This window comes from Streptomyces sp. SID8352, from assembly GCF_009862265.1.
Taxonomy (GTDB): Bacteria; Actinomycetota; Actinomycetes; order Streptomycetales; family Streptomycetaceae; genus Streptomyces.
Map to the genome: position 1 here is coordinate 1 of NZ_WWGX01000023.1, position 89322 is coordinate 89322.

The 89322-nt window shown below is 73.3% G+C and carries 60 protein-coding genes and 3 pseudogenes; 38 read left to right on the forward strand and 25 right to left on the reverse strand.

Features of this window, described 5'->3' with window-relative positions; all coding sequences use genetic code 11:
* Together GTY84_RS07860 and GTY84_RS07865 are read left to right on the forward strand one after the other, a co-directional pair.
* The coding region (locus tag GTY84_RS07860) for an amidohydrolase family protein (RefSeq protein WP_161225419.1) at window positions 1–587 on the forward strand (587 nt) is incomplete at its 5' end.
* 176 nt (window positions 588–763) lie between these two features.
* Window positions 764–880, forward strand: a pseudogene (locus tag GTY84_RS07865) (integrase); the annotation flags it as partial.
* Between the two features lie 403 nt (window positions 881–1283).
* Here GTY84_RS07865 and GTY84_RS07875 read toward each other — a convergent pair.
* Both GTY84_RS07875 and GTY84_RS07885 read right to left on the reverse strand, forming a co-directional pair.
* A complete protein-coding gene (locus GTY84_RS07875; protein WP_161225421.1) occupies window positions 1284–2435 on the reverse strand; it encodes a transposase in 1152 nt (383 codons plus the stop codon).
* A 611-nt stretch (window positions 2436–3046) separates the two neighbouring features.
* Entirely contained in the window at window positions 3047–4330 is a 1284-nt protein-coding gene (locus GTY84_RS07885; RefSeq protein ID WP_161225422.1) for an Atu1372/SO_1960 family protein, read from the reverse strand.
* Between the two features lie 122 nt (window positions 4331–4452).
* Between GTY84_RS07885 and GTY84_RS07890 the strand changes: the two genes are divergently transcribed.
* The 7 genes from GTY84_RS07890 to hisC (GTY84_RS07920) all read left to right on the forward strand — a co-directional run bounded on the left by GTY84_RS07890 (window position 4453) and on the right by hisC (GTY84_RS07920) (window position 11850).
* Window positions 4453–5403: a DUF6282 family protein gene (locus tag GTY84_RS07890; RefSeq protein ID WP_161225423.1), complete on the forward strand. Its 951-nt coding sequence runs from the start codon at window positions 4453–4455 to the stop codon at window positions 5401–5403.
* Between the two features lie 402 nt (window positions 5404–5805).
* Window positions 5806–6642: an ABC transporter ATP-binding protein gene (locus tag GTY84_RS07895; protein ID WP_161225424.1), complete on the forward strand. Its 837-nt coding sequence runs from the start codon at window positions 5806–5808 to the stop codon at window positions 6640–6642.
* Complete coding sequence (locus GTY84_RS07900) at window positions 6639–7427, forward strand: ABC transporter permease (RefSeq protein ID WP_161225425.1); 789 nt, start codon at window positions 6639–6641, stop codon at window positions 7425–7427. The genes GTY84_RS07895 and GTY84_RS07900 overlap by 4 nt, the downstream gene beginning before the upstream one ends.
* A gap of 23 nt (window positions 7428–7450) precedes the next feature.
* Window positions 7451–8452, forward strand: a complete 1002-nt coding sequence (locus tag GTY84_RS07905) for an ABC transporter substrate-binding protein (RefSeq protein ID WP_161225426.1) — start codon at window positions 7451–7453, stop codon at window positions 8450–8452.
* Window positions 8453–8552: 100 nt separating this feature from the next.
* The gene (locus GTY84_RS07910; protein ID WP_161225427.1) at window positions 8553–9542 is read left to right on the forward strand and encodes an ABC transporter substrate-binding protein; all 990 of its coding nucleotides are present in this window, start codon (window positions 8553–8555) and stop codon (window positions 9540–9542) included.
* Window positions 9539–10795, forward strand: coding sequence for an amidase (locus GTY84_RS07915; protein WP_161225428.1), 1257 nt, complete (start codon window positions 9539–9541; stop codon window positions 10793–10795). The genes GTY84_RS07910 and GTY84_RS07915 overlap by 4 nt, the downstream gene beginning before the upstream one ends.
* Window positions 10792–11850, forward strand: coding sequence for a histidinol-phosphate transaminase (gene hisC / locus GTY84_RS07920; protein ID WP_161225429.1), 1059 nt, complete (start codon window positions 10792–10794; stop codon window positions 11848–11850). The genes GTY84_RS07915 and hisC (GTY84_RS07920) overlap by 4 nt, the downstream gene beginning before the upstream one ends.
* A 1129-nt stretch (window positions 11851–12979) precedes the next feature.
* Here the strand turns inward: hisC (GTY84_RS07920) and GTY84_RS07925 are convergent.
* From GTY84_RS07925 to GTY84_RS07955, 7 genes are all read right to left on the reverse strand, one after another.
* Window positions 12980–14080, reverse strand: coding sequence for an LLM class flavin-dependent oxidoreductase (locus GTY84_RS07925; RefSeq protein ID WP_265292399.1), 1101 nt, complete (start codon window positions 14078–14080; stop codon window positions 12980–12982).
* A gap of 4 nt (window positions 14081–14084) precedes the next feature.
* Entirely contained in the window at window positions 14085–14960 is an 876-nt protein-coding gene (locus GTY84_RS07930) for a PhzF family phenazine biosynthesis protein (protein WP_161225431.1), read from the reverse strand.
* A gap of 7 nt (window positions 14961–14967) precedes the next feature.
* Window positions 14968–15843 carry a phytanoyl-CoA dioxygenase family protein gene (locus GTY84_RS07935; RefSeq protein WP_161225432.1) on the reverse strand — a complete coding sequence of 292 codons (876 nt, stop codon included), beginning with the start codon at window positions 15841–15843 and terminating at the stop codon, window positions 14968–14970.
* Between the two features lie 205 nt (window positions 15844–16048).
* Window positions 16049–16804, reverse strand: coding sequence for an iron-containing redox enzyme family protein (locus tag GTY84_RS07940; protein ID WP_161225433.1), 756 nt, complete (start codon window positions 16802–16804; stop codon window positions 16049–16051).
* Window positions 16805–16942: 138 nt separating this feature from the next.
* Window positions 16943–18259, reverse strand: coding sequence for an ATP-grasp domain-containing protein (locus GTY84_RS07945; RefSeq protein ID WP_161225434.1), 1317 nt, complete (start codon window positions 18257–18259; stop codon window positions 16943–16945).
* A 32-nt stretch (window positions 18260–18291) separates the two neighbouring features.
* The gene (locus GTY84_RS07950) at window positions 18292–19404 is read right to left on the reverse strand and encodes a DUF1611 domain-containing protein (protein ID WP_202550162.1); all 1113 of its coding nucleotides are present in this window, start codon (window positions 19402–19404) and stop codon (window positions 18292–18294) included.
* A gap of 45 nt (window positions 19405–19449) precedes the next feature.
* Window positions 19450–20691, reverse strand: coding sequence for an ATP-grasp domain-containing protein (locus GTY84_RS07955; protein WP_161225435.1), 1242 nt, complete (start codon window positions 20689–20691; stop codon window positions 19450–19452).
* A gap of 699 nt (window positions 20692–21390) precedes the next feature.
* Here GTY84_RS07955 and GTY84_RS07960 point away from each other — a divergent pair.
* The 4 genes from GTY84_RS07960 to GTY84_RS34525 all read left to right on the forward strand — a co-directional run bounded on the left by GTY84_RS07960 (window position 21391) and on the right by GTY84_RS34525 (window position 26046).
* Window positions 21391–21888 carry a flavin reductase family protein gene (locus GTY84_RS07960; protein WP_321162646.1) on the forward strand — a complete coding sequence of 166 codons (498 nt, stop codon included), beginning with the start codon at window positions 21391–21393 and terminating at the stop codon, window positions 21886–21888.
* Between the two features lie 269 nt (window positions 21889–22157).
* Entirely contained in the window at window positions 22158–23522 is a 1365-nt protein-coding gene (aroA, locus tag GTY84_RS07965) for a 3-phosphoshikimate 1-carboxyvinyltransferase (protein ID WP_202550163.1), read from the forward strand.
* Window positions 23523–23648: 126 nt separating this feature from the next.
* Window positions 23649–24716: a histidinol-phosphate transaminase gene (hisC, locus tag GTY84_RS07970; RefSeq protein WP_161225436.1), complete on the forward strand. Its 1068-nt coding sequence runs from the start codon at window positions 23649–23651 to the stop codon at window positions 24714–24716.
* Window positions 24717–25512: 796 nt separating this feature from the next.
* Complete coding sequence (locus tag GTY84_RS34525) at window positions 25513–26046, forward strand: LuxR family transcriptional regulator (RefSeq protein WP_202550164.1); 534 nt, start codon at window positions 25513–25515, stop codon at window positions 26044–26046.
* On the opposite strand, the gene GTY84_RS07985 is transcribed toward GTY84_RS34525, so the two are convergent.
* The gene (locus GTY84_RS07985; RefSeq protein ID WP_161225437.1) at window positions 26030–26836 is read right to left on the reverse strand and encodes an alpha/beta fold hydrolase; all 807 of its coding nucleotides are present in this window, start codon (window positions 26834–26836) and stop codon (window positions 26030–26032) included. The two genes, GTY84_RS34525 and GTY84_RS07985, sit on opposite strands and share 17 nt — an antisense overlap.
* A 402-nt stretch (window positions 26837–27238) precedes the next feature.
* Here GTY84_RS07985 and GTY84_RS07990 point away from each other — a divergent pair.
* The 4 genes and pseudogenes from GTY84_RS07990 to GTY84_RS08005 all read left to right on the forward strand — a co-directional run bounded on the left by GTY84_RS07990 (window position 27239) and on the right by GTY84_RS08005 (window position 33092).
* A pseudogene (locus GTY84_RS07990) lies at window positions 27239–30158 on the forward strand (Tn3 family transposase).
* 137 nt (window positions 30159–30295) lie between these two features.
* Window positions 30296–31030 (forward strand): MerR family transcriptional regulator, encoded by a 735-nt coding sequence (locus GTY84_RS07995; RefSeq protein ID WP_161225438.1) that lies wholly within the window; start codon window positions 30296–30298, stop codon window positions 31028–31030.
* Window positions 31027–31866: a hypothetical protein gene (locus tag GTY84_RS08000; RefSeq protein ID WP_161225439.1), complete on the forward strand. Its 840-nt coding sequence runs from the start codon at window positions 31027–31029 to the stop codon at window positions 31864–31866. Before GTY84_RS07995 ends, GTY84_RS08000 begins: the two co-directional genes overlap by 4 nt.
* 470 nt (window positions 31867–32336) lie before the next feature.
* Window positions 32337–33092 carry a recombinase family protein gene (locus GTY84_RS08005; protein ID WP_345943360.1) on the forward strand — a complete coding sequence of 252 codons (756 nt, stop codon included), beginning with the start codon at window positions 32337–32339 and terminating at the stop codon, window positions 33090–33092.
* A gap of 245 nt (window positions 33093–33337) precedes the next feature.
* Here GTY84_RS08005 and GTY84_RS08010 read toward each other — a convergent pair whose 3' ends face one another.
* The gene (locus GTY84_RS08010) at window positions 33338–33697 is read right to left on the reverse strand and encodes a helix-turn-helix domain-containing protein (protein WP_161225440.1); all 360 of its coding nucleotides are present in this window, start codon (window positions 33695–33697) and stop codon (window positions 33338–33340) included.
* A 77-nt stretch (window positions 33698–33774) separates the two neighbouring features.
* Between GTY84_RS08010 and GTY84_RS08015 the strand changes: the two genes are divergently transcribed.
* The 5 genes from GTY84_RS08015 to GTY84_RS08035 all read left to right on the forward strand — a co-directional run bounded on the left by GTY84_RS08015 (window position 33775) and on the right by GTY84_RS08035 (window position 40576).
* Window positions 33775–34479 (forward strand): SDR family oxidoreductase, encoded by a 705-nt coding sequence (locus GTY84_RS08015; RefSeq protein WP_161225441.1) that lies wholly within the window; start codon window positions 33775–33777, stop codon window positions 34477–34479.
* A 285-nt stretch (window positions 34480–34764) separates the two neighbouring features.
* Complete coding sequence (locus tag GTY84_RS08020) at window positions 34765–36027, forward strand: ATP-grasp domain-containing protein (protein WP_161225442.1); 1263 nt, start codon at window positions 34765–34767, stop codon at window positions 36025–36027.
* Window positions 36028–36581: 554 nt separating this feature from the next.
* Window positions 36582–37832 (forward strand): MFS transporter, encoded by a 1251-nt coding sequence (locus GTY84_RS08025; protein ID WP_161225443.1) that lies wholly within the window; start codon window positions 36582–36584, stop codon window positions 37830–37832.
* A 171-nt stretch (window positions 37833–38003) separates the two neighbouring features.
* Window positions 38004–39224, forward strand: coding sequence for a metallophosphoesterase (locus GTY84_RS08030; protein ID WP_161225444.1), 1221 nt, complete (start codon window positions 38004–38006; stop codon window positions 39222–39224).
* A gap of 497 nt (window positions 39225–39721) precedes the next feature.
* Complete coding sequence (locus GTY84_RS08035; RefSeq protein WP_161225445.1) at window positions 39722–40576, forward strand: hypothetical protein; 855 nt, start codon at window positions 39722–39724, stop codon at window positions 40574–40576.
* 249 nt (window positions 40577–40825) lie between these two features.
* Here the strand turns inward: GTY84_RS08035 and GTY84_RS08040 are convergent, their stop codons facing one another.
* Window positions 40826–41833, reverse strand: a complete 1008-nt coding sequence (locus GTY84_RS08040) for a LysR family transcriptional regulator (RefSeq protein WP_161225446.1) — start codon at window positions 41831–41833, stop codon at window positions 40826–40828.
* Window positions 41834–42086: 253 nt separating this feature from the next.
* Here GTY84_RS08040 and GTY84_RS08045 point away from each other — a divergent pair, with 253 nt between their 5' ends.
* The 6 genes from GTY84_RS08045 to GTY84_RS08070 all read left to right on the forward strand — a co-directional run bounded on the left by GTY84_RS08045 (window position 42087) and on the right by GTY84_RS08070 (window position 48925).
* Window positions 42087–42614: an ATP-binding protein gene (locus tag GTY84_RS08045; protein WP_161225447.1), complete on the forward strand. Its 528-nt coding sequence runs from the start codon at window positions 42087–42089 to the stop codon at window positions 42612–42614.
* Between the two features lie 558 nt (window positions 42615–43172).
* Window positions 43173–44504, forward strand: a complete 1332-nt coding sequence (locus GTY84_RS08050; RefSeq protein ID WP_237532129.1) for an aminopeptidase P family protein — start codon at window positions 43173–43175, stop codon at window positions 44502–44504.
* Window positions 44505–44679: 175 nt separating this feature from the next.
* Window positions 44680–44940: a M9 family metallopeptidase N-terminal domain-containing protein gene (locus GTY84_RS33545; protein ID WP_237532130.1), complete on the forward strand. Its 261-nt coding sequence runs from the start codon at window positions 44680–44682 to the stop codon at window positions 44938–44940.
* A gap of 689 nt (window positions 44941–45629) precedes the next feature.
* The gene (locus GTY84_RS08060; RefSeq protein WP_161225449.1) at window positions 45630–46058 is read left to right on the forward strand and encodes a hypothetical protein; all 429 of its coding nucleotides are present in this window, start codon (window positions 45630–45632) and stop codon (window positions 46056–46058) included.
* Between the two features lie 565 nt (window positions 46059–46623).
* Complete coding sequence (locus tag GTY84_RS08065; protein ID WP_161225450.1) at window positions 46624–48213, forward strand: amidase; 1590 nt, start codon at window positions 46624–46626, stop codon at window positions 48211–48213.
* A gap of 286 nt (window positions 48214–48499) precedes the next feature.
* The gene (locus GTY84_RS08070) at window positions 48500–48925 is read left to right on the forward strand and encodes a pyridoxamine 5'-phosphate oxidase family protein (protein WP_161225451.1); all 426 of its coding nucleotides are present in this window, start codon (window positions 48500–48502) and stop codon (window positions 48923–48925) included.
* Here the strand turns inward: GTY84_RS08070 and GTY84_RS08075 are convergent.
* The 4 genes from GTY84_RS08075 to GTY84_RS08090 form a co-directional block, all read right to left on the reverse strand.
* The gene (locus tag GTY84_RS08075) at window positions 48906–49955 is read right to left on the reverse strand and encodes a nitroreductase family protein (protein WP_161225452.1); all 1050 of its coding nucleotides are present in this window, start codon (window positions 49953–49955) and stop codon (window positions 48906–48908) included. The genes GTY84_RS08070 and GTY84_RS08075 overlap by 20 nt on opposite strands.
* A gap of 274 nt (window positions 49956–50229) precedes the next feature.
* Window positions 50230–50943, reverse strand: a complete 714-nt coding sequence (locus tag GTY84_RS33550) for a hypothetical protein (RefSeq protein WP_237532133.1) — start codon at window positions 50941–50943, stop codon at window positions 50230–50232.
* A 1823-nt stretch (window positions 50944–52766) separates the two neighbouring features.
* On the reverse strand, window positions 52767–53972 hold the full coding sequence (locus GTY84_RS08085; RefSeq protein WP_161225453.1) for a globin domain-containing protein: 1206 nt from the start codon (window positions 53970–53972) through the stop codon (window positions 52767–52769).
* A gap of 589 nt (window positions 53973–54561) precedes the next feature.
* A complete protein-coding gene (locus GTY84_RS08090; RefSeq protein ID WP_161225474.1) occupies window positions 54562–56253 on the reverse strand; it encodes a GAF domain-containing protein in 1692 nt (563 codons plus the stop codon).
* A 312-nt stretch (window positions 56254–56565) separates the two neighbouring features.
* On the opposite strand from GTY84_RS08090, the gene GTY84_RS08095 reads away from it, so the two are divergent.
* Window positions 56566–57021, forward strand: coding sequence for a cyclic nucleotide-binding domain-containing protein (locus tag GTY84_RS08095; protein ID WP_161225454.1), 456 nt, complete (start codon window positions 56566–56568; stop codon window positions 57019–57021).
* Window positions 57022–57198: 177 nt separating this feature from the next.
* On the opposite strand, the gene GTY84_RS08100 is transcribed toward GTY84_RS08095, so the two are convergent.
* Entirely contained in the window at window positions 57199–57882 is a 684-nt protein-coding gene (locus GTY84_RS08100; protein WP_161225455.1) for a response regulator transcription factor, read from the reverse strand.
* Between the two features lie 211 nt (window positions 57883–58093).
* Here GTY84_RS08100 and GTY84_RS08105 point away from each other — a divergent pair, with 211 nt between their 5' ends.
* Window positions 58094–59872, forward strand: a complete 1779-nt coding sequence (locus GTY84_RS08105) for a SpoIIE family protein phosphatase (RefSeq protein ID WP_161225456.1) — start codon at window positions 58094–58096, stop codon at window positions 59870–59872.
* 339 nt (window positions 59873–60211) lie between these two features.
* On the opposite strand, the gene GTY84_RS08110 is transcribed toward GTY84_RS08105, so the two are convergent.
* Window positions 60212–62092, reverse strand: a complete 1881-nt coding sequence (locus tag GTY84_RS08110; RefSeq protein WP_161225457.1) for an ABC transporter ATP-binding protein — start codon at window positions 62090–62092, stop codon at window positions 60212–60214.
* A 273-nt stretch (window positions 62093–62365) separates the two neighbouring features.
* On the opposite strand from GTY84_RS08110, the gene GTY84_RS08115 reads away from it, so the two are divergent.
* Both GTY84_RS08115 and GTY84_RS08120 read left to right on the forward strand, forming a co-directional pair.
* Window positions 62366–64585 carry an NADP-dependent isocitrate dehydrogenase gene (locus GTY84_RS08115; RefSeq protein WP_161225458.1) on the forward strand — a complete coding sequence of 740 codons (2220 nt, stop codon included), beginning with the start codon at window positions 62366–62368 and terminating at the stop codon, window positions 64583–64585.
* Between the two features lie 135 nt (window positions 64586–64720).
* Window positions 64721–65560 (forward strand): N-formylglutamate amidohydrolase, encoded by an 840-nt coding sequence (locus tag GTY84_RS08120; RefSeq protein WP_345943361.1) that lies wholly within the window; start codon window positions 64721–64723, stop codon window positions 65558–65560.
* A 212-nt stretch (window positions 65561–65772) separates the two neighbouring features.
* Here GTY84_RS08120 and GTY84_RS08125 read toward each other — a convergent pair.
* The 3 genes and pseudogenes from GTY84_RS08125 to GTY84_RS08135 form a co-directional block, all read right to left on the reverse strand.
* Window positions 65773–66192: pseudogene (locus GTY84_RS08125) on the reverse strand (hypothetical protein); the annotation flags it as partial.
* A 221-nt stretch (window positions 66193–66413) separates the two neighbouring features.
* Entirely contained in the window at window positions 66414–66989 is a 576-nt protein-coding gene (locus GTY84_RS08130; protein ID WP_161225459.1) for a sigma-70 family RNA polymerase sigma factor, read from the reverse strand.
* Window positions 66990–67060: 71 nt separating this feature from the next.
* Window positions 67061–68491, reverse strand: a complete 1431-nt coding sequence (locus tag GTY84_RS08135; protein ID WP_161225460.1) for a S8/S53 family peptidase — start codon at window positions 68489–68491, stop codon at window positions 67061–67063.
* A gap of 187 nt (window positions 68492–68678) precedes the next feature.
* Here GTY84_RS08135 and GTY84_RS08140 point away from each other — a divergent pair, with 187 nt between their 5' ends.
* The 5 genes from GTY84_RS08140 (at window position 68679) to GTY84_RS08160 (ending at window position 81503) form a co-directional block, all read left to right on the forward strand.
* Entirely contained in the window at window positions 68679–71285 is a 2607-nt protein-coding gene (locus GTY84_RS08140; RefSeq protein ID WP_161225476.1) for a CHAT domain-containing tetratricopeptide repeat protein, read from the forward strand.
* 150 nt (window positions 71286–71435) lie between these two features.
* Complete coding sequence (locus GTY84_RS08145) at window positions 71436–72251, forward strand: hypothetical protein (RefSeq protein WP_161225461.1); 816 nt, start codon at window positions 71436–71438, stop codon at window positions 72249–72251.
* Window positions 72248–74290 (forward strand): CHAT domain-containing protein, encoded by a 2043-nt coding sequence (locus tag GTY84_RS08150; protein ID WP_161225462.1) that lies wholly within the window; start codon window positions 72248–72250, stop codon window positions 74288–74290. Before GTY84_RS08145 ends, GTY84_RS08150 begins: the two co-directional genes overlap by 4 nt.
* Before the next feature lie 26 nt (window positions 74291–74316).
* Window positions 74317–80211: a tetratricopeptide repeat protein gene (locus GTY84_RS08155; protein WP_161225463.1), complete on the forward strand. Its 5895-nt coding sequence runs from the start codon at window positions 74317–74319 to the stop codon at window positions 80209–80211.
* A complete protein-coding gene (locus tag GTY84_RS08160) occupies window positions 80208–81503 on the forward strand; it encodes a hypothetical protein (RefSeq protein WP_161225464.1) in 1296 nt (431 codons plus the stop codon). Before GTY84_RS08155 ends, GTY84_RS08160 begins: the two co-directional genes overlap by 4 nt.
* A 433-nt stretch (window positions 81504–81936) precedes the next feature.
* Here GTY84_RS08160 and GTY84_RS08165 read toward each other — a convergent pair whose 3' ends face one another.
* The 4 genes from GTY84_RS08165 to GTY84_RS08180 form a co-directional block, all read right to left on the reverse strand.
* Window positions 81937–84276, reverse strand: a complete 2340-nt coding sequence (locus GTY84_RS08165; RefSeq protein WP_161225465.1) for a glycosyl hydrolase family 18 protein — start codon at window positions 84274–84276, stop codon at window positions 81937–81939.
* Between the two features lie 570 nt (window positions 84277–84846).
* The gene (locus GTY84_RS08170; protein ID WP_202550167.1) at window positions 84847–86133 is read right to left on the reverse strand and encodes a polyprenyl synthetase family protein; all 1287 of its coding nucleotides are present in this window, start codon (window positions 86131–86133) and stop codon (window positions 84847–84849) included.
* A gap of 301 nt (window positions 86134–86434) precedes the next feature.
* Window positions 86435–87292 (reverse strand): hypothetical protein, encoded by an 858-nt coding sequence (locus GTY84_RS08175; protein WP_161225466.1) that lies wholly within the window; start codon window positions 87290–87292, stop codon window positions 86435–86437.
* Complete coding sequence (locus tag GTY84_RS08180) at window positions 87289–87876, reverse strand: ABC transporter ATP-binding protein (RefSeq protein WP_345943362.1); 588 nt, start codon at window positions 87874–87876, stop codon at window positions 87289–87291. The genes GTY84_RS08175 and GTY84_RS08180 overlap by 4 nt, the downstream gene beginning before the upstream one ends.
* Window positions 87877–88493: 617 nt before the next feature.
* Between GTY84_RS08180 and GTY84_RS08185 the strand changes: the two genes are divergently transcribed.
* Entirely contained in the window at window positions 88494–89246 is a 753-nt protein-coding gene (locus GTY84_RS08185) for a lytic polysaccharide monooxygenase (RefSeq protein ID WP_161225467.1), read from the forward strand.
* Window positions 89247–89322 lie beyond the last annotated feature (76 nt).

Sequence of the window (89322 nt, forward strand, 5' to 3'; positions counted from 1 at the left end):
TCGACGTCTTCTGCGAGCGCGGCGCCTTCGACGGCGACCAGGCCCGCGCCGTCCTCACCGCGGGCCGGGCCCGGGGACTGCACCCCCGCGTCCACGCCAACCAGCTCTCGTACGGCCCCGGCGTCCAGCTCGCGGTCGAGCTGGACGCGGCCAGCGCGGACCACTGCACCCACCTCACCGACGCCGACGTCGACGCCCTCGCGCAGGGCCGCACCGTCGCCACCCTGCTGCCCGGCGCCGAGTTCTCCACCCGCGCCCCCTGGCCGGACGCCCGGCGGCTGCTGGACGCGGGGGCCACCGTCGCGCTGTCCACCGACTGCAACCCCGGCTCCTCCTACACCTCCTCCGTCCCCTTCTGCATCGCGCTGGCGGTGCGGGACATGGGGATGACGCCGGACGAGGCGGTCTGGTCGGCCACCGCGGGCGGGGCGGCGGCGCTGCGCCGGGACGACATCGGCCGCCTGGTCCCCGGCGCCCGCGCCGACCTGACGCTGCTCGACGCCCCGAGCCACGTCCACCTGGCCTACCGGCCCGGCGTCCCGCTGATCGCGGGCGTGTGGCGGCGCGGCGTGCGCGTCGTCGGCTGATGGCCATCCCCCAGGTATTGAGTTTCTTCGAGTAGGCCACTGATCGGGTGATGGGCCGTGAAGCGCAACGAGCGAGGCCCCGGGCTGTTGATCGAGGTGTCTGACGTCTCAACCACGTTGCTCGGGAGCCTCGTTGGTCATCCATCCTGCCGCGTGCACTTGTGGGGTGGATCACCAGCCGGGCCTTCGCCGACGCCTGCCGCCAGGCCGGGATCCGCCAGTCCATGAACGCGATCGGCAGCTCGGCGGACAACGCGCTCGCCGAGTCCTTCAATTCGACGTTCAAACGCGAGACGCCTCAGGGCCGAAAGCGCTGGTCCAGCGAACGCAAGGCATGACTCGACGCGTTCCACTGGCTCAACCGCTACAACACCCAACGCCGTCAATGCCGCCTCGGACAACGCAGTCCCATCACCTACGAGACAGCACTCGACACAACATCAACTACCCTGCCCCAAGCCGCATAGCCCGTGCCCAAGACTCCGGGTCAAGGCCCAAGGCCGGGTGGTTGGCGTTTTCGCTGGTCACGCAAGGGGAGTTGAGGTCCATTTTGTGGCGGCACAGAGGCCGGGGCCGAGTCTGTGGATGAGACCGGTCTCGGCCCATCTGGAGAGCTGTCGATACATGGTCTCCATGGTGATGTCGCCGAAGTGAGAAGCGATGTCACGGGGACTCCAGAGATGGGTGGGGTCCTCCTCAAGCAGGCCAAGGATCCGGTGACGGCGGCGGTCGGCGGGGGGCTGTGTTCCGGTCGTCGCGAGACATGGCGGGGAGCTGAGGATGCGGCTCGCGAGGTTCGAGGACGCTGATGTCGACAGTGGTGATGGTGCGGCTGGTGCCGGGCCTGCCAGCTTCATGGCGGTTGCTGCAACGGGACATCGGTGACTTGACCTTGCGGGTGCTGACGCGCTGCCGTCGGGGCGGCAGGAGACAGGCCAGGATCCGGTGCCCGGTCAGCCCGACTCGACCGACATCGGCCGGGTCGGTGATGACGGCGGCGGCCTGGACGACCTGGTCACGGGCGGTCTGGAAGGCGACGGTGAAACAGCAGCGGCCGGGATCGGTGCCAGGCAGCGACTCGGCAGCATCGACCATCATGGTGCGTAGGGCCTGGTAGGGGGTGAGCAGGACCCACATCTCCTGTTCGACGCCGGCCGGGTCGCCCGAGCACAGGACACGCCCGTTCATGATCGTGTGGTGGAGCGCGTAGTACGCAGATTCGTGTTCCCACCGCTGGTGGCAAAGGCCCACCAGCACGGCCGCCGGGTAGCGGCCGACGTCGGTCAAGGAGGTGACCAGCCGGTAGGAGCCGGTGAAGACGGTGCCGTCCGCGCAGGTCACCGTGATGTCCGCGTCGATCACACGTACCTTCTCGGCGGCGATCACCGACGGGTATGAGCCGTCGGCGAGACGTGTGAGAACGGGGGTACGCCGGTTGCTGCGGAGCCGACCCAGGAACCGGGCCCGGGCCGCGGTGACGGAGGCGAGGGAGTCGTTGCCGTCGAAGCCCTTGTCCCACAGGACGAGCATGTCCGGCCGCAGCAGATGCAGCAGACGCGAGGCATAGCTGGTCCCACCCTCGGCGGTGGGCCCGAACACCGCGCCGAGCAAGGCCCGTGTGCCGGTCTCGACCAGCGTCATCAACTCCGGTGTGGGACAGCCGTGATGGGAGGTTCGCCCCCAGCCACGCCCTGTTTCGCCCGGCGTCGGAGACCTTCTGGGAACTGCAGCTGTCGAATGACACAGTCTGATACGGCCCGAACCGCACACCGGGTGTCGTCGGCTGCCCCGCGAGAACCTCGAATAGCGCCCGCACCGGCGTACTGCCCAGTCGTCGGCGCGGATCACGCAGGGCCTTCGGCGTCGGGGAGGCCACTGGTACTTCGGCCAGCCCGGCTGTCAGCCTGTCCCGGACCAGCCGGTAGCCAACTTCGGGGAACAGACACATCGCGAGCAGGAAGCAGATCCCGACCCGCGACGGGAGATCACGCAGTCGTCTCTGCGTCGAGCGGCTCTCCGCCAGGACCGCGTCGACCAGCTCGAACGGCACGACGGCGGTCAGCTCGCCCAGATGCCCGGGCGCGAACCGGCCCGTGGCCACTGTGACCCTACGGGTGATGGCCGTCACCGGGGCCGGCAGGACATGATGAAACGGCAACGGAGCTCCTCAAGTACAAGCTGTCCTGGACGACTGCTTGTACCAACGAGCTCCGTCGCTCTGCGTCGGAAGTCCTTCAACTGGCTTGCGTGACCTGCGAAACGTTAACTACCCGGCCTTGGGGCAAGGCCCGCCCGGGCCAGCGGCCGACTCGTCAAACCCGCCGCCACCCTGTGCTGCCACAAGCGACTGCCCGCCTCACCACGTAGGACACGGACCTATTAGGTGAGGCAGAGCAATCCCGAGCTTGCATGAGTGCGGTCATTGAAACTACCGGCGGACCCGCGAGCGGGGTCCGCGCCTATTGGCCCGCCTCACGCGTAGTCGCAGTCAGATGGATCTCCACGGGAATGCCGAATGGCAGCGACGCGACGCCGATCGCGGTCCGGCTGTGCGCCCCCCGGTCAGGCCCCAGGACACCGACCAAGGCGGCCGAAGCTCCATCGGCGACCGCAGGATGCTCAGTGAAGTCCGGCGTCGAGCGCACGAAGACCTGTACGTGCAATACCTGTTCCACGAGTTCGAGAGAGCCGAGTTCCTCATGCAGGCTGGCCAGCACCAGGAGCATCGTTGACTCGGCAGCGGCACGCCCCTGCTCCACGCTTAGGTCAAGGCCCAGGGTACCTACGGTCGCGACTCCTGGCCCATCCACCGGCCCGTGACCAGAGGTGGCCAGCAGTTTCCCCGAGCGAGTGATCTCCTGGTACCGGCCCGCAGGACGGGCAGGAGGCGGCAGGGTCCAGCTCCTGGTCGAGTCGGCGAAGGTGATTGACTCGGGGTGTACGGGCCCCTCTTCGATGGGCCGCCAACCGAGCTCGTGGGAGAGCTTCCCGGCGAACTCGCGGACGGTCCGGGCCTGCTTGGCCACCTGCGCCGGACTCATCTGGTCGGTCACGAACGTGATGCCTAGGGCGGCGACGGGCTGAGTCTCATCATCGTAAACGGCTGCCGCGATGCAAGTGATTCCGGCGGTGGTCAGACCCGACTCGAGCGCGTAGCCCAGCTCCCGGACCCGTCCCAGATCCTCGATGAGCTCACTGGCCGTCTGGGGTCCCAATGCCGTGCGGCGCGGGAAGGGGTAGTGATGGTAGAGGTCGTGTAGCTCCTCATCACTCAGTGTTGCCAGCAGGGCTCTGCCCACAGCAGTCAGGTGAGCCGGCAGGCGGATGCCGGTCTCAGTGACGAGCTGGGTCATCGCGCTCCCGTTACGTTGCTGCTGTTTGTCGATGTACAACACCTCGGTCCCGTCACGAACTGCCAGGTGAGAGGTAGCAGAGGTCGCCTGGCACACTTCGATCAGGATTCCGCGGCCGATCTCTTCCAGCGGGCTACCCCGGTGATACGCGGCACCGAGCTCGAACAACGCCACTCCTAGCGCCCATGTGCGCCTGACCGGGTCGTAGCGCACGAAGTTGCGGGTCGCCAGATAGTTGAGTAGCTGATGAGTGCTGCTCTTCGGAGCGTTGCAAGCTGCGGCGATCTCCAAGGCTGTCAGCGGTGTATCCGCGTTGCCCAGGAGAGTCAACAGGTCGACAATCCGCTCGGCTGTACGCGACGTCACCGGCGCTGCGCTCTTCTGGGACACACCACTCCTTAGGTTTGCGGGGACCATTGACCCACTTAGCCCGCCGTGTCTAGGATGACGGAATCCAGTCTAGCATCCGAGACAGGCGCCTGAGACTGGCGTCTGAGACAGGGGTAATCCATATGGCACGCAAGCTGACAGGTTTCGGAGGCCCGCTCATCGACGTGCACGGTGCGATCGACATGCACGTCCATTCGCACCCCGACATCTTCCCCCGGCTCGGCGACGACATCGATCTGGTGACCGCGGCACGCGACGCTGGACTTCGGGCGATGGTGCTCAAGTCCCATCATGAGAACACCGTCAGTCGCTCCTACTTCGCCAACGGGGCCGTCTCCGGGATCGAGGTCTTCGGGGGCATCGTGCTGAACTCGTATGTCGGGTTCGCGAATCCCGCCGCTGTCGAGGTGGCACTCAAGCTGGGCGGGAAATTTGTCTGGATGCCGACTGTGGACGCCGCCTACCACGCTGAGGTCCACGGCGGTACCGGCACGCTGGTCGGACTCAGCGGCGGCCGAGTCGGCGGGCCCACCTATACCGTGCTCGACGAACGCGGCGCCCTCAAGCCGGAGGTCATCGAGATCATCGGCCTGATCGCCGAACACAACGGCGTTCTGGCCACCGCACACCTCTCCCCCGCTGAGATCAAGCCATTGCTGATCCGCGCCAAGGCCGACGGCGTGGCCAACGTGGTCATTACCCACCCCTTCTACAAGGCGCCCGGCCTCTCCATGGACGAGCTCAAGGAACTGGTGCAGCTCGGTGGCATCGCCGAACTCGGCTACTGCGACTACTCGGCGATGTGGCATGTCGGCCTCGTTGAGGAGGTCGTCGAAGCGGTCAAGGTGCTGGGTGCTGAGAACTGCGTGCTGGTCTCCGACTGCGGCCAGCGGCACAACCCCCTGCCGAGTGAGGCTCTGCGCGTCTACGCCCAGACGGTCTTCGAGAAGGGCGTGTCCGAGAAGGATGTCTACACGATGATCCGAGATGTGCCGGCCCGGATCCTCGGACTTGACAACGGCGCTCGGGCACCGCGCCCAGAGGTCCCCTACTGGGGCCACGACGAGGACTGACCCCCCTCCCATCCGGCCAGTTGGCTGTCCGGCCGGGTCCGACGAGTGGACAGCCACGCTCAGCCATCGGCATTCAGATGCGCCCGTGCGATCAGCTCAGTGGTGATCGGCCACACCTCGGTGTCGGCCATCACCACTGACCGCACCTCTTCGTCCGCAACTGCAACGGTGCTCCTCGTGGCCGACGGCCCAATCGTGCAGCAGTTCGCCTTAGGCGACATGGCTGTGGCTACCCCGGGTCCGTGCTGTGCATCGAGCCGGCCTAGCTCCGTACGTCCGCAGCGCGCTGGTGTAGCGAATTCCAGAAGTCAACTTGTGTAGACATGAGTCTGATATTTCACACACCCTTCGGGAGGGGAAGTCATGGATTCGGTATCCGGAGTTGGTGGCACCAACGACGGCATGAACAGTCAGCATGTCAAGGCCACAGATGACATCGTTGCTCTGTCGGAGGTGTCGAAGACCTACAGGACGGCGACCGGCACCACTCACGCCCTGTCGCCGACGACGCTGAACATCCGCCGCGGCGAGTTCTTGTCCGTCGTGGGCCCCTCGGGATGCGGAAAGTCCACCTTGCTGACGATGATCTCCGGTCTGGCGCTACCGAGCTCCGGCGAGGTCCGTATCGACGGCCAGCTCATCGACAAGCCCTACGATCGGTGCGGGATCGCATTCCAGACCTCCGTGCTTCTGGAGTGGCGCTCGGTCCTGGACAATGTGCTGCTCCAGTTCGAGATGCGTGGCATCGACCCAGCACCGCACCGGGCCAAGGCGATGGCCTTGCTGGACTCTCTCGGCCTGGAAGGCTCGGCACGGCTCTACCCGCGCGAGCTCTCGGGTGGGATGAAGCAGAGGGTCAGCATCGCCCGCGCCCTGATCCATGATCCTCAGCTTCTGCTGATGGACGAGCCGTTCTCAGCGGTGGATGCTCTTACCCGCGACCAGCTCTCGATGGATCTGCAACAGGTGTGCATGGAGCGGGGCCGCGACTTGACGGTGTTGTTCATCACCCACCACATCCAAGAGGCGGTCTTTCTGGGCGACAGGGTGCTTGTGATGACCCCCCGACCAGGCAGGATCGCCGAGATCATCGACATCGACATCCCCCGGCCGCGTCGCCTCGAAGACATCGGACGCGAGAAGCAGGCTCAATACGCCGCGCACATCCGCGAGACCTTCACCCGGGTCGGGGTTTTCCGTCAGTCCAAGACCGAGCAGTGTGAAGGGGAAGCGGCATGACCCAGGAAGCCCGCCTGCGCAGACGCGCCAAGATTGTCAACGTCCTCTCGACTGCGGGCTATCCCACCGCGCTCTGTCTCGTTCTCCTGGTGCTGTGGCAGATCCTGGTGCCCGCCTTCAATGTCAAACAGGCGATTCTGCCGGTTCCCAGCGATATAGTCTCGGCGGGTTGGGAGAACTGGTCCCTGATCCTCGAGCACACCTGGCCGACTCTGATCGAGACCGTCGTCGGCTTCGTGATCGCAGCCGTGCTTGGCATCGTTGTCGCGGTCGCCATCACATCGGTGCCAGCCATTCATAAGACCATCTACCCGCTGCTGGTCGGCTCCCTGGTGGTACCGAAGATCGCCGTGGCTCCGTTGTTCGTGATCTGGTTCGGCTTCGGCTACACCTCGAAGATCATCATGGTGGTGCTGATCGCGTTCTTCCCGGTTGTGGTGGACATGGCTCTCGGCTTGACCTCCATTCCGTTGGAACTGCGGATGCTGAACCGCTCGATGGGAGCCAGCCGCTGGCGGGCGTTTTGGAAGATCTCGTTCCCGTTCGCTCTCCCGAATCTCTTTGTCGGCCTGAAGCTCGCGATGGCGCTGGCCATCATCGGCGCGATAGTCGCCGAATTCGTCCAGTCCTCCCAGGGCCTCGGATACCTGCTCCTGCAGGCCAACAGCACCCTGCAGACCTCGTTGTTCTTCGCCACCATCGTTGCGCTCACTGTACTGGGCGTCGTGCTCTACATGGCGATCGAGGTCCTTGAGGCGATCACCCTGCGTACCCACAAGCGCTGAGTCGCACCAGAAAGGCACATAAAATGGACCTCATCGGGGCCACCCGGAGACCGGTACGACGCGGTACGACGCTGCTCAGCGCCCTCCTCGCCGCAACGTTGGTGCTCGCCCTCACCGCGTGTGGCAGCGGCAACGACTCAGGCACCACTAAGATCAACTTCCAGACCAGCTTCCTGTACAACGCCTGGGACGCCCCGTTCTTCCTGGCGCAGGACAAGGGCTACTACCGCGACGAAGGCCTGGACGTGACGATCCGCGAGGGCCAGGGCTCCGGCGCGGCCATCCAGTCCCTTCTCGGCGGCGCCAACCAGATCGTCGAGGCTGAGCGCGCGGCCATGTCGATTCAGGCAACCGAGGCGGGCGAACTGGTCTCCGTGGCCGGCCTCAAGGCCTCCAACGGATTGGCGATCATCTCCAACAAGGACCGGGGCATCACGACTCCGGCGGACTTGCGCGGCAAGACGATCGGCATCACCTTGGGCAGCAGCGAATCGGGCATCCTGCCCGCCTTCCTGAAGAAGAACGGTATCTCTCCCGACGACGTCAAGATAGAGAACCTCGCCGTCAGCCAGAAGGCTCAGTTCCTTGCCTCGGGCAAGGTCGACGCGATCAGCTTCGTGAACTACTCCGCAGTGAGCATTGCGCCGCTCGACCAGCTGAACATGATCACCTTCACCGACCACGGCCTGAACCTGCTGGGCACCGGCCTGATCACTACGACCGAGTTCACCAAGAAGAACCCCGACGCCATCAAGGCATTCAACCGAGCCACGATGAAGGCGTTCAACGAGATGGTCGCCGACCCGGCACCGGCCATCGACGCCCTGCTCAAGCGCAGCAAGGTGCTTAAGCGCGACGCAGCCATGACTCAGTGGAAGTTGTACATCGAAGGCGAGTCGACGCCCTATACCGGCTCCCAGGACATGGATCAGTGGACCACGATGCTGACCAGCCTCAAGGACGCTGGAGTGATCAAGGCGCCGAAGCCGGCTGAGCAGTACTTCACCAACGACTTCGTCTCCTAGTCCACGGCCCGCTGGTGTATCCGCCCGGTCGCACCGGCGGGCCGGGCTTCTGAATTCCGCCAGGCCTATCACAATTCAGTCCGTTCCCCAGGAGGAACCCGTGTCTGCCCTGCCCTTGTCGTTCGCCTGCGGCTCCTATGACCGCACTCGCGCCTTGCGCGACGGCCGAGTGCCGGTGCGTGGAATCGACCTGAACTCGATGGAGCTCGGCCCGGTCGAATTGTTCTGGCGGCAATTGCGCCATCTGGAATTCGAAGTGGCCGAGATGTCGCTTTCGGCGCACATCATGGCCACCGCGAACGGCACCTCGCCGTTCGTCGGGCTGCCCGTCTTCCCCTCACGCGTCTTCCGCCGCGCCTACGTCTTCCTGCATGCCGGCGCCGGGATCACCCGACCGGAGGACCTCGTCGGCAAGACCATCGGCGTGCCGGAATATCACATGACCGCGGCTCTGTTCATCCGCGGCTTCCTCAGTGACGACCACGGTGTACGTGCGGATCAGGTCCAGTGGGTGCAGGGTGGCCAAGAGGTTCCCGGACGGCTCGAACGCATCGAGTTGGACCTGCCGGAATCGATCTCACTGCGGCACGAGCCTGACCGCAGTCTCGACGAGATGCTCGTCGACGGCTCCATTGACGCCTTGATCACCGCATCTCCCCCGCCGAGTTGGCTGGCAGGGAGCCCCGCCGTGACCAGGCTCTTCGCGAACCCGCGGGCCGCCGAGGTCGAGGCGTACCATCGCACCGGAATCTTCCCGATCATGCATATGGTCACCGTCCGCAGAGACGTGGTTGAGCGAGCCCCCTGGGTACCGGGCAACCTGGTCACCGCCTTCGCGCAGGCCCGCGACCTCGCCTACCAGGAAAGCCGCGATCACGGCGCATCCTCGAACATCCTGCCCTTCTACCAGATTGAACATGAGCAGACGGTTCGCGAGTTCAGCGAGGACTACTGGCCGTACGGCATCGAGGCAAACCGGGCGACCCTGGAGGCGGCCGTACGCTACTCGTACGAGCAAGGCCTCTCCAAGCGGATCTGCGACATCGAAGAACTGTTCAGCCCGGCGCTGGTCGAGGAGCACCGGGTATGACCGCGAGCAACAGCTGGGTCCACAGCGACCCCCAGGCGAACGCACTACGCACGTTGGGGGCCGTGGAGCAGTGCGAAGACCGGGTCAGTGCGTGGACGCACCTGGACCGTTCCGGGTTCCGTACACAGGCCGATCGCCTTGCACCGGCCGGGCAAGGGCTGCTGCACGGCCTTCCTCTGGGCGTCAAGGACACCATCGACGTCGCCGGTATGCCCGCTGAGCGAGGGTCCGCCGCCTTCGCCGGTCGGTGCCCGGAACACGACGCGGAGGTTGTACGCCGGGCGCGGGCCGCAGGCGCCCTGATCACCGGAAAGACCGTCACCACCGAGCTCGCTGTCACGTTCCCCGGCCCGACCACCAATCCGCACGACCCCGCCCGGACGCCCGGCGGATCTTCCAGTGGTTCTGCTGCGGCCATCGCGGCCGGCATGATTCCACTCGCGTTCGGCACCCAGACAATCGCCTCGACTCTTCGTCCGGCGTCGTTCTGCGGCGTCGTCGGATTCAAGCCGACTCACGGCCGAGTCCCGCTCGACGGAATCCTGGCGATGAGCCCAGAAGTGGACACCATCGGGCTGCTGGGTGCGGATGTTGCCTTGGTGTCCGCACTCTTCAACGCAGTAGCCGACTCGGTGCAGGGTGTATCACCGACGCCACGACACCCGATATCGGTCGCCGTGCTGCGGACCCCCTGGTGGCACCATGCGGAGCCCGGCTCCAGGACCGCCGTCGACGACACCCGGGACGCGCTGGCCGAGTCCGGCGCCCGTGTGCGGCACATCGACCTGGACGCCGAGTTGCTCGCCGCCATTCCCGCCCATTGGGACGTGGTGCGCAGCGGCATCGCCCGGCGTATGGGCGTGGTCGCACGAACACAGCCAGAGCTGCTGAGTCCGGAGTTGCGCCAGATCATCGGCCTCGGTGCCAAGGTCGACCAGCAAGCGCTCGAAGGCGCACGACGGATACTGAGAGATCTCGCCGCCACGGTCGCCGACCGGCTCAAGGAGTACGACGTGGTGGTCACGCCCTGCGTCGTCGGTGAGGCCCCCCGTGGGCTGTCCTCGACAGGCGATCCGCTCTTCTGCCAGCCCTGGTCCGCCTTCGGGTTCCCGGCGATTTCCCTCCCCCTGGCTGTCGGAAGCGCGGGACTACCAATCGGCGTACAGTTCGTGGCCGCTCCTGGCCGGGACGAACAGCTACTCGCCTTCGCACAAGCATGGATGGAACGTGATCCGAGGAAGGCACACCGATGACGCTAGCTCCGCGCCCCTGGATCTTCGACGTGCCAGCGTACGTACCCGGCCGCCCCGCGAGGGACGAGGAAGGCTCGCTGGCCTCCAACGAATCGCCCCTCGGTGCCTCGCCCGACGTGGGGACGTCGATCGCCCGGGCGATCCCTCGGATCCACCGCTATCCCGATCCGCTGGCAAGTGAACTCAGGTCGGCACTGGCCGACTACCACGGTGTCAACCCCGAGCAGATCCTGGTCGGCAACGGCTCGGACGAACTGATCGTACTCGTCGCTACGGCGTACCTTGCTCAGGGCGGGCACGTGGTAACCGCAGATCCTGCTTACCGGATCGACGAGATCAGCACCAGACTGGTTGCCGGCCGGGTGACCGGGGTGCCGCTGGCCGACGGGGTGCACGACCTCAACGCGATGGCCGAGGTGGAGGCCGACATCGCCTATGTGGTCAACCCGCATAACCCAACCGGAACCGCACACCAACGACAGGAGATCGAGAGGTTTCTGCGAACGGCACGCGCTGCGTTCACCATCGTTGACGAGGCCTACATCGACTTCTGCGACGATCCCGAGAACGCCTCGGCGGTAGGTCTGCTGGATCTCGGCAGCTTCGCCGTGCTGCGTACCTTCTCCAAGGTGTACGGCCTGGCCAGTCTGCGGATCGGATATCTGATCGCGCCGACCGAGGTGATCTCGATCCTGCGTCGAGTACGCACACCGTTCTCGGTCAACAGCCTGGCGCAGGCGGGTGCTCTGGCCGCGTTGCGGGACAGGGAGCACTTCGCCCGGGTACGGGAGCACACGATCAAGGCGCGTCTGGAGGTCATCGACGAACTCCGAGTCATCGGTCTGAGGCCCTACCCCTCGCAGGCGAACTTCGTCTTGGTACCGGTTCCGGACGAGAGCGGCGCAGCAGCCCACCTAGGCAACTACGGGGTCCAGGTCAGACCCGGCACCGCATTGGGCATTCCCGGCCACCTCCGGATATCGGTCCCGCCACCACAGGGAATGGACCGCCTCCGTGCGGCTATTAGGACTTTGTCGGTTGGGGAGCTTGGGTGAGACCCGCGACATCTGGTCCCCGATCGACGGCAAGGCCATCGCTGTGAATCAGACGGGCCGGACGACGCCCCTGCCGTGACTGCGGCGGCCGCCGCGCACGCGGAAGACCACCACCGCGGTCAGGCGTCAGAATCACCGCACGGCGTCAGGGGACGCTCCGGGCCGGGACGCCGCCCTGACCCCGGCGCAGCGGGCCGCCGCCGTCCAGGCCCACCAGCAGGCCCCGATGCCCGAGGAGTACCTGGGGCCGGACGACCGATCCAGCGACGTGGCTACGCACACCGGAGAACCCGGAACGGCTCGCCGCGTTCGCCGGCAACGCCAACGCCCACCGCCACGCTATCGAGAAGGGAGAGATCCCCCTGCCCAGCCGCCGATCCGGCCGGGCAGGACGCGTGGCGCTACTAGTGTCCTGAGTCAGGGATATTCGAGTAGTTCTCGCGAGCTGCCCGGCGTGCCGGAGGCCGGATGTCAGCAGGCCGGGCCGGACCTGCCGGCCGCACGGCATCCGGCTGATGGCCGCGATCTGACGAAGAATCTCTGACTCGGGTCACTAGCGGAGTGCCCGGTCAGCGGGACCCTGCGGTCGGCGCACGGGGACACGGTGGACGAGGTCCCGGTGCAGGCAGCGGGACGGACCGCCCACGGCGCGGGAAGCGCCCCGGGCCGCGGCGACCCGCGCTGGGGATCCAGCGGTTCCGACGCGAAGTCCGGGAAGATCGAGGGCGGGTGTCCGGCGCGGAGCACCGGCACGGCCGCCCGGCGGCGAACGGCTCGCCCGTCCGGGCCACTTGCGCGGGGGCGGCCGGGGCGGTCCTCCCTCGCGGCGGGCCGGTGACCGGCGCCACCGCACGCGCTCGGCACGACGGGAGCCCGGGCGGCACGACGGGAACCCGGACGCAACGGCGGGAGCCCGGGACGGAAGGCCGGTCCTCGTCCGCCCGCCCGGGAAGGCCGTCCGCCTCCCCGGGCGGCGGGGACCGACGGCCTGCCGGAGGGCGGGACGGCGGAGGGCGGGACGGCGGGACGGCGGGACGGGTGCGGAGGCAGACGAGAGGCGGTCCGGGCGCCCCGGACCGCCCCTCGTCGGCGGCGTCCCACTGCGGTCAGGCGTCACCGGCCGGAGCCGTCACGCCGACCGCCCGGCGCGCTCGTGCCGGCGCAGCAGCGGCAGCACCCGGGTGTAGAAGGTCCGCATCTCCTCCCGCGTCGGCCAGCCGGAGAAGATGAACTCGCTGATCCCGGCCGCCTTGTACTCGTGGAGATAGGCCGCGACCTCCTCGTAGCTCCCGACCACGCAGAGGGCCGGTCCCCCGCGGTACGCCACGGCCCCGGAGTACAGCATGGGCGAGAGCCAGTCGGATTCCGCGGACTCGGCCAGCCGGAAGGAGGTGTTCACCGCCACGGAATCGGAGGAGGCGACGGCAGCCGCGATCATCTTCCGGTGCTCTTCGTCGGGGTCGCCCATCAGGTCGGCGAGGGCCTCCAGCGCCTCCGCGCGGCTCTCCCTCGCCAGCACGTGCATCCGGGTTCCCACCCGGCGGCCCTGCGTCAGGACGGACTTCGCCGCCGCGGCCATTCCCTCGGGGGTGTCGCCGTACCGCAGCCAGCAGTCGCCGTGCAGCACGGCGGTCTGCTGCGCCACCTCGGACGCCCCGCTGATGTAGATCTCGGGACGGCCCCCGCCCTGGTACCCCAGGCCGATCCGCGCGTCCTCGATGCGGTAGTGCTCGCCCTTGTACGACAGCGGGCTCTCGCCGCGCCAGAAAGCGTGGAGGATGTCCAGGAACTCGTTGGAGCGCGCGTAGCGCTCGTCGTGCGCGAGGAAGTCGCCGTAGTACGCCTGCTCGGCCGGGGAGGTGCCGGCGACCAGGTTCAGCGAGATCCGCCCGTCCGACATCCACGAGACCGTGTTGATCACCTGGGCGAAGAGCGTCGGTGAGATCAGTCCGGGACGGTAGGCGAGGAGGAACTTGACGCGTTTGGTCTCGCGGACGAGGGCACCGAGCACCGGGAGCGGATCGGGCATGTGGGAGCCGATCCCCATGAGGAGCGAGTCGACCCCCAACTCGTCGGCCTCCTGGGCGAACTCGACGATGGCGTCGAAGTCGAGCCGCCCCGTCCCGTACTTCCCCGTCGCCTTCTGCTGTCCGCTGAGCGGCGAGTTCCAGTGCACTCTCAGTTCGTCCGCGTCCGACCGCGGGTGGCTCGACAAGCTGCTGGCGACCACGTTCTCACCTTCCGTTGCTCGACATCTGATGGTGCTGCTCCGCATGGACCCGTGCGGTGCCGCCGACTTCGACTCGCAGGTCCGGGCCCGCCGTGGCGGTGACGGTGGCGGGGCTGCCGAGGGCGTCGCCCATGTCGACGGCGATCCGGTGGATGCCCCGGCCCGCGAGGGACGCGGCCAGACAGGCGGTGCCGTTGGCGTTGGCGATGTCCTCCGGAACGCCGATCGACGGGGCGAACATCCGTGCCGCGAGCCTGCCCTCGGGCGTGGGCTCCGAGTGGACGTAGGCGCCGAGCAGGCCGAACCGGTCGCAGACCGCCCGGAGCCGGTCGAGGTCCGGGCGCAGCGCGGTGAGCGCGGCCCGTGTGCGGACCGGCACCAGCACGCGTTCGCGGCCCAGGCCGGCGATCCGGACGTCCGGCCCGGTCTCGTGCGGTGCGAGACCGAGGGCCGGAAGGACGAGGGCGCGTTCCGCCGCGGTGGGCTCGCGCAGGCCGACCGGTCCGGGGTCGAAGGCGGCGGTGATCAGATCGCCGTCCCGTTCGGCCCGTCCGGCGAAGACGCGTCCCCCGGCCCGCAGGGTCGCCCGGCGGGGCCCGGTACCGTCGTACCGGGCCATGAGCAGGGCGAGGGCGGCGACCGTGCCGTGCCCGCACGCGGACAGCTCCCCCTCCGCGGTGAAGAACCGCAGTTCGGTCGTGTCGCCGGTGCGGCGTACGAGGACGGCGTGCGAGGTGCCCCGTGCGGCGGCGGTCCGGCGCCCCGCGTCCGCGTCCGGCGGCGGTCCGGCCGTGCCGTCCTCCAGCACGACGGCCGTGGGACTGCCGCCCGCGCCGTCCCGCAGGCAGGCGCGGACGACCGTCGCGTCCGGCAGGCTCACGGAGCCGTCACTTCGCGTCCTCCAGCGTGGCGTACCCGGTGGCCGCCGGGCCGTCCCCGGCGCCTTCCTGGAGCTGGAAGAGGGAGCCGAAGGGGCGCTCCGCGAGCGGGAGTCGCCAGGTCCCGCCCTCCACGCGTGCCGTGTCCGACACGGAGCCGCGCAGCAGCCTCACCCCGGCCTCGTTGTGGCCGGCGTGCGCGCCGAAGTGGATCGGGTAGGCGTCGGCCGCCCGGTAGGCCGGCAGGAAGGCGCGGCGGAACCGGTCGGAACGGTTCGGGGAGGAGTAGTGCAGGAGCAGCGGGTGGATGAAGACCACGCTGCCCGCGGGCGCCTCGATGGCCACGGCGTGCGAGGGGTCGGGGGCGTCCGCGCCCACCACCTTGCCGCGGAAGAAGCCGTCGACGTAGTGGTCGGCGAGGCCGCGCAGATGGGAGCCGGGGATGGCCTGGAGGGCGGAGTTCTCGGTGGTGGTGTCGTCCAGGTAGAGCAGGGCGGTCACCAGGTCGGTGTTGGTGTGGGGGTAGTAGGCGAAGTCCTGGTGCCATTCCACGACGCTTCCCACCTGCGGGGCCTTGAGATGGAGCTTGCTGTAGTGGAACAGGATGTCGGGGCCGATGAGTGCCTCGACGTGGTCGAGCAGCCCGGGGTGGGCGGCGGCCCGCTCGAAGGCGGCGTGCTGCTTGGTGGGCGCCCAGATCCGGCGGGCCATGCTGTTGTCGCCCGGCTCCACCTCGGCGACGGAGCCGATGTCCGGGACCGCCAGGACCTCGGTGATGGCGGTGTTCAGCTCGGCGACCTCGTCCTGGTCGAAGAGCCGCTCGGCGACCGCGAAGCCGTTCTCGCGGTACTCCTTGACGAGCGCGGCTGTGTCGGGGGCGGACATTCGCGGTTTCCTCTCTGCTGGGCGTCGGGGATGCGCCGGGGGTGCGGTCGGTGCGGGTCCGGCGGGCGGGGAACACCCGCCCGCCGGACCCGCCGCGGCCTCGGGGCGGGGACACTGGCCGTCCCCGTGAAGCTCCCGACCGGTCCCCCGGGCCGCGGGGTCCCCGGGTGCTGGTCCGGTCGTCGGTACGTCCGGGGCGTGCGGGTCACACCGCGGCGACGGCCTCCGCGTGCTTGGCGACGGTGTCCTGGTAGATCTCGCGGAAGAACATCGCGAGGATCTCCTGGACGTCGTCGATGTACTTGAACACCTGCTGGAAGTCCTCCTCGGTGAAGATCAGCTGGCGGAGGATGTCCCACATCTCCTGGGAGTGGTCCTCGGTGGTGTCGACATGGAGGTGGGCGGCCTGGCCCTTGACGTTCTCCTTGCCGAGCCGCTTCTGGAGGTTGTCGACGATGGCCGGCTGGAGCTTCACCTGGGTGTACTCGACGAGGTAGTTGGAGACGACCGGGGCGAGCGCCGACTCGTGCTCCAGGGCGAAGTAGAAGAAGCCCTCGAAGAGGCGGGTGGAGAGGTAGGGCTCGGTGGCGAGGATCTCCTCCTCGGTGACGCCGGCGGCCTCGGCGTCGCTGATGTACAGCTTGTCGTGCAGCATCTCCTCGGCCTGGTACTGCGCGTAGTCGCGGGCGGCCCGGGGCGAGACCTGGGCGATCTTGTAGATGGCCTTGGACTGGCTGACCCGCGAGAGGCGGATCCGCCACACGTGCTCGATGAGGGTGCGGCGGTAGTACGCCTGGTGCAGCTCGGGCTCGCTCAGGTGGGAGGCGAAGGGGACAGTGGCCTTCCACTCCGCCATCTTCTTGTCCATGTAGCGGTCGAGTTCGGCCTTCTTCAGGCGGCTCTGCTCCTCGTTGAAGAGCGGCTTCGGGTGGTTGATCCCGCTGTTCTGCACGCGGTTCATCGCGTTCTCCTTCACAAGAGGGTTCGCCGGGACGTTCACGGAAGGGTCAGGTCGTGGTGGCGCCCGGCACGGTGGCGGCGGCACCCGGGGCGGTCGTCGGCCCGGGCCGGCCCGGGATGGGGGCCGGGGCCGCCGGGGTCAGCGGTAGCGGACGTGGAAGTGCTCCGCGGCGTGCCGGTCGAGGAAGGCGGTCTCGGCCCCGAGGTCGTCGGCCGCCACGTCCCAGAGGGCGTCCATGAGGCAGATCCCCCGGTCGGACGCGTCGAGTTCGGTTCCCTCCGCCACGTGCAGGCGCAGGATCCTGGGCGGCCGGGTGGGCGGATCGAAGCGGATCTCGTCGATGGTCCGCCCCTTCTCGCCGTACTTGCTGAGGAACACGGTCGCCCGGGTGGGCGCGCCGGTGCGCAGGGCCTCCACCTGGGAGGCGCGGGTGAGCCGGTCGCAGAAGGCGTCCCGTTCGCCGTCGGGCAGCACCAGGGACTCGGTCCACAGGTCGAGCAGGGAGTACCCGGTGACGGTCCGGGTGCTGGGGTTGATGAGGCTGCCGCCCATCCGGGGGTTGATCTCGATGATCTCCCAGCGCTTCCTCGACTCCCAGTACTTGACCTCGATGTGGAAGGTGCCGGCGGTCAGCCCGCGTTCCTCCAGCGCGGTCAGGCAGCGGGTGACGTGGTCGGCCGCCTCCAGGACGAGTTCACGGCCGATGCTCGCGGGCGGGCTGACCGACATCCCCTCCAGGGTGGTCCGCTCCAGGCGTTCCACCCGCGCCTTCTCGTGGACGCACAGATGGTGGACCCGGCCGTCGAGGACGACGGTCTCGAAGCTGAACTCCGGCCCCTCGACGTACTCCTCGACGAGGAAGTCGTACCGGTCCATGAAGATCGCCTTCATGCGCCGGTCGGCGCGCATCTGCTCCTGGATCGCGGGCAGGTCGGCCAGGTCGGCGACGTCCTCCAGGACGAAGGTCGCGAAGGACGAGGCACCGCGCACCGGCTTGACGAACCAGCGTGCGGACGGGTCGAGTTCGGGTGTCTCACCGGGGACGACCGGGCTGACCCGCACCTCGCTCAGGCCCTCGGCGAAGAGGTGGCGGCGCAGCTCGTACTTGTCGAGGCACAGGCGCAGCGCGGCCTCGCTGGAGTCGCGTGCGCCGAGCCGCTCGTTGAACTCTGCCATCAGGAGCCGGTAGCCCTCGAAGGAGGCGAGGACGGCCTCGACCCGGTAGCCCCGGTCGGTGAACTCGCGGACGGCCTTCTCGACGTCCCCGGAGCGCAGTTCGGTCTCCTCGGTGACCACGCAGTCCGCCAGGTGGCGGCGGGTCCCGTCGAGGACCTCCGGCGCGCCCGGCCGGGAGCTGAGGCCGACGAGGGCCAGGCCGAGGCCGGTGGCGGCCGCGGCGATCTCCTCGGTGTACGACTTGCCTAGGTGCAGGAGGAGCAGGATCGCTCTCTTCATCTGTGCATCTCCTCGAAGGTCCGGGACCGCCCTCAGCGCAGGCGGGCCGCGGCCGCCCGCCGGTCCGCGGTCTCCAGCTGGTGGGCACGCAGGGCGTCCACGAGCCGGGCGGCGCCGTCGTCGCGGAGCGGGTCGACGACGGGCAGTCCGGTGTCGGCCTCCAGCTTCTCGGCCTCGCGGCGGTAGTCCTCGTCGCTGAAGCCGAAGCTGTTGACGCTGACGGCGGCGACCTTGGCGGGCCGCTCGAAGACGGTGAGCTCCTCGTTCATGCGGATCAGCTCGGGGATCGGGATGATGGGCGTGTCCCAGACCTTGGTGCGCTCGGCGCCGAGGCGGTGGCAGAAGACCAGGGCGTGCGGCAGGGAGCCGTGGAGGATGGCGAGGGCGACGCTGCTGAACCCGATGTGGTTGAGCGACCCCTGGCCCTCGACGACGACCCACTCGTTGCCCGCCGCGGCCCCCAGGACGGCCTGCTCCACGGCGCCGGCCATGAAGTCGCCGGGGACGCCGTCGACGGCGACGCCGTGGCCCGAGATCAGCATGCCGCTCTGGCCGGTGGCGGCGAAGCCGGTGGGGATGCCGCGGCGTCCGGCCTCCTTCCAGATCTCCAGAGCGGCGGTCTTCTTGCCGATGTTGGAGTCGCTGCCGCAGGTGTGGACGACCCAGGTGTCCAGGTCCAGGACGCGGGCCCGGTTGAGCGGCACGGGCGGGGAGTCCTTGGTCTCCCAGACGGTGACGCCCTGCTCGCGGACGGCGCGGGCGATGTCCGGGTCGTCGGCGAGGCGGAAGTGGATCGAGTTGATCACGTGGAGGCCGTTTCGGACGGCCGCGAGGAGATGCGGCTTCCAGCCGGAGGGCAGGTCGGCCGAGTGCAGGCCCTTGCCGACGATCAGGACCTCGGGGTGCAGGTCGAGGGCCTGCTCGACGCGGCCGACGATCGGGATCGCGCCGCCGTAGCCGAGGACGTCCTGGACGGTCTGGCCGGCCTTGCGGCTGTCGATCACGGCGACGCAGCGGTCCCCGTTGTAGCGGATCAGGGAGGCCGCGATCTTGCTCGTGAAGAGCCCCAGGCAGCCCTCGGCGAACAACACGAATCTCTTCTCGACCAGCTCCGCATGGCTCAACTGACCCACGTCTTCCTCCACGGACTCGATGGTTCGACTGCTGGTGGTTCGAAGTGTCCGGCCGCTCTACGGGACGGGCTCAGTGGTGAGGCGGTACTGCGCGCGCGCCTGGCGCACGGCCGCCTCGATCTGCTCCTGGGTGCCGCCCCGGAAGAGGAACCGGCCGCCCTGGAGCGTGGCGTACGATCCGGGACGCGAGACCAGGACCTCGCCCGGCCCGGGAACCAGTTCCCGGTACACATGGGGCACCCGTCCGAGCAGCGGGGTGGCGGCGGTGACCTTCTGGGGCAGTGGCCGGGGGCCCGGGACGATCAGCCATCCGCCGCTCAGCGTCGGGTCGGGGACCGGTAGGTCCACCGGGCGGCCGAGCAGTACGTCGGTCCACAGCCGGAACAGGTTCACCCCGTGCACGTCGTGGATGACGTACGAGACGTCGGCGCCCGGCACCCGGGCTCCGACCTCCAGGAACACCACCTCGTCGCCGGTGTCGAAGAGTTCGAGGTGGAAGGCGGAGCTCCGCAGGCCGAGCGCGGTCAGACAGCGCACGGCGAAGTCCTCGCAACGGTCGCGCACCGCGGGGTCGGTCTGGAAGACGGAGCCGAGGGGTTCGCCCAGGCGCTCGAAGTCCAGGCAGGTGGAGAGGTAGCGCGAGGTGCACAGGAACAGCGGTTTGCCCTCGGCGTCCAGCACGCCGTCGACGTGCAGGATGTCACCCCGGACGAACTCCTCGATCTCCAGGTCGCCGAGCGGCCGTTCGGCGCACAGGGCCCGCAGCTCCGCCGCCGAGGCGACCTCGCGCACGCCCTGGCTGGACGCCCCCCGCACCGGCTTGACGATCACGGGGTAGCCGAACTCCTCGGCGGCCGCGAGGACCTGCTCCTCGGTGCGGCAGGACGCCCAGCGCGGCACCCGCAGGCCGGCCCGGGCGAGCGTCTCCTTCATGACCGTCTTGTCGCGGAACCGGGAGGTCTCCTCGGGACCGGGGCCGGGGATGCCGTAGCGCTCGCGCAGGGTCGCCGCGAGGTCGAGGAGCATTTCGGAGAAGCCGATGACATGGTCGAACGGGCCCTCGTCGCGGACGATGGCGTCCACGCGCTCCAGCACGCCGTCCTGATCACCGAAGTCCGGTACGACATGGACCCGTTCGGCGTCGGCGGGCACCCCGCTGCGGCCGCCCTCGTCGCACACGTACGTGACGCGGTCGGTGCCCGGGCAGAAGACGACCTCGGGAGCGGCGAGACGGTTCTCCCAGCGTCGCTCGTCCTCGTACAGGGGCCAGCGGGTCAGGAACAGGATTGCGCCGGACATGAATGTCGTCCTCACGGTTCACGGGCTTTGTGGTCGTGCCCGGCCGGGCCGGCCGGTTGACGGCATCGTCTGCCCTTTCCAAACCGGATGGCGAACCGGGACATGAATTCCGGGAAAGGCTCCGACGTGCTTTTACCGCTGCCACAGCCTCGCACGGGACCGGTCTGGCCAGAATAGGACCTAGGTCCCGGCGCAACGGAGGGCGGGCGCACCGCCCGGAACGGACGGGAAGTCCGGGTGGCGCCGAATGGTCGCGGTTCATCGCGGATGGTGCGGCCGCCGTCCCTCACCGGCAGCGCCCTTTGATTACCCCGTCCCGTCCGGCCGTGAAGCCCGTGGGCACCGCGTCCGGCGCGGGACCGGTTCATGCCGGCCCGCCGTGAATGGCCGTCCGAGTGCGCCGTCCGGACCGCCGGCACGGGCGCGAAGGGGGGCGGGACGGAAACGCCATGGGCAGATGGGCCTATTGCGACCCGGCCACCCGCCGCACAGAATTCCTGTCGCCCCCTGCCGCCGGAGGGGGCTTACGCCGCGCGGCAGGAAGCACTTCCCCTGCCGCGCCGACAGATGAGCGCCAAGCGGTTGGACGACGCGTTCCCGCTCCGCGGAGGTCGCCCGCGCCGCACACGGCGGGGACACGGCCCCGCGACAGGCTTCGGGCCCCGGACCGGGTCCCGCGGGACAGGATGGGGTGCTGCCGTGACGGCGGAAACGGTACGGCGGGCGAGCTCCGGCGACTTCCGGGCGGCGATGGCCCGGTTCGCGGCCGGGGTCGTGGTGGTGACGACGCTGGGCGACGGCGGGCTGCCGCGCGGCTTCACGGCGAGTTCGTTCTGCTCGGTGTCGCTGCACCCGCCGCTGGTCCTGGTCTGCCTGGCCAACTCGGCCGAGTCCTTCGAGGCGTTCGACTCCTGCGGGCACTTCGCGGTCAGCGTGCTGGGCCCCGAGCACCGGCGACTGGCTCAGCGGTTCGCGACCCGGGGCACCGACAAGTTCGCCCCGGAGGGCCTGTCCCGTACGCCCGGCGGCCTGCCGTCCGTGGCGGGCGCGCTGGCCGAACTGGACTGCGAGGTGCACGCCCGGTATCCGGCCGGGGACCACATGATCCTGATCGGCCGGGTGTCGGGCGCCCGCCTGGGCGTGGACACGGCGACCCCCATGGTCTATTACGAGAGGGACTTCCGCATTCTGGCGTGAGCGGCACGGGGATCGTCCGGGCCACCGTATGACGAAAACGCCATGGGATCATCGGCCTATTGCCCCCGCGCCACACGGGACACAGAATGATTACCGCGCCCCCACTGCCGGAGGCGGGTTGTCGTTGCGCGGCAGGAGAAGCTTTCCGAACTGCCCCCGACACTTCAGTGCCAAGCGGCGGGACGACATGTTCCCGCGCCGCTGATATCGCCGGCCCGGACGTCAAAGCCACATCGCCTGCGAAGGTTTCGGATGGCGAAGGATGGGAAATGGGAGATACGAGGATGCTGCTGAAGGTTGATCCGGTCGATTCCTTTTCCGGAACATTCCGAGTCCCCTCTTCGAAACCGGAGACGCAACGGGCGATTCTGGTCGGCACCCTGGCCGACGGCACATCACGGGTGTTCAACGACCTCCGTTGCGACGAGACGGAGACCATGAAGAACGCGTGCCGTGCCATCGGCGCCACGATAACCGAGCACGACGACTTCCTGGAGATCCAGGGCATCGGCCAGTCGTCCCCGCGCATCGGGCGCGTCATCCAGTCCCGCGGCTCGGGCCTGGTGTTCCGCGTGGTGACGGCACTGGCCTCCGTGCAGCCGTCGGCGGTCGTCGTCACGGGTGACGCGACCCTGCGCAACCGGGTGATGGAGCCCCTGCTGCGGGCGCTGCGCGAACTCGGCGCGGACATCGAGTCGATCGTCGGCGAGGACCGGGCCCCGGTCGTCAACTGGGGGGGCGGCCTGAGGGGCGGCACCTGCCGGCTCCCGGGCGACATCAGCTCGCAGTTCATCACCGCCATCCTGTTCGCCGCGCCGCTGGCCGACGGACCGGTGGAGATCGAGGTGACGGGCGAGGTCTACTCCCAGTCGTACATCCGGCAGACGCTGGCGAGCCTCACCGAGGCCGGCATCAAGGTCACCGCCTCGGAGGACATGCGCCGTTACCAGGTGGAGCCCTCCGCCTACCAGGCCCAGGACTTCACCACCCACGAGGACTACACCTCGGCCTCGTACCTGCTGGCCGCCGCCGCGCTCTTCCCGGGCCGGACCGTCCTGACCAACGTGTACGGCGACAGCATGCAGGGCGAGTTCGCGATCGTCCCGATCCTGGAGCAGCTCGGGGTGAGCGTCACCTTCGACCGGGCCACCTCGTCGCTGACCGTCGACAACCCGCCGGGAAGCATGTGCGGCGACTTCGAGGTGGACACCCGGGACTGCCCCAACATCGTGCCCACGCTGGCCGCCCTCGGGGCGTACGTGCAGGGCAGCCTGCGGGTGACCGGCGGACGCCTCACCCGTTTCCACAAGGCCTCGCGGATCGAGGCCATGGCCGCCGAACTGACCCGTGCGGGCGTGGACATCGAGGTTCTGTACGACGACGGGATCTGCGACGGCTTCCTGGTCCGCGGCGCGCGGACCTACCCCGGCGGGGTGACGCTCTCCAGCTGGGGCGACCACCGCATCTTCATGTCGCTGTTCGTGGCGGGTCTGCGCATGCAGTCGGCCAACCGGTTCTCCGGTTTCGAGGACGTCCGGCTGTCCTTCCCCACGTTCCTGGAGGAGTTCGCCAGGGCGGGGGTGCGGGCCACGGCCGTCGAGGAGGAGGGCGTGCCCGCGGCGCCCGTCGGCTGACCCGGCCCCCGGCGGTGCGCGGTGCCGCGGCGCCGCGCACCGCCGGGCCCGGCAGGGGGCGTTCGCGGCCCCGACGCACGACGCCCCCGCACGACCGTCCGCTCCCCCGTTCAGGAAGTCCCCTTGATGCCCGCCACACCTGCCCCCCGGCTGCGCGCCGATGTCTCCGGGCTGCCCCGCTACGTCCCCGGCCGAGCCGCTCCCAGCGACCGGGTGGACAAGCTGTCGTCGAACGAGAACCCCTATCCCCCGCTGCCGTCGGTCGTCGCCGTGCTGCGCGAGGAGTTGGAGCGGGTCAACCGCTATCCCGATCCCGCCGGGCGGCAACTGGTCACCCGGCTGTCCGAGGCGCTCGCGGTGCCCCCGGAGCACATCGTGCCCGGCACCGGATCCCTCGGCGTCACCAGGGACCTGCTGCGCGCCGCGGCGGGCGAGGGCGACGAAGTCGTGTTCGCCTGGCGCTCGTTCGAGGCGTATCCCCAGCTCACCTGGGCCAACGGGTCGACGTCCGTGCAGGTTCCGCTGCGCGACGAGCGGCACGATCTGGAGGCCATGGCCGACGCGGTGACGGACCGCACCCGCATGATCATCGTGTGCAATCCCAACAACCCGACCGGCACGGCGGTGCGCCGCGACGAGCTGGAGCGCTTCCTCGACCGGGTGCCCGGTCATGTGCTGGTGGTGCTCGACGAGGCGTACCGCGAGTTCGTCGACGATCCCGGCGTGCCCGACGGCATCGACCTGTACCGCGGACGTCCCAACGTCGCCGTTCTGCGCACCTTCTCCAAGGCGTACGGGCTGGCGCGACTGCGCGTCGGCTACGCGGTCGCGCATCCGCCGGTCGCGACGGCGCTGCGGGCCTGCGCCGTGCCGTTCGGCGTCAGCGGACTCGCCCAGGCCGCCGCGCGGGCCTCGCTGGACGCGGAGCCCGAGTTGATGGAGCGGGTGGGGACCCTGGTGACCGAGCGCGCCCGGATCACCGGCGCGCTCCGCACCGCGGGCTGGACGGTTCCCGACAGCCGGGCCAACTTCGTGTGGCTGCGCCTCGGTCCGCGTTCGCGCGCGTTCGCCGACGCGTGCGAGGCGGAGGGGGTCATGGTGCGTCCCTTCGGCGACGAGGGGGTGCGGATCACCGTCGGCACTCCGGAGGCGAACGACCGCCTGCTGAAGATCGTGGGCGACCGGCGCGGGTGAGGTCCGCCGCGGTGGCCCGTACGGCCTGCCGCCGGCACGTGCCGCCCGCGCGGACTCCCGCAATCCCCGGGGCGGTCGCGGCCCCTCGGGGATTGCGGGAGTCCGTGCTCGCGGCACGGTTCCCGGATTGCCGGAAGAAAGGGGGCCGGGTTCGCCGGTCGCGGAGGCCTCCGGGCAACTCCGTTGTCCTGCCGGGCACACCGCGGACGGCACCCATGAGGCCCATGACGGATCGGCCATCCGATCACCGTTGCGATTTGACGGCGGTCATGGAATGCTCCCCCATAGACTGCGCCTACCAATGATTTCGTCCTGCGAACGAAATGGCGTATGCACACGGGGGGAGATTTCATTGCAGTTACGCCCGCTTACGCTTTCCGTCGATCCGCCGCGATCCGAGAATCCCGGCGAGGCTTCCGGAACGGGAAGCCCCCGTCCGGCGGAAGACCGTCGTGGCCACCGGCCGACGGGCCGTCGGCTCCTCGCCCGGCGCCGGAGCGCTTCCGCCCTCGCGCCGCCCGGTGACACCGACCCACCGGTCTCCATCTCGGCCCGGACCCCGGCGTCATGCCCGGTCCGGCCCCCTCTTCCCCCTCCTCCCCGGACCGCCCCACCGGCGCGCCGCCCTTCCCGGGCCGCAGCGATCCGGCCGGGCCGGACGCCGGACTGACTGCCGCGGCCGTCGCCCGTCGGGTGACTCGCCGGCGCTCACCATCCAGCGGCAGCATGCCGGGTGAACGAAGTCCTTGGACTTCTTTCCCATGCCCCTTTCGGGAGACACGAGGAGAGGCAGGACGTGGAAGAAGCACCGGTCGTGGAACTGACGTGCCGGGAGTTAGAGGTGCTCCGCCTACTGGCACAGGGGTTGAGCAACCGGCTCATCGCCCGGAACCTCGACATATCCGAAAAGACCGTGAAGAACCACCTCAGCAGCATCTACCCGAAGATCGGCGCCACCGACCGCATACAGGCGGCCCTCTACGCCCGGGACGCCGGTCTGACCGATCCCGGGGAACCGGCTCCGTGCGCTCCGGTGTCCATGACCGTCAGTGAAAAAGGGGGCCTGCCCGCCGATCCCGCTCTCACCGCACGTGAACAGAGCGTACTCGCGCTATTGGCTTTGGGGTTGAGCAATCGACTCATCGCCCGGAATCTCAACATATCCGAGAAGACCGTGAAGAATCACCTTAGCAGTATCTACTCGAAGATCGGCGCCACCCACCGTACCCAGGCCGCCCTCTACGCCCTGTATTCCGGTCCTCTGAGCTATCCCGCAGCGGTGCCTTTCCGACCGGAGAGACCCGCGCTCACGGTCAGTCCTCCTCGCTGAGGAACCTCCGCACCAGTTCCCCGGCCTCGGCCCGGCACTCCTCGAAATAGGCGTGCCGGGCGCCCGGGAAGAGGTGGGTACGGGCACCGGGAATGCGGGCGGCGAGCAGTCGGAGATTGTCCGCCGGGGTCAGCCGGTCCTGATCGCCGTGGAGGATCAGGGTGGGTGCGGCGATGCGCGGCAGATCGTCCCAGGCGTCGTGCGCGTTGCTGGCGGCCAGGTGTCCGCGGCGTGCGTGGGCGGGCATCCGCGGGTCACCGAGGGTCCGGTAGGGGCCCGGGTTCGCGGCCCGCCAGCCGGGTGAGTACATCAGATCGGCCAGCACCTCGCGTACGGCCTCCGCGTCCGGCTGGGCGAGGGAGCTCCGTACCGACGCGTCGCGTTCCACCGCGTGCGGGCCGCCCGGGGAGGTACAGCCCAGGACCAGCCGGCGGACCCGCTCCGGGTGGCGGATCGCGAGCGACTGCGCGACCCGGCCGCCCATCGAGGTGCCGTACACATCGGCGCGCGCGATGCCGAGCGCGTCCAGGACGGCGACGACGTCGTCCGCGAACCGTCCTATGGAATACGGCCCTTCGGGCTTGCCGCTGTCCCCCGTTCCGCGCGTGTCCAGGGTGACCGTGGAACGCAGGGGGTGGAAGTCCTCACGCACGCCGTCCCACCAGTGGTGGTCGTTCGCCTGCCCGGCGAGGAGCACCAGCGGCGGCCCCTCCCCCCGGTGCTGGTGGGCCAGCGCGGTGCCGTCCTGGGCGCGGGCGAGGGCCGGGGCCGGCCGGTCGTGTTCGGTCATCGACGTCCTTCGGAAGGGCACGCGGGGCGGCGCGCCGGTGCCATGGTTCACCCCGACAGTAGCCGCAGGGAGGACGCGGCACAGGCACTCCCGGCGTTCCGGCGAGGACCGGCGGGCCGTCGGCGAGCCGCGGCGGCCCCGGCTCCAAGGCGCATGTTTCGCACAGGAGTTGCGGTGCGGCGACGTCCGCCCGGGGCTCGGCCGGTGCCGAGGAGAGCCCTCGGCGGCTCCGCGGCGGCGCCGTCGGGCCGCGGCAACCTCCCCCGGTCCGGCCTTGGGGAACATCGGTACAGCCGTTGGCACTGAGAACAATCATGGTCGGCTAGCACAGCGATCATCCCCAGAACTGAGGTTCGCCGAAAGATCGTCGATCACGGGTGGGGCCTGGCTACGGTCCGCGTCATGCCGGTGGAGTTCTCAACTGATGATCAGGCCGAGGCGTACGGGAAGTTCGCCGAGGAGCCGACGAGACCCGAGTTGGAGCGGTTCTTCTTCCTGGACGATGTCGACCGGGATGTGATCGCGCTGCGGCGTACGAAGCATCATCAGCTGGGCTTCGCCCTCCAGATGTGCACGGTCCGCTACGTGGGGCTGTTTCTGGAGGACCCTCTCGTGGTGCCGTGGCCGGTGGTCGAGCACCTGGCCGTACAGCTCGGCATTCAGGACCCGTCGTGCGTGAAGCGGTACACCGAGCGGCTGAAGACGGCGTACGAGCACGCGTGGGAGATCCGGGACGCCTACGGCTACCACCCGTGCGAAGATGCGGAGTGGGGGCGGAAGTTTCGGACGTTCCTGCACGGCCGGGCGTGGACCCATGCGGAGGGGCCGGTCGCGCTGTTCAACCAGGCGGTGGGTTGGCTGCGGCGGAACCGGGTGCTGCTGCCGGGTGTCTCGGTGCTGGCCCGGCAGGTGTCGGAGGTTCGCACGATCGCGGAGAAGCGGCTGCACGCCACCGTGGCCAGGGCGGCTCACGCGCGGACCCTGCGCTGCCGGCGGACCTGGTGGCCACGCTGGTGACGCCGGAGGGCGGCCGGTACTCGGAGTTGGAGCGGCTGCGCCGGCCGCCGACGGGCACGGCGTTCGCGCGGTCGCTGGAGCGGGTCGACGAGATCGGTGCGTTCCAGCTGGGGCGGTTGAGCTGTCGCAGATCCCGCCGAACCGGCTCGCGGCGCTGGCCCGTTACGGGCTGGGGTCCAAGGCTGCGAGTCTGGAGCGGGCCGCAGAGCCCAAGCGCACGGCGATGCTCACCGCGGTGATGCGCCGCCTTGAGGCCAAAGCGATCGATGAGGCCCTGGACCTGTTCTCGGTGCTGATGGCGACGAGGCTGATCAGCACGGCGAAGCGGGCGACGGGCAAGGAGCGGCTCTCGACGCTGCCGCAGCTGGAGAAGGCGTCGCGGACCCTGGCGCGGGCGGCGCTGGCCACCCGGTACAACACGGTGCGGCCGTTCCTGTCGCTGCTGGGCGAGTCGAAGGCGCTGGACGCGGCGACCCGCGGGAAGCGGGTGCTGGCCGGGGTGAAGCGGCTGCCCGCTCTGGCGCGGCGTCGGGTGAAGGACACGCCGCTGCTGCCGCGCGAGGTTGATGACAAGTTGGTGCCGGCCGCGTGGCGCAAGGCGGTGTATGCCAACGCCGGGGGCCGTGGACCGGGACGCATACGTGGTGTGCGTGCTGTAGCAGTTGCACCGCGCGCTTCAGCGCCGGGACGTGTTCGCCTCTCCCTCGCACCGCTGGTCCGACCCGCGCGCCCGGCTGCTGGACGGCACGGAGTGGGAGGCCGTGCGGGAGGACGTTCTGACGGGTCTGAGCCTGGATATGCCGGTCGAGGAGCACCTGGCCGCGCTGGTGACGGCGCTGGATGCGGCGTGGAAGCAGATGGCGGAGCGGCTGGAGACGGCTGGGCAGGACACGAAGGTCACCATCGAGGTCCCGCCGGGCGGCCGGGCGAAGCTGAACGTGTCCAAGCTCGGCGCGCTGGGCGAGCCGAAGTCCCTGACGTGGCTGCGGGGGCGGGTGGAGAAGATGATCCCGAAGATCGACCTGCCGGAGCTGTTGTTCGAGGTGCACGGCTGGACCGGGTTCCTGGACGCCTTCGTACACCTGGGCGACGGCACAACCCGCATGAAGGACCTGACCACCTCACTGATGGCCCTCCTGGTCTCGGAAGCGTGCAACATCGGCATGACCCCGATCATCAACCCCGCGCATGAGGCGCTTCACCGTTCCCGGCTGGTGCACGTCGACCGTTCTACCTGCGGGCCGACACCATCGCCGCGGCGAACGCCGCACTGATCGAGGCGCAGGGCCAAGTGCCGATCGTGCGGTACTGGGGAGACGGGCTGCTGGCCTCGGTCGACGGATTGCGGTTCGTCGTTCCCGTCCGCACCATCAACGCTGCCCCGTCGCCGAAGTACTTCGGCTTCAAACGCGGCATCACCTGGCTCAACGCCGTCAATGACCAGGTCGCGGGCATCGGGCAGATGGTGGTGCCGGGCACGCCGCGCGACTCCCTGCACATTCTGGACGCCCTGCTGAACCTCGACGGCGGGGTGAAGCCGGAGATGGTCGCCACCGACAACGCCTCGTACAGCGACATCGTGTTCGGCATCTTCCGCATCCTGGGCTACAACTTCAGCCCCCGGTTCAAAGACCTGGACGACCAACGGTTCTGGCGCGCGTCCCATCCCGGCGTAGAGACCGGCACGTACGGGCCGCTGGAGCCGCTGGCCCGCAACCGGGTCAACCTGAACAAGGTGATCACTCACTGGCCGGACATGCTCCGGGTCGCCGGTTCCCTGGTCACCAACCAGGTTCGCGCCTACGACCTGCTGCGGATGTTCGGACGCGAAGGCCACCCGACCCCGCTGGGGCAGGCATTCGCCGAGTACGGCCGGATCGCCAAGACCGAGCACCTGCTCCGCGTCGTCGACCCGGTCGACGACACCTACCGCCGCCAGATGAACCGCCAGCTCACTGTGCAGGAGTCCCGGCACAAGCTGGCCCGCGACGTGTGCCACGGCAAGCGCGGCACCATCCACCAGGCGTACCGGGACGGGATGGAGGACCAGCTCGGCTCACTGGGCCTGGTCCTCAACGCCGTGGTGCTCTGGACCACCCGGTACATCGACGCCGCTGTCGCCCGGCTCCGTGCCGAGGCACACGAGATCCGGGACGAGGACATCGCCCGCCTGTCCCCGCTCAAGCACCGCAACCTCAACGTCCTGGGCCGTTACAGCTTCACCGCCTCCACCCCGGCTGGCGGCGCCCTACGCCCGCTTCGCGACCCGGACGCAGTAGAACTCGACGAGGACGACGAGGGGTAGCGGGAGCGGACTCTGGCCAGATACGTGCGCTGGCGAAGACGTACCGCTCCGGTATGTAGACACGCTTGAATCGTTTTGCGCCCGACGATACTCTCAGCGCTTGACCTTGACGCAACGGCAGAGTTTCTACTGGCGGCATGCGAATCGGAGAGATCGCCGCGCTCGTGGGGCTCACCACCCGGGCGATCCGGCACTACCACCATGTCGGGCTGCTTCCGGAACCGGAGCGGCGCCCCAACGGCTACCGGGCCTACAGCGTCCGCGACGCCGTCCTGCTCGCCAGGGTGCGCAGGCTCACCGAACTCGGCCTCAGCCTCGATGAAGTGCGCGACGCCCTCGCCGACGATGCCGGGCGCGAACTGACCGAGATATTGGAAGAACTCGACGCCGACCTGGCCCGCCAGGAAGCCGACATCAGAGAGCGCCGCTGCCGGCTCAGCGCCCTGCTCGCCGAGCCGCCCGGCGCGACCGGGCCCGTCTCACCCGCCCTCGCCGCACTGCTGGCACAGGCCCCCCGAACAGACTCGCCGAGCGCGGCCAAGGACCGCGAGTACCTCACGCTGCTGGACGCCACCAGCACCGGTATCCAAGAGATTTTCGCGCTGCTCGGAACACTGGTCGCCGATCCCGCGGTCGTCGAACTGTATGAGCGCCTCGATGCGCTTGCCGAAGCCCCCACCGACGATCCGCGGATCGCACCCCTGGCAGCTGACCTGATGGCAGCCGTCCCCGAGGAACTGTTCGCCGCAATCCCCGAGGACGGGGCGGTCGTGACCGGGTTCAAGGAGGCGCTGCTCGCCGAGTACACCCCCGCGCAAGCGGAAGTCGTGGGCCGACTTATGGACGCGTTCATGGAGAGGGGCCGGGGATGAACGGCCGACCAAGGGGCGTACGGGCGGCGCGGGTCGCGGTCGCCGCCGTACTGCCGGGGGAACTGGCCCTGGCGGCCTGCCTGGTGGCTGGGGTCCGGCCGCCCGGTTGGGCGCTGGCGGGCGCCGAGGTGCTGGTGCTCGTGGTGCTGCTGTTCGAGGCATGGGTGCTGCGCTCGCTGTATGTCGCCGCGCGCGCCCGTGGCGCAGACCGCCGGGCGGCGCGGCGAGCTGCCGTACAGGAGGCGGTGCCGGTGACGGTCCGTCGCCTGGTCCTCCACGAACTGCGCGCCCTCGCCTCCCTGGGGCGGTGGGTCCGGCGCGGCACGCACGGGGTGCGCCCCGGGGACCACGCTGCCGCGTACACCGGGCCCCAGACCGCGATGATGTACGGGCTGCTCTTCGTGATGGTCATCGAGACGGTGGTCCTGGCCTTCCTCATCCCTTGGCCGGTGGTCCACCGGGTGATCCTGGTACTCGACCTGTACGGCGTCGTCCTCGTGCTGGCCCTGCACGCCGCCTGCGTCACCCGGCCGCACGTCGTGCACCCCGACGGCTCTCTGCGGATCCGCTACGGAGCACTCTTCGATCTCGCCGTACCGCCGGACGCGGTCGCCTCGGTCCGGGTCGACCGGCGCTATCCCGAAGGCGGCCTGATCACCCTTTCCGAGGACGGGGTCCTCGACCTCATAGTGGGCAGCCAGACCTCGGTGACCCTGGAGCTGAACCGGCCACTCCCCTTCACCCGCCCGCTCGGCGCAACGGAAGAGGCCCACACCATCCGCTTCCACGCCGACGACCCACGCGCACTGGTCAGCGCGCTCCGTCAGCCCGCCTGAGCACACAGGTTGGTCCTCGCCGCGACGTGACGCCCGGCAAGGGGCTCCGAACGGGCGCCGCCCGGTTGCATGTTCGACTTCTCGGCATTCTCACAAATGAACATCTGCGAGAGATCTGCGAGAGGCCCGGGAGTGATCACGTCTCCGCAGGTCACCGTTCGCAAAGTCCTCTCGAAACCGGCGTGTTGTGCGAGGCACTTCTGAAAGGCTGCCGCCATGGATCTCACGCCCGATCAGGCAGCATTGGCGGTAGAGCGTCACGACTGCCCGAACTGTGACGCGCCCGCTGGAAGCGCCTGCCGCACCCGGGGCGGGAAGACCGCCGCGAAGTACCACACCCCGCGCTTCGTCCTCGTCCCCGCGCTCCGCGAGGAACTGGAGATCCCCGTCCCCGCCGACCGCCTCCCGGCCGCGTGTGGAAGCAGGGCCCCGCGCTCGCCGTCGTGCCCGCGCCCCGCACCGAGCGGCCCGTGAGGATCGGGTACGCCCGCACCTCGACTGCCCGCCAGGAGCTGGCGAGCCAGCTCGAAGCCCTCCACGGCGCAGAGTGCCACAAGGTCTTCCAGGAGCAGATCAGCACCCGCGTCAAGGTGCGGCCCGAGCTGGAGAAGGCGCTTGCGCTGGCCCGCCAGTTCAAGGAAGCCGCACCCGAGACGCCGGTCATCTTCACCGTCCACGAGCTCAAGCGGCTCGCGCGCAACGCGGCCGAGCTGATGACGCTGTCCGCCGAGCTCCAGGCCGGCGGCATCCAGCTCGAACTCCTCACCGGCCCGCTCACCGGCATCTACGACCCCAACGGCATGGGCGCCATGTTCTTCGCCGTGCTCGCCGTCGCCGGGCAGATCGAACGCAACTACATCCGGGAGAAGACCCTCGAAGACCAGGTCACCGCAGCGGCCAAGGGCAACCACGGCGGACGGCCGAAGGTCATCGACGACGACATGCTCACCTTCGCCGTCTCGCTCAAGGACAAGGGCGTCCCCGTCCCCGAGATCGCGAAGAAGCTGGTCATCAAGACCGGGAAGAACGCAGGCAAAAACCCCTCGGTCGCCTGGCTCTACCGGGCACTGGCCGAAGCCGAAGAGGTCGCGGCGGACGACGGCCCGCCACTGCGACCCAAGCCCGTCCGCATCCGCCGGCCAGAAGACCCGCTCACTCCCGAGGAGATCGACCTCCGCGACCGCCTCCGGGCCCAGCCCCGCCCGAACGCGGAGATCCGCAGCTAGTTGCCGTGACCGGCAATGTTTGCCCGGAAGGAGCGTCGTCCAGTGCGTGCGATCGCAAGGCGGCCGGAAGCCCTTGTAGCGGAGCTACCGGGGCTTTTGGCCAACGTCGCGAGCGTGCGTGCTGGGCGGCGCGACGGGGCAAAGCTTTCCGGGAGGGGCACTAGACCTCATGATCAATCTCAGCGCCAACGGCTGTACCGATGTTCCCCAAGGCCGCGGTACGCCTCCTGTTGCCGGGTCCCGGCTCAGCGGACCGTCTGGCGGGCGCGGGCCATCTCCATGTCCGGGACGTGCTCCTCGGCCCAGAGGCGTATGGCGCGCAGCGGTCCGAGCAGCGAACGGCCCAGCGGCGTCAGGGCGTACTCGACCCGGGGCGGGTTCTCGTCGTACTCCTGACGGCTGATCAGCCCGTCCGCCTCCAGGGAACGCAGGGTCTCGGTCAGGGCCTTCGAGGTGATGCCCCGGATGTGCCCCTTCAGTTCGCCGAAGCGACGGGGCCCGTCGTCGAGGGCGTTGACGACGAACACGGTCCAGCGGGCGCCGATGCGGTGCAGCACCGTTCGGCTCGGGCAGGTCGCCGCCATCACGTTGTACGCCTTACCCATCGCTGCCCCCAGTTTCGTTGAAGATACCGGTATCAAATCCATACCGTTCTCTCCGATCCTACGAGAGGGCGTGACGCATGGAGCGGATCCTCGTCATCGGTGGTGCGCGGGCGCTCGGCGCGGCCGTCGCGAGGCGTGCGGTGAAGGACGGGTACGACGTCGTGGTCGGTGCCCGCGACCTGGCCGCGGCCGAGGCGCTGGCGCGCGAGATCGGCGCCCGGGCGGTGCGGGTCGACCTGCAGGACGAGTCGACGCTCGCGGCCGCGGCGGAGCGGCTGAAGGAGGGGGTCGACCACATCGTGACGACCGGATCGGCGCCGCACGACGTGCGCGCTGCCGGGCTGGACCGCGACAGGCTGGTGGCCGCGTTCACGGCGAAGGTGATCGGCCCGATGCTGGTGGCCAAGCACTTCGCGCCGGTACTGCGGCCGACCGGGTCGATGGTGCTGTTCTCCGGTGTGGTCGGCCGGCGCCCCGGGCCGGGGTCCCTCGTCAAGGGGGTCACCAACGGCGCGGTCGAGTTCGCCGCGCGCCACCTGGCGGCGGACCTGGCACCGGTGCGGGTCAACGCCGTCTCGCCCGGTGTCGTGGACTCGGGCGCCTGGGACCGTCTCGGTGAGGGCAAGGCCGCCCTGCTGAGCAGGAGCGCGGACAAGACCCTCGTCGGACGGCACGGTGTGAGCGACGACATCGTCGACACGGTGATGTGGCTCCTGCGCGCGGGATTCGTCTCCGGCGAGACGATCCACGTCGAGGGCGGCGCCCGCCACACCTCCGCCTGACGTCCGGCCGCCCGACACCCGGCCGCCCGACACCCGGCCGCCCGACACCCGGCCGCCCGGCGCCCGGCGCCCGGCGCCCGGCGCCGGGCCACCGAGTGCCCGGATCCCGGGAGCGCTGCCCGCTCCCGGGATCCGCGCTCCCGCGTGCGGCCGAGAGCCGGCGGGACCGGGAAGGTGTCACCGGCCGACGCTCCCGCAGCATCCTCCAACGCCCCGTTCCCGGCCGCCGCACCGCCGTCACGCGGACCCGGCCCCAGCCCGCCCCAGTCCTCCAGGAGGCAGAGCATGTCCGAGCACATCCTGATCGTCGGCCCGGGCCGCGACTTCCCCCCTCGCCTCCGCCGCGCCGAGCCAGGGGCCCGGACCACGGTGATCTGCGACATCACCTACATGGGCCGGGTCCGCGAACCGGGTGGCAACGCCCGGGTCATCTGCGTCCGCAGGGACGCCCCCGAGCAGGAGTGGATCGACCTGGCCATGGCGGTGCACAAGTTCGATCCGTTCACCCGCGTCAGCTCGTTCGGTGAGTCGGACCAGTACCCCTACGCGGCGATCGCCGAGGCCCTGGGACTGCCCGCGCACAGCAGGGAGACCGTGAACCTGGCCCACGACAAGGCAGCGATGCGCGCCTGGCTGCGCGAGCAGGGGATCGACGGCGCCGCCTCGGCGCGCGTCCGGGACCTGGAGGAGCTGCGCGCCTTCGTGGGGCGGCACGGCCTGCCGTGCATCGTGAAGCCGGTGACCAACGCGGGCAGCGCCGGGGTCAGCAAGGTCACGTCCGAGAGCGACCTGGAGCGCGCCCTGGAGCGGGCCGGCGGGAGCGGTACCGGTCCGGCCGAAGGGGGCGTGCTGGTCGAGGAGTTCTTCGACGGCCCGCAGTTCAGCGTCGAGGCGTTCTCCGAGTCCGGCGAGCACGAGGTGGTGGGTGTCACCCGCAAGTACTCCGACCCGGTGAGCTTCGTCGAGTTGGGCCATGTCTCGCCCGCCGGCCTCTCCGGCGAGCGGAGCCGGGAGATCGGGACGTACGTCGAGCGGATCCTCGACGCCATCGGAGTGCGCGACGGACCCACGCACACCGAGATCGTGCTCACCGACCGGGGCCCGCGGCTGATCGAGACGCACATCCGCATGGGCGGCGACAGGATCCCGGACCTGACCCTGGACGCCACCGGTGTCGACATCGACGACTGCGCGGTCCGCCAGGCGCTCGGCGAGCGGGTGCTGCCGGGCATCCGCGCCGCCCTCGACGCCGCGGACCGGCCGAGGCGGGCCTCATCGGTCTGGTTCGCCTCGGTCGACACGGCCGGCGTCCTCGACGCGGTCACCGGGACGGACGATGCGGCGGCCGTGCCGGGGGTGACCGAGGTGTCGGTGCTCGCCGAGCCGGGCACCAGGATCGGCGCGCTCGTGGACTCCGAGTCACGGCTGGCGTGCGTCCGGGCGCTGGCGGACACCCCGGATGCCGCGGTGACGGCCGCGCAGGAGGCCGTCTCCCGGCTGGAGTTCCGGATCAGGGCACGCCCGCAGGGCAGCGGCGCGGCGGTCTGAGACGGGTCGTGTGCCTGCCGCCGGGGAAGCGCAGCCCGGTGGCGGCAGGCACACGACCGGTGCGGAGCCGCGCTCGTGGTGGCGCGCGGCCCTCCCCGACCGGCGCCGGTGCCCGCCCGGCCGGGCCGGTGGAAACGGAGGCCCGGTGGGAACGCCGACGCGGTGCGGGGCGGTCGGCGTCCACGGGGATCCGGGGACGGCCCGCCCTCGGTCGGCGTCGTGGCAACGCGCGTCGATTCCCGGCGCGTTGACCGACCCGCACCGCCGCGCCGGGCCCCGCTCCGCCCCGGTCCGTGGCGGAGCGGGTGAGCAGGGCATCAGGCCCTCGGCGAACCCATCCGCCGGACACCGCTGCGCGGCCGGAAGCGGGAGGCCGCCCGTCCCGCACGGGGCGCCCGTCCCGCACGGGGCGCCCGTCCCGCACGGGGCGCCCGTCCCGCACGGGGCGCCCGTCCCGCACGGGGCGCCCGTCCGGCGCTCGGCGACAGGCGGCCGGAGTCGGTCCTGTCGCGCCGCGTCCCTTCAGGTCCCACGAGAGAGAAGAGAACCCTGACATGACGGCTGGCCCCCGGACCGCCGCGCCGCGCGGCGGCTCCTCGTCACGCTCGGGATTCTGGCACTTCTGGGCCGCCTCGGGCATCAGCAGTCTGGGATCCGGCATCACCGCCGTGGCCCTGCCGCTGACCGCCCTCGCCGTGCTGGACGCGTCGGCCTTCGAGGTCGGTCTCATCACCGCCGCCAGCTACACCGGCGCGGTCCTCATCGGGCTGCCGGCCGGGGTGATCGTGCAGCGGTTCCCGTTGCAGCGGCTGCAGGTCATCATGGACCTGATCCGGGCCGCCCTGATCGCCTCGGTCCCCGTCGCCGCGTGGCTGCACATGCTGACGCTCGCTCAGCTCGTCCTGGTCGGGCTCGCCATCAGCCTGGCCAACATCCTCTTCGACGTCGCCAACACGGCCTTCCTCCCCTCCCTCGTCGCCAAGGAGGAGCTGACAGCCCGCAACAGCCTCCTCTCCGGAACCCTGGCGACGACCCAGCTCGCCGGCCCCTCGCTGGGCGGCCTGCTGGTGCAGACGCTGGGGGCGGCCACCAGCCTCATCACCGACGCGGTCAGCTACCTGCTGTCCGCGGTCTTCCTCTGGCGCGTCCCCAACAAGGACTCACGCTCCGCCGCGCGCGACCACGAGCCGTTCGCGCAGCAGGTGAGGGCCGGGCTGAGGTTCGTGCTGCGGCACCCGGTCATACGCCCCTGCGTGGTCGCCTCCACCGCCCTCAATCTCTCCTCCGGCGTGGTCCTGGCCACGGCACCGGTCTTCCTCGTCCGGACGGCCGGGCTGCCCGCGGGGACGGTCGGGCTCGTCCTCGCCAGCGACGGGGTGGGCGCACTGGCGGGTGCCGCGATCACCACCCGTCTCTCGGCCACGATCGGAACGGCCCGCGTCGCGTTGGTCTCGACCGCCGCGGGAGCCGTCCTCGCGCTGGGCATGCCGCTGGCCCACGCGAGCTGGACGGCGCTCTGCTTCGCCCTGGGCCAGGCCGGCTTCGCGGCCGGCATCACCGCGTTCAGCATCGTCACCCGCACCCACCGCCAGACCGTCACCCCGCCGGAGCTGCTGCCCCGCGTCGTCGCCTCCGTCCGCTTCTTCACCTGGGGAGCGATTCCGGTGGGCGCGCTGCTGGGCGGACTCGCCGCCGACACCCTCGGAGCGCGCAACGGCCTCCTGGTCGGCTGCACCGCCGCCTTCCTGGCACCGGTGGCCCTCCACTTCAGCAAGGTGCGCCACTGCAAGGACCTCGCCGACTGAACCGCGCCCGGCGTCCCGCCCGGGCTCGCTCCGTCCTCCCGGCCGGTGCGGCGCGCGGCGCGGCGGCCGGGCGCCGTACCGCTCGGAGGGGGCCATGTGGAACGCCGGTCCGGTCGCCCCGGGTCACCGGATACAGTGCGCGGGACGCCGGCCAGGGCAGGAAGAGGAAGCGTGACCGACACCAGCGACACCAGGCCCGCCGACGGCGGGGAGCGAGCGCCGCAGCCCGGCTGGCTGCACCGGCTGATGCGATGGATCCCCCTGATCGCGCCCCTCCTGCTGTGGGCGGTGCCCTGCTGGGTGCTCCTGTACACCGGCCAGCACTGGCCGCTGCCCGTCACCCTGATCGGTACGTTCCTCTTCGTCCTGGGCCCGGTCTGCATGCCGCTCGCGATGGTGCGCGGCCACGGTCGGCGCCAGGAGGACCGGGCGGCGATCATCGGCGACACCCTGCTGGGGACGAGCTGGGTCCTGTTCACCTGGTCCGTCCTGACCGGCGTACCGCTGCGGTTCGCCCTGGCCGTGGCCGATGCCGGCGGGCCCGAGGACCGGGCCCGCGCCGTCACCTGGGCCGCCCTCGGCATCACCGCGGCACTGCTCACCTGGGGGCACGCCGAGGCGCGCCGTGTGCCACGGGTGCGCCGGCTCGACGTACCGCTCCCCCGGCTGGGCCCCGGACTGGACGGCACCCGTGTCGTCCTCGTCACCGACACCCACTACGGCCCCCTCGACCGCGCCCGCTGGTCGGCGCGGGTGTGCGCGAGGGTGAACGCCCTGGAGGCCGACCTCGTCTGCCACACAGGCGACATCGCCGACGGCACGGCCGAACGCCGCCGCGCCCAGGCCGCCCCGCTCGCCACCGTGCGGGCCACCCGGGCCCGTGTGTACGTCACCGGCAACCACGAGTACTACAGCGAGGCCCAGGGCTGGGTCGACCTGATGGACGAACTGGGCTGGGAGCCGCTGCGCAACCGCCATCTGCTGCTCGAACGCGGAGGCGACACCCTGGTGGTCGCCGGGGTGGACGACGTCACCGCGGACTCCTCCGGCCTGCCGGACCACCGCGCCCACCTCGCCGGAGCGCTGAGCGGCGCCGACCCCGGCCTGCCCGTCCTGCTCCTGGCGCACCAGCCCAAGTTCGTCGACCGGGCCGCGGCCGCCGGTGTCGACCTCCAGCTCTCCGGCCACACCCACGGCGGCCAGATCTGGCCCTTCCACCATCTGGTGCGCCTGGACCAGCCCGCCCTCGCGGGACTCAGCCGGCACGGCGCCCGCACCCTCCTCTACACCAGCCGCGGCACCGGCTTCTGGGGCCCGCCGTTCCGCGTCTTCGCCCCCAGCGAGATCACCCTGCTCGTCCTCCGCTCCCCGCACGCGCCTCCCGCGCCATAGCGCCGGACGGCGCGGACCTCCTCGCGGCGCGGATGCGCGCGGGGCACTCGGCGGGGGCCGGCACGTTCGTGGAACGGTGCGCCGGGGCGCTCCGGCGGGAGGTCCCCCTCCGGTGGGGGCGGCAGGTCGAGGGCAGCCACCCCGTGCACGGCGCCCGACGGGGGCGGAGACCGGTCGCGGGGCGTCACGGGCCCGTACCGGTCGTGCACGGGGCGGGTCGCCACCGGTCGCCCTGCGGGGGCTCACCCACCGTGCGAGCGCGGGGAACGGGCGGCCGGGGCGTGGTTGCGACGGGAGCTCCCCCCCGGTGGAGACCTCCGGTCCACCGGGGGATACTGGACGTGGGTTCAGCGCTTCCGCATCCGGCGACAACCCGACGACCTCCCTGAACCGACTCCCGTCATACCGCGCCGGAACTCCCGGCGGCACGGAACCGGGACGAGGCCCTGGCACCCGAATTCCCCCGTCGGTTCATGGTGAGTGGCAGGGTGAGAATCATGACCGAGTCCCATGAGAGCCGCACCGGACCCGACGTGCGGATCGAGTTCAGGACGGATCCGGACGACGACACCCGGCAGGGGGTGGAGAAGTCCGTCCGGGCCATGGCGGCGCACTCGGCCGAACTGACCGCGCGGGCCCGTGCCGTGAGTTCCGGGGGCGACGAATTGACGGCACTGGTCGACGACGCGCTCCGGCGGCAGATCAACTCGGATCCCGGGGCGGCCGCGGCGCTGGCGGAGATCCTCGACCGCCCGCTGGGACCCGAGTTCGAGCCGGGCTCGGCTTCCCCCCGGGTCGTGGGCGCGTCCCCTCCGTACGACTACCACTGGTCCTGGCACGACCTCAACGGCGCCGCCCAGGACCAGATGATCCTCGACGACGCGGCCGCGCACGCGGCCCTGTACGCCAAGTCCGGTCTGGGCGGGGCGGGAACGTTTGTCAACGCGCACGCGGGGTTCGGCATCGGGTTCCGCGCCAACGGCTCCCGGGTGATGCGGGCGGACTCCGGCCGCCGGGTGACGTTCGGGTACGTGGCGGGGGCCAAGGGGTTCGGCTCCAACGCGACCGTCGAGGGCGGCCTGGACTGCACCGTGTTCGAGAACGGCCGGTTCATGAAGGGAGACAGCCGGAGGATCTTCCGGCGGCGGGCGAGCGTCAATGAGACGTTCGTGGTCAATCCCGGTGCCTGGGTGCTGGATTCCTCGATGCCGCTGGAATTCCCCGCGGTGGCCGGGCGGGACTACAACTTCAACGTCGGTGTGTGGGTGTACACGGACAACACGTCCGGTGTGGGCGTGTCGGCCGCGAAGTCCCTGTGCCAGGTCCTCGTCGAGTCCATGTGGGTGGCTTGACGGCGCTCCCCGGCGGGCGGCCTTCCACGTACGGGGGCAACCCCGCCGGGGAGCCCGGCCCTCCGCGCCGCGAGCGGGCCGGATCAGGGGCGGCGGCAGGAGTCCGGCGAGGGGAGTCGGGGCAGCCGTACCGCGGGCCGCGTGCTGCTCCCGCCCCCGTCACCGCTCTGTCGCCGATTCCGGCTCCCCGGTTCCGGCTCGCCGCATCCACCGTCGTCGCGGTAGTGAACGTTCCCGCCCCGTGGGCCGTTACGGCCGGACGCCCGCGTTCCAGGGGTCGCGGATGGCGCGGCGGGTGCCCGGGGCGCAGCCGCTGTAGGCGCGGGCCACCCAGCTCTGCAGGTGCGGGGCCTGGGCCAGCAGATGCCGGTAGACGCGGACCGCGTGGTGGTGCAGCGCCTCCGCGACCGCCGGGTCCACCTCCTCCCGGCGCCAGACCAGCAGGTGCCGCTGCCAGAGCGGGTCGCCGGTCAGCGGTTTGACCAGGACGCCGTCGATGGGGCGGATGGTGGGCTGGACGACGGCCACGCCGAGCCCCATGGCGATCATGGTCTGGAGCTGCTCCAGGATGTGGAACTCATGGCTGCTCGCGGGGGTGAAGCCCGCCGACTCGCAGGCGTCGTAGAAGGCGGCGGGCCATCCGACCCCGTCGTCGGAGGAGACGAACCAGGTGTCGTCGGCCAGCTCCTCCAGCGGCACGTCCAGCCGGTGGGCCAGGGGGTGGCCGGAGTGCATGGCCACGAAGATCGGGACGGTGTTGATGGCGCGGTGCGCGAGGGCCGGGGAGTGGCGCAGGGGCAGGCCGGGGTAGTCCATGCCGAGCACCGCGTCGACCTCCCCCGCCTCCAGGAGCCTGAGCAGCTCCCCGGTGGCGTACACGCTGCACACGGAGACGGTGAGGTCGGGACACGCCTCGCGCAGATTGCCGAGCAGCTCCGGGAGGACCGGGGTGTTGGTGACGCCCAGCCGCAGGGTCCGGGCGCCCGCGCCGGGCGAGCCGGGGCCGTGGCGTCGTCCCAGCGCGTCGGCGCGGGAGAGGACGTCGCGGGCCTGACTGACCACCTCCACGCCGTACGCGGTGAGTTCCACGCCGCTGTTGCTGCGCACGAACAGGCCCTCCCCCAGCAGCCTTTCGATGCGGCGCAGTTGGGTGCTGAGCGCGGGCTGGGTGTAGCCCAGGGCCGCGGCGGCCCGTCCCACGCTGCCGGAGTCCGCGATGGCGCACAGGACGCGCAGATGACGCAGTTCAAGTTCCACAGCACACACCTCGCCGGCTCGGGATGCCGGTCCATTATGCGCCGGATCGGGGGAAGCGCCCACGGGGTGTCCACCACCGCGGTGCGCAGGGCCCGCGCGGACGCGGTACGGCGGCGTTATGGCCCGGCCGACCGTTCTCTTATGGCCCGGCCCGTTGTCCCGGCGGAGCCGCCCGTGCGAGTCTCCAGATCTCGTCACGGTGAGTGCGCCGACCGACGCGACAAGGGGACTTCATCTTCCGAGGAGACGCACCATGCCCTCCCTCCAGATCCGCTTCGTCCTTGAGCCGACCCCGGGCGCGGTCCGCCGTGCCCGCCACCGCGTGGCCGCGGCCGCCGAGGCGTGGGGCGTGCCCTTGGACGAGGACCTGCGCTTCCGGATCGAGGTGGTGACCTCGGAACTCCTCACCAACGCGCTGCGGCACGCCCCCGGCCCGACGGAGGTCGAGGTCTCGCTGGAGCGGGATCTCCTGCTCGTCTCGGTCCACGACGGCAGTCCGGTGATGCCGACGGCGTGCGCGACGGACGGCGAGCGGGAGGGGGGCCGGGGGCTGGCCCTCGTCGAGGGGCTGTGCCTGCTGCACGGCGCCGACCGCACCGCCGACGGGAAGCGCTGCTGGGCCGTCGTCCCCGTACCGGCGCCGGTGGACCGGACGCCCCGGGCTCCGGCGGGCGCCGGGCGGGCCGGTGCGGGGGAACCCACCGGACGCTGGTCGATCACGCCCGACGGCCTGGAGCTGCTGAAGCGCCTGCTCCCGGCGGTGTACGCCCTGGAACCCTGATCGGCGGGGCGCCTCCCGGCCCGCCGGGTCCCGCCCGGCCGCCGGAGCCCGGCCGCCGACGCCCCCTGCCGGAGCCCCCCGGGGCCGCTGGCGCCCCTGCCGAAGACCCTCGGCCCACCGGGACCCGGGTCCGCGGTCCCGGTCCACCGGGCCCGGCTCCCTCCCCAGCCCCCCGGCCCGCCGCAGCCGTGCCCGCCGCCCCCCTCCGGCGCCGCGGGCCGGGGTCCTTCGGGAACCTGCCGGGAGCCCCCGGCAGCCGGGTCCGAGGACCCGGGCCATGAGGCCCGAAACCCCCTGCCACCTGGCCTCCCGTACCACCAGGGACGGCGCCGCCCGGCACCGCCCCGCCCCGCACCCCCGTCGGCCGGGGCGGATAGCCTGTCCGTCCCTCGGCCACGCCGGGCCTCCCCCGCACACCCCCTCGCACATGAGGTGACCCATTTGACACAGCAGCTCCACGGCGTGCCCGGCACTGACGGCCACGACGGCACCACTCCCGACCCGGCACCCGGCCCCTTCGCGGGCGGATGGGCGGACACGGCGGCGGCCCCACCCCCGCTGTCCGGCGCCTCCTGGGCCGCCAAGCGGCGCGCGGCCCTGTCCGAGCGCTTCCCCGGTGAGCGGATCGTCGTGCCGTCCGGCGGCCTGAAGGTCCGCAGCAACGACTTCGACTACGCCTTCCGCCCCCACTCCGCGTTCATCCACCTCACCGGCGAACAGGGCAGCCACGCGGTCCCCGACAGCGTGCTCGTCCTGGAACCCACGGGCGGCGGGCACACCTCCGTCCTCTTCACCCGGCCCCGCTCACCGCGCGACGGCGGGCCCCACGGCACGGACTTCCACGCCGACCACCGGTACGGCGAGTTCTGGGTGGGCCGACGGCGGACCCTGGCCGAGACCTCGGCCGCCCTCGGGATCGAGGCCGCCGACCGTGAAGGGCTCCGGAGCGCCCTGAGCCGCCCCGTCCCGACCCGCGTGCTGCGCGGCGAGGACGCCCTGGTCGACGGGCTGGTCCCGGCCCAGCGCGCGGCGGACTCCGAACTCGTCCAGTTCCTCTCGGAGTCCCGCCTGGTCAAGGACGACTGGGAGATCGCGCAACTGCGCGCGGCCGTCGACAGCACCGTCGCCGGGTTCCACGACGTGGCGGGCGAACTGGAGCGGGCCACCCGGCTGGAGCGCGGCGAGCGGTGGATCGAGGGCACCTTCAACCGGCGGGCCCGGCTGGACGGCAACGGGCTCGGCTTCGAGACCATCGCGGCGGCCGGGGCGCACGCCTGCGTCCTGCACTGGATGCGCAACGACGGCCCGGTCCGCGCGGGAGACCTGCTGCTGCTCGACGCCGGTGTGGAGACGGACTCCTTCCACACGGGCGACGTCACCCGCGTCCTGCCGGTCGGCGGACGGTTCAGCGACGCCCAACGCCGCGTCTACGACCTGGTGTTCGCCGCGCAGTCGGCCGGAATAGCCGCCCTGCGGCCCGGTGCCCCGTACGGCGACTTCCACCGGGCCGCGATGGCGGTCATCGCCGAGGGGCTGGACTCCTGGGGCCTGCGGCCGTACGGCGCCACCGCCTCGACCCCGAAGGCGGACCTGTACCGCCGGTACACCGTGTGCGGCACCGGGCACATGCTCGGGCTGGACTGCCACGACTGCGCCGGGGCCCGCACCGAGACGTATCTCGGCGGACACCTGGAGCCGGGGCACGTCCTCACCGTCGAACCGGGGCTGTACTTCCAGCCCGACGACCTGACGGTGCCGGAGGAGCTGCGCGGCATCGGCATCCGGATCGAGGACGACTTCCTGATCACGGACACCGGGGCCGAGTGCCTGTCGTCCGGACTGCCGCGGGACTCCGACGCGGTGGAGGAGTGGCTGGCCCGGTCCTCCTGACGGGCGCCGCCGGGCCGCCGGACCCCGTGTCCGGCGGCCCCGTCCGCCCGGGAGAGCACCGCGGCACGAGCCGCCGCGGCACGCGACCCGGCGGACGTGGCCGGCCCCACGGGCGCCGGACTGGTCCGGCGCAGCGAGGAGTTCCCCCGCCGGCCGCGTCAACTCCCTCTTCTCGCTGGCCGGTTGTGCCGCCCCGGGCTCCTTCCGCGAGGCCCGGACGGTCCCCTCCGCCGACGCGCTGCGGGACGGCTCACCCTCGTGGCCCGGGAACGCGAGCACCGGCATGCCCCGACTGGTGCTGTGCCTGCGGGCGGGCTACTACGTCCACTGCTACGACGCGGACACCGTCGGTGCCGGCGCAAGCGCGGCAGGACGCCCGGCCGGTCCCCCACCGTGGCCTCCCTCCGGAGCCGGCCGGTGGACCGGGAGTCGATGAAGGACTCGTTGGACGACGTCCGGCCGGGCGGCAGCGGCCCCGGGCGTGCCGTCGCGCCGTCCTGGCGCTGGTGCCGGCGCGGCGCGGCGCGGCGACCGGTCGAACGATCCGGGGTGGATGGCCATGGCGTGCCGCGAGTGCTCCGGGCGGAGTCGGGGAGCTCCAGGTGGAAGTGGTGGCGGACGTCGATGTCCGGCTGCTCCGGATGGGCCACCGGGTTCCGGGTGTTGATGCGCCCATGACGGCGAGCCCGGCTTCCGGCACGCGTCGCCCTTGCGTCCGCCCGAAGGGGATGCCGAGGGTCCTCCAGCCGTACGAAGGCGGAGAAGTCGCCACCGCGGGCGATGCCGCAGCGCACCGGGCCGTCCCCCTCGACCCCGACGAACTGTCCAGGGCATGGCTGCACGAGGGCACGTCCTCCGGGTGACGGCTCGGCGCGGCCGGGCGGGCCGTCCGGAATGCGAGACGGCGTTGCCGGGGCGGGCCGCCCGTGCCAGCATCCGGGCCATGCTGCGTCAGCTCATTACCGGCCGCGGCGTGTCGGCACCGAGGTGACCTGGAGGCCATCCCTTCCAGGCGGCTCACCGCCCGCACGCAGACCTCTCGCACTCCGCGAGGGGTCTTTTTGCTTTCGGCATCCGCACCAACGGCCCCACCGGGCCGGCAGACCACGACAGGAAGCACCCGCCATGACCCACCACGACGCCACCGCGCCGGTCCTCGCCCTCCCCCGTCCGGAGCACGGCACCTCGTCACCCGGGGCGAAGCGGGCTCCCGCCGACGGTCCGTCGCCGTCCGCGGCGCCCGGGGCCCCCTCCTCCGCCGGCCGGCCGTCCGGGACACCCGCGCCGGCGCCCTGCGCGGCGTCCGGCCCGGCCGTCCGGCTCACCGTGACCGTCCGGCTCACCGTGACCGTCCGGCACAGCGAGGAGGCGCTGGGGCGGCTCGCGAGCACGCTTCGGGCCACACGGGTGCGGGAGTTGAGCTACGCGGTGTCCGGTGCCGCGCGGGCCACCGCCGTGGTCGTGGTGCCGCGCGCCGACGCCGGCCGGGCCGGGGCACGGCTGCGCCGCCTGGTGGACGTGCTGGCGGTCGCCGAGGCACCCGCCGGACGGTGACGGCGGCTCCCGCCGGTGTCACCGACCCTTCGGAGCGGACCGTCTCAGCGGGCCGCGGGGGAAGGGGACTTCGGTACCCGGTCGGAGCGATCGGCCCCGCACCCCGACACCGCGCGGACGGCCCCGCACCCAGACACGCCGCGATCGGCCCCGCACCCCGACGCCGCGCGGACGGCCCCGGCCCGGGACACCGCTCGCGGCCTGGAGCGCTGACGGGTACCTCCGCCGGAACCGGGACCGCGCGGGTCGGGAGGGCGGGGCCGATGCCAGGGGGTGGGGCCGGAGCCGGGAGCCGGAGCCGAGGATCGGGAGCCGGAGCCGAGGGCCGAGGGCCGTACGGTCGCGCCTGCGGCCCCCGCGCGGACGGCCGTCCGGACCGGGCGCGGTGACCGGAGTCATGTATCCGGGCCCCGGTGAACCAGGGGCAAGGTGACCGGCCCCACCTGCGCCGTTGCTCCATCCGGCCGCTCGTTCCCACCCTCCGGCCGGGGCGGGCCCCCAGCTCACGGGGCAGGGGCTCAGATGACACTTGTGCGGACGGCCCGCGTGTAGTGGGCTGTCCCGCATGACCAAAAAGAGCATGGCGGCCCTCACCGCGGCGCTGGTCGCGGCACCGCTCCTGGCGAGCATGCCGGGCCAGCGCGCGGTCGCCGCGGATTCCGGCGCCGATCGCGCCCCGCGCCGCACCGAGTCGTCCCTCGTCCACGGGGTGGACCTCGACACGGTGACGATCCCCGAACTCCAGGCGCGCATGAACCGCGGCTCGCTGACCTCGTCCGCCCTCACCCGGGCGTACCTGCGGCGCATCAAGGCCATCGATCCGAAGCTCAACTCGGTGCTCCACACCAGTCCCACCGCCCTGCGGGAAGCCGCCGCCAGTGACTCCCGGCGCCGCCGGGGAGCCTCGCGCGGACCGCTCGACGGCATCCCGGTCCTGCTCAAGGACAACGTCGACACCCGGGACATGCCGACCACCGCCGGGTCCCTGGCGCTGGCCGGGAAGCCACCGGCCAAGGACGCGGAGCTGGTGAAGCGGCTGCGCGCGGCGGGCGCGATCATCCTCGGCAAGGCCAACATGTCCGAGTGGGCCAACTTCCGCGCGGCCCGGCCCACCTCGGGCTGGTCGGCGGTGGGCGGCCAGACCCACAACCCGTTCGTGCTGGACCGCAACCCCTGCGGTTCCTCCTCCGGTTCGGCCGCCGCGCTCGCGGCGTCGCTGGCGCAGGTGGCGATCGGCACGGAGACGGACGGTTCCATCGTCTGCCCCGCCGGGATGAACGGCGTGGTCGGCCACAAGCCCAGCCTCGGGCTGGTCAGCCAGTCGGGCGTGGTGCCGATCTCCGCCGAGCAGGACACGGCCGGCCCCATGGCGCGCAACGTCATCGACACCGCGCTCACCCTCTCGGTGCTCGCCGGCCGGGACACCGCGCGCCCCGGCCACGGGCCCCGCTTCTCGGAGGCGGCGCTGCGCCCCGGCAGCCTGCGGGGCAAGCGGATCGGCCTGTGGCGGCTGCCGCTCGGCGAGGACGTGGACGCCCTGATGACCACCACCGCGGACCGGCTGCGCGCCGCCGGTGCCACCGTGGTCGAGGTGACCCCGCCCTACCAGGTGCGGCTGGCGGAGCTGGAGTTCCCGGCGCTGCTGACCGAGTTCCGCCGGGATATCAACGCCTACCTGGCCACCCGCGACGGGCCCCGGGACCTGGCCGCGCTGATCGAGTTCAACCGCTCCGCCCCGGCCGAGCGCACCTGCTTCGCCGGGCAGGAGCTGTTCGAGGAGGCGCTGGTCGCCCCGCCGGTCACCGACCCCGAGTACCGGGCCGTCCGGGCCGAGCTGAAGGACCTCTCCCGGCGGTCCATCGACGAGACGATGCGCGCCCACCGGCTGGACGCCATCGCCGCCCCGACCAACCCGCCCGCGTGGACGACCGACTGCGCGCGCGGCGACGACGACGTCATCCCGTCCTCGACCCCGGCCGCCGTCGCCGGATACCCGTCGCTGTCCGTGCCTGCGGGCTTCATCGGGGAGCTGCCCGTCGGTCTGCTGCTGATGGCGGGCGACCGCCAGGACGCGGAGCTGCTGTCGCTGGGCGCGGCGGTGGAGCGCCGACTGGACGCCTGGCAGGCACCCCGCTACCTGCCCACCCTGCCGTAGCCGGTCCCGGGCCCGCCGCCGGTGGCGACGGGCCCGGCCGGTGGCGCCCGCCCGTCGGCCCGGCCGGCGGACGGGCGCCGTCCGTCCCTCCCGTCCCCCGGGTCCGTCCGTCACCGGGTCCACGCTGCGGCGCGCGCGTCCGCCCGCCGGTACCGTCCGCGCCGCACGTCCGCGCCGCCCGTCCGGGGCGCACGTCCGGGGCGCGCGGACCCCGGGCGCGGGCGCCCCGGGAATGGGGGCCGACCGGCCCTAACGGCGGCGGGCCGGGCGCGGGGAGCATGGAGGGATGTTGCACAACGACGGTTTTCGCCCGCTGGACCGGCAGGAGTGCCTGCGTCTCCTGGCCAAGGTGCCGGTCGGACGGGTCGTGTACACGAGGCGGGCCCTTCCCGCGGTGCTGCCGGTCAATTTCGTCCTGGACACCGACGCGTCGGTGCTGCTGCGCACGTCGGCCGGATCGGACCTCGTACGCGCCGTCGACGGTTTCGTGATCGCCTTCGAGGCGGACGAGTTCGACATCGCGAGCCGGTCCGGCTGGAGCGTGGTCGTCACCGGCCCGGCCGCCGTGGTGACCGACCCCGAGCGGCACGAGCGGCTGCTGCGGACCGGCCCCCATTCCTGGATGCCGATCCGCGACGACGTCTTCGTCCGGATCGAGGCCGCGATGGTCACCGGCCGCGAGCTGACCGACCTCAGCGGCGGCCCCGGCTGAGCCGCGGGAGCGGCTGCCGCGGTGCCTCCCGGTCCTCCTCGGGGCGGGCCGCGGAGGCGCGCGGGGTCCGCCCGCCGTCGGGGCCGTAGCCGAAGCGGATCAGCAGGTGGGGGCTGTGACGGCGGCGGGGTTCGCCGACGGCGGCCCGCAGGTCCGGCCACTCCATCGCCTGGTGCAGCATCGAGGTGCGCACCCCGTGGCGGGTGGCGACCAGCAGCGCCCGTTCCAGGGCCTGTCCGGCCCGCAGCCAGTCCGTCCGCCGGTCGCGCGGGGTCCACAGCAGCGCCACCTGTGCGTGCCGTTCGAAGCGCAGCGCGGGCAGCCGCAGCCCGGCCGCCGGGCCGGTGAAGTCCCGCATGGGCATGCGTCCGGCGGCGTCGCGGGGGCCCAGGGAGGTGAACGGGATGCCGTAGCGGGTGTCCCGGCCGGGGGCGGTGATCCAGGCGCGGGCCTCGGCGCTGCGGGCCGGGTCGGCGGCGTTGCGGGCCTCGGCCAGCGCGGTGAGCCGGAGCAGGCGGCGGGTGCCCGCGTGGTCGGGGACGTCCAGGCAGGCGCCCTCGGCGCGGACGGCCGCGGCCATCCCGGAGACGATGTCGTCCGGTACCGGGCGGCCGGTGAACGGCATGCGGCTGGTGTGGCGCCGGGCGACGGACTCGTAGAGGTCCCGGTACGGCGCGGAGGCGGCGTCGGCGGCGCCGGTGAGGCGGACGGTCGCGAGCAGGTCGGGATCGTCCCGCTCGGGCAGGAGCCGTGCCTCGGTGGCCCAGCCGAGGTGGGCCGCGGCGACCCGCAGGTTCAAGACGGCGGCGCCGACGGAGAGGTACTGGGCACGGAGCAGCGGGTCGGAAACGGGCAGGCTGCGGCCCCGGTCGGCGCGGACGTGGAGGGTGCGGCTGCGGGCGTCCAGGCCGAACCGCCACGGCTGGGTGTTGTGGATGGACGGGGCCGCCACGGCCGCGTACAGCAGTGTCTCCAGGGCTGTCGCGTCGACTTCCGGCGGGCTCGCGGTGTCGGCTTCCGGTGTGCTCATGGCGGCTCCTCACAGACTGCCGGGTATCCCTCGGATCCCTCTGCCTGGCCCCAGCCTCCGCCCCGGACCACCCCGTCGACGAGGGCTCAGCGGGCCCTGTCCCGGGGCCACTGGTCCCCATCGGCCCGGCGGCGGGGAGCCCGCGCGGGGCCGGGGACAGCGGAACCCCCGGGGCACCGGTCACGTCCGGGCAGGGGCCGCCGGTCCGCGGCGCGGGCGGGGGTCCGGGCACGGACGGAGCCGTGTCCGGGCCCGGAGGGGTGCGGCCGCCCGCTCAGGTGGCCGGCAGGGCGGTCGCGAGCAGGACGACCCCGACGGAGCCGGCCAGCGAGGCCACCGCGAGCGCGCGGGCGAGGCGGGGACGGCCCTTGGCGTGGGCGAGTCCGTGCGCCGAGGCCAGCAGCATCACGACGGCGAACAGACCCAGCTTGGCGGCCAGGGTCCGGCCGTAGCCCGGCTCGGCGAGCGTGGCCCAGCCGACGTCCTTGTGCCACGCGATGGCCCAGCCGGTGCCCAGTTGCAGCGGAAGGAACAGGGCGCCGGTCAGGATGCCGAAGCGCCTGCCGACGTCGGCGGCGAAGCGGTCGCGGGGGCCCGGCTCCAGCAGCCGCCGGGCCAACGGCAGCACCAGCAGGGACAGCGCCAGCTGGCCGCCGACCCAGAGCACCGCGCCGGTGACGTGCAGGAAGCGCACGAGCTGCCAGGGGCCCACGGTGTCCGTCACGCGGCCCTCCTTCGATCCGTCGTCCGGCCCGTGCCGCGCAGGTCGGCGCAGCTCGACCGTGCCGCGCGCCCCGCCCTTCGCGCGGCGCGTGTCGCGGTCGGCAAGGGAGTGGTGTCCCGCGGCGGGGAACACCACTTCCTTGCCGTGGTGCCCCGCGGCCGGGAACACGGTCTCCACGAAGCCGCCCTGGGCGACGGCCAGGGCGAGCGCCGGGGAGCCGCCCGGACCGTCCGGCCGCGGCAGATGGGCGCCCTCCTCGCACACACGCTGTCGGGGACGGTGCCGACGATGTGGAGGGGGACGCCGCCGCCGGGCCCTGTGGCGACCACCCGGAGGCGGACCCGTTCCCCGGGGCGGGCGGTGAGGGGTGCCGCGGCGTACTGGACGGCGGTCCCGTCGAAGGCCCGGGCGTCGGGGGTGTTCCGCCGCATCCGCGCGACCTGGCCGCCGCCCGGGGTACCGAGGTGGAGCCGCGAGGGGACCAGGACGTCCTCCCGGTCCGCCTCGGCCGGTCCGGGCGGGTCGGTGATCACGGCGCCGTACATGCCGTCGGCGATGTTCTGGGGCATCGGTGTGGTGCCGCGGTGGTACAGCCGGGCTCCGGAGCGCTCCGTGCGGAAGCGGTGGACGAGCCGCTCGCCGGGGCGGAGGGCGCGCCTGGGCCGACCGGGCGGGAGCGCCCCGGCGTGGAAGTCGATGCCGTGGCCCGGAGCCGGGCGCCGGGAGCGGTGCCGGCGCCGGGCGTGGTGCCGGGGGCCGGGCGGGAACCGTGACCCCGGACGATGCCGTCGCCGGGGAGGGAGCGGGCGCCGGGAGCGGTGCCGGCGCCGACGGCGGTGCCGGGGGCCGGGCGGGAGTCGCGGCCCCGGTTGCCTGGCTCGGGGGCCGGAAGGCGGGCGTTGCCGGAGGCGGGAGTGGCGCCGGGGGCCGGGGCGGTGCGCCCGTCGACGTGCGGCGTCCCGCCGGACCCGGGCCATGGGTCCGGCGGGACGTCCGTACGGGGAGCCCGTCCGGGCGCGGCCCCACTGCCCGCGCCCGGTGCGGCTCCCCGCTCCGGAACCGGAGCGGCCTCGCGGCCCCGGTCCGGTGGCCGTCCGCGGGTGCCGTCCCGGGTCGTCGCGTCCCCGAGGGCCCCGCGGCCGGTCACCGTCCGCTCCGGCGGTTGCGTCCGGCCACCCGGGAGTCGGGGCAGACGTGGCCGACGGCCGGACGCCGACCGAGGCGGAGGATGTCGCAGACCGGCCGCCGTGCCCGTCGCGGCCAGGGGCGGGGGATGGCTCCGGGCCGGGACTGGTTGCGGTGGTCCATGTGCTGCCTCCGAAATCGATCAACGCCAGCCTGCCCCGGTCGGGGCGCCCGGCACAGCGCCGAGCGGCCCTCATCACAGGGCCATTGGTCCCTGTTGCGACGGGCGGGGCCTCCCGGCACCGGCGCGGAGGCGTCCGGCCCGGGGGCCGGGCGCCGCGGGCGTCCGCACCACCGCCGTTTCGGCGGGCACGGTGGCGGGCGCCGCCACGGTCTCCGGGCCGGGCACGCCGTGCGCGCGCCGGCTGCCGAGCCGCCGCGGCAGGCGGGTGACCGACCGGAGCGACAAGGTCCTCTTCCCGCCGCTCGCGGGCCGCGGTGCCGCCCGGCGGCACCGCGAGCCCCGCGCAGAACATCCTCGGCGTCCACGGTCATCGGGGGGACGGGCGTGGTTCCGGGGGCCTGTTACCTCCCGGGCCGCGGCCGGAGGCGGTCGCCGGGACGCCGCTCCTGTCCCGGCCGCACGCCCTCACCGCCTGCCTGCCCTTCACGGCCCGGCCGTTCACCCGGCCGGTGCGCGTGCGGAGCGCCCGGTGGGCCGTCCGACCCGCCCGTGTTCGGCCCACCGGCGCCGCTCGCATGCCCGGCCGCCGTCCGGGTACGGCAGGCGGCCCGCGGAGCACCTGGGCGCCGGGCACGGCCTCCGACGGCCCGCTCCCGCCCCCGCGCGGCCGGGAGCGGGACCGGGCCCGGGACCCGTGGGAAGGCCCCCGGCGGCCGCGCGGTGCGGTCGCCGGGGGCCTTCCCGTACGGCCGCGTCCCCGTCCGCGGCCGTACGGTTCTCAGTCCTCGGTGTGGGCGAGCCAGAGGTCGGGGCCGAAGACCTCGTAGCGGACCCGGCGGGCGGGCACCCCGGCCCGCAGCACCTGGGCGCGGACATCGCGCATGAAGGGCAGCGGGCCGCACAGGTACACATCGGCGTCGGAGGGCAGTTCGAGGGCGCCGACGTCCATCAGGCCGGTGCGGGCGCCCGGTTCGGCGGCGGCGTCGCGCTCGTACCAGAACTGGGCCCTGGCGTCGACGAGTTCGTCCACGAGGCGGAGGGTCTCGGTGCGCAGGGCGTGGTCGGCGGGGCTGGTGTCGGCGTGCAGCACCCAGATCTCGCGACCGGAGCCGGCGGCGGCGAGCTGTTCGAGCATGCCGGCCATCGGCGTGCAGCCGATCCCGGCGGAGACCAGCACCAGGGGCGCCTCGGAGTCGTCGAGGACGACGTCGCCGAAGGGGGCGGACAGGGTCAGCTCGTCCCCGGCGCACACGGTGCGGTGCAGCAGGTTGGAGACCTCGCCCTCGGGCGCCCCGCCGTCGCCGGGGACCCGCTTGACGGTGATGCGGCGCAGCTCGCCCTCGGGGGAACCGGACAGGCTGTACTGGCGCAGCTGGCGCACGCCGTCGGGCATGCGCACCCGGACGCTGACGTACTGGCCGGCCCGGGCGGGCGGCACGGGGCCGCCGTCGGCCGGGCGGAGCAGGAAGGACACCGCGTCCGGGGTCTCCTCGCGGCGCTCGGTCACGGTCCACTGCCGCCAGGGATGGTGCGGGTCGACGTCGGCCTCGGTGTAGAGGCGGGCCTCGCGGGCGATGAGGGCCCCGGCCATCAGCCAGTAGACCTCGTCCCAGGCGGCGGCGACCTCGGGGGTGACGGCGTCCCCGAGCACGTCCGCGATGGCGCCGAAGAGGTACTTGTGGACGATCGTGTACTGGTCCTCGGTGACGCCGAGCGCGGCGTGCTTGTGGGCGATGCGGGACAGCAGGGCGTCCGGGCGGGCCCCGGGGTCGGCGAGCAGGGCCTGGGCGAAGGCCGCTATGGAGCCCGCCAGGGCCCGCCGCTGCTCACCGCTGGCCTGGTTGCCGCGGTTGAAGAGTCCGTCCAGCAGCTCGGGCCGGTCGGCGAACATCGTGCCGTAGAACCGCGTCGTGATCTCGTCCAGGGCCCCGCCGACGGCGGGCAGGGTGGCGCGTACGACGGCGGCGGACTCGGGGGAAAGCATGGGACTCCCTCTGGAGTACGGAAGTGGGGGGCGGGCGCCAGGTTCGGCGCCGCTGTATTCCGTCTATCACCCGTTCGGCCCACCCGGAGGGGCCGGAGAGCCGATCGAGGCCGAACGGCTTTTCCTGTCAGGCCGGTTGGGACGGACGGCGGGGGCGAACGAGGGCCGAACGGCCCTGGCACGGTGCCCGATGGTCCCGGCCGCCGGCCGGCCCGGCGGCGGGGAGGACGGTGACCGAGGTGACCCGCCGGCCCAGACTCCCCGGGAGCCGGGGCGGGTTCGGGTGGCGTCCCGGGGGCCGGGGCGGGAGGGGCGGCGGTTCACCGCGCGGCGGGAGTCGGGTGAGCGGGAGACGGGGGCGCCGGTCCGGGCGGGCGCCGCGGGAGCTCCGGACGGGGGCTCCGGGAAAGGGGGGCTGGACGGGGGCCGCAGGGCGCCGGGCGGGTCGTCCCGGCGGTACCGGCGGGCGCCACCGGGTGGACGCCACCGGCGCGACCGGGGCCGCACGGGCCCCGGGGAACGGACGGGCGCGGACGGGCACACACGGCGTCCCGGCACCCGGGCCCGCCCGGTACCCCGGCGCGCGGGGCTACGCCCCCGGTACCGGGACCTCCCAGACGAGGGTGGTGCCGCCGTCCTCCGGCGTGCTCCACTCCAGCTCCCCGCCGTGCGCGCGGGCCCGTTCGCCCATGTTGAGGAGCCCGCTGCGCCGTCCCCGGACGGGGATGCCCACCCCGTCGTCGCCGACGGTGAGCCGCAGGGTGCGGCCGTCGGTCTCCAGGACCACCTCGGCGCGGTGGGCGTCGGCGTGCCGGGCGATGTTGGTCAGCGACTCGGACAGGACCGCCACCACGTCGTCCGCGACGTCCCGGGGCACCTCGGTGTCCAGCAGCCCCTCCATGCGCAGCCCCGGGGTGAAGCCCAGCACCGGCGCCGCCTCCCCCACGACCCGCACGACGCGGGCCCGCAGGCCGGGCATCTCGTCGTCGTCGCGGGTGCGCAGGCCGAAGATGGTGGACCGGATGATCTTTATGGTCTCGTCGAGGTCGTCCACCGCCCGCAGGACGCGCTCCTTGGCGCCCGGGTGGTCGATGAACCGCCCGGCGCTCTGGAGGGTCATGCCGGTGGCGAACAGCCGCTGGATGGCCAGGTCGTGCAGGTCCCGGGCGATGCGGTCGCGGTCCTCCAGCACGGCGATCTGCTCGGCGTCCCGGCGCCGCTCGGCCAGCTCCATGGCGACGGCTGCCTGCGCGGCGAAGCCCAGCAGCGGGCTGGTCTCCTGCTCGTCGAAGGCGCTCCGTCCGGCCGCGCGGACCAGCAGGACCACCCCGCGCACGCCCTCGCTGGTGCCGATGGGCACGGCGACGGCGGGGCCGAGCCCGTCGAAGCGCGGCGGCCCGGCCGAGACGCGCCCGTCGCGGCCGACGTCGGCGCTGGTGACCGGGGCGCCGGTGGAGTAGGCGTGGCCGATCAGGCTGTCGTCGACGGGCAGCACCATGCCGCGGTGCGCCTCCGCCCGGTGTCCGATGGCGAGTTCCACGGTGAGCGCGTCGGTGTCCGGCATCGGCACCGCCACCACGGCCAGGGCCGCGCCGGAGATGTCCAGGGCGCGCTCCGCGATGAGCTGGAGCACGTCGGCCCGGTCGCCGCCGGACATCAGGGTGTGGGTGATCTCCGCGCTGGCCCGCAGCCAGCGCTCCCGGCGCCGGGACTCCTCGTAGAGGCGGGCGTTGTCGATGGCCACGCCCGCCGCCACGGCCAGCGTGGACAGGACGGACTCGTCCTCCTCGTCGAACCGGCCGCCGCCGCGCTTCTCGGTCAGGTAGAGATTGCCGAACACCTGGTCGCGCACCCGGATCGGCACCCCGAGGAAGGTGTTCATCGGCGGGTGGTCCGCGGGGAAGCCGTACGAGGCGGGGTGGTCCGAGAGCTTGGTCAGCCGCAGCGGTTCGGGGTGCCGGATCAGCTCGCCGAGGATGCCGTGCCCCTGCGGATAGGGGCCGATGCGGGCGATCTCCTCCTCGCCGAGGCCCACCGTGAGGAAGTCGGACAGCAGCCTGCCGTCCGGGCCGATCACGCCGAGCGCCGCGTAGTCGGCGTCCACCAGGACCGCCGCGGCCTCCACGATGCGCCGCAGCGCCTGTTCGAGGTCCAGTTCGCGGCCGACCGAGAGCACCGCCTCCAGCAGGCTGTGCACCCGGTCCCGGGTGCCGCGCGCCGCGTCCAGGCGGGCCTGCAGTTCCTCCAGCAGTTCGTCCAGCCGCAACTGCGGGAGCCGCATCCGGGCCTCCCCGGCCTCCCCCGCCTCTTCGAGGCTTCCCACCCGGTGATCCTCCCGGCCTTCGGCGCGGCGCCGGTCGAACACCGCTGTCGGGTGCCACCGTAACGGCCCGGCGGGGCCTCGCGGCACCCGGCCCCGCGGCCGTCCGTAGGGCCGAACGGCCCCCATCCGGGTCCGGGCGGCCCGTGGCGCCGCCTCGCGGACGGGCGGACCCTGGAGGAGAGAGGTTGTCCGCGGGACCGGAGGAGCGGGGACGCGCGGACCGGTGTCCGCCGGCCGGTCGCGGCGGCAGCAACGAGAGGAGTCGGCGCCATGAACTCCACCACCACCCTGGCCTCGGCCCTGCCCGCCGTGCACCGGGAACGGCTGATGGCCCTGGCCCGCGAGGTCTCCTTCGACCTGGGCAGCCGCCTGTTCGAGGAGGAGCGGCCCGCCGACCGGTTCTGGATCATCCGGACCGGCACGGTGGACCTGGACGCGCGGGTGCCCGGACGGCCCCCGGCGGTCATCGAGTCCCTGGGCCACGGCGAGCTGGTCGGCTGCTCCTGGCACTTCCCGCCGTACACCTGGCAGCTGGGCGCGGAGGCGGTGAGCCCGGTGCGGGCCTGGGAGTTCGACGCGGACGCCGTGCGGACGCTGTGCGAGCGGGACGCCGAGTTCGGTCGGGCGGTCGCCGTCTGGCTCGGGCGGGTGATCGCCCACCGGCTCCAGTCGGCCCGCGTCCGGCTCCTGGACCTCTACGCCCCGCACGGCAGCGGCAGCCTCTGACGGACCCGGCCCCCGGCTCCTCCGGCCGTGCGGGACCGGAGGAGCCGGGGGCCGCTCGCGCATGGCGGCCGGGCCCGGACACCGGGCACCGCCGGGACGGCGCGGCACCGCCCGGGTGCCGGAGGCGGTCCGGACGCGCTCCGGCGACGGTGCCGCCCGGGACCCGGGCCGCGGAACTCAGCCCCGCAGGCGGTCCTGGGCCTGGGTGGCGATGACCGCGGCCTGGATGCGGCGCTCCACACCGAGCTTGGCGAGGAGCCGGGAGATGTGGTTCTTCACCGTCTTCTCGGCCAGGTAGAGCCGCTGGCCGATCTGCCGGTTGGTGAGCCCCTCCCCGATGAGCGTGAGGATCTCCCGCTCCCGGTCGGTCAGACCGGGCAGGGCGTCCGGCTTCTCCTCGGGCCGCCGGCCGCCGCGCAGCCGGGCCATCAGTTTGGTGGTGGCGCTCGGGTCCAGCAGCGACTGGCCGCGGGCGACGGTGCGCACCGCCGAGACCAGGTCGGACCCCTGGATCTGCTTGAGCACGTAGCCGGACGCGCCCGCCATGATCGAGTCGAGCAGGGCCTCCTCGTCGTCGAAGGAGGTCAGCATCAGACACGCCAGCTCCGGCAGCCGGGAGCGCAGCTCGCGGCAGACGGTCACCCCGTCGCCGTCGGGCAGCCGCACGTCCAGGACCGCCACGTCGGGCCGCAGGGCCGGGACCCGTACGAGGGCCTGCTCCACGGTGGCGGCCTCGCCGACCACCTCTATGTCCGGTTCGTCGTTCAGCAGGTCGTGCACTCCGCGCCGTACCACCTCGTGGTCGTCGAGGAGGAAGACCCGGATCGGTGCATCCGGTCCGGCCTGCTCGGGGTCCGCCATCGGTGACTCCTTGTACTGTGTTCGGTTTCCACGGAAATGGTCCCCGATGGCGGGCAGGGGGGCCAGGGCCGGTCGGCCCACGCCGCCCCCGATCCGGGTTCCGGCCCGGGTCGGGACGCCCGCCGGTTCCGCTCTTCTTTCCCCCGGACAGGCGCGGGGGGTGTCAGGAGGGGCAGAATCGGAGCGAGGAGGCCCTGAGAGGAGACGGCGCGTGCGGGAGCGAGACTGGCTGCGCGGGGAGCGACGGCCTCCGAACCCCCTCGTAGGCGGGCGGCGGGCCGTACGGGCGGCCCTGCGGCCGATGACCGACGCGATCGCCTCGCGCCGCCGTCTCACCTGGCTGAACGAGGCGGGGCTGAGCATCGGCACCACGCTGGACCTGCGGCGCACCGCCGAGGAGCTGGCCGGGTTCACGGTGCCGGAGCTGGCCGACGGGTCCGCGGTGGACCTGCTGGACTCGGTGCTGCGCTTCCAGGAGGGCGACCGCGGCCTGAGCCGGGGCGCGCCGGCGCTGCGGGCGATGGCGGTCGCGGAGATCGACGGGCTGAACCTCGCGCCCGACCCGGTGGGCGAGCTGGCCGTGCACTCCGCCGTCCGGGTCGGCCAGCGCTGTCTGACGAGCCGGGAGCCGGTGCTGATCGCCCGGATGGAGCGGTCGGACTTCGCCGCCGTGGCCCCCACCGCGGAGTCCGGGGAGATCATGCGCCGCGCCGGGGTGCACTCCTACATGGCGGTGCCGCTGATCGCCCGGGGGGTGCTGCTGGGCCTGGCCGACTTCATCCGGGCGGGCAGCCGCGCCCCGTTCACCCCCGCCGATGTGGCGCTGGCCGTGGAACTGGCCTCCAAGGCCGCCCTGGCCATCGACAACGCCCGCCTCTACGGCCGCGAGCGCGACCACGTGGTGACCCTCCAGCGCGCCCTGCTGCCCCGTTCCAGCCCGGCCACCCCGGGGCTGGACGTCTCCTCCTGCTACACCCCCGCCGACGACCCGGCCGCCGTCGGCGGCGACTGGTTCGACGTGGTGGCCCTGCCCAGCGGGCGCACCGCCCTGATGGTGGGCGACGTGATGGGGCGCGGGCTGGCCGCCGCGGCGACGATGGGGCGGCTGCGCACGGTGGCCCGCACCCTGATGGCCCTGGACATCGCTCCCGAGCGGCTGCTGGCCCGGCTGGACCTGGCCGCCCGCGATCTGGAGGAGGACCAGGTCGCGACCTGTCTGTGCGCGGTCCACGATCCGATCGACGGCACGTTCCGGATCGCGAGCGCCGGTCATCCGCCGCCCCTGCTGACCGGTCCGGACGGCCGGGCGGAGTTCCTGCCGGTGCCCGTGGGGGCGCCGCTGGGCACCGGGGTGATCCCGTACGACCCCCTGGAGTGGCCGGTGGCGGAGGGGGCGCGGCTGACGCTGTACACGGACGGGCTGATCAGGTCGCGGGCGCACAGCATGGACACGCAACTGGAGCGGCTGCGGGAGGTGATCGGCCAGGGGGTGCCCTGCGACGGGACGATCTGCCGGGCGATCACCGACCGCATCGGCGCCGACCGGTCCGACGACGCGATCGTCCTGGTGGCCACGGCCCGGCCGCTGGTCCCGGAGTGCGACGTGTACGTGCGCACGCTCCCGCCGGACGGCAAGGCCGCCGGGCAGGCCCGTACCGCGGTGCGCGAGCAGTTGCTCAAGTGGGGACTGGAGGAGCTGGTGGACACCACGGAGCTGGTCGTCAGCGAGCTGGTCGGCAACGCCCTGCGGTACGGCAACGCGCCGGGCGAGCTGCGGCTGGTGCGCCACGAGCGGCTGTCGGTGGAGGTGTCCGACTCCGGTCCGGACCTGCCCCAGATCCAGCACGCGGACGTGAGCGACGAGAGCGGGCGCGGCCTGCAGTTGATCAACATGCTGTGCCGTCGCTGGGGGTCGTGCCGGACCCCGACCGGGAAGGTGGTGTGGGTGGAGCAGGACCTGCCCATGTTCCCGGAGGCAGACGTGACCTGACCGCCTCCGTCGGCCGCCCCGGCCCCGCCGGGCCCCGCCCCGTCCCCGCCTCCCCGTCTCCCCCGGCGTCCCCGTCCCCACCACCCCGGGGTCCCGTCCCGCGGTCTCCCCGGTCTCCCATGCCCGCCCCGGTCCCGTTCCCCGGCCCGGCCCGGTCCCGCGTCCCCCGGTCTCCCCGGCCCGATCCCGTCCCCCGGGCCTCCGGCGGCGTCCCGTCATCGGCCCGCGGTTCCTGGCTCCGCCCTCCGGCTCCCCCGGTCCCCGGCTCACCACTCCCGGCGCGCGGGGCCCGGGGGACCGCCCCACCGCGTCCGGCCCCCCGTCCCGCCGCCCGGAGGGCTACGCCGCCTCCTCGACCCGGCGGTGCCCGAACTGGGTGCGGTGCAGTTCGGCGTAGCGGCCGTCGGCGGCGAGGAGCTGGTCGTGGGTGCCCTGCTCGACGATCCGCCCGGCCTCGACGACCAGGATGCGGTCGGCCGCGCGGACCGTGGACAGCCGGTGGGCGATGACCACGGCGGTCCGGCCCGCGAGGGCCTCGCCGAGCGCCTCCTGCACGGCCGCCTCGGAGGTGTTGTCGAGGTGGGCGGTGGCCTCGTCGAGGATGACGACGCGCTGGCGGGCCAGCAGCAGCCGGGCGATGGTCATGCGCTGACGCTCGCCCCCGGAGAGCCGGTAGCCGCGCTCGCCGACCACGGTCTCCAGCCCGTCGGGCAGGGACCGCACGACCTCGGTGAGGCGGGCCCGGTCCAGTGCCTCCCGCAACGCGGCGTCGTCCGCGCCGGGGCGGGCCATGAGCAGGTTGGCGCGGATGGTGTCGTGGAAGAGGTGGCCGTCCTGGGTGACCATGCCGACGGTGTCCCGCAGCGAGCCGGCGGTCAGGTCGCGGACGTCGACGCCGCCGATCCGGACGGCGCCCCCGTCGGTGTCGTACAGGCGCGGCAGGAGCTGGGCGATGGTGGACTTGCCGGCGCCGGAGGAGCCGACGAGGGCGATGGTCTCGCCGGGCCGGGCGCGGAAGGAGACGCCGTGCAGGACCTCCTCGCCGCCCCGGGCGTCGAGGGTGGCGACCTCCTCCAGGGAGGCCAGGGAGACGCGGTCGGCGGAGGGGTAGCCGAAGCGGACCCCGTCGAACTCGACGGAGACCGGGCCGTCGGGGACGGGGCGGGCGTCCGGCTTCTCCTCGATGAGCGGTCGCAGGTCCAGCACCTCGAAGACCCGCTCGAAGCTGACCAGGGCGCTCATCACCTCCACCCGGGCCCCGGCCAGGGCGGTGAGGGGCGCGTAGAGCCGGGTCAGCAGCAGGGCCAGGGCGACGACGGCGCCGGCGTCCAGGGTGCCGCGCAGGGCGAACCAGCCGCCGAGCCCGTAGACGAGGGCCAGGGCGAGGGCGGAGACCAGGGTGAGGGCGGTGATGAAGGCGGCCTGGGCGGTGGCGGTGCGCACGCCGATCTCCGCGACGCGCCGGGCGCGGGCGGCGAACTGGGCGGACTCCTCCTCCGGGCGGCCGAACAGCTTGACGAGGGTGGCGCCGGGGGCGGAGAACCGCTCGGTCATCCGGGTGCCCATGGCGGCGTTGAGGGTGGCGGCCTCGTGCTGCATGCGGGCCATGCGGTGGCCCATCCGCCGGGCCGGGAGCACGAACACCGGCAGCAGGGCGAGGGCGAGCAGGGTGATCTGCCAGGAGAGGGTGAGCATGACGGCGAGGGTGAGCAGCAGGGTGACGATGTTGCTGACCACTCCGGAGAGGGTGTTGCTGAAGGCCCGCTGGGCGCCGATGACGTCGTTGTTGAGGCGGGAGACCAGCGCTCCCGTGCGGGTCCGGGTGAAGAAGGCGACCGGCATCCGCTGCACATGGTCGAAGACGGCCGTGCGCAGGTCGAGGATGAGTCCCTCGCCCAGGACGGCGGAGAGCCTGCGGGAGACGACGCCCAGCGCGGCCTCGGCGACCGCGATGAGCGCGATCAGCAGGGCCAGGCGGACGACGGTGTCCTCCTCGCCGCCGCTGACGATGACGTCCACGACCCGGCCCGCGAGGACCGGGGTGGCGACAGCGAGCAGGGCGGTCGCCATGCCGAGCAGCACGAAGCGGATGATGCGGGCGCGGTGGGGGCGGGCGAAGCCGGCGATGCGGCGCAGCGTCGCGCGGGTGAGGGGGCGGCGTTCCGGCTCGGCGGTCATGACCGTGCGCAGTTGGCTCCAGGCCGTGGTTTCCATGCTCATGCCGGGGACCCTAGAACCTGAACTTTGATCGAGGTCAAGGCGATGCGCGCGCCGCGACGAGCGGAGGGCCGCCTCCGCCGGAACGGGGGTACGGAAGGAGTCCCCTGCGCGCCGGGGCCCGGGGACCATACCGGGGCAAGGGCCCTTTCCCGGCCGGGAACGGGCGACGCGCGGCGCCTTGGCCGGAATCTCGGCCCGGCCCCTGTCGAGCCCGGCGCGCTCACGAGATATCTTGATGTCGAGCAATGTTGCAGACGTGGAGCGGAGCACCCGGTGACTGACTCGACCATCATCTACACACACACTGACGAGGCCCCGGCCCTGGCGACGTATTCCCTCCTGCCGGTGATCCGGGCGTACGCCTCGCAGGCGGGTGTCGCCGTCGAGACCCGCGACATCTCGCTGGCGGGCCGGATCATCGCCGTGTTCCCGGAGTACCTCACCGAGGACCAGCGCGTCCCGGACGCCCTGGCCGAGCTGGGCGAGCTGGCCAGGACACCGGCCGCCAACATCGTCAAGCTGCCGAACATCTCGGCGTCCATCCCGCAGCTCAAGGCGGCCGTGGCCGAGCTCCAGGGCCAGGGCTACGCGCTGCCGGACTACCCGGACGACCCGAAGACCGACGAGGAGCGCGAGATCCGCGCCCGCTACGACAAGGTCAAGGGCTCCGCGGTCAACCCGGTGCTGCGCGAGGGCAACTCCGACCGCCGCGCCCCGGCCTCGGTGAAGAACTACGCCAAGACCCACCCGCACCGCATGGGTGCCTGGTCCGCCGACTCCAGGACCAACGTCGCCACCATGGGCGAGAACGACTTCCGCTCCACGGAGAAGTCCGCGGTGATCGCCGAGGACGGCTCCCTGCGCATCGAGCTGGTCGGCGACGACGGCACCACCACCGTGCTGCGCGAGTCCGTGCCGGTGAAGAAGGACGAGGTCGTCGACGCCTCCGTGCTGCGCGTCGCCGCGCTGCGCGAGTTCCTCACCGAGCAGGTCGCCCGCGCCAAGGCCGAGGGCGTGCTGTTCTCGGTCCACCTGAAGGCCACCATGATGAAGGTCTCCGACCCGATCATCTTCGGCCATGTGGTGCGCGCCTTCTTCCCGAAGACGTTCGCCCAGTACGGCCAGGCACTCGCCGCGGCCGGTCTGAGCCCCAACGACGGCCTGGGCGGCATCTACAAGGGCCTGGAGGCACTGCCCGAGGGCGCCGCGATCAAGGCGTCCTTCGACGCCGAGCTGGCCGAGGGCCCCGAGCTGGCCATGGTCGACTCCGACAAGGGCATCACCAACCTGCACGTCCCCTCGGACGTCATCGTCGACGCGTCCATGCCGGCGATGATCCGCACCTCCGGCCACATGTGGGGCCCGGACGGCCAGGAGCACGACACCCTCGCCGTCCTCCCGGACTCCTCCTACGCCGGTGTGTACCAGGCCGTCGTAGAGGACTGCCGCGCCAACGGCGCCTACGACCCCTCGACCATGGGCTCGGTGCCCAACGTCGGCCTGATGGCGCAGAAGGCCGAGGAGTACGGCAGCCACGACAAGACCTTCGAGATCCCCGCCACCGGCACCGTCCGGCTGGTCGACACCAACGGTGTCGCCGTCCTGGAGCAGACCGTCTCCGCCGGTGACGTCTTCCGCGCCTGCCAGACCAAGGACGCCCCGATCCGCGACTGGGTCAAGCTGGCCGTCACCCGCGCCCGCGCCACCGGCGACCCGGCGGTCTTCTGGCTGGACGAGGGCCGCGCCCACGACGCCAACCTGATCGCCAAGGTCCGGGAGTACCTGGCGGAGCACGACACCGAGGGCCTGGACATCCGTGTCCTCGACCCGGTCGCGGCGACCCGGTTCTCGGTGGAGCGCATCCGCCGGGGCGAGAACACCATCTCGGTCACCGGCAACGTGCTGCGCGACTACCTGACGGACCTGTTCCCGATCCTGGAGCTGGGCACCAGCGCCAAGATGCTTTCGGTCGTCCCGCTGATGGCGGGCGGCGGCCTGTTCGAGACGGGCGCCGGCGGCTCCGCCCCGAAGCACGTCCAGCAGCTCGTCAAGGAGAACTACCTGCGCTGGGACTCCCTGGGCGAGTTCTTCGCCCTGGTGCCCTCGCTGGAGCAGTACGCCGGGACCACCGGCAACACCCGGGCCAAGGTCCTGGCCGACGCCCTGGACCGCGCCACGGCGACCTTCCTCAACGAGGACAAGTCACCGACCCGCCGCGTCGGCGGCATCGACAACCGCGGCAGCCACTTCTACCTGTCCCTGTACTGGGCGCAGGAGCTGGCCGCCCAGACCGAGGACGCGGAGCTGGCCAAGACCTTCGCGCCGTTCGCCGAGACGCTCGCCGCCAACGAGGCGAAGATCGTCGAGGAACTGAACGCGGTGCAGGGCGAGCCCGCCGACATCGGCGGCTACTACCAGCCCGACCCGGCCAGGGCCGCCGCGGTGATGCGCCCGTCGGCCACCTGGAACGAGGCGCTGGCGAACCTCGCCTGATCCCGCCCGCTCCGTCCGCCCCGCGCCCGGCCCCGGCCGGACCGGCGCGGACCCCGGCACCCCGTTCCCGCCGCGGCGGGGGCGGGGTGCCGCCCGTTCACCCGCCCGCGCCCGCCGCCGACCCCTGGAGCCACCGTGGCCGATGTGCCCACCACGTCCAAAGCGTCCTCCGGCGGCGAGGACTTCGCCCTGCTCGCCGGTGCCCCCGAGTCACCGGTGATCCTGCACGTACCGCACTCCTCACGGCGAATTCCGGCCAATGTCCGCCCCGGCATCGTGCTGGACGACGCGGCGCTGGAACGGGAGCTGGACCACATCACCGACGCGCACACCGACGCCGTCGCGGAGGCCGCCGCCGCGCTGGCCGGCACCACGCCCTGGCGGTTCGTGAACCGGACCTCCCGGCTGGTGACCGATCCCGAACGGTTCCCGGACGAGCGGGAGGAGATGGCCGCCGTCGGCATGGGCGCCGTCTACACGCGGACCACGCACCGCGAACCGCTGCGGGCCGACGGCGCCGATCCGGAGCCGCTGCTCGCCCGGTACTTCCGGCCGTACGCGCGGGCGATGGCCGACGCGGTCGCCGGGCGGCTGGCCGCCACCGGGCGCGCCGTCGTCCTCGACGTGCACTCCTACCCCACCGAACCGCTGCCGTACGAGCTGCACGGGACGGGACCGCGCCCGCCGGTCTGCCTGGGCACCGACCCCTTCCACACCCCGCCCGGGCTGCTCGCCGCCGCGCGGGAGGCGTTCGCGCCGTGCGGGCAGACCGGGCTCGACAGCCCGTTCGGCGGGACGTACGTGCCGCTGGAGTTCCACGGGCGGCATCCCGGGGTGAGCGCGCTGATGGTGGAGATCCGCCGGGACACCTACATGACGGAGCCCGGCGGTCCGGTGCGCGGCGGTGCGGACGGTCCGGGGCTGCGTCGCCTCGCCGCGGCCCTGGCCGCGCTGGCCGACGCGGCGTCCGCCTGACCGCGCGCCCGTCCCTCCCGGTGCGGTCCCGGCCCCGTCCAGGTGCGGTCCCGGTGCGGTCGGCGCCGCTCGCCGACCGGCGCGGCGGGCACACCGGGCGGCTTTTCGCGCGACGGCGCGCCGGGGCGCGGCGAGGACGGGGGCACGACGCGGGAACCCCGGCGCCGACAGAGCGGCCGGGACCGCCGGCCCGCCCCGCGCCCGGCGGCCGGTCAGGCCCGCAGCCACTCCGTCACGACCACCTCTCCCCCGGTGCGCAGCCGCAGCGCGAACGGCCCGCTGGGCGGCGCCCCGCCGGTGAACCGGCCGAGGTCGTCGGCGGTGAGCCGGACGGGGGCGCGGGGTCCGCTCAGCACCTCGATCCGGGCGGGGCCGGGCGGCAGCAACTGGCCGATGAGGCCGTCGGAGGTCACCTCGACGTCGACGGTCACGGCGTCGGTGCGGAAGGTCAGCATCCGCGGCGGGTCCGCCTGGCCCCGTACGGGGAGGGCGTCGACGAGCGAGTCGAAGGTCAGCTCGGCGATCCGGGCGTCCAGGTCCCGCAGGGCGTACGCCTCGACGGCGACGCGGCGCAGCGCGGCCGGGACCGGGTCGAGGACCGCGGCTGCCCGCCGCAGCTCCTCCTCCAGCAGTGCGTCGTCCGCGTCGTCGGTGGTGCCGCGGTCCGGCGGCGCGCCGTCCGCGCGCGCACCGGCCGGCGGCTCCCGGTGCGGGAGCGGCCCGCGCCGGCGGGTCCCGTCCGGGCGCTCCCCGTCCGGGGCCCCGCCGCCCGGTCCCTTCCCCCCGGTGCGCGGGCGCGGGTCCGGGTCCCCGGGGCCTCCGCCCCGGCCGGGCCGGTCGTCGTGCGTGCCGTTCATGCGGTCCCCCGTGATTCCAGTCGGGCCCGCAGCCTGCGCAGACAGCGCTGGCGCATCGGCCCGATGCTGCCCACCGCGATCCCCAGGGCGGCGGACACCTCCTGATAGCTGGGCGGCGGCGAGGCGATCAGCACCCGCAGCAGCTGGCGGCAGCGCTCGCCCAGCTCCTCGAACTCCTGCCAGAGCCGCCGGACCCGCTCGGAGCGGTCGGCGGCCTCCTCGGAGTCGAGCACCGACTCCTCCGGCGTGGGGTCCTCGCTCGGCCGGTCGAGCAGGTGCGGGTCGTCGGTCGGCGTCCACCGCCGCGCCGCCTTCAGCAGTTTCAGCGACTCGTTGCGGGCCGTGCTCGCCAGCCAGGCGCCGGTCTTCTCCGGTTCGCGGATGCGCTCCAGGTTCTGGGCGAAGCGGAACCAGGCGGTCTGGTAGACCTCGTGCGCGTCGGCGTCGGACAGCCCGTGCGAGCGCGCCACCGACCAGACCAGCGGGCCCAGCCCGTCCACCAGGGACCTCCAGGCCGCGGCGTCCCCGCCGGCGGCCGACCGGACGAGCGCCCCGACATCTGCACGGTCCACGGCCCCACCCCTCGTGTACGACACGTCATCGTACGACGGCCGCCGGGCGGTCCCGGCCGGGGCGCAGCCGCTCACGAGGTCCCCCCGGGGGCGCCGACGGGAACCGCGCGCCAGGTGGGCGGGAGCAGGGCCGGCACATGGGCGCCGCGGACCTCGGCGTACCCGCTGGCCGCCAGCACCCTTCTGCGGGCGGTCCGCGGATCGCGCATGCCGCGGGCGGTCATGTGGGAGGCGATCAGCCCGGCGGCGACGGGGGTCGCGAAGGAGGTCCCGCTCCACTGGGCGGGCCCCTCGAACATCACCTGATCGGGTTTGGCCGGAGCCTCGCCCGGCTCGCTCAGCAGCCCGTGGTGGCGTGGGTGGCGGCAGGTGCAGGCGTAACCGAAGCCGTAGCGGCAGTCGTCGTAGGTGGAGTGCCGGTAGACGTACGGCACGGGCGCCGAGAAGCCGGTGAGGGCGCTGGTCAGCCGCTCGCCGGGGGCGTAGGCCCGCACCCAGCGGCCGTGGTTGGTGAAGCAGGCGCCGTACTCGCCGTCGGAGCGCAGCGCGCCGACCGACAGGACGCAGTCCCGCCAGCCGGGCAGGTCGGCGTAGGCGGCGGGCCAGAACGGGGTGGCGCCGCCGTTGTTGCCGGCGGCGGCGACCAGCAGGGTGCGCCGGGTGCGCAGCTCCTCCATGAAGGCGTGCACGCCGAGCAGGCCGTCGGCGCGGCCGTTGGAGGTGCCGGCGGAGAGGCTGAGCACGTCGGGCCAGCCGTCGCGGTCGACGGCCTCGAACAGCCGCTCGCCGAACTCGGACTCCAGGACCGCCCCCGCGTCGTTGAGGCAGCCCCGGACGGTGACGTCGGTGTTGGGGGCGACGGCCGCGATCAGCCCGGCGATGAAGGTGCCGTGGCCCGCGTACTGGGCGAGGACGCCGTCCTCGCCCAGTACGCGCTCCTGGACGTCGCCGGTGGTGCGGGCGAGCGGCGGGTAGGACCGGTAGTCGTGGGTCAGCCCGTTGTCGACGACCAGGACGCGGACGGCGGTGGCCGGGTCGTACGGCGTGGCGGCGGGCGCCGGGTTGGCCGGCTCGCCCGGCGGCACCGGGACCGGTTCGTCGCCGGGGCAGGCGTTGACGGCGATGGAGACGACGTGGTTGCGGCTGACCAGGCGGCGCCCGGCGCGGCCCTCGGCGGTGCGCAGGGAGCGCAGGGCCTGGGCGACGGCCGGGTCGCCCTCCGGCACGCCCCGGCCCGGGTCGGCGACCCGGATGCGGGTGACGCCGGTGCGGCCGGGGCCGGGACCGGCCCGGCGGACCTGGTCCTGGGCCAGCTCGGGCACGGCGGTGAAGTGCGCGCGGACGGTGTCCTCGACGAGCCGGGCCTCCTCGCCGTCACGGGCGAGGACGACGCCCTTCTCGTAGAAGAACTCGGCGGCGTCGTCGGGGCCCATGACCAGCGGGACGTCCGGCATCGAGCGCTGGATCTGGTCGAACTGCTCGCGGAATCGCTGTGGTGCCATGGCGTGTCCTCACTGAGCTGGGTCGTGACAGCGCGGTTGGGGCCGCGGCGGCGGCCGTGGGACGGTTCGTCAATCAGAGTGCGCCGGTGGACGGTTGATACAGACACCGCTCTGTGGGGCGCGGTTGCGGAGCACTACCATCCGTGGGGTGACAGCGGGAGACGAGTCGGTTCTCGAACTGCTGCCCATGGTCTTCGCCGCCCCCGGCGAGGCGCTGGCGCGGGCGGAGGAGGTGCTCGACTCCTCTCCGCCGCCGCTGCACGCGTCAGTGGCGCACCAGGTGATCGGCATCTGGCAGCGGGACTTCGGGGACCTGCGGCGCGCCCTGGAGCATCTGCGGCGCGCCCGTGAGCTGGCGGCGCGTGCCGGGTCGGCCGGGCGCGAGGCGGACGTCCTGGCCACGCTCGGGGTGGCGCTGGTGCACAGCGGGCGGACCCGGGAGGGGCTGGCCGCCTTCGAGCGGGGCGCGGCCCGGGTCACCGGGCACACCAGGGCGCGGGTGCTGTTCCGGCGGGCGTACGTGTGGTGGGTGCTGGGGCGGCACGGGGAGGCACTGGAGGACGTGCGGCGGGCGATCCCGGTGCTGCGCCAGGCGGACGACGTGATCTGGACGGCGCGGGCGCTGACCCTGCGGGCGACGGTGCACCTGTCGCTGGGGGCGGTGGAGCGGGCGGACGCGGACTTCACGGCGGCGGAGGCGCTGTGGGGCACGACCGGCCAGGAGCACGACAAGGCGGACGCGGTGGAGAGCCGGGGGCTGGCGGCGTTCCGGTCGGGGGACGTGCCGGCGGCCCTGCGGCTGCTGGACGAGGCCGGGGAGCGCTACGCGAAGCTGGGCACGCCCACGTTCATGCTGACCATCCGGCGCTGCGAGGTGCTGCTGGCGGCCGGGCTGGCCCCGGAGGCGCTGGCGGAGGCGGACGCGGCGACGGCGGCGCTGGACGGCATCGGCGGGCAGTCCACGCGCCGGGCGGAGCTGCTGCTGGTGGCGGCGCGGGCGGCCCGGACCGCGGGCTTCACCGAGACGGCGACGGACCGGGCCGCCTCGGCGGTGCGCCGGTTCGCCCGGCAGCGGCGCTCCTGGCACGAGGCGCACGCCCGGCTGGTGCTCATCGAGGCCCGGGTGGCGGCGGGGCAGGGCTCCGCGCGGCTGGTGGCGGACGCGGCGGCGGTCGCGGAGCGGCTGGCCTCCTTCGGGGCACCGGCCGCGCCGGAGGCCTCGCTGCTGGCGGGTCGGATCGCGCTGGGGCTGGGCCGGACGGCGGTCGCCGAGCGGCATCTGGCGCGGGCGGCGCGCAGTCGGCGCAGCGGGCCGCCCCCGGCGCGGATGACGGGCTGGGCGGCGCAGGCGCTGCGGGCCCGCGCGGCCGGGTCCACGCGGGGGGTGCTGGAGGCCTGCCGCCGGGGGCTGGACGTGCTGGACGACCACCGGATGACGCTGGGCGCCCCGGAGCTGCGGGCGCGGGCCACCGCGCAGGGGGCGGAGCTGGCGGCGATGGCCCAGCGGGCGAGCCTGGTGACGGGCGGGGCGCGGCGGCTGCTGGTGTGGAGCGAGCGGTGGCGGGCGACGGTGCTGTCGGCGCCCCCGGCCCGGCCGCCGGCCGATCCCGTGCTGCTCAGCGCGCTGACGGCGTACCGGGAGATCGCCGCCCGCGCCCTGGCGGCCCGGACCGGCGGCGGCCGTCCGGCTCCGGCGCTGGAGCGGGAGCAGCGGCGGTTGGAGCGGGAGATCCGCTCCCGCACCCTGCACATGCGCGGGGAGGCGCCGGGCGGCGGGGCCATGTTCGAGGTGGACCGGCTGCTGCGGCGGCTGGGCGAGGACGTGCTGCTGGTGGAGCTGGTGGTGCTGGACGGGAGGGTGCACGTCCTGCTGTGCGGCCGGGGGCGGGTGCGGCGGTTCCCGGCCGGGACGTCCGCGGAGGCGGAGCGGGAGGCCGAGCATGTGCAGGCCGGGCTGCGGCGGCTGGCCCATCCCGGGGCGGAGGCCCGGCTGCCACTGATCGAGGCGGCGGGGGCGCGGCTGCAGGAGCTGCTGCTCGGCCCGGCGGCGGCGCACCTGGGGTCCGGTCCGGTGGTGATCGTGCCGCCGGGGCGGCTGCACCGGGTGCCGTGGGCGCTGCTCCCGGCACTGCGGGAGCGGGTGCTGAGCGTGTCGCCCTCGGCGACGAGCTGGCTGCGCGCCCGGGGGACCGCCCCGCCGCCCGGTGGCCGCCGGGTGCTGGTGCGCGGCCCGGGGCTGGCGGGGGACGGGGCCGAGGTGCCGGAGCTGGCCGCGCGCCGCGGTGCCGCCGGCGGGACCGGCGGGCGGGCGGCGGAGCGGGACGGCGTCGTGCTGGAGGGGGCCGCGGCGCGGGTGCCGGAGGTGCTGCGGGCGCTGGACGGCGCGGCGCTGGCGCACATCGCGGCGCACGGCACCTTCCGGGCGGACAGCCCGCTCTTCTCCTCGCTGCGGATGGCCGACGGGCCGCTGATCGTGCACGACCTGGAGCGGCTGGACCGCTCGCCGTACCGGATCGTCCTGTCCTGCTGCGACACCGGGCGGTTCGCCTCGGTGGGAGCGGACGAACTGCTCGGGCTGGTGACGGCGCTGCTGCCGCTGGGCACCGCCGGGGTGGTGGCGTGCGGGGCACCGGTCAACGACGCGGCGGTGGTGCCGCTGATGCTGGCGCTGCACAAGGGGCTGGACGCCGGACTCTGTCTGGCGGAGGCGTTGCGGGACGCGCGGGCGGCGCTTCCGGGGGACGCGACGCATCAGGCGACCGGATGGGCGTTCTCCGCCTTCGGCGCCGCCTGACGGTGCAGTTGACGCGGTTGACATACCGTCAGCGACGGTCGATCGTCGATACCGCCGCCCGGACGCGCGGCGCACGGGTGGCCCGAACCCGTCGTCGGCGGGGGGACCGGGCATTACTCTGCGACCACGGCACGAGGCACGGGGGACGTGATGAGCGACGAGTACGGTGTGTACCGCGACGCGATCCGGGGGACGTGGCAGGACTGGTGGGTGGCCTGGCCGCTCAGCCGCCGCATCGCCCTCGGCGACGTGCTGCACGGTGTGCGGTGGCGGATCCGCCCGGCCGGCACCCTGACCGACCGGGGCGTGCCCTTCACCGCGCGCCCCGGGACACCGCACAACGACTACACCTATGACGCCCAGGGGTCGGCGACCGTCCGCTTCAAGGCCGTCGGCACCGCCGCGGCCGGATTCAGCGCCCTCGCGGACGCCGACGCCGGCGCCCTGGTCACCTTCCGCAGTACGCACGGCGTCCTCGTCGTCTTCCAGGGGCTCACGGAGACGGGCGTCAGCGACGAGCCGGCGCTCGCCGCGGAGCTGGTCCGGCTCGGCTGGGAGAAGTGGGACGACTCCTACTACGCCGTCAGCCAGGTGGTCACCGCCGACACCGGCGCGGTGCTCAGCGCCGCGGGCACCGACGCCTCCGCCGAGCTGCGGCTGCGCGCCGCCGCGGGGCCGGCACCGGTGGGCCTGGCCGACCTGAGGGGCGGGGTGACGCTCGCCCGGGCCTCCGCGCTGGGCCTGAAGTGGACGGGACTCGAACCCACCCCGTTCTTCCGGGTGATCCGGCTGCGCCGGGACTGGCTGCGCCGGGTCGGTTCCGACTACGGCCCGCCCCAGCCCGGCCGGGGCGCAGCGCCGGTGCCCGTGCCGCCGCTGCTGCTGGAGGAGGCGTGGGACGACCCGGCGGCGGTCGTCGAGCACGCCCCGGCCGGCGAGCAGCCGCTGTCCGAGCACGAGAAGTGACGGTCACGGCTCCGCGCACGGCCACGCACACCTCCGTCGGCATCCGCATCTCCCCCGGCACCGACGGGACCGAGCCCTACCGGGCGCTGCTGAGCGTGGACGGGGGCTCGGACGTGGACGTGCCGTTCCGCACCCCGGCGGACATGGAGCGGTTCGCCGGGGTCTTCGAGCGGGACGCCACCGCGGCCGAGCGGCAGGCGGCCGGGGAGGCGTTGTTCGAGGCGCTGCTCGGCGGGGCGCTGAACACGATCTGGCGGGATGTGCTGGCGGCGGCCGACCCGGACCGTCCGGCCCGGCTCTGCCTCGATGTGCGCCCGACGGAACTGCGGCACCTTCCCTGGGAGTTGCTGCGCTCCGACGGACGGTGGCTGTTCCGCCGGCCGGACCTGCTGTGCCGTCGGGGCACCGTGGCGGCCGGGGCCGCGGAACCCGACCCGCAGGAGGAACTGGGGCCGCTGCGGGCCCTGGTGGTGCTCTGCAACCCGAGGGAGCACCGGCTGCTCGCGGAGAAGGAGCTGGCCTGGATCAGCGGCACCTTCGACGGACTGCCCGGCGCCACCCACGTGGAAGTGCTGGACGGGCCCAGCCGGGCCGAGCTGGCCGACGGCATCGACCAACTGCGTCCCCACATCCTGCACTTCATCGGCCACGGGATGCCCCTGCCGGGGCGCGGGACGGCGCTGAACTTCAACTGGCGGGCGGCCCCGGACGGCCCGCGCGACTGGAGCCTGGACGCCGGACAGATCGCGGACCTGACCCGCTGGCAGCCCCATCTGGTCGTCCTCAACGCCTGCCGCACCACCGACTCCGGACCCGCCGTCGGCACCGGTGAACGGGTGCGCGGCCTCGCGGACGCCTTCCTCGACGCCGGGGCGCGGGCGGCGGTCTCCGTCCAGGCGGACGTCGACTCGCCGGACGCGGTGATCTTCTCGTCCCGCCTGTACCGGGCCATCGGCGGAGGCACCCCGCTGGACGAGGCCGTCGCCCTGGCCCGCACCGACCTCGCCCGGCACGAGGAACGGCCCAGCGACGCCTGGGCGCTGCCGGTCCTGATGACCCGGACTGCGCCGGAGGAGGTGCTGCCCATCGTGCACACCCCGCCGCCGCCCTCCACGGTGGACGCGATCCGGCGGCACGGGACCTACGAACGGCTGCGCCGCTTCGTGGGCCGCTCGGCGGAGCGCCGGGCCGCCTGGTGGGCGCTGGACCCGCCGGTCCGGGGCGGCGAACCGGGCACCGGGCACCCCGTCCTGGTGATCAGCGGTCACTCGGAGACGGGCGCCCCCCAGACCGGCAAGAGCCTGCTGGCGGACTGGTGCCTGGCGGTCTGCTTCCTGCGCGGCCACCGCGCGGTCTCCGTCAACCTGTCCGGTGGCGCCAGGGACTGGCTGACCGTCCTGCGGGAGATCCGGCTGCAGGTGGTGTCCGAAGCCCAGTTGACTCCGCTGCCCGCCGAGGCGTTCGCGGACTTCGACGCCGCCCTGGAGCGGCTGCTGCCCGCCGCTCCCGGTACCGGCGGCGCGGAGGACGGCGACCCGCTGTCGGTGGACGGGCCCCGGTTCGACGACGAAGCGGGACGCGCCGACGAACGGCGGCACGAGATCGTGGACCGGCTGCTGGGCGGGCTCAGCAAGGGCGCGGGCGGCGCCCCCATGGTGATCACGCTGGACCAGGCCGACCGCATCCAGGCGGAGTTGTTCACCGGCTGGCTGTACGAGCGGCTGGTGCTGCCCATCGCCCGGGGCGACGCGGCTCCGCTGCGGCTGGTCCTGGTCGCGTCCCGGGAGTGGGTCGCCGACGCCCTCCCCCGCGCCGACCGGCACCTGATCGGCGAGGTCTCCCTCGGGGACTTCGAGAGCTCCCAGCTGATGCGCCTGGTGCGGGCCTTCGGCAACCGGCTGGGGTACCCGGTGGACGAGCGCGTCCAGAACATCGTCATGCAACTGCAGGAGATGAATCCGTACACCCGGGTCGACATCTTCGGCCTGCTGATGAGCGTCTTCTCGGATTGGTACTCCGCCGCCGAGCGGGGCGCGTGATGGTCGACGCGGAGAGGGGGGGCACGATGGCCGGAGCGGCCGACGACATCGTCCGGCGCCTGGCGGGCGGGGAGAGCCTGGAGGAGATCGGCCGGTCGCTGCGCCCTCCCGCCTGGCGGCCCCTGCTGCGTGCCTGCGCCGTGGCCCACACCTTCAACGGCACCCTGTTCGAGGGCGTGCTGCGACCGTTCGCCGCGCGGTCCGGCGACGCCGGTCCGCCGACGCTGGCGGAGCTGGTGGCGGCGCGCGCCGTGGTCCCCGCCGACGACGGCACCGGGGCCTACTGCCTGCCCCACTCCGACCGCGCCGCCTACTTCCTGGAGTGGTTCGAGCCGCCCGCCGACGGCGGGCTCGACCCCCTGGGGGAGAGTCCGGACCGACTGGACGTGCCGGCCGAACTGGCGCGGCTGGAGGAGCTGATCGCCGGGTTCCGGGCCGCCGCCGGGGACGACGTGCGGGAGCTGCGGCATCTGCTGCTCTCCGACCCCGAGGGCGCCGAGGCCCTGTTCAGGGAGCGCTTCGCCGCCGCCGACGAGCGGCGGGACTTCGCGCTGTGCCAGGACCTCGTCGACGTGCTCGGCGACCCGGACCGGCTGCCGCTGTCCGATCCGGGGCTGGAGCGGCTGCGGCTGGACCGGGCCGGGCATGTCCGGGTGCGCGCCTACTGGGCCGCCGACTACGCCCGTTCGGCGCAGTTCCTCAGCCCGCCGGGGCTGGAGCGGGACGCCGAACGGCTGTTGAGCGGGCGCGACCGGGTCTGGCAGGTGCACGCGCCGGGCGGCACCGGCAAGACCATGCAGTTGCGCTGGCTGGTGGCCCGGCACTGCGTGACCGCCGAGCAGGACGTGCCGTGCGCCCGCATCGACTTCGACGTGGTCAATCCGCACACCGCCGGGAACCATCCCTGGCTGCTGCTGCTGGAGATGGCCGAGCAGTTCGGCCGGCGGCTGCCGGGCAGCCCCTTCGCACGGCTGGACCAGTTCGACGCCTTCCGGGTCCTGCTCGGGCGCAGTCCCGGCGACACCGCCCGGACGGCGGCGCGCAACATCGCGACGCTGAACCGCGAGGGGGTCCAGGAGGAGGTCCTCGACGTCTTCGCGACCCGCCTCAACCTGGCCCTCGCGGAGGCGGGGGGCGTCGGCGGGACACCGGGGGCGGGGCCCTGGCCGGAGACGGCGTCCGGCGCGGGGACGGGCAACGGGGCGGAACGGGCCGGGGGCGGGGACACCGGCGGGGGCACGGGACCGGCCGGAGGCGCGGCCACGGGGGCCGACGCCCGGACGGGGGCCGACGAGCGGGACGACGAGGCCGAGACGCAGCCTGGGGCGGCGGCGGGCGCGAGCGCGGAGCCGGGCCGGAGAAGGCCGGCTGGAGCCGGGACGGGGGCCGGGCCCGCCGGCGGTGCCGGACCGGACGGCGGGGCGCGCGGCGGGGACGAACCGTCCTCCCGGGACGGCGTGACGACCGGCCCCGGCAGGCGCACCGGAGGCGGGAGGCCCACCGGGACCGCGGCCGACACGGAGGCCCGAACCGGGACGGACGACGAATCCCGGACCCGGGCGGCCGACGGTGCCGGGGACGGTGCGGAGGCCGGGACCGGAACAGGGACGCGCGCCGCGGACGGGACGGACACCGGCACCGGGACGGGCGCCGGGCCCGAGGTGTCCGCCGGGGGCGGAAGGCCCGCGGTCCTGGTGCTCGACACCCTGGAGGAGGTACTGCTGCGCGGGCAGGACGGACTGGCCGCCCTGCTGGACCTCCTGGGGCGGCTGCTCGACCGCTGCCCCGGGCTGCGCGTCGTCCTGTCCGGACGGTACGACCTGCGGGAGCGCGCGCCCGACGCGCTGGCCCGGCTGGGCCCCCACCCGTCGTGCCACCGCGTGGTGCGTCCGTTCGACACCGGCCAGTCGCTCGCCTACCTGACCGGCATCCGCCGCGTCCACGACAGGGACATCGCCGCGGCCGCCGCGCGCAGGTCCCAGGGCCTGCCCTTCGTCCTCGCCCTCTTCGCGGACCTCATCGAGCAGGACCCCGAGCTGACCGCCGGGGAGCTGGAGCGGTGCGACGAACCGCTGGTCCGCTACCTCATCGACCGGGTGGTGCGGCGCATCGACGACCCGGCGGTGCGCTGGCTGCTGCGCTACGGGGTCGTGCCCCGGCGGCTGCGGCGGGAGGACGTGCGGACCGTGATGCGCCCCTGGCTGGTCCGGGGCATCAGCGGAGACCACCCGGACGACGACGATCCCCGCCGGGACCATCACCACCTGCGCGGCCGGTCCGACCTGTTCCCGCAGGACCCTGCCGGGCTGACCGAGGGCGAACTGGACCGCGCCTGGAGGCGGTTGCTGGAGTACACGGCCAGATCGTCCTGGGTCTCCCGGCCCGCCGGGGACGACTCCATGGTCGTCTTCCACCCCAACGTCATCGTCCCGATGCGGCAGTTGATCTCCGACAAGCCCGTCTTCCTCTCCCTGCACCGCGACTTCGCCGCCCGCTTCACCGAGCTGGCCGGCGGCGACCCGGCCCAGTGGGTGGCGTACACCCGCGAGGCCCTCTACCACAGGTTCCAGGGCGGGGACGCCGAGGCGGAGGAGGACTGGGTCACCGCGCTGACCGGTCTGACCGGCGAGGACAACGCCGCCGCGCGGGCGCTGGGAGAGGAGGTCCTCGGCGAGGAGTACGTCGAGGAGGGGCTGCCGCGCCGGGGGCGTGACGGGCGTCCGCTGATCAGCCACCAGGCCGTGGCGCTGGCCCATCTCACCATCGCCTTCTGCCTCCTGGAGGTGGCCGACCGGGAGTCCCCGCCCAGCCCCGACGACCCGCTGTGGGGAGAGATCGAGAGCCGGCTGCGCGGGGTCGACCTGCTGCGCGAGCACGGTGACGTCTCGGACCGCACCAAGGGCATGGAGTCACTGCTGCGCGCCAACGTCCTGCTCGCCCGGGGGCACCGCCCCGAGGCCCTGGAGCTGATCGACGGCGCCCTGCGGACGGAGGGCGACGGGAGCAGGCTCAAGCGGATGCTGCTGCTGATGCGGGCCCGCGCCCAGCTGGCCGCGGGCAGCGTGGACGCCGCGGAGGACACCTTCCACGAGGTCCTGCTCAGCGCCCGGGGCGGCGGCGACGCCCAGTACGCGGCCCGGCTGGCGCTGGAGCTGGCGGACGAGAGCACCACCCGGGGGCGCCACGACCGGGCGGCCGAGCTGCAGGGCGCCGCTCTGGCCCAGGACACCCCCGTGCCGCTGCGCATCGAGACGGTGTTCCGCGAGGCCCGGACCCGGCTGTCGGTCTTCGCCCCGACGGCCGCCCTGCGGATCCTCGACGGGCTCGGCCACACTCTGGCCGAGCAGCCGGACCGGGCCGCCGAGGCGGACTCGCTGCGCGCCGAGGCGCTGCGGATGCTGGGCCGGAGCCGCCGCGCCCTCGCCGCCCTGGAACGGGCCGACGCCCATGGCGCGGCCGCCGGCGGACCCGAGGCGGAGCCGCGCGCCGCCGGGATCGTGACGGCCCGGGCCCGGCTGCACGGCGAGTGCCTGGAGGTCGAGCAGGCCGAGTCGTGCCTGGAGCGGGCCGCCGGCATCGAGGCCGGGATGGGCTTCACCTTCGGCCGCCCCCCGCTGCTGCTGACCCTCACCCGGTTCCTGGCCCGCGACGTCGGCGACCTGCACCGCGCCTCGGGGGTGCTGGACCAGGCGGACGAGGCCGACACCACCGGCGAATGGGCGGTGTACCGGGGGCTGCTGCGGCAGGAGATCGCGGCCAGGAGCGGCGCCCCGGCCGCCGACGGCCCGTCGGCGGTGCCGGGCGGCTCCGACCGGGACCTGGTGCTCGGCGGGGTGGCCGCCGCCCTCCGCGACCCCGGCCGCATCCCCGCCCTGGCCGCCGCGCTGGCAGCCGTCGAACCGCCCGCGGCCCGGCTGGCCGCCCTCTACGACCTCGTCGAGATGCCGCTGCCCGAGCCGTCCGTCCGGGCCGGACTGGCCCGGCTGGTCCCCCTGTTCGACGAAGCCGTGGAGCAGCCCCCGCCCGCGCCGGAGGACCGCGCGCTGCGCCTGACACTCCGTGCCCGCCTGCACGCGGTCACCGGGGACGCCGAACGCGCCCGGCGCGACCTGAACGAGGGGCTGACGGTCCTGGCCCCGGGCCACGAGGACGATCCGCTGATCCTCTGGCGGCACGTCAAGTCGCTGCTCTGGCTGGGCATTCGTCCGAATTCCGCGCTGCTGGACCGCCTGGAGGGCGCGCCGACCCGCCCGTCCGGGCTGCTGCCCGGCGTGGCGCGGGTGCTGCGGGCCGTCGACCGGCCGGGGACCGAGCGGATCGTGCCGCTGCTGCTGGACTCGGTCACCACGGCCAACACGGTGCTCACCGACACCGTCTGGGAGGCGGCCCTGCTGTGGTGCACGGCCCGGCTCAACGACGACGCGTCGACGATGGCCGCCGCCGGGCAGATGGCCGCGAGCCTCGGCTCGCCGCTGCCGTCCGCCCCGGACGGCGCCGGTCCGGCCGGGCGGCGGTTCGGACTGCCGGTCCCCCACCCGCTCGACGGCCCCGCGCGGCCGTACGGCGACGACGGAGGGGACGTCGGCGGCCACGAGGCCCCGGTCGGGACGGCGGAAAGGGACGGGCGCTCCACCGGGGCCTGGAAGCGCTTGGCCAGGGTGGTCCGGACCCTGGAGGCGGTGGGCCCGCTCCCGGCCGTGCTGGGGCAGGACGACGGGAGCGACGGTGGCCCGGTGCTCGTCGGTTCCGCCCCGGCCGCCGCCCCCTCGCTGGAGTCGCTGCTGACCGCGCCCGGCGGCGACCGGATCGTCACGCTGGGCCGGTCGTCGCTGCTCGACCGGTCGTTCGCCCCCCGGCGGATCGCCGACGCCCTGCTGTCCGACCGGGCCGGCGCCCAGCACGACCTGCGGTACGCCACGGCGCCGCGCCTGGACCCCGGCGCGCCTTCCGGGCGGCTGCGGCTGGAGGCAGAGGACCCCCGGGTGCACGCCCTGCCCTGGGAGCTGCTGGCCGGGCCGGACGACGTGCCGTACCGGACGATCCCGTCGGCGGCCGTCACCGCCGACGTCCGGACGCTGCAGAGCGCCCTCAACCAGTCGTCCCGGGACCGGCTGGTGACCGACGGCGTCTGGGGCAGGCTCACCCAGGACGCGCTCGCCGCCGCCGCGCTGGGACCGCTGTTCCTGCCGGTCACGGGCGGCCACCTGGCCATGCGCGCGGTGGAGGCCATCCGGCAGTACCGGGACCGCTCCTCCCGCGCCGACGGCCGGACGGCGTGGCTGGTCCGGCCGCCGTACGGGAACGAGGAGTCGGCCCGGCGGGGCGGCGGCCTCCCGCGGGCCCAGCACGCCTACTCCCGGGCCGGGTTCGTGTCGATGGTCACGGCGTCCCTGGGCCGCACCCGCCAGTCCGGCACCCCCCGGGTGCTGCACATCGCCGTCCCGCTGGCCCAGATCGGCCAGGCTCCGTGCCTCGACTTCGGCTCCGAGCACACCCCGTACCCGGGCGGCACCCGGGTCGGTCCGGGGGAACTGGCCGAGGTGCTCTCCCGGTTCGCCGGGCGCCCGCCCCTCGTCGTCCTCGACCCGCCCTGCCCCGGCTCCCCCGCAGACATCCCGCACCAGTTGGTGCTGCGCAACCTCTTCGCCGCCCAGTTGTTCGCCTCGGGCACCGCCCCCGTGGTGCTGGGCACCGGGCTGTACCGCAGGACGCACGCCTATCAGGTGGTGCTGGCCCGCGCCCTGGCGGCCGGGGAGCCGCTGCTGGAGATCGCGCGGCTGCTGCGGCACGGCGTCCCGCGCGACGAACCGGCCGGTCCCGCGTCCTCCCTCGCCTGGGACGATGACAGCATGGCGGCGGCGATGACGGCGCTGTTCATCGCGCCGTCCCTGGTCAACGGAGATGCCGGGGAGGACGGATGACGGCGGCGGAGCCCGGGGCGGGGCGGGCGCTGCGCCGCGCGGTGGAGCTGGGGCACCACACGGCGAGCCTCCGGGAGGAGCTGGCGGAGTGGCGGAGCGAGGCGGCCGACGACGGCGCCCTGATCCGGCACCGCTCCCAGGTGGAGAGCGTGGTGCGGATCCTGTCGGCCGGGCTGGACCGGCTGGAGGCGCTGCCCGCGGGGCCCCGCCGGGACCTGCTGGTGCCCGAGGCGGTCCTCGACCTGCACCACGTGGGCGACTTCCTGCGCGGCAAGCTGCTGCTGCGCCGCGTCCCGCGCTACCGGGACTTCCTGACCGTGGCCGACGAACTGGCCTGGTCCGTCTATGAACCGGCGCGCCGCGCCGCCGGGGGCGCCCGGGCGCTGCGGGAGCCGCCGCTGACCTTCCTGAGCCGCGAGCCGGTGCCCTTCGCCGCCGCGCGCGGCAGCGGATTCACGCATCTGCTCCCCCCGGGCGGGCTGCGGACGCGGGGCGGGCTGGAGGCCGGCGGGCGGCTGCCGTTCCCGGTCATCGGTGTGCCCTGGTCCACGAGCCGCCATCTGCCCGCCGTGCTGGCGGTCGCGCACGAGGCGGGCCACCACGTGGAGGACGACTTCGGACTCGCCCCGGCCCTGGCCGAGCGGCTGCGGACGGGGGCCGGACTGGACCGGGAGCGCGCGGCGGTGTGGGAGCCGTGGCTCGGGGAGGTGTTCGCGGACGTGTGCGCGACGCTGGCCTGCGGGACGGCGTACGTGTGGACCCTGGCCGACGTGCTGGCCGCGGCGGGGGACGGGGGCGGTGCGGGTGCCGACCGCTATCCCCCGGCCGGGGCGCGGCTGGCGGCCTGCCGGGCGGCGCTGCCCCCGGACCCGGAGGCGCGGCTCCCCGAGGACCCGCCGGGCGGCGCGGCGGGGGACGGTGCAGGGGAGGAGGCGGCCGCGGTGGTGCGGGCACTGCTGGCGGACGGCTTCGAGGAGCTGGGCGGGGCGCGGCTCGCGCAGGTGCTGCGGCCCGCCGGTCCGGCGGAGCTGGCGGACGCGGCAGACTCCCTGCTGGCCGGGCTGTCGACGGGGCGCGGCGATGTCCCCGGCGTCCTGGCCGCGGCGGCGCTGGCCTTCGTCCGCGATCCACGCGGCTACGACGCCGCCGACGTGGACGGCCGGGCGCGGCGGGAGGTGCTGCGGCTGGTGCCCCGGGAGCCGAGGTCGGCGCCGGGCGGCGCGGCGGAGGTGGCCGCCCGGGACGCGGCGGCGGCGGCGGACCTGCTGGCCCTGCTGGGCATCGGGCCCTGACGGCCGGCCGGGACCGGGGCCGCGAACCGAGCGGGGGCGTGGGCGGGCCGACGGCACGGCGGGGCCGAGCGGCACGGCGGACGGGCGCGACGGTTCGACGGACCGGGACCCCGCGGAGGACGGCCGGGCGGACGGCAGCCGGGCGGACGGGGAGCGGCGGATGGGGGCGGGCGGCGGCGCGACGGCCGGCACTCCGGGAGGCGGGCGCTCGACGGATGACAGCCGCGGCCCGGCCGACGGAACCCTGCGAGCGACCGTGCGCCGTGGACCGCGGGTCGTCGGCCGCGGCCGGGACCCGGCTCACGGCTCACGGCTCACGGCTCACGGCTCACGGCTCACGGCTCACGGGATGGAACGACCCGGGTGGGCGGTCCGCCGACCGTCCACCCGGGCCCGGTGCACGGCCCGGCGGGACCCGGGCCGTGTGCGCGCCCTACTTCAGTCCGTTGTCCAGCGCGGTCATGAGGGTGCCGTTCGGGGTGTCACCGGACATCTCCCAGACGAAACCGCCCAGCAGCCCCTTGGACTTGACCCAGGCGGTCTTCTTGGAGATCGCCCAGGCGTCGTCGAAGGACCACCACTGGCCGTTGGGACCGGTGTAGCCGTAGGTGGAGATCGACTGCTCGTCGTGGCGGACGGTCATGGTCGGGTAGCTGGTGATCAGGTTGTTGTAGCCCCTGACTCCCGCCTCCGTGTCGAACTGGCCGGGTGCCACGCCGGTCGCGCTCTGCCACTCGCCGTTGACGCCGCCGTCGGCGACGCCCTGCCAGCCGCGCCCGTAGAACGGGAAGCCCACGGTCAGCTTGCGGGGGTGGACTCCGGCGTCGAGGTAGGTGTTGATGGCGTTCTCGACGCTGAAGTGGAAGGAGTACGGGTCCTGTTGGTCCGTGTAGAGGTTGGACGCGTGTCCGACCCGGTTGGGCTCCCAGGAGTTGTCGCTGCCCGCGCCGTGGAAGTCGTACCCCTGCACGTTGGCGTAGTCGAGGGAGTCGAAGATGCGCCGGATGTCCCAGCCCGCCTCGATCTTCGCCGGGTCGGCCGGGGTGAACGCGGTGAGCAGCCGGTGCTCGCCGCCGAGCGCGTCGAGCTGCTTGCGGAACTCGGCGAGCAGGGCGGTCAGGTTGTCCTTGTCCTGCGGACCGTAGTGGTTGCCCGGGTGGCCCTCGGCGCCCGGCCACTCCCAGTCGATGTCGATGCCGTCGAAGATCCCGGCGCCGGTGCCCGGTCCGCCCGCGCCGTTGTAGACGGGCAGGTTGCCCTTGATCCAGACGTCGATGCAGGACTCGACGAACTTCTTCCGGGACTGCTCCGTCGCGGCCGCGTCCGAGAAGAACTTCGAGTACGTCCAACCACCGAGCGAGACCACGACCTTGAGCTTCGGGTACTTGGCCTTCAGCTTCTTCAACTGGTTGAAGTTGCCGCGCAGTTTGCCCCAGCCGTCGTCGGCCACGCCGTCCACCGACTGGGCGGAGGACATCGGACGGGCGTAGTCGGCGTCCGCGTCACCGGCGCCGGTGCCCTCGTCCGGGTCCTGCGGGTTGCTGGAGACGCCCTTGGTCACACCCGCCTGGCAGGTGAGGTTCTTCGGGTCGATGTTCTCGAACGAGTAGTTGATGACGTCGAGCTTCGCGGCGGCCCCGGAGGTGTCCAGGTTCTTCACGAAGTACTGGCGTCCGTAGATGCCCCACTGCGCGTAGTAGCCGACCTTGAGCTGCTTGCCCGCTCCGGCCACGTCGTCCGTGGTCACGGTCAGGGCGTTGGAGGCGGCCGACGGGTTGTCGGCGGTGTCCCGGGCCTTGACGGTGAAGGTGTACTTGGCGGCCGGGGCCAGCCCCTCCACGGTCGCGGCCAGGGTGTCCGCGCCCACGGTCTTGACCAGGGTGTCACCGCGGTAGACGTCGTAGGCGGCGACGGCGACGTTGTCGGTGGCCCTGTCCCAGGCCAGGGACACCGTGGAGGCGGTCTTGCCGGTGGAGCGCAGGTTGCCCGGCGCGGTCGGCGGGGTCGGGTCGGTCGCCGGGTCCACCGTCTTGACGGCCAGCGGGTCGCCTTCCGGTCCGAGGTTGCCGCGGACGTCCTTGGCCCGGACGGTGAAGGTGTAGTCCGTGGCCGGGGTCAGTCCGGTGACGGTCGTCGCGGTGCCGGTCGCGGTGGCGACGGTCTTGCCGCCGCTGAGCACCTCGTAGCCGGCCACGGGGTGGTCGCCGCCCTTGGCGGCGGCCCAGCTCAGCGCGACGGTGCGCGAGGTCACCGCGGTGGCCCTGGGCGCGCCCGGCGCGGTCGGCGGCACGTCGGGGCTGCCGTCGCACTTGTCGCCGTTGATGGTGCATCCGGTCGGGGCGCCTGGGGTGCCGGTCGCCGTGAACCAGTAGCTGTACGGCTCGGTGGAGCCGCCCGCCGGGACGTTGGCGTTGTAGAAGGCGTTCTTGACGGTCACGTGGCGTCCGTTGACGGTCGCCTCGCCGTTGTAGTTGCCGGACAGGGTGACCCCGGTCGGCAGGTCGAACTCCAGGGTCCAGCCGCTGACCGCGGCCGTGCCGGTGTTGCGGACGATGTAGGTGCCCTTCCACCAGGAGCCGCTGTCCTGGGTGGTGAAGGTCGCCGTCAGGGTGCCGACCGCGTGGGCCGGTGCCGCGAGGGCGGTGAGGCCCGCCAGCGGCAGCAGCAGGGCGGTGCCGAGGACGGCGACGCGACGACGCAGCCGTCGTGCGTCAGCGGGGGTGGAGGGACGTGCCGCGCCTCTGGAAAGAGGTGGTCTGCGCCTGTGGAACATGGTTCTCCCTGTGATGGTGGGGTGGTACAGGGGTGAGGTGAACCGTGCGCTTGTTGCCTGCGTGACCGGACGACGACAGGCCGGAATGCGGGTGGGGCCGGTGTGCAGGCCGGACACCGCCGTCCGTCAGGACGCCCCACAACGTAGAAGGTCTGGACCAATGCGTCAACAGGTCCGCACCGCTGACGCCTGCTCGGGCAGACCCCCGTGCGGACCCGGGCCGCACCGCCCGGGTCCGTCGGACCAGCGCTGCGCGAGACGCCCGGCGCCGGGCCCGGTCCGGGGCCGCGCCCGGTCCGGAACCGGCCCCGCGCGGGACGCCCCCCGGGGAGCGCCGCCGCGAGGTCGTCCGGACCGCCCGCCTCCCGTCGGCCAGCGCCGGGCGTCCGCGCGGGCGAGGTCGGTGCGCGCCACTCCCCCGGGCCCCGCACCGTCCCCGCCCGCGCGGGCGCCCATCCCGGCCGACCGGGCCGCCGGGCCGTCGCCGGGACGGCGGCCGCCGGCAGCCACCTTGCCCCACGGGCCGACTTGGCGGCATCCTGCCCGGGTGTCGGGGGCGGGCGTCCGGCGTCAGGCGATCCGGGAGCGCAGCGCCTCGGCACAGAGCCGGCCCAGCGAGAGCGAGGACGGCGAGACGGGCAGCAGCGCCGCGACCGCCTCCCAGGCGTCGCGGACCATCCGGCGGGCCTCGGCCGCGCAGAGGTCGAGGGCCCCGCTGTCCGCGACGCGGCGGGCCGCGCGGGCGGCGCCGTCCGGATCCGGGCCGGAGCGCACCTCCTTCCAGAGGCGCCGGGCCTCGTCCCGGGGCAGCAGGGCGACGGCACGCACGAGGGGGTGGGTGACCTTGCCGTTGAGGAGGTCCTCGCCGGGCCGCTTGGCCGCGGTCCCCCCGGGCCCGGCGCCCCGCAGGTCGGCGACGTCGTCGGTGATCTGGTAGGCGGTGCCGACGGCCCGGCCCAGGGCGGCGAGCGCGTCGCACTCCGCCGGACCCGCCCCCGCGACCAGGGCGGCGATCCGGAAGGCCCCGGCGACCGGCTCGCCGGACTTCAACCGGTGCGTGAGGATGACCAGTTGCTCCAGTACGGCGGTGTCCCCCGTGTCCAGCGCGGCGGCCATCTCCTCGTGGTGGCCCTGGATGTCGAGCGCCTGGCCGGTGTGCGCCGACTGGAGGGCGTCGAGGTAGGTCTCGTACACGGCGGTCCGCAGCGGCCCGTCGGCGGGCAGGGTCCGGCGGACGGCCCGGTGCATGCTGAAGTACGCCATGGTGCCCGCGTTGATGGCGGTGGCGGTGCCGTGGACGAGGTGGGCGCTGGGACGGCCGCGGCGCAGCGGGGCGCCGTCCTGGATGTCGTCGACGATCAGCGACCCGGTGTGCAGGAGTTCGCAGGCCGCCCACAGTGGCCCGTAGCGGCGGCTGTCCGCGCCCAGCGCCTCGACCACGGTGGCCGCGAGCCTCGGCCGCCACCGCCGCCCGCCGTGGTCCACGGTCCCGCGCACGGGGGCGATGAGGGCCGTGTGCACCCGCTCCTCAAGACGGCGGGCGGTCTCGGGCAGGAGGGGCCCCGCCGCATCGGCGGTCAGCAGGTCTTCGGCGGTCCCGGGGCGGGGACGGGCCGGGTAGAGGTGCTCGATGTCGGATTCCGGCGTCCACGGGGCGCCGGTGCCGGGGCCGTGCGGGGGCGTGTCCGGCCCGGCCGGGGCGGTGTCGTGGCGCTGGGGGCCGGGGAGCGGCCGGTGCGGACCCTGGTGGGGGTCGGTGCGGGGGTGCGGAGTGTCGGGTCGGGTGTCCCCGGCGGGCTGCCGGCCCTGCGGCGGGACCGTCTGGTGGGTGAGTTCGCCTTGCTGCCCGGCGGGCATCCGTCTCTCCGTCCGTCTGTTCGGGGGAAGCTGTCCGCGGTCGCCGCCCGGTGGGGCGGCGCCGGAGGGGGCGGGCCGCGATGGGACCGGTCCGCCGTGGGGCCGATGTCCCGCCGGGGTCCGGGCCCGGGAGGTCCGGGCACCGGGATGACCGCCGCACCCCGGTCCCGCCCGGTGACCGACCGCCCCCGCGGCCGCCCCGCGACGTGGACCCGGTGTGCGGGCCCGCCGTTCCCGCCGTGCCCGCCGGGAACGATGGGGCCGCCATCCCCGTGAGGGCCGTAGGGGCCGTAGGGCCGTGTCACCCTCCGGTGGTCCTCTCCACCGGTCCGGCGTCCGCCCGCGCCGCGGCCTCCCGGAGCGGCGCCGGGACGGGTGCCGCCGCGCCGTGGCGGTGCGGCCGGTGATAGGAGCGGGTGCGCAGCCGCAGGACGACCAGCGCGGCCGTCGCCGTCAGCGCGAACCACAGCAACCCCCGGGCCGCGTAGGCGCCGGGCCAGGTCCCGGTGAAGGAGGCGGCCCAGGCCGCCTGGGACGGGCCGTGCAGCGGCAGGAAGGGCAGGCCGGGCTGGTCCGCCGGGGGGTTCATCCCCGGGTTCTGCAGCCCGTTGTCGATGATGCTGGCCATGATGATCGCGAAGAAGCCCTCCAGTTCCCCCTTCAGCAGCGAGCCGAGCATGATCCCGATTCCGCCGAACGCGGCGTTCGCCGTGAAGAACGCCAGGACCAGTGCCCCGTACTGCCGTTGGCCGAAGGACAGGTGCAGCAGCGTGGCCGCGTACAGCGCGAGCGCGGCGGCGATGACGAGCGCCGCCGTCACCTTCGCCGCCGTCAGATGACGCCGCCGGTAGCCGGCCAGGACCAGGCGCCGGTCCATGGGGCCGGACTTGAACGCCTCCATGAAGGCCATGAACCCGGCGGTGACCGTGACCGCGTTCATCGCGCTGTTGATCTGCATGGTGCGGTTGTTGTCGGCCTCGATGTAGCCGCCGGCCGGGAACACCTGGAAGCGCAGCGCCACGTGGTACCCGCAGGTCCGCGTCATGAAGATCCACACCAGCGGGAAGGCGACGGCGAGCAGCAGCGCGAGGCGGTTGCGGGCGTGGGAGGCCAGGACGAAGCGCAGCGCCGTGGCGAAGGGGCGGCGCGCCGTGCTCATCCGGCCCGCACCCCCTCGGCCAGCCGTCCGTCGCGGAGCGCGTGGACCGAGTCGAAGTGCCGCAGGTCGTGCAGGAGATGGGAGACCACGACAAGGGCCTGGCCGTCGTCCCGCAGTTCGCGGGCGAGGCGCCAGAATCGCTGGTGGGTGTCCCAGTCGAAACCCTGGTAGGGCTCGTCGAGGACCAGCAGCGCGGGCCGGTGCATCAGCGCCAGGACGAGGTTCAGCTTCTGCCGGGTGCCGCCCGACAGGGTCCCCGCCCTCCGCCCGAGGACGTCCGGGCAGCCCAGCGCGGCCAGCAGGGCCAGCGCCCGTCCCACGTCGGGCAGCCGGTAGGCCACCTGGAATATCTCCAGATGCTGGGCCACGGTCAGCAGGGGATTGACGACGGTCTCCTGCGGGGAGTAGCCCACCTCGCCACTCCGGCGCACGGAGCCCCTGTCGGGGGCCAGTTCGCCGACCATGGTCCGCAGCAGGGTGGTCTTCCCGGCGCCGTTCTCACCGACGACGCCGACGAGGCGGCCGGGTTCGACCACCAGGTCCACTCCGCGCAGCACGGCGCGCTTCCCGTAGGACTTCCACACCCCCTCCAGGGACAGCGGCGGTCCCGTCCCGGGTACGGCCCGACCCCTGTGCGCTCCGTTCCTCACGGAACTGCCAACGAGCGGGCGGTGCGCGGGACACGGGCTCCGCACCGAGGGTCCTTCGTCTGGATCGGGCCGGACCTCGCGAGCCCGGCGTGATCCAAACGAGAGGCCCCGACCACCAGCGCACCACCGTTACCGTCACTGTCCCGCCGCCCGTGTCCAACTCCCGCGCAAGGCAAGGGAGTCCCGAAGGAGCGGCCTCACCCCCGTCGTCCTCCGGCCCGCAGCCGGGCGGCGGACCGCTCGTTCCGGCAGTGGCCACGGCCCTGACCTGCGGATTCCATCCACGCTGCTCCCGGGGGCCGTTGACCGGAGCGCCCGGTTCCGGGACCGTCCGGAGGCCGCGGCGCCGACGGATTCGTCCAACTCCGTTACCCGGCCCCGCCGTCGCGCCGCCGACCCGACCGCGCCCGACCCCTTGACGGAGCCCGTCGCGCGGCTAAGGTCTAGACCTGCGTACGTAGGTCTAGACCTGCACGGCGAGGGCTGCCGGAACGGCGGCCCCGCGCTCCGGAGCGGGGCGGTCCGACGTGTATCGAAGAGAATGGAATGTCATGAACATGAAGAGGAAGGCGGCCGTCGCGATCGGCGCGCTGGCCGCTCCGATGATCGCCCTCACCCTTCCGGTGAGCACGGCCAACGCCCACGGCTGGGTGGTCACCCCGAACAGCCGTCAGGACCAGTGCGCGACGGGCACGGTCAAGTGCGGCCAGATCAAGTACGAGCCCGCGAGCGTCGAGGGTCCGAAGGGCCTGCGCACCTGTAGCGGCGGCGACGCCCGGTGGGCCGACCTGGACGACGACAGCAAGGGTTGGAAGGTCCTGCCGGTCACCACCAACCAGACCTTCACCTGGCGCATCGAGGCCCGGCACGCCACCTCCAACTGGCAGTACTTCATCGGCAACACGAAGCTCGCCGAGTTCTCCGGCCGGGGCGCCCAGCCCCCGGCGGAGGTCAGCCACCAGGTGAACTTCGGCAACTTCACCGGCAAGCAGAAGGTACTCGCCGTCTGGAACATCGCCGACACCACCAACGCCTTCTACGCCTGCGTCGACGTCAACATCGGCGGCACCGGCGGTGGCGGCGACAACGGCGGTGGTGGCACCGGTGGCGGCGGCGACAACGGCGGCGGCGGCGAGCAGCCCGGCGACTGCACCGTGACGCCCTGGAACCGCAGCTCCGTCTACACCGGCGGCCAGAGCATCTCGCACAAGGGCCACAACTGGCGCGCCAAGTGGTGGGTCCAGGGCGAGGAGCCCGGCACCACCGGCGAGTGGGGCGTCTGGGAGGACCTCGGCCCCTGCTAGGACCGGTCCTCGGACCGCGGCCCGCCGTGCGGCGTCCGGCGCGCCCGCCCGGCGCGCGGCCGGAGCCGTCCCCGTC

Excerpts from the sequence above, each read along its gene's own strand:
- GTY84_RS07890 (WP_161225423.1), top strand. The coding sequence starts at position 4,453 with ATGGCACGCAAGCTGACAGGTTTCGGAGGCCCGCTCATCGACGTGCAC.
- GTY84_RS07895 (WP_161225424.1), top strand. The coding sequence starts at position 5,806 with ATGAACAGTCAGCATGTCAAGGCCACAGATGACATCGTTGCTCTGTCG.
- GTY84_RS07900 (WP_161225425.1), top strand. The coding sequence starts at position 6,639 with ATGACCCAGGAAGCCCGCCTGCGCAGACGCGCCAAGATTGTCAACGTC.
- GTY84_RS07905 (WP_161225426.1), top strand. The coding sequence starts at position 7,451 with ATGGACCTCATCGGGGCCACCCGGAGACCGGTACGACGCGGTACGACG.
- GTY84_RS07915 (WP_161225428.1), top strand. The coding sequence starts at position 9,539 with ATGACCGCGAGCAACAGCTGGGTCCACAGCGACCCCCAGGCGAACGCA.
- hisC (WP_161225429.1), top strand. The coding sequence starts at position 10,792 with ATGACGCTAGCTCCGCGCCCCTGGATCTTCGACGTGCCAGCGTACGTA.
- GTY84_RS07935 (WP_161225432.1), bottom strand. The coding sequence starts at position 15,843 with ATGTCCGCCCCCGACACAGCCGCGCTCGTCAAGGAGTACCGCGAGAAC.
- GTY84_RS07940 (WP_161225433.1), bottom strand. The coding sequence starts at position 16,804 with ATGAACCGCGTGCAGAACAGCGGGATCAACCACCCGAAGCCGCTCTTC.
- GTY84_RS07945 (WP_161225434.1), bottom strand. The coding sequence starts at position 18,259 with ATGAAGAGAGCGATCCTGCTCCTCCTGCACCTAGGCAAGTCGTACACC.
- GTY84_RS07955 (WP_161225435.1), bottom strand. The coding sequence starts at position 20,691 with ATGTCCGGCGCAATCCTGTTCCTGACCCGCTGGCCCCTGTACGAGGAC.
- aroA (WP_202550163.1), top strand. The coding sequence starts at position 22,158 with ATGGGAGATACGAGGATGCTGCTGAAGGTTGATCCGGTCGATTCCTTT.
- hisC (WP_161225436.1), top strand. The coding sequence starts at position 23,649 with ATGCCCGCCACACCTGCCCCCCGGCTGCGCGCCGATGTCTCCGGGCTG.
- GTY84_RS07985 (WP_161225437.1), bottom strand. The coding sequence starts at position 26,836 with ATGACCGAACACGACCGGCCGGCCCCGGCCCTCGCCCGCGCCCAGGAC.
- GTY84_RS07995 (WP_161225438.1), top strand. The coding sequence starts at position 30,296 with ATGCGAATCGGAGAGATCGCCGCGCTCGTGGGGCTCACCACCCGGGCG.
- GTY84_RS08000 (WP_161225439.1), top strand. The coding sequence starts at position 31,027 with ATGAACGGCCGACCAAGGGGCGTACGGGCGGCGCGGGTCGCGGTCGCC.
- GTY84_RS08010 (WP_161225440.1), bottom strand. The coding sequence starts at position 33,697 with ATGGGTAAGGCGTACAACGTGATGGCGGCGACCTGCCCGAGCCGAACG.
- GTY84_RS08015 (WP_161225441.1), top strand. The coding sequence starts at position 33,775 with ATGGAGCGGATCCTCGTCATCGGTGGTGCGCGGGCGCTCGGCGCGGCC.
- GTY84_RS08020 (WP_161225442.1), top strand. The coding sequence starts at position 34,765 with ATGTCCGAGCACATCCTGATCGTCGGCCCGGGCCGCGACTTCCCCCCT.
- GTY84_RS08025 (WP_161225443.1), top strand. The coding sequence starts at position 36,582 with ATGACGGCTGGCCCCCGGACCGCCGCGCCGCGCGGCGGCTCCTCGTCA.
- GTY84_RS08035 (WP_161225445.1), top strand. The coding sequence starts at position 39,722 with ATGACCGAGTCCCATGAGAGCCGCACCGGACCCGACGTGCGGATCGAG.
- GTY84_RS08045 (WP_161225447.1), top strand. The coding sequence starts at position 42,087 with ATGCCCTCCCTCCAGATCCGCTTCGTCCTTGAGCCGACCCCGGGCGCG.
- GTY84_RS08060 (WP_161225449.1), top strand. The coding sequence starts at position 45,630 with ATGACCCACCACGACGCCACCGCGCCGGTCCTCGCCCTCCCCCGTCCG.
- GTY84_RS08065 (WP_161225450.1), top strand. The coding sequence starts at position 46,624 with ATGACCAAAAAGAGCATGGCGGCCCTCACCGCGGCGCTGGTCGCGGCA.
- GTY84_RS08070 (WP_161225451.1), top strand. The coding sequence starts at position 48,500 with ATGTTGCACAACGACGGTTTTCGCCCGCTGGACCGGCAGGAGTGCCTG.
- GTY84_RS08075 (WP_161225452.1), bottom strand. The coding sequence starts at position 49,955 with ATGAGCACACCGGAAGCCGACACCGCGAGCCCGCCGGAAGTCGACGCG.
- GTY84_RS08085 (WP_161225453.1), bottom strand. The coding sequence starts at position 53,972 with ATGCTTTCCCCCGAGTCCGCCGCCGTCGTACGCGCCACCCTGCCCGCC.
- GTY84_RS08090 (WP_161225474.1), bottom strand. The coding sequence starts at position 56,253 with ATGCGGCTCCCGCAGTTGCGGCTGGACGAACTGCTGGAGGAACTGCAG.
- GTY84_RS08095 (WP_161225454.1), top strand. The coding sequence starts at position 56,566 with ATGAACTCCACCACCACCCTGGCCTCGGCCCTGCCCGCCGTGCACCGG.
- GTY84_RS08100 (WP_161225455.1), bottom strand. The coding sequence starts at position 57,882 with ATGGCGGACCCCGAGCAGGCCGGACCGGATGCACCGATCCGGGTCTTC.
- GTY84_RS08110 (WP_161225457.1), bottom strand. The coding sequence starts at position 62,092 with ATGAGCATGGAAACCACGGCCTGGAGCCAACTGCGCACGGTCATGACC.
- GTY84_RS08135 (WP_161225460.1), bottom strand. The coding sequence starts at position 68,491 with ATGGCACCACAGCGATTCCGCGAGCAGTTCGACCAGATCCAGCGCTCG.
- GTY84_RS08140 (WP_161225476.1), top strand. The coding sequence starts at position 68,679 with ATGGTCTTCGCCGCCCCCGGCGAGGCGCTGGCGCGGGCGGAGGAGGTG.
- GTY84_RS08145 (WP_161225461.1), top strand. The coding sequence starts at position 71,436 with ATGAGCGACGAGTACGGTGTGTACCGCGACGCGATCCGGGGGACGTGG.
- GTY84_RS08155 (WP_161225463.1), top strand. The coding sequence starts at position 74,317 with ATGGCCGGAGCGGCCGACGACATCGTCCGGCGCCTGGCGGGCGGGGAG.
- GTY84_RS08160 (WP_161225464.1), top strand. The coding sequence starts at position 80,208 with ATGACGGCGGCGGAGCCCGGGGCGGGGCGGGCGCTGCGCCGCGCGGTG.
- GTY84_RS08165 (WP_161225465.1), bottom strand. The coding sequence starts at position 84,276 with ATGTTCCACAGGCGCAGACCACCTCTTTCCAGAGGCGCGGCACGTCCC.
- GTY84_RS08170 (WP_202550167.1), bottom strand. The coding sequence starts at position 86,133 with ATGCCCGCCGGGCAGCAAGGCGAACTCACCCACCAGACGGTCCCGCCG.
- GTY84_RS08175 (WP_161225466.1), bottom strand. The coding sequence starts at position 87,292 with ATGAGCACGGCGCGCCGCCCCTTCGCCACGGCGCTGCGCTTCGTCCTG.
- GTY84_RS08185 (WP_161225467.1), top strand. The coding sequence starts at position 88,494 with ATGAACATGAAGAGGAAGGCGGCCGTCGCGATCGGCGCGCTGGCCGCT.